A 111,636-nucleotide genomic window follows, 5' to 3' on the forward strand; every position below is an offset into this window, starting at 1 on the left:
TTTCACCTACCTCAACCCCCACGCGAATCGCCCGAGGAGAACATGATCAGCAGACCCAGACCCAGCAGACACGGGCGCCGGGAGGGCACGAACATGCCGTCGACCGGGGATGACGGCTACCCGAAGGCCTAGAGTCCTCGCCGTCGCCGTCGCCGTCGCCGTCGCCGTCGCCGTCGCCGTCGCCGTCGCCGTCGCCGTCGCCGCGGGCGTGAGCGATGCCGTTCCGACGGCGCGGGGCGTGAGCGATGCCGATGTCGTCGTTGGTCATGCGAAAGAGATGATCGTCTTGTTGGGGGTGAGCTCCGGCTGTGTCAGTCGGCGAGAATCGCGAGTTCAGGGAAGTCGCCTGTGTGCCAGGTGGCACCGAAGGCCGTGACGGCGAAGGCCCCGAAGCCCTCCAGTTCTTCGACCCAGTCGCGGGCGGCGTGGCCCATGGCGAAGGCCGCCGTGGCGTAGGCGTCGGTCAGGGTCAGGCTCTTTCCGACGAGCGTGATGGAGGCGAGCGCGGTCGCGGGGCGGTGGGTATGCGGGTCGAGGATGTGCGCGCCGCGCTCGGCGGTGCCCGAGGTCGCCACCGCCAGATCGCGACCTGTCACCACGGCGGCGAGTTCGCCCGGGCGCAGGGGATGGGCGATGCCGACGCGCCAGGGACTGCCGGGAGCGGCGGATCCGGTGAGTTGCACGTCACCGCCGCCGTTGACGCAGTGGTTCACCGCCCCCGCCCGGGTCAGGATGCGCGAGGCCCGTTCGATCGCCCAGCCCTTCACGACGGCCGACGGGTCGAGACGGCCGTCGGGGTGGGAGGTGAAGTATCCGTGGGACGCGCGCGAGACGTCGTCGCACAGGCGCAGGACCTCCGCGACCTCGGGCGGGCAGTCCGCCAGGGTGAGCTCACCTCTGTCCAACCGGCTCACCACGCTCTCCGGCCGGTACGTCGAGAACGTCTCGTCGACGTGGTGGAGCCAGTCCACGGCCTCGGCGACCGCATGCTCGAAGTCGCCGTCCCGTACGTCGAAGGAGAAGACGGTGCCCATCACATGCTCGGCATGACGGCGGGTCACAGGCCGGCCCGGTCGAGCGCGCTCTGCAGGGACCGGACGTAGCCGTCGCTGGTGTACGTCGCGCCGGACACCGTGTCGATCCGCGCGGACTGAGCGGTCAGGGCCTCCCGATCGAGGATGGGCAGGGCACGATCGTTGATGGCGACGTCCATCGAGGTGCCGGCCGGGGCCTGGAGCACCTGGACACCCGTGAGCTTCCCGGCGGAGAGCACGATCCGCACCTGTACGGGTCCCCATCGCGTGTCGGTGACGTCACCGTCGACCATCGTGCCGGTGTCGTCGCCGAGGCTCGCACCGTCGCCGGTCCATGGTCCCGCGTTCGCGGACCGCGGTTCGGCCACGGCGAGGTCGTGCGGTTTGAACGACAGCAGCAGCACCAGGCCCACGGCGGTCACGACCGCGGCGAAAATCGCTCTGCGCATGGCTCCTTCAGAGATTCAGAACTCGAACGACTCGTGGTGGATCCGGCCGGATGGCACGCCGACGGCGCGCAAGGACGCGATCACGTGGCCGGTCATCGCGGAGGGCGCGCACAGGAACACGTCATGGTCGCGCAGATGGGGCACCAACGCCGCCAGGGTACGGGGGGCGAACGGATCGCCCACCACGCTGGTGGGGCCGACGCAGTAGAGGAGTCGCGCGCCGCGGCGCGCGGAGATGTCGTCGAGTTCGTCGCGGAACACCAGGTCGCCTGCGGCCCGCGCCCGATAGAGGAGCGTCAGGTCGCCGGGCGCAGCCGGGATCGACTCGAACAGGCTCCGCAACGGGGTGATCCCCGCGCCTCCGGCGATCAGCAGGACCCTGCGGCGTCTTCGTCGGCCGGCGGTGAGCGAGCCGTACGGCCCCTCCGCGAGCACCCGGGTGCCGGGACGGAGGCGGGCGAGGATCCGGCTGTGGTCCCCGAGGTCCTTGGCGGTGATCCTCAGCTCGTTCCGGCCCGGGACGGCCGACAGTGAATAGGGGTTCGGCGACCACCACAACTCCCGCGTGAGGAAACGCCACCTGAAGAACTGGCCGGGCTCCGCCCTCAGCAGGTCGAAGCGGCGGCCGCTGATGTGCACCGAGACGACCCCCGGGCCTTCTTCGACGACCTGGGTCACCGTGAAACGGTGCCGGAAGGCCTGCCGTACGGGAGTGAGGATCCGGTACCAGATCAGGACTAACGCGACGGTGATGTACAGGGCGTACCAGGCGAGGCGCGCCGATGGGTTCGCGATGAACTCGTTGCCGGTGGCGAGCACGTGCCCGAACGCCAGCCACGCGGCCAGGTAGGTGTAGAAGTGCAGGTGGAACCAGGTCTCGTAGCGCAGCCTCGGCCTGATCGCCCGCGCCGAGACGACGCCGATCCCGACGAGGAGGAGCACCGCCACGGTCGCCCTGAGCACGTCGGGATAGGACAGGTTCAGCGTGACGGTCTCGCCGACCACGCCGGTGCCCTCGGTGACGGCGTACCCCCACGTGATGAGCAGCGTGTGGGCCACGGACAGTCCGACGACGTACCGCCCGCCCATCGAATGCCAGCGCGTCAGGCGGTCCGAGCCGACGCCGTGTTCCAGCGCGGGGATCCGGGCCATCAGCATGAGCAGTACGGCTATCGCGTATCCGGCGAGCAGGCCGGTGATCCGGCCCGCGCCGGTCAGCCATCCGTCGAGGCCCGCCACTGCGGGAGTGTTCGCCCACCACAACCCCAGCACCGCCGCGGCGCCTCCGCCGACGGCCACGAGTACGGCTCCCGCGGCGACGTCAGCGGAGACACGGGTGGCAAGGCGGCCAGAGGGCGAGACAGAGGGGGAGACAGCCGGTGGGACAGCGGGTGGGACACGGGGCGGGGTGGAGTGCGGGACGGAAGGTCGGGCGGAGACGCGGGTCACCTGAACCTCTGCATTCCGTAACCTCTGTATTTTGTGCTGAATCGGGCACTCCCACGGTAGCCCCGGGGGATGAGCGGACAGGCGTCACCGCCGCCGCCATCACCGCCACCGCCATCCGCCCTGCCGGCCTCGCCGGGGCTGGTCTTTTTGCCGTCCGGCGCCGCGTGACCCGCCGTTTCGTGACTGAAACTTTCATCTCTTCAGTCCCGGCCCTCCCCTGGGGAGAACAGGCGTGGGTTAGGCCCCCCATCTGGGGGTAGGCCGCACCCCATCGCTGGAAGGGAGGCACGTCATGACCGACCAGATGATCAGGCAGACCGAGTCGCCGTCGACCGGCGAACTGGTGCGACGCCTTTCCGAGGACGTCTCCCGGCTCGTTCGAGGCGAGTTGCGCCTGGCCAAGGCGGAGATGACGCAGAAGGGCAAACGCGCGGGCCGGGGCGCGGGGTTGTTCGGCGGGGCGGGCGCCATGGCCTTGTACGGCGGGGCCGCCCTGGTCGCCGCCGCCATCCTCGCTCTGGCGCTGGTGCTGCCCGGATGGGCGAGTGCGCTCGTCATCGGGGTTCTGCTGCTGATCGTGGCGGCCGTGCTGGGCGTGTTCGGCAAGGGACAGGTCTCCCGGGCGACCCCGCCGACTCCCCGCCGGGCGATCCACGGGATCAAGACCGACCTCGACGCCGCGACACCACACAAATCGTATCGATGATCTCGGGGGGTCGGCCGAATAACATTCCAGTGTGACGGTGCATGAAGCCCGGATCGGGCGCTACTACGAGGATTTCGTGGTCGGGGACGTCTACCAGCATCCCCTCGGCCGGACCATCGGCGAGGCGGACAACACCTGGTTCACGTTGCTGACGATGAACACGAACCAGAACCACTTCAACGCCCATTTCGCGGCGAACGCGCCGGTCGGGCGGATCATCGTCAACTCGGGTCTGTCGGTGGCGATCGTGCTCGGGCTGTCGGTCATCGACGTCAGCCAGACCGCGATGATGAACCTCGGCTGGGACGAGATCAGGCTCAGCCATCCGGTCTTCGTCGGCGACACGCTCTACGCCGAGTCGGTCGTGCTCGAGGCACGGGAGTCCAAGTCGCGGCCGTACGCCGGCATCGTGACGTGCCGGACGCGCGGGCTCAACCAGGACGGCGACGAGGTCATGTCCTGGCGGCGGTCGGTCATGGTCTACCGGCGGGACGCGCCGCACGACAAGGGCTACTTCCCGCACGCCAAGACCGGCCCGTTGGAGGCGTGATGGACTTCGAGCTGAATGACGACCAGCGGCTGTTCCAGCGGACGCTGCGGGAGTTCGTCGAGAAGGACATCGTGCCGGTCGCCTCCGAGTGGGAGCGGAGCGGGCGCTACCCCGCCGAGATCGTCGAACGTTTCCGCCAGATGGGGCTGTTCGGCATGACGGTCCCCGAGGAGTACGGCGGGCTCGCCCTCGACCGGGTGTCGTTCGCCCTCGTCTTCGAGGAGATCGCCAGGGGCTGGATGGGGGTGGCGGGCATCCTCGGCTCGCACTCGCTCGCGACCTGGATGATCGCCCAGCACGGTACGGCCGAGCAGCGCGACCACTACCTTCCCGACCTGGCCACCGGCGCCCGCCGTACGGGGATCGCCCTGACGGAGCCCGGCGCGGGCACCGACCTGCAGGGCATCCGCACCCGGGCCGTCAGGAGCGGGGACGAGTACGTGATCAACGGCACGAAGACGTGGATCACCAACGCCCGGCACGCCGACCCGCTGCCCGTGCTGGTGAAGACCTCGGAGGAGACCCCCGCGCACCGCGGCATGTCCGTCCTGCTCGTCGACGCCTCGAGTGAGGGCCTCACGATCAGCAAAGACCTGCCGAAGCTCGGCTACAAGGGCACGGAGACGTGCGAGGTGGTCCTGACCGACGTGCGCGTCCCCGTGTCCCGCCTGCTCGGTGGCGTGGAGGGGCGGGGCATGCAGCAGGTGTTGTCGGCGCTCGAACTCGGCCGCATCAACATCGCCGCACGGGCCGTGGGCGTCGCGCAGTGCGCCTTCGAGGCGGCGCTGGGCTACTCGCGGCAACGACAGGCCTTCGGCCAACCGATCGCGGACTTCCAGGCCATCCAGCTCAAGCTGGCGGACATGGCCACCGAGATCCAGGCCGCCCGCCTGATGACGTACTGGGCGGCGGTGCGGTCGGAGTCCGGCGCCGTCGCCAGCGAGGCCGCGATGGCCAAGTACTTCGCCTCGGAGGTCGCCCTCAAGACCACGATGGAGGCGATGCGGATCCACGGCGGTTACGGCTACTCCCAGGAGTTCGTGGTCGAGCGTCTCTACCGCGACGCGCCCCTGATGGCGATCGGCGAGGGCACCAACGACGTCCAGCGCCTGATCATCGCCAGGGCGCTCATCCAGGGCACCGCCACCCTCGGCTGGTAGCCCCGGACCGACCCTCGGAACAAGGAGCTGAGAGACAATACCGGGATGCCGAATGCGGGGCCGTATGTGGCCGGATGCCTGTTCTGCGAGATCGCCGCCGGGGAACGGCCGGCCCATGTCGTCTTCTCCGACGAGGTCGTGGCCGCCTTCCTCGACGCCAGGCCTGTGTTCAAGGGCCATGTGCTCGTCGTCCCCCACGGGCACGTGGAGACCCTGACCGACCTGCCGGTAGAGGTGGTCGGTCCCTACTTCGAGCGGGTCCAGGCCGTCGCCAGGGCGGTCGAGGAGGGCATGGAGGCCGCGGGCACCTTCGTGGCCATGAACAACCGGGTCAGCCAGAGCGTCCCGCACCTGCACACCCACGTCGTCCCCCGTAACCGCAAGGACGGCCTGCGCGGCTTCTTCTGGCCCCGCATGAAGTACGCCGACGACGTGGAGGCAGCCGAGATCGCCGACCGCATCCGGGCGGCACTCAAAAAATCTACATCGTAAAGGACGGCTCATGGATGTCCTCCGCACCCCCGACGAGCGCTTCGCCGACCTCCCCGGCTTCCCGTACGAGCCTCGCTACGCCGAGGTGGCCGACGGGCTGCGGATGGCGTACGTGGAGGCGGGCCCCGCCGACGGGCCGCCCGTTCTGCTGTTGCACGGCGAGCCGAGCTGGTCGTTCCTCTACCGCCACGTCATGGAGAAGCTGGCCGGAGCGGGCCTGCGGGCGATCGCGCCCGACCTCATCGGGTTCGGCCGGTCGGACAAGCCGTCCAAGCCGGAGGACCACTCCTACGCCCGTCACGTGGAGTGGACCCGCGCGCTCGCCTTCGACGCGCTCGACCTGCACGGCGTCACGGTGGTCGGGCAGGACTGGGGCGGCCTGATCGGCCTGCGTCTCGTCGCCGAGCATCCTCATCGTTTCGCCCGGGTCGTCGCGGCCAACACGGGACTGCCGACCGGCGACATCCCCATGCCCGAGGTCTGGCACCGCTTCCGGGAGGCGGTCGCGTCCGCACCCATGCTCGACGTCGCCAGGTTCGTGCAGTCCGGCTGCGCCACCACACTGCCCGGCGACGTACGGCGGGCCTACGACGCGCCCTTCCCCTCCGAGGAGCACAAGGCGGGGCCGCGGGCCATGCCGGGCCTGGTGCCCACCACGCCGGACGACCCGGCGTCGGAGGCCAACCGGGCGGCCTGGGCCACGCTGACGACGCTGGACCTGCCGTTCCTCGTGGCCTTCTCCGACGGAGACCCGATCACAGGCGGGATGGCGCCGATCCTGAAGAAGTCGATGGCGGGAGCGGCCGGGATCGAGCACCCGGTCATCAAGGGCGCCGGCCACTTCCTCCAGGAGGACGCCGGTCCTGAGCTGGGAGAGATCGTGGCGGCCTTCGTACGCGAGTAGGCTCCGGCGGCGTGGAACCGCTCGTCGCCGCCCTCGTCGTCGTGGCACTCATCGCGGTGCCCGCCATCGTCTTGTGGCGGGTCGTCCGCGGCCGCCGCGATCTCGGGAGCAGCCCCGCCGAGCGGGCCACGTTCGAGACGCTGCACACGGCGTCGCTGGCCGCACCCCCGCTGCGGGCCGGGCTGACCCCCGCGGGGGCGCTCAAGGCGTCCCGGCACCTGCGCGAACTGCTCGGCTCGCGCGCCATCGCCATCACCAACGGCGAGGAACTGCTCGTCTACGACGGCGCGGGGGAGCACCACGCGCGCGAGGCGTTCGCCCACGCCGCGGAGACGCTGGCGGACGGCCGCACACAGGTGCTCGCCCTCGACTGCGGCCTGCCGGAGTGCCCGATCCGGCAGGCGGTGGTGGTCCCGCTCACCACGGACGACAGGGTCATCGGCTCGATGGCGGCGTACGGCGACCACGCCTCCGCGGGGCTCGTCCGGGCGGCGCAGGAGGTGGCCCGCTGGGTCGACTCCCAGCTCGAGCTGGCCGAGCTCGACCGGTCGCGGACCATGCTCATGGAGGCGGAGGTCAGGGCGCTGCGGGCGCAGATCTCGCCGCACTTCATCTACAACTCGCTCACCACGATCGCGTCTTTCGTCCGCACGGATCCCGAGCAGGCGCGGGAACTGCTGCTCGAGTTCGCCGACTTCACCCGCTACTCCTTCCGCCGGCACGGCGACTTCACGACGCTCGCCGAGGAGCTCAGGTCGATCGACCGCTACCTCACCCTCGAGCGGGCCAGGTTCGGCGACCAGTTGCAGGTGACGCTCCGCGTCGCGCCCGAGGTGCTGGCGGTGGCCGTGCCGTTCCTCTGCCTGCAGCCCCTGGTCGAGAACGCCGTACGGCACGGCCTGGAGAGCAAGCCGGGCGTCGGCCACGTCACGATCATCGCCGAGGACGCGGGCGCCGAGTGCGGCATCACCGTCGAGGACGACGGCATCGGGATGGACCCCGAACACCTGCGCCGCGTTCTCGCGGGGAAGGACAGGTCGGGCGCGGGCGGGATCGGCCTCGCCAACGTGGACGAGCGGCTGCGCCAGGTGTACGGCGACGAGTACGGCCTCGTCGTCGAGACCGGTCACGGCGCCGGGACGAAGGTGACCGTGCGCGTCCCCAAATACCACCCCGGCGTCTCGGCCCACTGAGCGATCACTGAGAGGGCCCCACTGTGATCCGGTCGTGATGGCGGGAAGCGTTGACTTTCCGATGTCCGGGTCATCACTCTCTAGGGGATTCGTCGGTGAGAGGAGTGGAGCTTGACCGGCCTCCGGGTCCTGGCGGTGGACGACGAGCAGCCCGCTCTGGAGGATCTGTCCTACCTCCTGCGGGCGGATCCACGCATCGGCGACGTCCTGACGGCCCGTGACGGCGCGGCGGCGCTCAAGCTGCTCGACCGGGCGATCGCGGACGGCAGGCCGGTCGACGCGGTCTTCCTCGACATCCGCATGCGCGGTCTGGACGGCGTGGTGCTCGGCCGTCTGCTCACGCAGTTCACCAGCCCGCCGAAGGTCGTGTTCGTGACGGCCTACGAGGACCACGCGGTCGACGCGTTCGAGCTCAAGGCCGAGGACTACCTGCTCAAGCCCGTCAGGCCGGAACGGCTGACCGAGGCGATCAGACGGGTCTGCGGGAACAGGGACGTCATGGAGGCCGGGCCGCGGGCCGACACGATCCCGGTCGAGCTGGGCGGGGTGACCAGGTTCGTGGCCAGCACCGAGGTGAGGTACGTCGAGGCCCAGGGTGACTACGCGCGGCTCCACACGGCGACGGGAAGCCATCTGGTGCGCATCCCGCTCGCCGCGCTCGAGGAGCGATGGGCGTCCGCCGGATTCCTCCGGGTCCACCGCAGCCACCTCGTCGCGGTCAAGCACATCGAGGAGTTGCACATCGACTCGGGCAAGTGCGTGGTGCGCGTCGGCGGGGCCGAGATCCCGGTCAGCCGCCGTCACACCCGGGAGCTTCGCGACCTCCTCGTAAGGCGGGCCCGCAAGGCCAAACGGGAGGACGCGGAATGAGCGAGCGATGACGGGCAAGCCGCGCAGGGTCGTGGTGACCAGCCCGCGGACGGCCGCCGCCCGCAGGCCGCGCCACCCGCTGACCCGTGAGATCGACGAGCAGACCCGCCTGGGCGAGGTCTACATGCGCTCGCTCGTGCGCACGCAGTTCCGCCTGGCGCTGTTCGTCTGCACGCTGCTCGCCTGCCTGGTGGGCGGGCTCCCGCTGCTGTTCCTCCTGGTCCCCGACCTGCGTTCCGCCCAGTTGCTGGGGCTGCCGCTGCCGTGGGTCGTGCTCGCCGGGCTCATCTATCCCGCGTTCATCGCGGGCGCGTGGCTCTACGTGTGGCAGGCCGAGCGCAACGAGCGTGACTTCGCCGACCTGGTGGAACGCCAGTGAGCATCGCCGCCGTCGTCGTCGTGGTGCTGGCGGCCATCCTCATCGGCGCGTTCGGGATCCGGATGTCACGCACGACCTCGGACTTCTACGTGGCCTCCCGTACGGTGTCGCCGCTGTGGAACGCGTCGGCGATCGGCGGGGAGTACCTGTCCGCGGCCTCCTTCCTCGGCATCGCCGGCCTGCTCATCACCTACGGCGCGGACATGTTGTGGCTGCCGGTCGGGTGGACCGGCGGGTACCTCGTGCTGCTCGTGCTCGTGTCGGCCCCGCTGCGCCGCTCGGGGGCCTACACGCTGCCCGACTTCGCGGAGGCGCGACTGGAGTCGATGGCGGTCAGGCGGGCCTCCAGCGTGCTGGTCGTGCTGATCGGCTGGTTCTACCTGATGCCGCAGTTCCAGAGCGCCGGGCTGGTCTTCCGCACCATCACGGGCGCGCCCGAATGGGCGGGGGGCCTGGTGGTCGCGGGCGTGGTCGCGGCCAACGTCCTGTCGGGCGGCATGCGCTCGATCACGTTCGTCCAGGCGTTCCAGTACTGGCTGAAGCTCACCGCGCTCGCCGTCCCGCTGGTGTTCATGCTGCTCGCATGGCGGTCCGACGGGTTTCCCGGCCTGCCGCCCGGCGATCCGTGGGCGCTGCCGCTGCACGGCCGGGAGCATCCCCTCTACGAGACCTACTCGCTGATCCTCGCCACGTTCCTCGGCACGATGGGGCTGCCCCACGTGCTGGTCCGCTTCTACACCAACCCCGACGGCCGGGCGGCCCGCCGTACGACCCTGGTGGTGCTGACGCTGCTCGGCGCCTTCTACCTCATGCCGGCGATCTACGGCTACCTCGGCAGGGTGTACGGCCTGCCGGCGACCGACACCGTGGTGTTGACGCTGCCCGGGCGGCTCGTCGGCGGCGTGGGCGGCGAACTGCTGACCGCACTGATCACCGCGGGGGCGTTCGCCGCGTTCCTGTCCACCTCGTCCGGGCTGACCGTCTCGGTCGCGGGGGTGATCGCGCAGGACATCCTGCGGGGCGGCGTGCGCTCGTTCCGGGTGGCCACGGTCCTCGCGGTGGTCGTGCCGTTCGCGCTGGCGGGGACGGCCAGGTCGCTGCCCGTCGCCACCGTGGTCGGGCTGGCCTTCGCCGTCGCGGCGTCGTCGTTCTGCCCACTGCTCGTGCTGGGCATCTGGTGGCGGAGGCTGACGACGGTCGGCGCGATGTCCGGGCTGCTCCTCGGGGGCGGTCTCGCCTGCGCCGCCGTCCTGGCGACCATCACGGGCGGGCCGGACACGGGCTGGATGGGCGCGCTGCTGTCCCAGCCGGCCGCGTGGACGGTGCCCATCTCGTTCGCCGTGATGGTGGTGGTCTCCCTCCTCACGCCGTCGCGGGTGCCGGCGGGTGTCGCGCGCACGATGGTCCGCCTGCACACTCCGGAGAGGCTGAACGTCGACCGCGGCGACTGGCGGCCCCGATCCCTGTGACGCGTTACCTCTGACGCGTTCCTTACGGGGGCCTGCCGTTCGGCGCGCGGAACCGACCTCTCGCCGCATGCGGTGCTCGCGCGAACGAGCGCCCGCTACGGCTGGGCGACGGGACCGCGTCGGGGTCTCGTAAGGAAAGGGCCGCACTCCTACGTTGAAGTGATTCAGATCACTGTCGAAGGAGGGCATGTGACCGTACAACACGACTCATCGGTCTATGAGGAGATGCAGGCCAGCGAGCAGTTCCAGGAACTGCGTCGCCGGTACCGTTCCTGGGCCTTCCCGATGACCGTCGCGTTCCTGGCCTGGTACCTGCTCTACGTGGTGCTCTCGGGCTTCGCCCGCGGCTTCATGGGCACCAAGCTGCTCGGTGAGATCAATGTCGCGCTGGTGTTCGGCGTGCTGCAGTTCGTATCCACGTTCCTGATCGCCTGGGCGTACTCGCGCCACGCGGCCGGCAAGCTCGACCCGCTCGCCGACGAACTCCGTGCCCAGGTGGAGGAGAAGACCCAGTGAAACACGAGACACTCGCCACCATCCTGTTCCTGGTGTTCGTCGCCGGAACCCTGGCGATCACCTTCTGGGCCAGCCGCAACACGAAGACCGCCACCGACTACTACGCCGGCGGCCGCTCGTTCAGCGGTGTGCAGAACGGCCTGGCCATCGGCGGCGACTACATGTCGGCGGCGTCGTTCCTCGGCATCGCCGGGATCATCGCCCTGTCCGGCTACGACGGGTTCCTCTACTCGATCGGCTTCCTCGTCGCCTGGCTGGTGGCGCTGCTGCTCGTCGCCGAGTTGATGCGCAACTCCGGCAAGTTCACGATGGCCGACGTGCTGGCGTTCCGGATGTCCCCGCGTCCGGTCCGCACGGCCGCCGGAGTCTCCACGATCGTCGTCAGCATCTTCTACCTGCTCGCGCAGATGGTCGGCGCGGGCGCCCTCGTGGGCCTGCTCCTGGGCATCACGTCGCAGTCGGGCAAGGTGTGGACGATCATCGCCGTCGGCCTGCTGATGGTGATCTACGTCGTCATCGGCGGCATGAAGGGCACCACCTGGGTGCAGATCGTCAAGGCCGTCATGCTGATGACCGGCGCGGCCCTGGTGACGCTGCTCGTCCTCGGCAAGTTCGGCTTCAACCTGTCCAGCCTGCTCGGCGACGCCGCCACGCAGAGCGGCAAGGGCGACGCCTTCCTCAACGCCGGTCTCAAGTACGGCACGGAGGCGCAGGGCGTCTGGGGCAAGATCGACCTGATCAGCCTGGGGCTCGCGCTCGTGCTCGGCACGGCGGGCCTGCCGCACATCCTGATCCGCTTCTACACGGTGCCGACCGCCAGGGACGCCCGTAAGTCGGTCCTGTGGGGCATCGGCATCATCGGCGTGTTCTACCTGCTGACCCTCGTCCTCGGCTTCGGCGCCGCGGCCGTGGTCGGTTCGGAGAAGATCGCCGCGGCGAACGCGGCGGGCAACACGGCCGCGCCACAGCTCGCCGAGGCCATCGGCGCGGACATCTTCGGTGAGGTGGGCGGCACGATCCTGCTCGCCGTCATCGCCGCGGTCGCGTTCGCCACGATCCTCGCCGTCGTCGCCGGCCTCACGCTCGCCTCGTCGTCGAGCTTCGCCCACGACCTGTACGCCCACGTGTTCAAGCGGGGCCAGGTCACCGACAAGGAGGAGGTCCGGGTCGCGCGGATCGCCGCGTTCGTCATCGGCGCGATCGCGATCGCCCTCGCCATCCCCGCGCAGTCGCTCAACGTCGCCTTCCTGGTGGCCCTGGCCTTCGCGGTCGCGGCCTCGGGCAACCTGCCGGCGATCCTCTACAGCCTGTTCTGGAAGAGGTTCAACACCGCCGGCGCGGTTTCGGCGATCTACGGTGGTCTGATCTCGGCGCTCATTCTCGTGATCTTCTCGCCGGCGGTCTCCGGCGCGAAGACCGCGATGTTCCCCGACGTGGACTTCCACCTGATCGAGCTGTCGAACCCGGGAATCTTCTCGATCCCGATCGGCTTCCTGTGCGGCTACCTCGGGACGATCTTCAGCAAGGAGTACAACGCGTCGAAGTACGCCGAGATCGAGGTCCGCTCGCTCACCGGCGTCGGCATGGAGAAGGCCTCCGAGCACTGATCAAGCACTGATCGAGCACTGAGTCACCCGCTGAGTTACCGCTGAGCCTCTGTGGCTCTCTCCCGGTGAAGCCCGGCCGCGACCCCTCCCGCGGCCGGGCTTCACCGATTTCGCCCGATTTCGAACGATCACCTGTCCGCGGCGTCATGGTGTTGAGACCCCAGGTGCGGCTATCGTCGGCCCGTGGACGACCCGCTCGAGACCGCCAAGGCGAGGACCCGGATCCTCGACGCCGCCGAGGAGTTGTTCGCGGGCGGCGGCTACGACGCGACGCCGACGGCCAGGATCGCCGAGTTGGCGGGCGTGCCGAAGGGCCTGGTCTTCCACTACTTCCCCCGCAAGATCGATGTGCTGGTCTCGCTCGTCGACGAGCGGACGCTGGTGACCGAGGAGGACGTCGAGGCCGTCCCCGGCGACCCCGCGGGCACGTTGTCGAAGCTGGCCCGCATGTTGCCGCTGCGGGCGTCTCCGGACATGCGGCGCATCCTGTTCCGCGAGGCCGACACCCACCGCTCCGTGCGGGACCGGCTCGGCCGGCTGAACGCCGAGATCATCAGACGGTCCAGGTTCGCCCTCGAACTCGCGCTGCCGGGCAGCCGGGGCGACGCGGCCCGGCTGGAGGCCGCGGCGGCCACGTTCGCCGCCGTCCTCCTCTACCAGGAGAGCCTCTGCCTGCTGACCGGCCACCACATCGACCCGGACGCGGTGGCCGAGCTGATCGCCCACGCCCTGGGGTAGAGCCGCGACGCCCGACGGCTAGGCCGGGATCTTCTCCCTGACCGGAGGGGCCTGGCCGGGGACGGCGGCCTCCGTCCTCTCCGCCGGCTTGGCCGTCCGGGTCGTCTCGGGCGTTCCGGGCTCCTCCTTCTCCCCGACCTCCCCGACCTCCCCGACCAGCGCGAGCAGTTCGTCCATCGCCTCGCGGAGGTGGTCCATGACGTTCCAGACGTCAGGGACCAGGGTCGGGCACGCGACGACGCCGAAGTCGAGACGCCCGTCGTAGGACATGCAGGTGACGCTGATCCCGCCGGTCACGTCGGTGACCACGGACATCGGGTGATAGGAGAGCATCCGGGCGCCGCACATGTACAGCGGGGCCCGAGGGCCGGGGACGTTCGAGACGATGAGATTGACGCCCGTGCCGGTCATGCCCGCGAGCCGGAACAGCGCCGGTGTCGCCAGAGCGGAGAAGGCCGCGGGGAACATCGCGCACACGTCGGTCAGCCAGGTCCTGCGTGACAGCGCGAAGCGCCGCTTGGCCGCCGCCATGGTCGAGCGGACGGTGGCCAGCCGTTCCTTCGGGCACGCCACGTGGGTGGCCAGCGGTGCGATCATCGCGGAGATCTGGTTGCCGATCGTCTCGCCGCCGCGAGCCGTGCGGACCGCGACGGGGACGGCCGCGACCAGCGGCCGGTCGGGCAGTGCGTCGTGGGCGGCCAGCCAGCGCCGCATCGCCGACGAGCACAGGGTCATCACAACGTCGTTGGCGCTCATCCCGAACGAGCGGGCGACGGTCTTGACCTCGCTCATGGGGATCGAGCCGTAGGAGAAGGAGCGCTCGGCGGAGATCGGGCCGTTGAACGGCGTGCGAGGGGCGGCGAGGGGCGGCAGTTCGGGCAGGGGCCTGTCGTCGCCCGCGATACGCCGGGTCAGCTCCGCCATGAGCCGCGCGCCGGGCAGGGCGGCCACGACGGGGATGGCGTCGAGGTCGGCGGCGGCGCGCACGAGGGAGCGCAGCGTCTCGACGGGCTGGGTGATCGACCGGGCGAACGCGCCCGCGAGCATCGGCAGGAGCCCGGGCTCCGCGGCCGGCGTCACCTCGGGCGGGGCCTCGACGAGGCGCGGCTCGGGGGAGGGGTCGAGCAGCGAGACGAGGATCTCCGAGCCGGAGACGCCGTCGATGGCGCAGTGGTGGACCTTGGTGTAGACGGCCACCCGGCCGCCGGACAGGCCGTGGATCAGGTGCAACTCCCACAGCGGGCGCCCGCGGTCGAGCCGCCGGGCGTGGATCTCGGCCACGTGCGCCGCGAGTTGCCGGTCGTCGCCCGGCGCGGGGAGGGTCGACTCGTGGACGTGGTCGTCGAGGTCGAAGTCGGGGTCGTCGATCCAGTAGGGCCGGTCGAGCCCGAACGGCAGACCGGCGAGCCGCTTGCGCAGCGGAGGCGCCAGATGGATCCGCTCGCGCAGCAGGCCGATGAGGCACTGCCTGGTCACCGTGCCCGACGGTGCCGACGACGGGTCCAAAATCGCCATGCCGGCCACGTGGGCGGCCGTCGTGCTGGACTCGACGCTCAGGAACTGCGCGTCGAGCGCCGTCAGCTGGCGCATGGTCTTCCCCCCTGCTCGCTTCCGGAGTGTGACCATAATGGCGGCAGAGAGTTACCGGGACATTACTCAGGCATCTCCGGGAGATTCCTTCAGCACGACGCGCTCGATCTCGCGTCGTCCGCGAACCGTCCGCCTAGCTGACTGCCGATGACCATTCCCCGTTCCAGTCGATGGAATGACCCGTGGTGTCGTATTGGTGTCGTATGACGTGCGTATGGCATGCGCAAAGGCCCGCGATCACGACCGTCCGAGGTAGGCCAGCAGGCGCTCCAGCGGCCAGGTGTTGACCACGTCCTCGGTCGTCAGCCAGGCGCGTTGCGCGATGCCGATCCCGAACCTCTGGTGGGCGAGGTGGGGGATGGCGTGGGAGTCGCTGTCGATGGAGAACTTCACGCCGTGGTGGCGCGCGAGCCGTACGAGATCGGAGGGGAGGTCGGCCCGGTCGGGGTAGGAGTCGATCTCCACGATCGTGCCGGTGCGCGCGGCGGCGCGGAAGACCGCGTCCCAGTCGGCGTCGACCGGCGGGCGCTTGCCGATCTTCCCGGTGGTGGGGTGGCCGATGATGTGGACGTCCGGGTTCTCGCAGGCCGTGATGAAGCGGCGGGTCATCTCGTCGCGCGGCTGGGTGAAGTGCGAGTGCACGGAGGCGACGCAGACGTCGAAGCCCGACAGGACGTCGCCGGGCCAGTCGACCGAACCGTCGGGGCCGATGTTGAGTTCGGTGCCGTGCAGCAGCCGCATGTCCGGATATTCGCGTTGAAGGTCGGCGAGCCGGCCGCGCTGTTCGAGGGCCTTGTCCAGGGTCATCCGCTGCATGGCCAGATCCGGCGCGTGGTCGGTGACCGCGTAGTACGCGTATCCGCGCGCCGCGCCCGCCGCCACCATGTCCTCCAGCGAGGCGATCCCGTCCGTGAGGTCGGTGTGGGTGTGCAGGTCGCCCTTGATGTCGCCGAGCGTCACCAGGTCCGGCAGCTCGCCCCGCAGGGCCGCCTGGACCTCGCCGCCGTCCTCGCGGAGCGTCGGCGGCACCCACCGCATGCCCAGGGCCCGGTAGATGTCCTCCTCGGTCTCGGACGCGATGACCTGGTCGTCGGCGTCGAACAGGCCGTACTCGGACAGCTTCCAGCCCTTCTTGACGGCCATCTCCCTGATGCGGATGTTGTGCTGCTTGCTGCCCGTGAAGTACACGAGGGCGGCGCCCCACGACTCGGCGGGCACGACCCGGAGGTCGACCTGGATGCCGCGGTCGGTCCGCACCGACGTCTTGCGCTCGCCGTGCGCGATGACCTCCGTGACGTACGGCCGGCTCACGAAGAGCTCCATCAGCTCGGCCGGGCCGACGGCGAGGATGTCGATGTCGCCGATGGTCTCCCGCATCCTGCGCAGGGATCCGGCGAAGGCGATCCGCTCGGCGGGAAGCGAGGCCATCACACGCTCGGCGAGGTCCGTGGCCACGCCGAGGTGGACCCGCCCTCCCGACTGCTCCATCTGCTCGATGCCCTTGAGCAGGTTCTCCTCGGTCTTGGCGCCGAAGCCCCTGAGACCGGCCAGCCGGCCGTCCCTGATGGCCTCCGCTAGCGCCGCGGGGGAGTCGATGCCGAGCTCCTGGAACAGGAACAGCGCCTTCTTGGGCCCGAGCGACGGGATGCGGGTGAGCCTGCGGACGCCGTCGGGCACGCGGCCGCGCAGGTCGTCGAGCTGGCGGAAGCTCCCTCTGGCGAGGAACTCCTCGACCTTCTTGGCGATCGCCTCGCCCACCCCGGGGATCTTGCGGACGTCGGTCCGCCTGAGGTCCTCGGGGAAGCCGGCGATCGACTTCGCCGCCTTCTGGTAGCTCCGCACGCGGAAGGCGTCGCCGCCCGTGAGCGCGAAGAGGTCCGCGTACTCCTCGAGCGCCGCCGCGGCCTCGTCATTCGACCGTCCCATGGTGATCAGCGTACGGCCTGGGCCCCGCCGGCCCGGGGGGATCCCCGAGCCGGGCGGCCACCCGGGTGGTAGGGGGAAGGGTCAGAACTGCTGGGGCCTGGTCTGGTAGGGCTCGTCGAGGAAGCCGATCTCCTTGTCGGACAGCGTGAGACCGGCCGCCGCGATCGCGTCGTCCACGTGACGTTCCTTCGTCGCCCCGACGATCGGCGCGACGACGCCGGGACGGCTCAGCAGCCAGGCCAGCGCGACCGTCGCGGGGGAGGTCCCGCGCTCCGCCGCGGTCTGCGCGACCCGTTCCAGGATCTCGGCGTCGCCGTACCCGCCGTAGAGCTGCTCCTGGCGCGCCCCGTCACCGACCTGGCGCGAGGTGTCGGCGGGGGAGCCGGCGCGCGCGAGCAGGCCGCGGGCGAGGGGGCTCCACGGGATGAGCCCGACGCCCTGGTCGACGCAGAGTGGGATCATCTCCCGCTCCTCCTCCCGGTGCAGGAGGTTGTAGTGGTCCTGCATGCTCACGAACCTGGTCCAGCCGTTGCGCTCCGCGACGTGCTGCGCCTTGGCGAACTGCCAGGCCCACATGCTGGACGCCCCGATGTATCTGGCCTTGCCCGACCGGACGACGTCGTGGAGCGCCTCCATCGTCTCCTCGATGGGCGTCTCGGGGTCGAACCGGTGGATCTGGTAGAGATCGACGTGATCGGTGCCGAGCCGGGTGAGTGAGGCGTCGATCGCCGAGAGGATGTGCTTGCGGGACAGGCCGTAGTCGTTCCTGCCGCCGCCCATCGGGAAGTAGACCTTGGTGGCGAGCACATAGTCGTCGCGGCGCTGGAAGATCTTGCGGAGCAGGTTGCCGGTGATCTGCTCGCTGACGCCCCCCGAGTACACGTCCGCGGTGTCGAAGAACGTGACGCCGCCGTCCGCCGCCTTGCGGACGATCGGTTCCGCGTGCTCCTCGTCGAGCACCCAGCCGCCCCATGTGTCCGGGTCGCCGTAACTCATCATTCCCAGGCAGATCCGGGAGACCTTCATTCCGGTGGAGCCGAGCCGTACGTAGTCCAATATCCACACCTCCTCCCGATATCTCACCACGATCGCGGGGGAGCCGGGCGCTGTCGCGACGACCCCGGCGGCCGGCGCCCGAGGGAATATTCGAGGGCGCGAACCATGCCGTACGGCGTAGAACTGGCGGATGAGCACATTCGACATCAGGCGGCCGCGCGGCACCGACGCCGCGGCGATCCACGACCTGGTCGCCGAGCACGACACCTCGGTCATCGGCAGGCCGGACATGACCCTGACCGACGTCGCCGACGTGCTGGAGGAGCTCGATCTCGAGAACGACAGCTGGCTGATCCACGAGGGCGGGCGGGTCCTCGGCTGGGGCTACGCCCAGCGACAGATGGACAGCGACAACGTCGAGATCGACGTGCGGGCGAGGACTCCCCAGGCCGCGGCCCTGTTGTGGGACACGGTGACGGAGCGGGCGCGGCGGCTCGCGTCAGAGGCGGGCCACGCACAGGTCCGGATGGACATCGCCGTCTACGAGCAGGACGCCGCGATGCGGGCGGCCGCGAGCGAGCGCGGCTTCGCCCCGGCCACGAGCTTCCACCGCATGCGGATCGACTTCCCCGCGCCCGCGCCGGCGTCCGTGCCCGGGACGACCGTGGAGACCGGATCCCCCCATGACGAGGAGCTGAAGCGCACGGCCCACGGCATCCAGCAAGTGGGGTTCGCCCAGCACTTCGGGTTCGTCCCCCGGACGTTCGAGGAGTGGGCCGAGACGATGGAGAGATCCAGCGCCAACGACTGGAACCAGCTTCTCGTCGCCAGAGCCGGCGGCGAGCCGGCGGCCATGCTGCTCGGCACGGATCAGTTCGTGGAGGACGAGGACTGCGGCTACGTCCGGACGCTCGCCGTGCTTCCGCGTTTCCGGGGGCGCGGTCTCGGCAAGCTGCTGCTCGGGCACGCCTTCGCGGCGGACGAGCGGCGGGGGCGGGTGGGGACGATCCTGCACGTGGACTCCAACAACACCACCCCCGCGCTCGGCCTCTATCTGTCCGCCGGCATGCGTCCCGTGCTCGCCATCGACGTATGGCGGAAGGTGGTCGGCGGCTCCTGAGCAGGGGCATGACGGCGTCCTGTTGCGCGAGTAGTTCGCGAATAGTCGCATTCACCCCAGACGGGCAGCAACACCCTCGGTGTTAACCCTGTGTTTCGCCGGAAACAGCTGTCACGGGGGAAGGAGGTGTGACATATTGCGCCCGGATCGCGGTTGATTACAGGTGTCGGCCACAGGTATCGGCGCGGTCGAGTGAAACGGGGGATCAACGGGGCAGGGCGGGCGTTTGTTGCGTGGCCCTGCAATTCCTTGACACATGATCTCTACCGGGAGTACAAACCACCCAGCGCGTCGCATGTAACCGCTTTCTCCGCGGTATGGCGCTTTCCGCCCGTCGAAGCGTAACCGAGCCCTGCCGAACGTCACCGAATGAGGTGGACAGGATCTTCACCGTAGAAGAGGCCAAGTCGCTGCTGCCGAAGGTGCTCGAACACGTCCGAGAGCTCGTCACGTTACGTGCCGACCTGGCGGAGCTCTCCTACGACCTGAAACAGTCCGGGCTGTCCGCGATCGGCGGGATCCCCGAGTCCAAGGCGTACGAGGCCAGGATGGACGAGATCCTCAGCTGGTTCGCCGCCGAGGGCATGGAGATCAAGGGGATCGCCCCCGTGCTCATCGACTTCCCCGCCGTGCTCGAGGACGGCGTCTCCGTCCGCCTGTGCTGGTTGGAGGGGGAGGAGGAGCTGGCCTGGTATCACCGCAGCGAGCTGGGCTTTTCTGGCCGGAGGCCCCTCCTGGACGACCACGCGCAGTCGCACGCCTGATCCGGCCGGGCCGGGGGCTACTCCGCCAGGTCGTCGAAGTCCGGGAGCCCGCCCAGTGCGGCCCCGTAGCGCACGCACACCATCCTGGCCACGGCCTCGTGAGCGCCCAGCGGCGCGGAACAGCCCGCCTCGATCGACTCGGCGGCGGCCGCGATGCGGTCGCCGTCCGCCTCGGGGCCGATGACGTAGGGGGCCACGGCCAGCCGGTTGGCGCCGATCTTCCGCAGCCGCTCCGCGGCGTCCCTGACCGTCGGCACGCCGTCGAGTGCGGCGGGCACCACCGGCAGGGTGAGCCGCGCGGCCAGCAGGACGGCGGTGGCGTCGGCTCCGCGCGCCGCCTCGTCGCCGCCGGCCGTCGCGACGATGATCCCGTCGACGGGCGAGGTGACGTTGAACAGCCGCATGCGGTCGGCGCGGGCCAGACCGGCCTCCGACAGCCGGATGTGCAGCGCCTCGGCGAGCAGCGGGTGCGGGCCCAGGGGCTCGGTGACCTTGACCGCCGCCTCGCTCTGCGTCACGGCGTCCCGTACGGCGCGCAGGACACGCGGATGGGGCCCGGTGACGAGGGGGACGACCACGGCGGAGGGACCCTCGCCGGAGCGTTCGTCGGAGATGGAGGAGAACTCCGTGATGAGGTCGGCGCCGCCGTCGCCGAGCGAGACGATACGAAGGTCGATCTCTGGGTTGTCGAGCATGATGACGGCGGCCACCTCGGTCGCCACGTCACCGGCCTTCCCCGGGACCGCCAGCACCAGCGCGGGAGCGTCGAGCGGCAGGTTCGCCGGCAATGGCCGTCGGTGACGCCCGGTACCCATTCGGGAGGATCGCTCCCGGATAGGGAGCTTTGACGGCTCTTCGTGACCTTCGTTCACATCGGCGGATTCTAGGGCGAATCAGCGCCAATAGCAGAACCAACGCGCGGCTTGTTGCCGACGGGTGATCCTTTCGCGTCCGGCGACCCCGAACGGGGCACCTCCGTGAGGCCCTGAAAAGGCCGCATCCCGGACAGGGGGATTCCCCGTCCGGGATGACCCGGCCCGGCCGTCACGGGCGGCTCTCAGCCCCGCGCAGGTGCCCACCGGGGCGTGAGAGCCTGGGCGGGCACGTGAGAGGACGGATTGATGATCTCGGTTTTCGGCAGCGCCAACATGGATCTGGTCGCCTACACCGCGAGGGCTCCCCGGCGCGGCGAGACGGTGACGGGCAGGACCTTCGCGACGATCCCCGGCGGCAAGGGCGCCAACCAGGCGACGGCCGCGGCCAGGGCCGGTGCGGACGTCGCCTTCTTCGGGGCCGTGGGAGACGACGCGTTCGGACCCGTGATGCGGCGGGGGCTGGAGTCGGCGGGGGTGGACGTGCGCGGCCTCAGGACGGTCCCGGGTTCCTCCGGCATCGCCCAGATCGTCGTGGACGACGACGGAGCGAACTCGATCATCGTCATCCCGGGGGCGAACGGCGCCGTCGCCGGCGCCTCGGCGGAGGACCTCGAGGTGATCGACGGGTCCGACGCGCTGCTGCTCCAGCTGGAACTCCCCATGGCGGCCGTGGTGGCGACCGCCCGTGCGTCGAGGGCGCCTGTCGTCCTCACTCCCTCGCCGGTCCAGGAACTGCCGCGCGACCTGCTGGACGCCGTCACCCTGATCGTCCCGAACGAGCACGAGGCGCGGGCGATCACCGGTCTCTCCGATCCGGAGCAGGCGCTCGGCGCGCTGCTGGAGCGCGTGCCGGAGGTGGTCGTCACGCTGGGGTCCGCGGGCGCCCTGTACGGCTCGCGCGACGGAGAGCGCCTGCGCGTGCCCGCCGTACCGGTGCGGGCCGTGGACACGACCGCCGCGGGCGACACCTTCGTGGGCGCGCTCTGCGTGGCCCGCGCCGAGGGCCGGCCCCAGGCGGAGGCCCTGCGCTTCGCCGCGACCGCGGCAGCCCTGTCCGTGCAGCGCGAAGGGGCGAGCACGTCCATGCCCGCCCGGGTCGAGATCGACGCGGCCATGGCGGGCTGAGCGGGGCGGCCCTCGCCGCAGAGGTCACAGCCCGGCGGCGGTTTGTTGCTGTAGCGGGATTTTGAGAACCTTTGGCGTTCAGGGTCGCCGGCCGACGGGGGTAGCGCATGCGGGTCCACGACCTGTCCGGAGGAGACGACGTCCTCGCCCACGTGGAGACGGTCGCCCGCCGTGCGCTGCGCCGCTACGACGTGGCGCCCGACGCCGCCGTCAGGCTCATCAACGTGTCGGAGAACGCGACCTTCACGGTCGACGACGGCGGCGTCCGCACCATCCTGCGCGTCCACCGCCTCGGCTACCACTCGCCCCAGGCGATCGCGTCCGAGCTCGACTGGGCGGGGGCTCTGCGGGCCGAGGCGGGTGTGCGCACGCCACGGGTGATCCCCGCACGCGACGGGTCCAGGATCGTCACCGTGGAGACCCCTGGGGCCGACACCCGCCAGTGCGTGATGTTCGAGTTCCTCCCCGGCGGCGAGCCGCCGCAGGACCGGCTGGTCGAGGACTTCGAGCCGCTCGGCGCGATCACGGCGCGGATGCACCTCCACGCGCGCGGGTGGGCCAGGCCGCCGGCCTTCACCCGCTTCCACTGGGACCTCGACGCGGCGTTCGGCGCCTCCCCCCGCTGGGGGAGCTGGCGGGACGGCCCGGGCATGGACGCCGAGGCCCGTGCCGTCCTCACCCGGTTGGAGGCGAGGCTGCGCGACCGGCTGCGGCGGTTCGGCACGGGACCGGAGCGCTACGGCCTGATCCACGCCGACCTGCGCCTGGCCAACCTGCTCGTGGACGGCGAGGCGGGGACCAGCGTCATCGACTTCGACGACTGCGGCATGGGGTGGTACCTCTACGACTTCGGCGCGGCCGTCAGCTTCATCGAGCACGACCCGCGGATGCCCGAGATGATCGCCTCCTGGGTCCGCGGCTACCGGTCCGTGGCCGATCTTCCCCGCGCGGACGAGGACGAGATCTGGACGTTCGTCATGTTCCGCCGCCTGCTGCTGGTCGGGTGGATCGGATCCCACTCCGCCGTCGACATCGCGCGCGAGCTCGGCGCGGGATACACCCGCGGCACCTGCGAACTCGCCGAGCGCCATCTCGCAACCCCGTGATCATGAGGCTCCGCGACGTATCGTGGCGGCATGACGCTGGAGGTCGACGGCAGGGAAGTGAAGATCACCAATCCTGACCGGGTGGTCTTCCCACAGACCGGGCACACCAAGCGGGACCTCATCGCCTACTACCAGGTCGTCGCCGAGGGCGCGCTCCGCGGCGTCGCCGACCGGCCGGTGATCCTCAAACGCTTCGTTCACGGCACCGACCAGGCGGCCTTCTTCCAGAAGCGGGCGCCGTCCAAACGGCCGGCCTGGATCGAGGTCGTCGAGCTGAGCTACCCCTCGGGCCGCACGGCCGACGAGGTGGTCATGCGCGACCTCGCCCACCTCCTGTGGACGGTCAACCTCGGATGCGTCGACCTCAACCCGCACCCGGTCCGCGCCGGGGACCTCGACCATCCCGACGAGCTCAGGATCGACCTCGACCCGGTGCCGGGGATCGAATGGGAGCAGATCGTCAGGATCGCCCTCGTCGCCAGGGACGTGCTGGAGGAGCACGGCCTGACCGCCTGGCCCAAGACGTCCGGCTCCCGTGGTTTCCACGTCTACGCCGCCATCGAGCCCCGCTGGAAATTCCGCGACGTACGGCGGGCCGCAGAGGCCGTCGCCCGCGAGGTGGAGCGCCGGGCGCCCGGCATCGCCACGAGCCGGTGGTGGAAGGAGGAGCGCCAGGGCGTCTTCGTCGACTTCAACCAGAACGCGCGGGACAGGACCGTGGCCTCGGCCTACTCCGTCCGCCCCACGGGGCTGGTCTCCACACCGCTCGGGTGGGACGAGGTCGAGGGGTGCCGCCCGGAGGAGTTCACCATGGCGACGGTGCCCGACAGGTACGGCGAGGCCGGAGACCCGTGGGCGGGCATGGAGCAGACCGCCGGCTCGCTCGAACATCTCCTGGAGCTCGCCGACGCCCAGGAGCCGCGGCCGGCGGCGCCCAAGGGCACGGGACGCCGTGTGCCGGTGATGCCGCTGATCGAGATCGCCCGGGCGGAGACCAGGGACGAGGCGATGGCCGGCTTCGAACGCTGGAAGGCCAGGCACCCCGAGGCCGCGGAACGGCTCGAACCCGCCGACGTCCTGGTCGACTCGATGCGCGGGAGCAGCACCAACTGGACGCGGATCCGGGTGAACCTGCAGCACGTCCCCGAGGACGAGCGGCCCGGCCAGGAACCCCTCGAAGTCGACTACGACCCGTGGCGCGGCCGGTAGATCTCCCACAGCTCGCCGAGGAAGAACCCGCAGAAGCGGGCGAGCGAGGAGGGCCCGTCGGGGCCGGCCGTACGGAACGTCGTCAGCATCTTGACCAGGTCGGTGGGCAGGATGTGCAGCGTGCCCGCGGCGATGGCCTTGGCGTCGTCGTCCGCGCCCTCCTCGACGTGACCCTCCAGCAGCCGGGCGTACAGCGTGGAGGTGTCCAGCCACAACCGGGTGGGCGGTCCGTGGTGGACGTCCTTCCACCCCGCGAGAGTGCGCGGCCGGTTCTCCGAGTCCCAGAAATGCAGCCGGTAGCGCATCTCCCTGCGGTCGGGCGAGTCCCCGGGCACGAACAGGTTGAACCAGCCGCTGGTGACGGGACGGCGGCCCCCGCACATCTCGGCCTCGATCCACCCTTCGGCTCTGGCCTGGTGCTCCGGCTCGGTGAGGAAGCGCTGCACGTCGTCGGCCGTGATGGTGAGGCGGAACATGAACTGGCCCGCCTCGGACGTGCCCATCCGCGAGTGCGGATCGGACCTGCCCACCGCGAGGGACCCGCGCATCTCCTCGACGAACCAGAGCGACGTCGGGTCGCCGGGGGAGCCCGCGTCCCATGCGGGCACGGCCGCCTTCGCCCGCGGGACCTCCAGGGCGGCGGTCCGCCGGTTCTCGAGGATCCGCGTCGACATGCGGTCGGACAGGGCGGCGATCGTGAGCGCCGGGTTGGCGCCGACCGGGCCCGGCATGGCCGCGCCGTCCGCGATGTAGAGCCCGGGGTGGCCGAAGACCTCACCGTAGGCGTCACAGACGCCCTCACCGGGATGGCGCCCCATGGGGGCGCCGCCGAGCGGGTGGACGGTCATGACGCGCTTGCGCCGCCACGACGGGCTGTCGGCGTATTCGGCGCCCAGCACGTCGCTGATCCGCCGCATCGTCGACCGCACCCGGTCGAAGTACTCCTCGCTCGTCTCGGCCGTCCAGACCACGTCGAGACGGCCGTCGCGCAGCCGGAGCTCCCCGTCGGGCACGTCCCGGCCCATCCCGAGAAGCGGCAGCGAACTCCCGGACAGCTCGCCGGGGCCGATGAGCCCGGCGATCTCGGCGGACAGGTTGGTGTCGTGGGTCACGATGCCGCGCAGCCGCTCCAGCAGGAACCGGGCCGCCCTGCCGAGCTCGCTTCCCACGTTGGCGCCCTCGACCAGGAAGTCGACGAACGACGGGTAGCCGCCGTCCTCGATGTAGGCCCCCCGGCCCTCGTCGCCGTCGGCCAGCCGGATGGCGCTCGTGATGACCGGGCCGCGGCTCGCGTTGATCGGCCTGGTCCTGGTCCGGTCCTTGGCGCGGAGCAGGAACGACAGCATGTCGCCGTTGCCGGAGTACCGGGTGCCCAGCGCCTCGCTCAGACGGGGGAACCTCGCCCGGTTCTTCAGCAGCAGCGAGGTCGTCCCGTACGTGCCGGCGGCCAGGACGAGGCGGTCGCAGCTGATCGTGTGCGGGCCGGTCCACCGTTCCCGCCGCGGCCGGTCCTCGTTCTCCGCGCGCGGCATGTGCTCGACGTAGTCGACGTCGTATCCGCCGCCGACGCTGGGCCTGATGGCCCGCACCTCGTGGAGGGTGCGCAGGTCCGCGCCGTTGCGGCGGGCGGCGGCCAGGTAGGTGTGGTCGAGACTGTTCTTCGCTCCGTCGTTGCACCCGATGTCGCACTCCCCGCACAACCGGCACGTACGGCGCGGCACCCCGTGCGCGTTGCCGTACACGGGGTCGACGATCGGCAGCCCGAGCCCGGGCTCCGCACCCGGTGAGGGGGCGAAGCTGACGGCGAGGGGCGGCAGCCGCCAGTCGAGCCCCAGTTCCGCGGCGGCGTCCCGCATCGCCAGCGTCTTCAGCGTGTCGTCGTAACCCGGGTGCCCCAGCGGGTACGGCGTCGCGCCGATCATGCGCTCGACCACGTCGTAGTGGGGGTCGAGGTCGGCCCGGGTCACCGGCCAGGACTCGTGGCCGCCGCCGGGGAGGGGCTCGTCCCGGACGAACCAGCTCTCCTCCTTGCGCAGCAGCACGTTCGCGTAGATGAGCGAGCCGCCGCCGAGCCCGCTGGAAACCACCGAGTCGCAGTCGCGGAAGCTCCACACGTCGAACAGGCCGTGCAGGCCCTCACTCGGGTCCCAGAAGGCCTGCCCCAGCTCCGAGGGGCTGCGCGGGAACGAGCCCGGCGGGTACGGCCTGCCGCGCTCGAGCACCACCACGGACAGCCCCGCCTCGGCGAGCCGGTAGGCCGCCACCGCGCCGCCGAACCCCGAGCCGACCACAACCGCGTCGACGTGTTCCATCTCTTTCGCTTTCCGTGTCGCCCCGTGAGTCCGAGTGGCCCGTGCCGGTCTAGTGCCGCTTGATGAAGTCGAGGATGTGCGGGAACACGTCCAGGTGCGCGTCCTTGCCGATCAGCGTGTCGATGTGCCCGTAGCCGGGGACGACCCGCAGTTCGTGCCGTCCGGGCGCGGCCTTGGACAACCTTTCGTGGCACACGATGTTGGAGTCGGTGAAGACGTCGTTGTGGTCGCCGGTCATGAACAGGATCGGCGTCGTCACGTCGGCCGCCGCCGCCAGGTAGTCCTCCGGCAGGTCGTCGTGACGGTGATCCCCGGGGTCGAACCTGACCGCCTGCCCGGCGGCCACCATCTTGTGGACGTGCCGGTAGTAGTGGAGGTCGCACGCGCCGTTGAGGTCGGCGAGGCGCTCGTGCAGGTGGGTCTCCGGCCGCAGGTTGCCGTGGCGGTACATCGCGGGTTTGCCGCTGCCCCACATGAAGCTCTGCATGTGGCAGGCCGGCTCACGGCACTCGGGGTGGAGGAGCGAGACCGCCCGGGCCAGCAGCCACCTGCGGGTGAGCGGCGGGGCGTCCTTGAACCGCGGATCGAGGTAGGAAAGGCCCGTGCCGTACTCCATCAGCACGGGCCCGGCGGACAGCTTCACCCTGGACCACCGGTGCACGCGCGGCGTCAGCGCCACGCTGTTGGCGACCAGGCTCGCGATCCCGTCGACCGCGCCGGCGAACAGGCTCATGCTGAACGACAACGACCCGAGGCAGTGTGCGACCACGTGTATCCGCCGCGCCCCCACGTGGCGGCGGAGTTCACGTAGCGCTGCCGGGTAATCGAAATGGGCGATGTCGTCCAGCGTGTGCCTTCGAGTCTCGACGTTGTACGGGAACCGGTTGCTCATCCGGAAGTCCAGTGCCCATACGTCGCCGAAACCGTTCTCGTGCAGGAACCCGACCAGATTGGTGTGCTCCGGCATGATGAACATGTCACTCGACGAGGTCAGGCCATGGATGAGCAGGACCACGTCGTCCGGCGTCCCCTCCGGCGCCGGACCTCCGCCCCGGCGGAACCGGGTCAGCGTCAGCCCCAACTCATCCTCGGTGGCGAACGGATGGACCGACACCTCGGCGTCCCGCACGCCGTCAAGCGTGAACCGGGGAATTCGGTGTTCCATCTGATCGTCCTCCTTGGCCCACGGCAACGATCCCAATCCGGCCATGGCCGGCGGCATCGTGGAAAACCCGTACTCGTGGTGAAACGTCAGTGACGCCGGTTCAGTGCCGTGGCCACGCCCACCCGGGACGACACGTCGAGCTTGGTGAAGATGCGGGACAGATGGGTCTCGATCGTCCGCACGCTGAGGAACAGCCGCTGAGCGATCTGCTGGTTCGTGAGCCCGTCCGCGACCAGGCGCGCGACCTCGAACTCCCTCGGCGACAGCCCGAGATCCCCGGCGTCCCGGCCGGCGCCGGACGCGCTCGCCGCGCCGCTCACGCGGACGCCGAGGCGGCGCAGCTCACGGTCGGTCTGCGCCTTGAGACCCCGCGCCCCGCACGCGTCGAACGCGGAGGCGGCCGACCTGAGGCTGTCGCGTGCCGCGCTCTTGTCGCCGGCCTCCATATGGGCGAGCCCGGCCGTCAGCAGGGCCCGGCCGGCGTCGAGGTCGCGCTGTCCCTCCGACAGGAGGCGGGCCGCCTCCTCCGCGGCGGCCGCCGCGGCCGCCGGATCCTTGTCCCGTAACGCGTGGGCCCGGGCCAGGGGGACGATCCCGGACGACGCGGCCAGCCCCCGATCCTCGAGCTGTGCCGCGCGCGCCGCCCACGCCATCGACTCGGCCTCGTCGCCGCGGGACGCCGCGACCCGCGCCAGCACCTCGCACGACGAGGTCAGCGTCACCCGGTCGAGCCGCGGGGACTCGAACCGGTCGCACGCGTCGAGCACGGCCTCGACGCCCTCCTCCAGGCGGCCGGCGTTGATCAGCGCCTGTCCTCGGGCGTAGCGGGCCTGGGCTCCCCACACCTCGCCGCCTCCGACGCCGCGCTGCACGGCCTCGTTCCCGGCGAGCAGGGCGGCGTCGTCGTCACCCGCCCACGAGGCGGCCAGGCAGACCTGGGTGAGCGCGAAGACGAGCTGCTGTCCCGAGTCGAGCAGCCGGGCGCCCTCCACGGACTCCTCGGCGGTGGTCATGGCATCGGCCAGCCGCCCCATCATCACGAGCGTCTTGGCCCGTCCGGCGAGCAGGTTGGTCAGGATGTAGCTCTGGCCGGTCGCGCGGGCCACCTCCGCCGCCCGGTCGAAGTGGCGCAGCGCGTCGCCGTACCGGCCGAGGTTGATCTCGGCCCAGCACAGCCAGGCGATGGCGTCGAGCCACTCCGCGAGATGGTCGTCGGGCACGGAGCCGAGGAGGCGGTCGGCCGCCTGGGCGTACCCGATCGCGTCGGCGGCGCGGCCCGCCGCGTAGGCCGGCATCGGCCGGAGCGCCGCCACCGCAACGGCGAGCCCGGGCTCCCAGTCCTCGGCCGCGTCCGGCATCAGGTCGAGCACGGCCTGGGCGGCGCGGAAGTCGACGCGCATGAGGCTCTCGGCGACCAGCCGCATGCGCAGCGGCACCGCGGCGGCCGACCGCGGGTTGGGCATGCGGCTCAGCTCGTCGAGGAGCAGGGCGCGGGCCTCCTGCGGGCGGTCGAGCTGGCGTTCCATGAGCGCGCAGACCCGTGCGGCCCGGCCCCGGCGGGAGTAGTCGTCGCCGGGGAGCAGCCGCAGCAGCTCGCGCGCGGTGTCACGGCCCTCGGCCAGCCTTCCGCTGACGCCCTGCGCCCAGCTCAGCTCCATCAGCAGGGCCAGGCGGTCCTCGCGCGTCGTGTGATCGTCCGGCATGAGCCGCAGCGCGGCCTGCAGCCAGTGGGCCGACGTGGCGGGCGCCTGCGCGATCACGGTGCGGGCGGCCGCGAGCAGGACGCCGACGGCCTTGTGGTCCCCGAAGGAACCGGAATGCTGCACGTGGTGGGCCTGGACGGTGGACGGCGCGCCCAGCTCCGCCAGGTGGGCGGCGATCCTCGCGTGGGCGCCCACGCGCCAGCCGGCCGCGGCCGACTCGTAGGCGGCCCAGCGGACGAGGGGATGCCTGAACCGGAAACGCCCGCCGCGGGTCCTGACGATGTCCCGCTCCACGAGTTCGTCGATGGCGGCCAGCGCCGTGGCCTGCGCCACCTCGGCCGCCACGGCGGCGATCGCCGGCTCGAACTCGTCCGCCGCCACCGCGGCCGCCTGCGCGACCCGCAGCGCGTCGGGGGACAGGACGCCGAGCTCGACCTGGAGCATGGCCAGAACGGTGGGCGGCAGCTCCCCGATCTCCGTCTGGTCCATCCGCGCCAGCGCCTCGAGGTAGAACGGGTTGCCCCCGCTGGCGTCGTACAGGGCTCTGCCCCGGCTGCGGGCGACCTCGGGGCCGAGGAACTGCTCGACCTCCGCCTGGCTGAGCGGGCCGACCGTGACCTCGTGGCCGCGCTGTCCCGCCGCCGCGACGAGCGTGGCCAGCCGCGGCGGGGCCTGCGCCGGGCGGTAGGCCACCGCCACCAGCACGGGACCGTTCGGCGGGTGCCGGACGACGTGGTCGAGGAACTCCATGGAGCTCTCGTCGGCCCAGTGGACGTCGTCGAGGATGAGGACGAGCCCCTTGGATCCGGCCAGCGCGTCGATCATCTGGCGCAGGGCGCGGTAGAGCCGGTAGCGGGCCAGCCCGCTGCGGTCGTCGGCGATGGTCTCCCCGGTGTCCTGCGCGGCCAGCGCCGGGAACACCCCGGCCAGCATGGCGGCCTGCGCGGCTCCCACGGTCTCGACCACGTCAGAACGGTGGGTGTCGATGTGGTCGTCGAGCGCGTCCACCAGCGCGCTGTACGGCATGACCTGCTCGTACTCGGCGGCCCTACCCCACAGCGTGGTGAACCCCCGCTCGGCGGCCATGGTCATCAGTTCGGAGAGCAGCCGCGTCTTGCCCGCTCCCGGATCGCCCGCCAACGTCAGGAACCGGAAGCCGTCGCCGATGTTCAGCGCGCTCCGCAACATGTCCAGCGCGTCGTGCCGTCCGACCAGAGGCCCTGCCGGAGCGCCTGGCGCAGGCGTGGGAGAGCCGGTCACGGCCGGCGAGGTCGTACGACCGTCCATTCCCACCCCACAGCGATGCGGAGACGCCCGAGGTCCCGCTCGCTCGCGCCGACATTCCTCAGTAAACGCACTTTACAGATCATGCTCCCCCCACACCGGACACACAACGTCATTAACCCCCTATGGAAATTATTCGAAAAGAAACCGGTCAGTTCCCCCGTTTCCGGGGTCAGCGTTGCACAGCCGGGTACGAGCAGCCTCGTTCGCGCAGGTAGTCGGAGCCGTGTTGGACCCGCTGTTGGAGCCATGTCGGAGCTGTCGCGTGACCGCGGAGGTGCCAGGTGCCGGAGCCGATCGCCGACCACGGAGGCAGGCGCACGCCGTACGGACCTCCGGGTGGGGTGGAACGGCTCGCCGCGGCACTGCCGGGACGACTGCGCGACGCGCTTCCCGCCGAGATCGGCGTCGGCAGCCCCTGGCCGGTGCGGGTGGACACCTACCTGGACGAGGGCGTCACCGAGGCCGACGTCGACGTCTGGGTCCAGAACGTCTCCGCCGTCCAGTCCAGTGGCGACGCGCTCGACATCGCGGTCAGGGACGGCAGGATCGTGGGCGTGCGCGGGCGCGGGGTGGACCGCGTCAACCACGGCCGGATCGATCCCCGGGACCGGCACGGGCCGTCCACGGCGGGCGACGGCACCCGGCTGACCCGCCCGATGATCAGGGAGGACGGCCGCCTGGTCGAGTGCGACTGGGACACGGCCATGGGCAGGATCGCCGGCCGGTCGAAGGAACTGCTCGAGGCCCCCGGAGGCTGGGGCCGCCTCGGCTTCTACACCGGCGGCCGGCTGCTCCTCGAAGAGCACTACACGCTCGCGGTGATCGCCAAGGCCGGGATCGCCACACCCCATGTCGACGGCAGCACGCGCGTCGGCGACGCGACGGCGGCCGCCGCCCTCACCGCGAGCTTCGGCGCGGACGGGCAGCCCGGCTCCTACACCGACGTGGACCACTGCGACGCGATCGCGTTGTGGGGGCAGGACATGGCCGAGTCCCGGGTGGTGTGGGAGCGGATGCTCGACCGCCGCCTGGGGCCGCGCCCGCCCGCCATGATCGCCGTGGATCCGCAGGAGACGCAGGTGGCCAAGGAGGCCGACGTCCACCTGCCCGTCCGCTCCGGCACGAACGTGGCGCTGATGAACGCGCTGCTCCACGAGTTGATCGCCGGCAACCGCTACGACGCCGCGTACGTGGCCAGGCACACGCTCGGCTTCGCCGAACTCTGCCGGGTCGTCGAGGCGTACCCGCCCAAGCGGGCGGCCGAGATCTGCGCCGTCCCCGCGGCACTGATCGAGCAGGCCGCCGAGATCCTCGGCTCGTGCGAGCGCCTGGTGTCGACCGTCCTGCCGGGCTTCTACCGGTCCAACCAGGCGACGGCGGCGGCCTGCCAGGTCAACAACCTCCACCTGCTGCGCGGGATGCTCGGACGCCCGGGCGCGGGCCTGTTCCAGATGACGGGCCGGCCGGCCGGGCAGCACGCGCGGGAGACGGGTGCGAGCGGCGAACTCCCGGGGATGCGCAACTGGGAGAACCCGGACCACGTGCGGGAACTCGCCGAGTTGTGGAACGTCGATCTCGCGGCCATCCCGCACTGGGGGCCGCCGACGCACGCCATGCAGATCTTCCGCTACGCCGAGCAGGGCTCGATCCGGCTGCTGTGGATCTCCGCCGCCGACCCGGTGGTCTCGTTGCCCCACGCCGACCGGGTCAGCAAGGTTCTCGGGAGCGAGGAGTTGTTCCTCGTCGTCCAGGACCTCTACCTGACCGAGACCGCCCGGCTGGCCGACGTGGTCCTGCCCGCCGCGGGCTGGGGCGAGAAGCCGGGCACCGTCACCGGCGCCGACCGGACGGTCCACCTCTGCGAGCGGGCCGTGGAACCGCCGGGGGAGGCCCGGGCCGACCTGGACATCTTCCTCGACTACGCCCGCCGGATGGGCTTCCGCGACAGGGACGGCGCACCCCTCATCGGCTGGCACGACGCCGAGTCGGCGTTCGAGGCGTGGAAGGCCTGCTCGAAAGGGCGCCCGTGCGACTGCACCGGCATCACCTACGACCGGCTGCGCGGGGGCAGCGGCGTCCAGTGGCCGTGCACCCCCTCGACGGGACACGGCGCCGAGCGCCTGTACGCGGGCGGGCGGTTCGCCACCGACCCCGGCGTCTGCCAGAGCTTCGGGCACGATCTCGCGACGGGCGCCGAGTGGGGCGCGGAGTGCTACTGCGCGAAGGAGCCCCACGGGCGCGCCTTCCTCCACGCCGCGCACTACGAGCCCTCGTCCGAGGCGATCGGAGACGGGCGCCCGTTGTACTGGGACCCCGTGTCCAAACAGCCGATATACAGCGTGGCGACATACAGCGTGGCGACGGTGCCGGTGACGCTCGACGCCGTCCCGGACACTGAGACGACCGAGGTCGGCGGAGCGGGAGGAGGTGCTGAGGCGGACGGCGTCGTGCCTGTTGAGGTCTCCCAACGGCTAGAGGAGGTATGAGCGATGCACCTCGCCCACTACCTGCGACTGCTCCACCGGTCCCAGACCGCGCTGGCGGAGGCGTTCCGCGAGATCAGGCGTGGCCACCCCCACGAACCCGACATGTACGGCGTCTGCGAGCGCCTGGCCGTACAGTGCCGTGACCAGGCCAGATGGCTGGAACCTTTCGTCCGGCGCTACGAGCCGTGGACGTCGCCGTCCCCGGAGCCGGAACGGCTGCACCAGCCGCTGTTCGCGGGGACCAGACCCGGAGGGCTCGGGTTGCTGCGCGACCTGCACGACCTCTATCTCCTGGCCACCGAGTGCGACATCGCCTGCGCGATGATCGCGCAGGGCGCGCAGGGAGCCCGCGACGACGAGTTGCTCGACGTGGTCCGCCGCTGCGGAGGCGAACTCGCCGTGCAGTTGTTGTGGTTGCGCACCCGGATGCGGCACGCCGCCCCGCAGGCACTGGTCGTCGCCTACTGACCCCGCTGCTCCGTTGCGGTTCACGGCCGGCACGCCTACCGTGGACGCCGCCGGAACAAGATCCTGCGGAGGGAAGCCGGGTTGGCGGGGGACGAGGGGCCAGAGGTCCCGGCGCCGCTGCGGGCCAACCGCGGCTTCCTGATCTTCCTCGGGGTGCAGACCCTGTCGGTCGCCGGCGACTCCTTCTCCGCGGTCGCGCTGCCCCTGCTCGTCTTCCACGCGACGGGGTCGGTCACCCAGATGGGGCTCGTGACGGCCCTGGCGGGGGCGGCGGCCATCCTCGCGGGCGTGTTCGCGGGGATGCTGGCCGACCGGATGGACCGCCGCCGCCTGCTGATCGCCTGCGACGCCGTCCGGGCCGTCCTCTACGCGGTCATCCCGGTCGTCTGGCTCTTCTCTCCGCAGATATGGCTGGTTTTCCTCGTCGTGCCTCTCGGGGCCGCCATCGGGATGGTCTTCCAGGTCACCTACGTCGCCGTCGTGCCCGCGCTGGTGGCCGAGGGCCAGGTCATGAAGGCCAACAGCCATCTCTACGGGACGTACGCCGCGGCGAGCGTCGTCGGCCCCGCGCTCGGCGGCACGGTCTCCGCGCTGCTCGGCCCCGCCGCCGCGATCGGGATCGACGCGGCGAGCTTCGCCGTCTCCGCCGCCGGCCTCTGCCTCGTGCGCCCGCGTGTGCGGGCCGCGCCCGCCGAGGCGCCTGCCGTCGAGCACGGGGGAGCGCTGCGCGACTTCCTCGCCGGCGCGCGGTTCCTGTGGCGGCACCCGGTCCTGCGGGCGCTGACGGCGCTGCTCTCGGTTCTGACCTTCGTCACGTACGGCATGTCCGACGTGCTGATCTACTACCTCAAGCACGACCTGGGGCAGCCCGACTCCGCGGCCGGGTACGTTCTGGCGGCGGCGACCGCCGGGACGCTGGCGGCCGCGCTCCTGGCGCCCGCCCTGCGCAGGACCATCGGATTCGGCCCGCTGTGGATCGGCTGCTACGCGCTGTGCGGCGTCGCCGTCGCCGGGATCGGCCTGGCGGCGAACGTCCCGGCGGTGGCGGTGCTGGCGACCGTCTTCCTCTTCTGCACCGGCGCGGCGGGGATCTCCTCCATGTCGCTGCGGCAGGAGGTCACCCCCGACGCGCTGCTCGGCAGGGTGACGTCGGCCTTCTGGACCGTCCACTCGGCCCTCGGACCACTCGGCGCCGCCGTCCTCACCTGGGCGGCCGCTCGGCACGGCGTTGCGGCGGCGTGCCTGGTCGCCGGGCTCACGTGCGTGGCGATCGCCGTGGGAGCGACGCTGACGCCGGTGCGACGGCCCCGGCCGGAGGGCCTCGGCGCCGAGACCGGGTGATCCCGTGGTGATCTACCCTGGAACGGCCGCGAGGCCGGACATCGCGGCCTCCCGGGCAGTCGGCACTGAGGAAGGTTACGCACCGCATGAAGCGTGGAAGGCTGCTGGGAATCGTCATGGCCGGGGGCGTCGCGGCGACGGTCCTGGTGATCGCGACGCCGACACACGCGGGACCCGGGTGCGGGACGCCGTTCAACGGATTCGACATCGGTTCGGAGATCCGGGTGGCCTCCCGGACCTTGGACACCGCCCAGGGGGCGCGCACCCTCACCGTCCAACTCGTCAACGGGCGGATCTTCGACGAGTCCCATGCGGTCATCATCGACGGCTACCTGCCGGGAGACCTCGTCTGGATCGAGCGGTCGTACGACCCGAGGCGGAAGACCTGGACCCGGTGCGGGCCGTTCAGCGCGTCCTCGTCGAACGAGCAGGACAACATCGGCGCCTGGATGCGCGCGTGCGCCTCGACGAAGGAGGGCGGCGTCGACGGAGGGTTCTGCACGCGCTGGTACTTCGACCACGACTGACCGGGACTCGACCTGGAAACGCCGAAAGCCTCCGGTGATCCCGGAGGCTTTCGAATGTGGTGGGCGATACTGGGATTGAACCAGTGACCTCTTCCGTGTCAGGGAAGCGCTCTCCCGCTGAGCTAATCGCCCGTGCTCACTACGAGCGGAAGACGGGATTCGAACCCGCGACCCTCACCTTGGCAAGGTGATGCTCTACCACTGAGCCACTTCCGCGTTGTCACGAGATGAATCATTCGCGACGCTCCGCTAACTCTAGCGGACTCGGCGGCGTCCCGGCGCCACGCGGGGGCGCCATCGCCGTCGATCGGATGGAAGATGGTGCCATGGCCCATTCGGACACCCATTCGCACGAACACGAAGCGGACGCGGCCTGTGCCGTGGCGCACGGGGAAGCGGCGCCCCCGAACGGTGACCGCACCCTCGTGGCCGTGTTCGCGTCCCCTGTCGCCGGCTACCTGTTGCGTTTCGGCGCCGACCTCGGGTTCCGGGGGATCCTCCTGGAGCCCGACCCCGGCCTCGCCGTGAAGGTGAGGGCGGAGGAGCCGGCGTTCGAGGTGACGAGCGGTCTGCCCGCCGATCTGGACGGCGCCGCTGACGTGGTGGTCACCGATCACCACCGCCCCGAACTCGGCACCGTGCTGCGCGACCTGCTCGCCGCCAAGAGCCGATGGATCGGAGTGATGGGCAAGCCGTACCATCCGGCGCCGCACGAGGTCGCGCTGGCCGGACTCGGGGTGCCGGCCGAGGAGATCGCCCGCGTCCACCGGCCGATCGGGCTCAACATCGGCTCCCGCACCCCGCCGGAGATCGCCGTCTCCACGCTGGCCGGCCTGATCGCCGACCGCAACGGACGGCCGGGCGGTTTCACGTTCTGAGTGATCGCCCGGCGTTGACCCGGCCGCCCGTCCGTGCGCAGGATCGAGGGGATAGCCCACGAGAAAGGCTGATCCCATGGCAAAGGTGCTGATCATCACGGGTGACGCGGCCGAGGACCTGGAGGTGATGTACCCGTACCAGCGGCTGCTGGAGGAGGGGTACGAGGTCCACATCGCCGCGCCGGCGGCCAAGAAACTCCAGTTCGTGGTGCACGACTTCGTCGACGGCTTCGACACCTACACGGAGAAGCCCGGCCACGCGTGGCCGGCCGACGTCTCGTTCGCCGACGTGCAGCCCGGAGACTACGACGCGCTCGTCCTGCCGGGCGGGCGCGCGCCCGAGTACATCAGGAACGACCGCGCCTGCCAGGAGATCGTCCGGCACTTCGCGGAGCGGGGCAAGCCGATCGCCGCCCTCTGCCACGGGCCGCTCGTGCTCGCGGCGGCGGGAGTTCTCAAGGGCAGGGAGAGCAGCGCGTACCCGGCCTGCGCGCCCGACGTCGAGCAGGCGGGCGGCACGTGGGTCGACAGCGAGGCGCACGTCGACGACAACCTCGTGACGGGACGGGCCTGGCCCGACCATCCGGCGTGGATGCGGGAGTTCCTCAAGGTCCTGCGCGCCGCCGGATCGGCGACCTGATCCCGGGACCTTGCGATCGGAACGTACTGCGCATTTCGGTACGATCTACGAGAGCCCGCCCTTGGTGGCGGGCTCTTTCGCGTCTCGTGGGACCACTTAGCGACTGATTCTGCCCGAATGCGGGCAGGAATCTTGATAGTCGGCATCCTCGCTACGTTAGGGTCCTGCTCTGTGTCCACGGCACGACATCCCTTCGAGGACCTGATCGGTCATCTCACCAGGACGACCATGCTCGGCCCCGGTGAGGCGGCCCGGGTGGTCGCCGACGTCCTGGCGTACTTCGGCGAGCCCGCCGAGGAGTTCGTACGGCGGCGTCACGGCGAGCTCCAGTCGAAGGGGTTCACCAACGACGAGATCTTCCCGAGGATCTCCGCCGAACTGTCGGGAAGGCGTGTCGCGGCGCCGGAGCTGTCCCTCCGCCAGCTCCGTCGAATTGTTTACGGATAGGAGCGGATATGTGCGGAATCGTCGCTTATGTCGGATCGCAGGACGCGGCGCCCATCCTGCTCGAAGGGCTCCAGCGCCTGGAGTACCGCGGATACGACTCTGCCGGCCTCGCCGTCGTCAACGCCAAGAGCCTGCGGACACGTAAGGTCAAGGGCCGGGTGGCCGACCTGGCGGCGGTCGTGCCCGCCCGGTTCAAGGGCGGGTCGGGCATCGGCCACACCCGCTGGGCCACCCACGGAGTCCCGAGCGACGTCAACGCGCACCCGCACCTCGACCAGGAGCAGCGCATCGCGGTCGTCCACAACGGCATCATCGAGAACGCCGACGAACTGCGGCGCCGCCTGGAGGCCGACGGGATCGTCTTCGAGAGCGAGACCGACAGCGAGGTGCTCTCGCACCTGATCGGCAGCACCGTCAAGGAGACCGACACCCTCGAGGAGGCGGTCCGCCGGGCGCTCAAGAGCGTCGTCGGCACGTACGGCATCGCCGTCGTCGACTCCCACCGCCCGGGCGAGATCGTGGTCGCCCGCAACGGCAGCCCGATCGTCCTCGGCATCGGTGAGAAGGAGATGTTCGCGGCCTCCGACGTCGCCGCGCTGATCCGCTACACCCGCCAGGTCGTCCACCTGGAGGACGGCGAACTGGCCGTCCTGAAGGCCGACGGCTTCAACACGTTCACGAGCGACGCGCGGGAGACCGCCAAGGAGCCCTTCACGGTCGACTGGGAGGCCGGCCACTACGACAACGGCGGCTACGAGCACTACCTGCTCAAGGAGATCTCCGAGCAGCCCGACACCGTGGCCCGCACGCTGCGCGGCCGGCTCGACGACCGTTTCCACATCGCCCACCTCGGCGGCCTCAACATGGACCCGCGGGAGAGCCGGTCGTTTCGCCGCGTGAAGATCATCGGCTGCGGTTCCGCCTACTACTCCGGTCAGATCGGCGCGCAGCTCATCGAGGAGCTGGCCCGGATCCCCGCCGACGCCGAGCCGGCGTCGGAGTTCCGCTACCGCAGCCCGGTCGTCGAGGCGGACACCCTCTACATCGCGATCAGCCAGTCGGGGGAGACCTACGACACGCTCGCCGCCGTCCAGGAGCTGAAGCGCAAGGGCGGCCGGGTGCTCGGCATCGTCAACACCGTGGGCAGCGCGATCGCCCGCGAGTGCGACGGCGGCGTCTACCTGCACGCGGGGCCGGAGGTCTCCGTCGCCTCGACCAAGGCGTTCACCTCGACGGCGGTGGCGTTCGCGCTGATCGCCCTCCACCTGGGACGGGTCAGGGACCTGTCCCCGGCCGACGGCAGGCGGATCTGCGACGGGCTCAGGAAGCTCCCCGAGCAGATCAAGGAGATCCTCACCCAGGAGGAGCACATCAGGACGCTGGCGATGAAGTACGCCGACGCGCCGGGGATGATGTTCGTCGGGCGGGTCCGCGGCTACCCGGTCGCCCGCGAGGGCGCGCAGAAGCTCAAGGAGATCTCCTACGTCCACGCCGAGGCCTACCCCGCGAGTGAGCTCAAGCACGGCCCGCTGGCGCTCATCAGCCCCGAGTTGCCGACCGTGGCGATCGTCCCCGACGACGAACTGCTCGACAAGAACCTCACGACGCTCGGCGAGATCCGCGCCCGGGAGGGGCGGATCCTCATGGTCGGGCACCGGACGGCCGACGCCGCCGACGACTGCATCGTGGTCCCCAAGAACGAGACCGAGCTCGACCCGATCCTGCTGACGATCCCGCTCCAGATCTTCGCCTACCACGCGGCGGTGGCCCTCGGCCGTGACGTCGACAGGCCGCGCAACCTCGCCAAGAGCGTGACCGTGGAGTGAGGCAGGGAGTGAGCCGTGGAGTGAGCACAGAGCGGGCCGGGGGGTGTGTCACGGCGGGGACGTGAGAGTACCTCTGCCCGAAATGTAGTCACATGGCGTGATAAGTCGTACGCTGTCGGTATGCAGGCTCCTGCGGGGGGAGGATGCCGACGTGCGACGCCGTACGGTCTTCGCGCTGGGGGCGGGGGTGGTGGCCCTCGCGGCGGGATGCGGAACGGCTGATCCGCCGATCCAGCGCGAGATCGGCTTCGTCGTTCCCGGCCCCTCGGCAGGGCAGAGCGCGGCGTTCGCCCGCGTGATGAAGTCGCTCATCGAGCATCGCCGGTGGGCGCGCAAGGTCGGCATCAGCAGCCAGCCGGGCGGTGGCGGGACGCTCGCCATCGCCCGGTTCGTCGCGGCGGGCCGCCAGGGCGACCTGATGGTCGCGGATCCGGCGCTGGTCGCCGTCGCGGCGATGGACCGGACGACGCCGTTCGTGGGCGGCACCTGGCCCCTGGCCAGGCTCGCGGGGCAGTGGGAGGTCCTGGTCACCTCGCCCGGCTCGCGGTTCAGGACCTTCGACGACTTCGCCGCCGCCCTCCTGCGCGACCCCGCGGGACCCAAGGTGGCCGGCGGGGCGACCGGCGGCCCCGACCACCTGCTGTACGGCCTGACGGCCCAGGGACTGGGGGCCGACACCCGGCTGCTCGACTACGCCCCCTTCCCCGACTGCGCCCAGGCGGTCGAGGCGATCGTCGACGGCAGGGTGGCGATCGGGTTCGGCGGCCACCGGGACGTGGCCGCCCACATCAGAGCGGGACGGCTGCGCCCGCTCGCCGTCTCCGCCTCCCAGCGTCTCGCGGGCGTGGACGCGCCCACGCTGATCGAGTCGGGCGTGCGCCTGATCTACGCGAACTGGTGGGGTCTGCTCGCCTCCCGGACGCTGGGCGAGACCCAGCGAGACGCGCTGCTCGCCCTCTGCCAGGCGATCGGGGAGTCGAGCGCGTGGGAGCAGGCGTGCGCGCGCAACGGGTGGACGCCGATGCTCCTGGCGGGCGACGACTTCCGTCAGTGGTTCGAGGCCGAGGCCGGCCGTACCAAGCAACTCCTTGGCGATCTCGGCCTGCTCTGACCGAGAGGAATCCGGCGTTCGGCCACGTCAGGGCGCTCTGGCAGTATTCATCCCTTGGCGTGCGTTTTCTCCTCACCGTGGAAGGGCAAAGGGCGGACAATGACGACGAGAGGGGGCGCCGTCCTGTCGGCCGCGTGGAACTGGGGGACTCTGGCCGCCGCCGTCATCGTCGCGATCATCGCGGTCGAGCTTGTCCGGCGCGTGCTGAGATCACGGCTCGTGGGGGATCGCTGGTCGCTCGCCGGGCCGGTCGTCAGGCGCTGCACCTGGCCCGGGTTCGCCACGGCCGTCGTCGCGACCGCCAACGCCGTGTACACGCCGGACATGATCGGCCCGCGGGCGAACGGCCTGCTGCAGCACGCGTTCACGCTCCTGCTGATCACGTGCGTGACCTGGCTGGTGATCCAGGCGGCCTACGCGGTGACGGACGTGGTCCTCGACCGCCTCCTGCACGTCCAGGGCGACCGCAACCGGCGGGCGAGGCGGATCCGCACGCAGATCACCCTGGTCCGGCGGATCTCCGCGGCGGTCATCGTGATCGTCGCGCTCGGCGCGATGTTGTTCACCTTCCCCGAGGTGCGGGCGCTCGGGGCCGGGCTCCTGGCCTCCGCGGGCATCGCGGGCGTCGTGGCCGGCATCGCGGCCCAGTCCACCCTCGGCAACATGCTGGCCGGCCTGCAGCTCGCCTTCAGCGACGCCATCCGCCTCGACGACGTCGTGGTGGTCGAGAACGAGTGGGGGAGGATCGAGGAGCTGACGCTCACCTACGTGTCCCTGCGTCTGTGGGACGAGCGGCGGCTGATCCTCCCGGTGTCCTACTTCACCAGCAACCCGTTCGAGAACTGGACCCGCCACGAGAGCCGGATCCTGGGCAGCGTCTACCTCCGCGTCGACTGGTCCGTGCCGGTCGAGGAGTTGCGCGCCGAGCTCTACCGGGTGCTGCGCGACAACCCGCTGTGGGACCAGAAGGACTGGACCCTCCAGGTCACCGACGTCACGCCGGGGGGCCTGGTCGAGCTCCGCGCGCTGATGAGCGCCGCCGACTCGGCCAGCGCCTGGGACCTTCGGTGCGACGTCCGCGAGCACCTGGTCACGTTCGTCCGCGAGAAGTATCCGGAGTCGATCCCGAGGTTGCGCGTCGAGATCCCGGACCGGTCATGAGGTGTTCGAGGGACGCAGCACCCGGGTGCCACCGGCGATGAGCGCCGTGGCGAGGATCCACCCCGCCACGATGAGGCAGTTCGCCAGCCACTGGGTCCACCCCACCGGCTCCCACGCGCCGCGCTGCTCGAAGACGCTGACCGGCGCGAGCAGATCGATCGTGTAGGTGAACGCGTTGAAGCTGCGGGACTCGTCGAGCCCGATCTGGTGGGGTCTCCAGTGGGAGAAGACCGACGTGCCCGCGGCGAGCAGCAGGATGACCCAGAGCCCGGCCAGCCAGGGGCGGTAGCCGTACCCCACGACGATGTCCAGCAGCCGCCCCCACAGGCGGCCGGGGAACTTGAGCGTCCGCCGCCGCGCCCGCTGCTTGGCGAGCAGGACCCGCCGCGCCTCGGACTCGTGCCCGATCCTGCGGTAGTAGGCCGAGAGCTGTTCGTACGGATGCGGGCGGTACCCGTCGGGGTCCCGGCGCACCCACGACAGCCGGTCGGTGAGGACGGCGGGCCCGCGCAGCGACTCGTACGTCGTCCCATTGAGGTGCACGTGCCCGGGATAGCTGTCCGGGCGGTCGAACAGGACGCCGACGCGCGAGTAGGCCAGGTTGATGTCCCCCTGGATCGAGGCGGGGAGGAGGATCAGCTCGTCGACCTGCATGTGGCTCAGGTGCAGCACCCGGCCGGGCGCCTTGAGCACGGCCCGGTCGAAGGACAGGACCCCCGAGATCCGGGCGCCGCGCAGCCGTACCGTCCCGGTCGCGGTGAAACCCGAGCCGAATTCGGCCGCGGTGGCCTGCATGTGGTCGGCGTACACGGCATGGCCGTCGGTGCCCCCAAGGGTCGCGCCCTCCAGGTAGAGGCCGCTGTTGAAGTGCGCCCCGATGAACCGCAGCCCGCCGGTGGTCCGCAGGCCGCGCAGGAACGCGCCGCCCTCCACGGTGAGGCCGCCCGCCCAGACCGCCACCGCCACCTGCGTGACCGGCTCCGGAGCCCTGCCCTGGTTGTACGGCTGGCTCCAGCCGGGGAGGTCGTCGTTTCCGCCACCCCTAGACGGGCCGGAAGGAGCTCCGACCACGGCGTCGGACAGGCGGAACTGGCCGGTGATGTGGGCGTTGTCGAGGCGGATGCCCTTGTCGATCGTGGATCCGTCGAGGTCGAGCAGGCCGTCGACCGTGGCGCGCCCGGCCCGCAACCGGCCGATGTGGCACCTGCGCAGACGCAGGCCCCGGGTCCGTGCGTCGTTGATCGAGATGATCCCTGGGATGTAGCAGCCCAGCAGGTGCAGCCGGGAGGTGACGACGGCGTCGGAGAGGTTGAGGTCGCCGACGACGTGCGCGCCCGCGAGGCGGATGCCGGGCACCTGCCCGGGTTCTTCCTCGCCCATGCCGAGCAGCAGGGCGGCGAGCACCGCCGCGCGCACCTCACGCCCGCGGCCCCAGGTGGGCCCCGCGGCGGGATCGTCGTTCTTCCCGTCCCGGAGGTCGACGGGGGTCCCCGTGGGATAGGCCTCCCAGATCCTCCGCTCGGTCGCGGTGAGGTGGCGGAAAGGGCGCGATCTCCCCTCGTCCGTGCCGTCCCGGCCCGCCCGGCGGATGAGTCCGGAGATCCATGCCGATCCGTTCACGAGCAGCCGCAAGTGCCGTCGCACCCGTAGAAGCAATCCCCGCAGCCGAAGTTGCTGAGGTAGCAGCGGCCCTTCTCGCCACCCTGGCGGTACCTGCTCCACGGCGGCCGGTAGAGACCGCAGGTCAGGAACGTGACGATCCCCGCGGCGATCTTCCTCCTCGGATCCGTCGGATGGACGCGCTCGGCGAACGCGCGCCGTACGGCATGCCGGGTCTCGCCGACGAGCAGGGCCTCGACGAGGTGCCGCTCGCGCAGTTCCAGATCCTGTACGGCCAGGCCGAGCCCGGTCAGCGCGTCCTCGCACAGCCGCCCGGCCTCGGCGACCGACGTGCCGGTCGCCACGAGGGGGTTGTAGCTCCCGCGGGCCAGGTCCTCGTCGAGATCCTCGACGGCGTCGATGATGTGCGCGATCCGGCCGAACAGGCGCCCGGCCTCGCGGAGGCTCTCGGCGTTGCGGGGCTCGCCCGCCAGCGCGGCGGTGTGGGCGAACGCGGCCGCCACGGCCGTCTCCGTGGGTTCGGTGACCTGGAGCAGGGACGGCGCCGCCGCGGCCTCCAGCGCCACCTGCCGGTCGACGGCCTCGGTCAGCACGGTCATGTCGAACCCGAGCGACTCGGCGTCCCGCGCGGCCGCGACGGACCAGGAGGCCGCGACATGGCGCAACGGGGCCCCGGAGACTCGGCGTCCCGCCATCCCGTCCCCGTCGGCCGCGTGGTCGCGGATCTTCCCGGCGGCCAGGGCGAGCGACACGACGGCGGCCAGCCGGGCGCCCCGCTCCCCTGAGGAGACCACGCCGGTGGTCCGGAAGCCGCGCAGGGGACAGGGGCCGGCGGTGCGCTGTGCCGCCGGCCGGGAGTCCTGCGCCTCGGCCAGGACGGACAGGATGAGCCCGTCGTAGTTGGTCGCCATCCGGGCGAACTGGCCGTGGTGGTCACGCAGTGTGAGGCACAGCCCGCACAGATGGGCCCGCCAGGCCGTGAGCACGGAGGCGCAGGAATGATCTACACATGGTCGAACGATCCCGAACATATCCGGCACTCCCCGTCCTGATCATCCCCGTTTCGTTGGCATTGTGACACCCGGCGATGGCTTTCGGTAGGGACTGTTGCCGGGACGATCGGCCAATCGAAAGGCGCACGTTACCGGCGCGCCCGGACCCGTCGCAGGCCGTTCGATCCCGATGGCGGGGGCCTTTCTGTACGGCCTTCGCATTCCGTATCGTTGCGCATATTCCGTAAATTCCGTCACTCAGGGATAAAGGGGATAACACAGGGCGCATGACGCCCGCCGGCCGGGCTCATCGTGCTCGCCGGAATCGCGATCGCCCGGCCGTGGAGAGCCCGCCGCGGCGGCGGAAAGGCCGGTGGTCCCGACGTATTCGGGGAGGGGAGTTCCCCTCGATTCTCTTGGGCGGCAAAATAGGCATAAACGGGACTCGCAGTGGTAATGACCCTGTGAGGTGTGTGATGTCACAGAATCCATTCGCCAGGTTCGCCAGATGGCTCGGACTAGACAGGAATCCGCTCCGGCGCCGGTGTGACCGGGTCGAGGCGGTGGTCCGGCTTGTCGCCGTGCTGGGCGCCATGATCGCCATTGTGGCGGGCGTGGTCCTCGGCGTCCGGGAGTACGGCGTCGGCCTGAGGGCCGAGGCCGAGCAGTCGCGCGTCCGGCACCTGGTGAGCGCCACTCTCACCGAGAACGTGCTCGCACCACGGCTGTCCGCCGCGGGAGCGGCCGTCGGCCATGCGCAGGCCACCTGGAAGGCGCCCGACGGCACCCCGAGGACGGGCGTGATCGACGTCAGCCCCACCAAGTCCGCGGGCGACGTCGTGCAGATCTGGACGGACGACACCGGTGCCATCGCACAACGGCCTCAGGACAGGGAGACCACGATCGTCGCCGCCCTGACGGTGGGGACCGGCGTCCCGCTGACCACCGCGGCGTTCCTGGCGATGGTCGTCGTCGTGACCCGCTCGGTGAACCAGCGCCGTGCCCGGCGTGCGTGGGAGGCGCAGTGGACGGTCGTCGAGCCGACGTGGCGGATCAACGGCCGCTGACCGGGCCCGTGCCCGGCGGTCAGCGCTCGATGATCTCGTTCTTCCCGATCACCACGACGCCGCTCCGGGTGACGGCGAAGCGTTTGCGGTCGTAGTCGAGATCGAAGCCGATCCTGGCGCCGTCCGGGATGACCACGTTCTTGTCGATGATCGCCCGCCGGACCACCGCGCCCCTGCCGACCTTCACACACCCCATCAGCACCGAGTCCTCGACGTGCGAGTGCGAGTGCAGGACCACACCCGGTGACAGGATCGAGCGCAGGGCCGTACCGCCGGAGACGATCACACCCGGTGACACGAGGGACTCCAGCGCGTGGCCGATCCTGTCGCCCTCGTTGTGGACGAACTTGGCGGGCGGCAACGGCTCGTGGCCCGTGTAGATGGGCCACCTGTCGTTGTAGAGGTTGAACACCGGGTGCACCGAGATGAGGTCCATGTTGGCCTCGTAGTAGGCGTCCAGGGTCCCCACGTCGCGCCAGTAGCCCCGGTCCCGATCGGTGGAGCCGGGGACGACGTTGTGGGCGAAGTCGTACACCTCGGCCCCGCCGCTCTTGACGAACATCGGGATGATGTTGCCGCCCAGGTCGTGCCGGCTGCTCGGGTCGAGCGCGTCCTCGCGCAGCGCCTCGATCAGGGCCTGGGTCTTGAAGACGTAGTTGCCCATGGAGGCGAAGATCTGATCGGGCGCGTCGGCCAGGCCCACCGCGTCCTTCGGCTTCTCCCTGAAGGCCACGATGCGGCGTCCCGCCGGGTCGGTCTCGATGACGCCGAACTGGTCGGCCAGGTCGAGAGGTTGCCGGATCGCCGCGACCGTGACGTCGGCCCCCGAGTCGATGTGCTGGTCGACCATCTGCCGCGGATCCATCCGGTAGATGTGGTCGGCGCCGAACACGATCACGTGGTCCGGGAGTTCGTCGTAGATGAGGTTCAGGTTCTGGAACAGCGCGTCGGCCGACCCGGAGAACCAGTGCGGGCCGAGCCGCTGCTGGGCGGGGACGGGCGTGACGTAGTTGCCCAGCATCGACGACAGCCGCCAGGTGCGGGAGATGTGCCGGTCCAGGCTGTGGTTCTTGTACTGCGTGAGCACCACGATCTGCAGGTAGTGGGCGTTGGCCAGGTTCGACAACACGAAGTCGATCAGCCGGTAGATCCCCCCGAACGGTACGGCGGGCTTGGCCCGGTCCGCGGTCAGGGGCATCAGCCGCTTTCCTTCACCACCTGCGAGCACGATCGCCAGGACCTTCATAGGGAGGACCTTAACCCCCCAAAGCTCCGACAAACACCCGTGTCATACGACAGGACGCGGGCAAGCGTGATCCACCGGACACGACCTAAGCTCCTGCTATGCGTGTCGATCTGCTCAGCCGCGAGTATCCCCCCGACGTGTACGGCGGCGCCGGAGTCCATGTCGAGTATCTGGCGCGGGAGTTGCGGGGGCTGGCCGACGTGCGGGTGCGGTGCTTCGGCGCGCCCCGCGAGGAACCCGGCGTCAGCGCCTACCGCGTGCCCGGCGGCCTGGAGACCGCGAACGCCGCCCTGCAGGTGCTCGGCGTCGACCTGGAGATGGCCGCCGGCTGCGAGGGCGCCACCCTCGTGCACAGCCATACCTGGTACGCCAACTTTGCCGGGCACGTCGCCAAGATGTTGTACGGCACGCCGCACGTGGTCACCACCCACAGCCTGGAGCCCTTGCGGCCGTGGAAGGCCGAGCAACTCGGGGGCGGCTACACGCTGTCGTCGTGGGCGGAGCGCACCGCCCTCGCGAGTGCGGACGCGATCATCGCGGTGTCCGAGGGCATGCGGCGCGACGTGCTGTCGGCCTATCCCGAGATCGCGCCCGACCGGGTGACCGTGATCCACAACGGCATCGACACGGACGAGTACGCCCCCGTCCCCGGCGCGGAGGCGCTCGCGCGGCACGGCATCGACCCGGGCAGGCCCTACGTCGTCTTCGTCGGGCGCATCACCCGCCAGAAGGGCCTGGTGCACCTCCTGCACGCGGCCCGGGCGTTCGATCCCGCCGCGCAACTGGTCCTCTGCGCGGGGGCGCCGGACACCCCGGAGATCGCCGAAGAGGTGAGCGGCCTGGTCCGGGGGCTCTCCGCGGCTCGCGACGGCGTCATCTGGATCCGCGAGATGCTGCCCAGGCCGGAGGTGATCCAGATCCTCACCCACGCGACGGTCTTCGTGTGCCCCTCGGTCTACGAGCCGATGGGCATCGTCAACCTGGAGGCCATGGCCTGCGAGACCGCCGTCGTGGCGACGGCCACCGGGGGCATCCCCGAGGTGGTCGCCGACGGCTCGACCGGTCTGCTCGTGCCGATCGACCAGGGCGCCGACGGGGAGCCGCACGACCCGGGAGCCTTCGCCGCGGCGATCGCCGAGCGGGTCAACGAGCTTCTCCGCGACCCCGGACTCGCCGCGACGATGGGCGAGGCCGGTCGGCGGCGGGCCGTCGACCACTTCTCGTGGCGGCGGATAGCCGAGCGCACGCTCGATCTCTACACGAGCGTCACGGCAGCCGGGGATCGATCATCGTGATCCCGGCGACGCCCCCGGCGCCGGACAGCGCCTTCAGCGCCGAGGGCACCTCGCCGAGCCCGATCGTCCGGGTCACCAGGAGGTCCGGGCGCAGCGCCCCCGCTGTGATCATCTCCAGCATCGGGGGGTAGGCGTGGGCGGCCATGCCGTGGCTGCCCAGGATCTCCAGCTCGTGGGCGATCACCCGGCCCATCGGCAGCGCCGCCCCACCGGGAAGCAGCCCCACCTGGACGTGGCGACCGCGCCGGCGCAGGCTCTCGATCGACGCCGCCGAAGTCACCGGACTGCCCAGCGCGTCGAGGGAGACGTGCGCGCCGCCGCCCGTGAGCTCGCGCACGCGGGCGGCGGCGCCCGCCGCCGGGTCCGCCTGCGGCTCGGCCAGTACGCATTCGGCGGCGCCGAACCTCGCGGCGAGGTCGAGCGCGCCGGGGGAGACGTCGACGGCCACGACCCGGGCTCCCATGGCCGCCGCGATCATCACTGCCGACAGCCCGACGCCGCCGCAGCCGTGGACGGCCACCCACTCCCCGGGCCGCGTCCTGCCCTGGGCCGCCACCGCGCGGAACGCCGTGGCGAACCTGCAGCCGAGGCTTGCCGCCGTGGCGAACGCCATGCCGTCAGGCAGCCGGACGAGATTGACGTCGGCGTGGCCGATCGCGACCCGCTCGGCGAACGAACCCCAATGGGTGAACCCCGGCTGGGTCTGGCGTTCGCACACCTGCTGGTCGCCCGCGGCGCACTGCGGACATCGGCCGCACGCGCAGATGAACGGCACCAGCACCCGGTCGCCCGGCCGCCAGCCCGTCACGGCCGCGCCGACCGACTCCACCACTCCGGACAGCTCGTGTCCCGGCACATGGGGGAACGCCGTGATGTCGTCGTCGTGGCCCATCCAGCCGTGCCAGTCGCTTCGGCACAGCCCCGTCGCCTCGACCCTGAGGACCGCGCCCTCCGCGGACGCGACGGGCTCGGCCACCTCCCGCACCTCGGGGTCCGCGCCGAACCCCTCGTACACCACCGCGCGCACCGGTCCTCCTCGCCGCTCCACCACGCCCTGCTCGTCAGGCCACGCCCGACAAATCATGCCCTGCCGTACGGACCGGGTCGTCACGGCGGGGGCGGCCGGGCCGTCCGGCGCTGAGTACGCTGGTCCGGTGATTGCGATCGAGCGGGTCCGCATGGCCTTCACCGACCGGCACGGCGGCGTGAGCGCGGAGCCGTACGGCTCGCGCAACCTCGGCGGGGCCGTGGGGGACGACCCGGCGGCCGTGGCGGAGAACCGAGCCAAGACGGCGGCCGAACTCGGCGTCGGCCAGGTCGTGTTCATGCGCCAGGTGCACAGCGCCGACGTGGCCTACGTGGCCGAGCCCTTCGGCGCGGAGCCGCCCGCGCTCGACGCCGTCCTGACCGACCGCCCGGGGCTGGGACTGGCCGTCCTCGTGGCCGACTGTGCGCCGGTGCTCGTGGCCGATCCCGTCGCGGGCCTGGTCGGCGCCGCGCACTCGGGCCGGCCGGGAACCGAGGCCGGGGTCGTCACCGCCCTGGTCGAGGCCATGGCCGCGCGGGGCGGCGACCCCGCCCGGATGGCGGCCGCCATCGGGCCCTGCGCCTGCGGCCGGTGCTACGAGGTGCCGGCGGAGCTGAGAGAGCGGGTCGCGGGCCGGGCCCCGGAGACGTGGTCGACGACCAGTTGGGGCACGCCCGCACTGGACATCAGGGCCGGGATCGCCGCGCAGCTCGAACGGGCCGGAGTGGCGGACATCCGCCATGACGGCCGTTGCACGATCGAGACGCCCGACCTCTACTCCTACAGGCGGGAACAGCGGACGGGCCGGTTCGCCGGGTACGTGTGGATCGACGACTGAGCGCGCCCCGTCCGCGTGTCGCCGGTGCGCCGACTGACGCCGCTCAGCGGGTGGTGAGGCGGCAGGCCTCTTCCCAGCGGCCCGGCTCGAACGCCGCCTCGGCCTGCGCGGGAACGCCGGTCAGGGCCGTGCAGTCCTCGATCGCCTTGGCCAGCAGGTTCCGCAGCAGCGGGTTCGGGTCCAGGACGCAGGCCTGGGCGATCCCTCTCACGGCCAGCTGAACGGTGTTCGGCGCGGCGTAGCGGCGGAAGCCCTTGGCCGAGATGCGAACCCCGCGCCTGAAGGCGAGAGCCCACCGCATGGCGTCGGGAACCTGCTCCAGAGCCTCGCGGCTGCTGTCGCGGATGCTGCCGCTGGGACGGCCGTCCAGCTCGGCGAGCACGTGCTCGGCCGACAGGATCGAGACCGCCATGGCCAGCTGCCGTTCGTGCGCGACGACCGGCAGCGCGGTGGTCGCGGACCGGAGGGCGATCTGTGCGTCTATCCGCAGATCGTCGCCGGTCAGCCCGATCACCGCCGGGATGAGCTCGGCGAGGTGTGGCCGGGCCGCGTCCGAGGTGTGGTCGTTGACCAGTCGCGCGAGTCCCGCCAGCAGCGGGTGGGTGCACGACGGATGGTCACTCCACCGTTCGCCCGCGAGGTACGACGCGAGCTCCATGAAGCACGCGCCCTTGCTGGGGTTGCGGTGCTTGCCGCGGGACAGCAACGGCATTGCTTGGGGCATCTGACCGTGCATGAGCTACTCCCACCAGAATCGCCCATCATGTCCCTTCCAGTGTGCGCTCAGGCGGGGCCGTTGAGAAGGACCCCGCCAGAGGTGGCATCGGAGAAGGGGCGGGCGAGCGCGGGAGGGAGATCAGCCGCCGCTCTTGCGGCGGAAGGACCGCCGGCTCGCGGCAGGGCCCTGCGCCCCGTGGATCTTCGCGGAGCCCTTGCCCTGGCCGCCCGCGTTCGCCTCGTCCTGCGAACGCCGCTTACGCTCCAGGGCCTCCCGGAACTTCCGCTTCATATCGTCCTCAGAAGCTTCGGGCTCGGCTCCGGATTCCGGTTCGGTGGCAGCCATGAGGACCTCCTGCTGGGATGGGACCACCGCGCGGCACATCGAGCCCGGCGGTATGAGGATCACTCTATCGCCACTTGTCCGTCATCGGCCGTCAGGCGGCGGCGCTCCTGTCAGAAGCCTGTCAGGAGCGCCGATGATGATGATGATGCTGGTGGGCGATACTGGGATTGAACCAGTGACCTCTTCCGTGTCAGGGAAGCGCTCTCCCGCTGAGCTAATCGCCCTTCGTACATCAGACTTTCGTACATCAGAGGTGGAGACGGGATTTGAACCCGTGTACGCGGCTTTGCAGGCCGCTGCCTCGCCTCTCGGCCACTCCACCGAGCGAGGCCCCCGCAATTTAAGACCTCTCGGAGCGGAAGACGGGATTCGAACCCGCGACCCTCACCTTGGCAAGGTGATGCTCTACCACTGAGCCACTTCCGCGTGACGCCTTGCGGCGACGAGGTAACTGTATCGGGTTTTCGCCGCCGGTGCGTACTCATAGTCGCTCGGCCGACGTTCTCCGCAACGCCCGTTCGGCTCCGCGCTCGATCGCGGGGAGCATCAGGAAGATCTCCAGGATCCGGGCGAGCCGGTGCACCTCGGTGCGGTGGAACGCCGGCCCCTCGGCCCTCGCCAGAACGAGGGACAGCGCCAGCGGAGGCAGCGGGGCCGTGATGACGTGGATCCCCTCCGGAAGGGTTCCCGCGGCCGGGCGCGCCGGGATCTCACCGGGAAAGGCGATGTCCGACGGCGCCCGCCAGCTCGAGTAGACGATCGAGCGCGGGCTCCGCTCGGTGGCGGCCGCGGCCCAGTCGGCGCTGAAGAGCACCGGCATCGAGTCGATCAGGGTGGCGAGCGCGCGGTCCCCGGCCGTCGTGAGGAACTTGAGGATCTCCAGCTCGGGATAGGTCCCGGGAGCCTCCCTCGTCGTCCAGACCCCGTCGATCCGCACGCCCTCGACGCTCTCCAGTGCCCGGACGAGATGTTCGCGCGGCACCGCGTCGGGCCAGTAGACGGTGAAGTCGTCCAGCGCGCGGCCGTCGCCCCTGTCGAGCACGACGACCTGGGTGATGTCGGCGCCGACCGTCCCCAGCGCCCGGGTGACCTGGCCGAGCGATCCCGGGCGGTCCGGCAGGCCGATTCTCAGCCGTAGCAGCATGGGCGACCTCCCCCGACCGTGGTAAGGCCAGCGTAACCGGGGTGTAAGCCCCACGTCCACGATCTTGTACGGCTCACACCCCCGCTCGGGCGAAAATGAAGAGGTGAAAATCGGAACGATCGACGTGTGGCCACCGGTGGTGCTCGCTCCCATGGCGGGCATCACCAACAGGGGTTTCCGGACCCTTTGCCGGGAGCAGGGCGGTGGCGTCTTCGTCTCCGAGATGATCACCTCGCGCGCGCTGGTCGAGCGGAATCCGCTGACCTTCCAGATGATCGCCTTCGGCGACGGCGAGACGCCCCGTAGCATCCAGCTCTACGGGGTCGACCCGGTCGTCATCGGCAGGGCCGCGCGGATGATCGCGGAGGAGGACCTGGCCGACCACATCGACCTGAACTTCGGGTGCCCGGTGCCCAAGGTCACCCGGCGCGGCGGCGGTGCCGCCCTGCCGTACAAGCGGAACCTGCTGCGGGCGATCCTCGCGGAGGCGGTCGGGAACGCCGGGTCCCTGCCGGTCACGATGAAGATGCGCAAGGGCATCGACGACGACCACCTGACCTACCTGGAGGCGGGCAGGATCGCCGTTGAGGAGGGCGTGGCCGCCGTGGCCCTCCACGCCCGCACGGCGAAGCAGCACTACGGCGGAACGGCCGACTGGGACGCGATCAGGCGGCTCAAGGAGGCCGTGCCGGAGATCCCCGTCCTCGGCAACGGCGACATCTGGAACGCCGACGACGCGCTGCGCATGGTCGCGGAGACCGGCTGCGACGGCGTCGTCGTCGGCCGCGGCTGCCTGGGCCGTCCCTGGCTGTTCCGGGACCTCGACCGGGCGTTCGAGGGCTCCGCGGAGCGCGCGCGGCCCGTCCTGGGGGAGGTGGGCGCCATGATGCTGCGCCACGCCGAGTTGTTGTGCGAGGTGATCGGGAGCGAGTCGCACGGCCTCGCCGACTTCCGCAAGCACGTGGGGTGGTACCTGAAGGGCTTCACGGTCGGCGCCGAGAGCCGCCGCGCCTTCACGTCCGTCGCTACCCTGGCCGAGTTCGCCGCCCGCGTCGCGGAGTTGGACCCGCATCAGCCCTGGCCGGACGGGATCGACGGCCCGCGCGGCAAGAGCGGGGAGAGGTCGAAGGTCCTGCTGCCCCACGGCTGGCTGGACGATCCCGAGGAGATGGCCGTCCCGGGCGCCGGAGCGGAGGACCCCACGTCCGGTGGCTGAACGGTCACGTAATGAGACTGTGATCAGATCATGACTCGCTGGAGTCAGCCTTCGGCGTAGCGTTCGGTCAAGGTTCGTCGGCATGCCTCACGCGAGGGACGAGACGCTTGACGGGGACGGAGCAGGGAACGCAGGCCTCGCCGGAGGGCCTGATCGCGGACCTCGACGCCGAACGGCCGGGCAGGCGCCTGCCGGGGCGCGTGGCCGCCGCGGTGACGATCGTCGCGCTGGGGCTGTCGCTCTACGCGCTGTACTGGACCTTCCGGCCGGGGCCCGTCCTGCCGTACCGGATGCTCTTCCTCGCGGTGGTCCTGCCGCTGACCTTCGTCTGCTACAAGCCCAGGCGGAGCGGGAGCGACACTCCCTCGGCCCTCGACTGGGCCCTGGCCGCGCTGTCCCTGGCGGTGTGCGCGTACCCGCTCGTCGTCTTCGACGACTTCATCCGCCGGGCCTTCGCGCCCACCGCCGGCGACGTGATCGCTGGGACCGTGCTGACGCTGCTGGTCCTGGAGGCCTGCCGGCGGACCGTGGGCTGGATCCTGCCCGCGGTGTGCGCCGGGTTCGTCGCGTACGCCTACTACGGCGGCTACCTGCCGATGGACTGGGTCATCGGGCACCGGGGCTACGACCTGGAGCGGATCGTCGCCTCGTTCGTGATGGGCACGGAGGGCGTGTACGGCGTGCCGCTCGACGTGGCCGCCACCTACATCATCCTGTTCACGATCTACGGGGCCGTGCTGGACCACTCCGGCGCGGGGAAGTTCTTCGTCGACGTCTCCTTCGCGGCCTTCCGCCGCTCGCGCTCGGCTCCCGGGCGCACCGTCACGCTCGCGGGGTTCCTGCTCGGCACGGTGAGCGGGTCCGGGGTGGCGACGACCGTCAGCGTGGGCAGCGTCGCCTGGCCGATACTCAGGCGGGCGGGATACCCGCGCGAGCAGGCCGGGGGAGTGCTCGCCGCCGCGGGCATCGGCGCGATCCTGTCGCCGCCCACGCTCGGCGCGGCGGCGTTCATCATCGCCGAGTACCTGCGGGTCAGCTATCTGACCGTGCTCGTCTACGCCACGATCCCCACGGTCCTGTACTACCTCGGCATCTTCCTCGCGATCGAGATGGACTCCCGCAGGTACGGCACGAAGGCCGCGGGCGTGGAAGGACCCCGGGCCCTCGACCTGGTCAAGCGGTTCGGGTACCACTTCAGCTCGCTGTTCGTCATCGTCGGCCTGATGGCCCTCGGCCAGTCGCCGTTCCGCGCGGTCGTCTACGCCACCGTGCTCGCCTTCCTGCTGTCCTTCCTGGACAGGGAGCGGCGGCTGACGCCCCGGCGTGCGGCGCGTGCGCTCGCCGCGGGCGCGACGGGCATGCTCCCGGTGGCGGCGACCTGCGCCGCGGCCGGGACCATCGTCGCCGTCGTCACGCTCACCGGACTCGGGCTGAAGGCCAGTTCCGTGATCGTCGGCCTGTCCGGGGGCGTGCTCGCCCTCACCGCCCTCGCGTGTGCGCTGGCCGTCCTGCTGCTCGGGCTGGCCGTGCCGGTCACCGCGTCCTTCGTGATCGCGGCCGTCGTCATCGGCCCGGCGCTGGTCGACCTGGGGGTCACGCAGGCCGAGGCGTACATGTTCATCTTCTATTACGCCGTGCTCTCCGAGGTCAGCCCGCCCACCGCGCTGTCGGCCTTCGCCGCCTCCGCCATCACGGGCGGGAACGCCTACCGGACGATGCTGGCCACCTGGAAGTACACCCTTCCGGCGTTCCTCGTGCCGTTCGCGTTCGTGCTGGCCCCTTCGGGTTCCGCGCTGCTCGCCCAGGCGCCGGTCGCGGAGGTCCTCCTCGCGACAGCGGTCTCCGGACTCGCCGTGACGGCTCTGGCGGTCGCCACCGGCGGCTGGATGTTGGGCCCGGCCGGCCCCGTCGAGCGAGTGTTGTGCGCGGTGGCCGCCGTGCTGCTTCTCGTGTTGTCCCCCATGCCCGTGCTCGCCGGGCTCGGCGCCGCGGTCCTGGCGCTCGTCGTCCACCTGGTCCTGAGAAACGTCCTGAGAAACAGGGAGGCGTCCCCGTGAGATCCACGAAAGGCACCAGATCCCTCGTCGCGCTGGTCGCGGCGGGAGCGCTGCTGGCCGGCTGCGGCGGCGACCGGTCCGGCTCGCAGGGCGGCGGCACCCGGCTGTCGATCGCCACCGGCAACACGACCGGCGTCTACTACGTGCTGGGCGGCGGGCTGGCCGAGCAGATCGGCAGGCACATCCCCGGCTACCAGGCGACGGCCGAGGCGACCGGCGCCTCGGTGGAGAACATCCAGCGCGTCGTCAAGGGACAGTCCGACATCGCCTTCACGCTCGCGGACACGGCCGCCGACGCGATCGGCGGGAATGGCGCCTTCACCGGCCCCCAGCCGATCCGCGCGATCGCCCGCCTCTACGACAACTACACGCATGTGCTCGCCAGGACGGACGCCGGCGTGAAGTCGGTCGCCGACCTCAAGGGCAAGCGGGTCTCGACCGGCTCGCCGAACTCCGGCACCGAGGTGATCGCGCTGCGCCTGCTCGCCGCCGCCGGGCTCGACCCCGACAAGGACGTCGCCCGCCAGGCCCTGTCGCTGCCCGAGACCGTCCAGGGGCTCAAGGACGGCACGCTCGACGCGCTGGTGTGGTCGGGAGGCCTGCCGACCTCCGGCATCACCGACCTGGTCACCGGCATGGGGGACGACGTGGGCTTCGTGCCGCTGGACGGCTCGCTCCCTGCCATGCGGCGCGCCCACGGCCAGGTCTACGCCGCCGGGACGATCCCCAAGGTGGCGTACGGCACGCCGTCCGACGTCCCGACGATCGTCGTCCCGAACCTCCTCGTGGTGAACGAGAAGATGGATCCGGCCCTGGCGGAGAGCCTCGCCCGTCTGCTGTTCGACCACAAGGCGGACCTGGAGAAGGTGCACGCCGCCGCCCGGGACATCACGCGGGACGACGCGCGGAAGACCGATCCGGTCCCGCTCCACGACGGGGCCAGGAAGTACTTCGGCTGAGGCCCGCTCAGGCGGTACGCGCGGCCGTACTCACGGGCGGGCTCACATGCGGGTGAGGCCCGTGACGTGCAGGACGGCCGTGCCCTCCTCGTCGGAGGCGGCGAGGTCGACCTCCGCCCCGATGCCCCAGTCGTGGTGGCCCGCGGGGTCGTCGATGACCTGACGGACCCGCCAGAGCTCCTTCTCCTCCTCGATCTGGAGCAGCGCCGGGCCGCGGGCGGCCGGGCCCGTGCCGATCTCCTGGTGCTCGTCGTAGTAGGCGTCGAGGGCCGCCGCCCAGTCCGTGTCCGGGTAGAGCTCGACCAGTTCCTCCTCGCGGTCCAGGGCGGCCAGCTCGACCATGCGGAACATCGCGTTGCGGACCAGCACCCGGAAGGCCCGCGTGTTCGCGGTGACCGGCCGGGTCCTGGTCTCCAGCTCGTCGCGGGCCTCCAGGGCCTCGGACGGGTTGGCGAGCTTCTCCCATTCGTCGATGAGGCTCGAGTCGACCTGTCGTACGAGCTCGCCGAGCCACTCGATGAGGTCGATCAGGTCGTCGCTCTTGAGGTGCTCGGGAACGGTGCGCGACAACGTCCGGTAGGCGTCGGCGAGATAGCGCAGGACCGTGCCCTCCGACCTGGCCAGCTCGTAGAACTGGATGTAGTCGGTGAACGTCATGGCCCGCTCGTACATGTCCCGCACGATCGTCTTGGGGCTCACCGTGTGGTCGCCCACCCACGGGTGCCCGCGGCGGTAGGTCTCGTAGGCGCCGAAGAGCAGGTCGGCGAGCGGCATCGGATAGGTGACCTCGGCGAGCAGCTCCATTCGCTCCTCGTACTCGATCCCGTCGGCCTTCATCTGGGCGACGGCCTCGCCGCGCGCCTTGTTGAGCTGGGCGTGCAGGATCTGACGCGGGTCGTCGAGCGTCGACTCGATGATCGAGACGATGTCGAGCGCGTAGGTGGGGGACTCCGGGTTGAGCAGCTCGAACGTCGCGAGCGCGAACGTGGACAGCGCCTGGTTGAGCGCGAAGTCCTCCTGGAGGTCGACGGTCAGCCGCGCCCTGCGGCCGTGCTCGTCGGGCTCCTTGAGCGTCTCGACGATCCCGCCGGCGAGCAGAGACCGGTAGATCGCGATGGCGTGGCTGATGTGCCGCCGCTGCGCCTTGCGCTCCTCGTGGTTGTCGGTGAGCAGGCGCTTCATCGCCTGGAAGCAGTCGCCCGGACGGTTGATCACCGACAGCAGCATCGCGTTGCTGACCTTGAACCGGGACGTCAGCGGCTCGGGCTCGGCCGTCTGCAGCTTCTCGAACGTCTCCTCGTTCCAGGTGACGAAGCCCTCCGGCGGCTTCTTCCTGGCGTAGCCGCGCCGCCGTTTCGGGTCGTCCCCGATCTTGGCGAGGGCGCGCTCGTTCTCGATGACGTGGTCGGGCGCCTGGCAGACGACGTAGCCCACCGTGTCGAACCCGGCCCGGCCCGCCCGCCCGGCGATCTGGTGGAACTCCCGCGCCCGCAGCCGCCGCACCCGGTTGCCGTCGAACTTCGACAGCGCCGTGAACAGGACCGTCCTGATGGGCACGTTGACGCCCACGCCGAGCGTGTCGGTGCCGCAGATGACCTTCAGCAGGCCCGCCTGGGCGAGCCGCTCCACGAGCCGGCGGTACTTCGGCAACATCCCGGCGTGGTGGACGCCGATGCCGTGCCGTACGAGCCGGGACAGGGCCCGGCCGAACCGGGTGCTGAACCGGAAGTTGCCGATGAGAGCGGCGATCGCCTCCTTCTCGGCCTTGGTCGCCATGTTGATGCTCATCAGCGCCTGTGCGCGCTCCATGGCGGCGGCCTGGGTGAAGTGGACCACGTAGACCGGGGCCTGCTGGGTCGACAGCAGCTCCTCGAGCGTCTCGTGCAGCGGCGTCAGCCGGTAGGAGTAGATGAGCGGGACGGGCCGTTCGGCGTTCTTGACCACCGCCGTCTCGCGGCCGGTCCTGCGGGTGAGGTCCTTCTGGAAGCGGTCGACGTCGCCGAGCGTCGCCGACATCAGCAGGAACCGGGCCTGCGGCAACTCGATCAGCGGCACCTGCCAGGCCCAGCCCCGGTCCGCCTCGGCGTAGAAGTGGAACTCGTCCATGATCACGGTGCCGACGTCGGCGTCGGCGCCGTCCCGCAGGGCGATCTGGGCGAGGATCTCGGCGGTGCAGCAGATGATCGGCGCGTCCGCGTTGACCGACGCGTCGCCGGTCATCATGCCGACGTTCTCGGTGCCGAAGACGGCGCACAGGTCGAAGAACTTCTCCGACACCAGGGCCTTGATGGGCGCGGTGTAGAAACTGACCTCGTCCCTGGCGAGCGCGGCGAAGTGCGCGCCGGCCGCGACGAGGCTCTTCCCCGAGCCGGTGGGCGTGGAGAGGATCACGTTGTTTCCGGAGAAGACCTCGATCAGCGCCTCCTCCTGCGCCGGGTAGAGCGTGAGCCCTCGCTCGGCGTTCCACGCGACGAAGGCGTCGAACAGCGAGTCCGGTTCGGAGTCATCCGGGAGGTGCCGAAGGAGGGTCATTTTCTCGCTCACCTCTCTATCCTGCCGAAGCGATCCCGCTGGTTCGACCAGCACGCAGTCGACAACACCCGGCCAAGGTGCGTCAAAGGGCGTGGCGCTGTGAGAACGCCGCAGGTCAAACCCACAAACTAGGCCTATGGGGGAGAAGCGGGCCGGGTTCGTCTCGCGGCGCAGGGACGAGATCGTCGACGCGCTGCTCGCGACCGCCGTCCTCGCCTACACCATCCCACAGACGCTGCTGCGACCGTCCGCATGGTTCCCCGTGCCTCACTGGTTGTCGATCCTGTCCGTCGTGGTGGCCGCGCTGAGCCTGCTCGTACGGCGGCGCACCGCGTGGCCGTCGGTCGTGGCCTCGGTCGTGTGCGCGGCCCTCACCGGCCAGGGTGTGGCGCTCGCCGCCGCCGCGTACTCCATGGCGGCGGAGAACACGGTTCGCGGGTGGCGGGTGGTCGCGGGCGGCCTCGCGATCGTCTACCTGCTGGCCGACTACCTCGCCCCGCAGTCCGGCCGGCTGGCCTTCATGAGCGCCTTCCGCGCGGCGGCGTTCGTCTACCTGCCCGCGATGATCGGGAACTGGGAGCGGTCGTACCGCACGATGGTCGGGGACCTGCGCGAGTCGATGTGGCTGCGGGAGGAGCACGCCGCCTCACGGGAGCGCCGGCGCATCGCGGGGGAACTGCACGACACGGTGACCCACGCCGTCACCGTCATGGTCCTCAACGCGGGCATCATCCAGGACAACGAGGACCCCGGCGAGATCCGCAAGCTGGCCAGGAACATCGAGGACAAGGGCATGCGCGCCCTGACCGAGCTGCGTGAGCTGCTCACCGTGCTGCGCCGGGCGGACGTGCCGGCCTCGGCCGCGGGGCTGGAGGCGATCCCGCCGCTGGTGGCGGAGGGCAACGCGACCGGCCTCCAGGTCACCCTGCACCTCGACGTCCCCGGAGGGCTGCTGGGCAGGCAGGCCGAGCACGCCTGCTTCCGTGTGGTGCAGGAGGGCCTGAACAACGTCCGCAAGCACGCCCCGGGCGCCCCGGTCCAGGTGGACTGCGAGGCGTACGGAGACGTCGTGAGCGTCTCCGTGGTGAACGGCCCGGGAGACCCGCACGAGTCCTTCCCTGCGGATCACCTGGCCAGATCGGGTTTCGGGCTGATCGGCCTGAAGGAACGGGTCAACCTCGTGGGCGGCTGGATCATGTCGGGGCCCACAGCCGACGGCGGCTTCGCGCTCACCGCCCGCATACCCTGCCTGCCGCCCGCCGCCGCGCCCCGGCCGCCCGCGGTCAGCGGCCGCTGAGGGCCCTGAGCTCGCGGAGGGCCTCGTGCGAGCGCGAACCGGGCATCGGCGCGTAGATGACCACCCGCTGGTCGCGGTCGGGGATGGGGAGCACCTGGCAGTCGACCTCGATGACGCCGACGACGGGATGATCGATCCGCTTGCGGTGGTCCCGGCGGGCCTCGACGTCATGCCGCGCCCAGAGCTCGGCGAACTCGGGACTGCGCGCCAGCATCTCGGCGACGAGGTCCTGGATGCCCCTGTCGTCGGGATATCGTCCGGCCGCCGCCCGCAGGTCCATGACCGACGACCGCGCGAACCGGCCGCGCTCGCCGTCGCACAGGTGGTCCTCCAGATCGGGGGAGCGGAAGATCCACCTGATCACGTTGCGCTCGTCCGGCGGCACCGTGTCGAGGTCGCCCATCAACAGGCCCGCGAGCGGGTTCCAGGCGAGGATGTCGTATTTCGCGTCGAGCACGTAGGCAGGCACGTCCTCCAGTCCGGCGAGCATGTTGAGGATTCCGACGGGCACATCCCGCCGCGGGCCTGAGGCGGGTGCGGGCGTCTCCCCGGCCAGGTGGAACAGGTAGTTGCGCTCGTCGATGCTGAGCATGAGCGCACGGGCGAGCGCGTTGAGCAGTTGACGCGAAGGCTTGGGGCCGCGTGCCTGCTCCAACCGGATGTAGTAGTCGGTCGACATGCCCGCGAGCTGGGACACCTCTTCGCGGCGCAGTCCCGGCGTGCGGCGGCGCTCGCCCGGTTGCAGGCCGACGTCGGAGGGCTTGAGTCGCGCGCGGCGCGTCCGGAGGAAGTCGGCCAGTTCTCTTCTGTTCACCCGCGGCGTCACCACCACTCCAGCATGGCCCCTTTTCGCTGATCTAGGGGAGGACCGGCGATCCCAGGCTGGACGGGTCTCTCCCCGCCCGGTACGGCTCCCGCCACGGTGAACCCATGACACACGAGGGAACGACGGCGCTGATCACCGGCGCCAACAAGGGAATCGGCTTCGAGATCGCCAGGTCGCTGGGCCTGGCGGGCGTCACCGTCCTCGCCGGGGCGCGGGACAGGTCCAGGGGAGAGGAGGCGGCCGCGCGGCTCGGTGCGGCGTTCGTCCAGATCGACGTCACCTCGGAGGAGTCGGTCGCCGCCGCGGCCGAGTGGATCGAGAAGGAGCACGGCAGGCTGGACATCCTGGTCAACAACGCCGGCATCGCGCAGGGCGGTCCCACGCCCAGCCGGACGCCGCTCGAGACGACCCGGCGCGTCTACGACACCAACGTCTTCGGCGTCATCGCGGTGACCAACGCCATGATGCCGCTGCTGCGCAGGTCCCCGGCCGGCCGGATCGTCAACGTGTCGAGCGAGGTCGGCTCGATGGAGATGGCATCGGACCCGGAGAGCCCGATCTACGCGCTCAACGGGGTTTCCTACCAGTCGTCCAAGACGGCGCTGAACATGATCACCTTGTGTTACGCCAAGGAGTTCGCCGGCACGTCCATCAAGATCAACGCCTGCAGTCCCGGATACTGCGCGACCGACCTCAACGGGCACACCGGGCACCGGTCCGCGGAGCAGGGCGCCGCGATAGCCGTACGGCTGGCTCTGGTCGACGAGAGCGGCCCCACGGGGGCGTTCCTCGACGACGGCGGCGCACTGCCCTGGTAGGCGGAGTCTGCCGTCAGACGCGCTCGATCACGACGACGGGGATCTCGCGGGTGGTCTTCGTCGTGTAGACGTCGTAGTCGGGCCATGTGGCGGTCATCGTCCGCCACATGTCCGGCCGCTCCTCCGGGGTCGCGGTGCGGGCACGGGCCTTGAACCGGTCGCCCTTGATCTGAAGCTCGACCTCGGGGTCGGCGGAAAGGTTCTTGTACCAGAGCGGGTGGTCGGGCGCACCGCCCTGGGAGGCGACGAGCAGATAGGCGTCGCCGTAGGGCTGGTAGATCAACGGTGTGCTGCGCTTCTCACCGGACTTGCGGCCGGTCGTGGTCAGGATCGCCACCGTCGTGCCCCGCCAGTCGTGACCCTCTTCACCGTCGGTCTCGACGTACCGCTTGACGTGTTCTTTACCGAAGAGCATTTCACTCACCTCGCCTTTCTTCCGCCTCAACCCGCGGGGGCGTCGACCAATTCCAGGGCGACGTCCAGGGCGGCCTCGATGCGCTCTTCGTCGGTCACCTTCTGGTCGATCAGGACGAACCAGACGGCGTGCATCGCGAAGACGGCCATCGACCGCCTGAGCCGTACGGCGGGGCTGTCGCCGGGGTCGCAGAGCACGTCGATCAGGCCGGTCATGCGCTCGCGCATCTCCTCGACCTTGCCGTGCCCGCGCAGCGCGGTCTGGTTGCGCTCCATGAACCGCATGACCTCGTGATGGCGGCCGCGGGTCATGTCCTCGGAGTACCGCCTGACGATCTCCCGCCGGGTCTCCGGCGTGCGGGGTTGCTCCTTCGCCCACGTGACCAGCGCCTGGATGGCCTCGGCCCGGTCCTCGGTGAGGCTGGCGACGATGTCTTCCTTGGTCTTGAAGTGGTAGTACAGCGCGGCCTTGGTCACTCCAAGGGCCTCGGCGATCTCCCGCAAGGAGGTGGCCTCGTAGCCCTGTTCGGTGAAGAGCTTGATGGCGACTTCCTGGATGCGGGTCCGTGTGTTGGTATGTGCACCCATGTCCGATTGTCCCTTATTAACTTGACGGCCGGCAAGTAAAAAGAATACCGTAGATCCATAACTTGCCGGACGGCAAGTAAGCCGCAAGGGGGGCTCCACTGATGACGGAAACCGCGGCCGCGCCGGCGCGGTCCAGAGAAGTAATGATCGTGCTCCCGGGTCTGGTGCTGGCGATCATGCTGGCGATGCTCGACAACATGATCGTCGGCACGGCGATGCCGAGGATCGTGGCCGAGCTTAACGGCCTGGAATATTTCACCTGGGTGACCACGGCTTATGTGCTGGGCACCACGGTATCGACCCCGATCTGGGGCAAGCTCGGCGACCTCTACGGCCGTAAGAACATCTTCCTCGGTTCCATCGTCCTGTTCCTCATCGGCTCCGCCCTTTGTGGAATGGCCGGGTCGGCGATGTTCGGCGGCACCGGCGACGGCATGACCGAGCTCATCGCGTTCCGGGCCCTCCAGGGCCTCGGCGCCGGCGGCCTCATGGTCAACGTGATGGCGATCATCGGCGACCTGGTGCCTCCGCGTGAGCGGGGTCAGTACCAGGGCATCATGGCCGCGATGATGTCGCTGGCCATGATCGCGGGCCCGCTCGTCGGCGGTTTCATCACCGACCACCTGAACTGGCGCTGGGCGTTCTACGTCAACCTGCCGCTGGGCGGCGTCGCCCTGCTGTGGTTGATAGCCAAGCTGCACCTGCCCAAGCGCAGGACCGAGCACCGGATCGACTGGCTGGGCGCGGGCGTCCTCACCGTCGGCATCACCGCGCTCGTGCTGATCACCTCCTGGGGTGGTCAGGCACACGGCTACGCCTGGGGTTCCTGGCAGATCATCCTGCTGGCGGTCCTCGCGGTCATCTCACTCGCGATCTTCCTGCCGATCGAGAAGCGTGCGGCCGAGCCCATCATGCCGCTGCATGTGTTCCGCAACCGCAACTTCTCGCTGACCTCGCTGATCGGCTTCCTGCTCGGGTTCGCCATGTTCGGCGCGATCAGCTTCATGCCGCTGTTCCAGCAGACCGTCCAGGGCGCCTCGGCGACCAACTCCGGTCTGCTCCTGCTGCCGATGATGGGCGCGATGATGGTCGTGTCCCTCTTCGTCGGACGGGCGATCACCAAGACCGGCAAGTACAAGGTCTACCCGGTGATCGGCGGCGCCATCATGGCGGTCGGCATGTGGCTGCTGTCACTGCAGGACGTCAACACCACCACGTTCCAGACCGGCGTGTTCATCGCGGTCCTGGGCCTCGGCATGGGCTTCCTCATGCAGACCAGCATGCTGATCGCGCAGAACAGCGTCGAGCAGCGCGACCTGGGCGTGGCGAGCAGCGCCTCGACGTTCTTCCGCTCCATCGGCGGTTCGTTCGGCATCTCGCTGTTCGGTGCGATCTTCAACAACCACCTGACGGCGAGCCTGACCGAGAAGATCGGCCCGCAGGCCGCTGCGGCGGTCACCGCGAGTGGCGGGCAGATGAACACGGCCGCGCTCGACCAGTTGCCTCCGCAGATCAAGGGGGGGTTCCTGGAGTCGCTCGCCGGCTCGATCAGCTCGGTCTTCGGCTGGGCGGTCCTGTTCGCGGTTCTGGTTCCCGTCCTCGCCCTGTTCATCAAGGAGATCCCGCTCAGGGGCGGTCCCACCGCCTCGAGCGAGGAGCGCGAGCCGATGCCCGTCGCCTTCGAGTGATCCGGCTCGGGTGACTTCGCGGAGAAGACTCCCTTGAGAAAAGACGTACGGCCTGTGCCCCCTTGGGCGCAGGCCGTACGTCCTTTCCGCTGATTCTCCGCGTGCTCAGCCGTCCGGCGTGATCAGGCGGGGCTCTCCGAGCGGTCGGCGGACCAGTCGGTGTGGAAGGAGCCGTCGCGGTCGACGCGGCGGTAGGTGTGGGCGCCGAAGAAGTCCCGCAGGCCCTGGACGAGCGAAGCGGGCAGGCGGTCCCTGCGGAGGGCGTCGTAGTAGGCGAGCGCCGAGGAGAAGCCCGGCGTCGGGACGCCGATCGTCGCCGCCGTCGCCACCACGCGGCGCCAGGAGTCCTGGGCGGCGGTGAGCGCCTCGGCGAAGGTCGGGTCGACCAGCAGGCTGGGCAGCCGGCGGTCGGCGTCGTAGGCCTCGCGGATCCGGTCGAGGAAGCGGGCCCGGATGATGCAGCCTCCGCGCCAGATCGTGGCCATGGCCCCGAGGTCGATGTCCCAGCCGTACTCCTCGCTGGCCGCCACCATCTGGTCGAAGCCCTGGGCGTAGGCGACGATCTTGGAGGCGTAGAGCGCCCGGCGCACGTCCTCGACGAGGTTCGCGTGCGCCGCCGTCCCGTTCGGGCCCGCCAGCGCGCGTGCGGCGGCGCGCTGCTCGGGGTGGCCCGACAGGGCGCGGGAGAACACCGCCTCCGCGATGCCGGTCACCGGGACGCCGAGGTCGAGGGCGCTCTGCACGGTCCAGCGGCCGGTGCCCTTCTGCTCGGCCTGGTCCACCACGACGTCGACGAACGGCTTGCCGGTCTCGGCGTCGACGTGGCCCAGGACCTCGGCGGTGATCTCGATGAGGTACGACTCGAGCTCTCCCTGGTTCCACTCGCGGAAGACGTCGGCGAGCTCCGCGGGGGACAGGCCCTGAGCCTGCCGCAGCAGGTCGTAGGACTCGGCGATCAGCTGCATGTCGGCGTACTCGATGCCGTTGTGCACCATCTTCACGAAGTGCCCGGCGCCGTCGGGGCCCACGTGCACGCAGCACGGCGTCCCGTCGACCTTCGCCGAGATGTCCTCGAGCAGCGGTCCGAGCGTCTTGTACGCCTCGGCGTCCCCGCCGGGCATGATGCTCGGCCCGTTGAGGGCGCCCTCCTCGCCGCCGGAGATCCCGGAACCGACGAAAAGGAGGCCGCGCTCCTTCAGCGCCGCCTCCCTGCGACGGGTGTCCGCGAAGTTCGCGTTGCCGCCGTCGATGATCATGTCGCCCGGTTCCATGTGGGCGGCCAGCTCTTCGATCACCGCGTCGGTGGGGCCTCCCGCCTTCACCATGATGATCGCCTTGCGGGGACGGTTCAGCGACGCGACGAACTCCTGGACCGAGCCCGAGGGGAGGAAGGAGCCCTCGTCCCGGTAGTCGTCCATGAACTGGTTCGTGCGCTCCTCGGTGCGGTTGTGCACCGCGACCACATATCCGTGATGGGCGAAGTTCCTGGCCAGGTTGCGGCCCATGACGGCCAGCCCGGTCACTCCGATGTCTGCCTTGTCCATGACACCAGTCATATACCGTTCGAGTGGCTCGGGCGCGACGGGGGGAGCCGGGGAATCGCCGCTCTCGCCTATCATGACAAAACCCGGCTAATCCGACGGGTTTTATATAGAGATGGCAGCCGGAGGCGAGAAATGCTTGGCAGTCGCCTTGATCCTCTGTTAAGAGGAGGGATGCCCGAGGCCGGGCTGACCATCGTCATCATGTGATCAACGGAGAGTCCGACGTGTTCATACCGAAGCCGGAACGGTCAGTCGTCGCGGTGCCCCCGCCCGGAGACGGGGCCGGATTCTGGGCGGGCGCGCCCAGCGCCGTCAGCAGGGACGGGTGGATCTACCTCGCCTACCGGTTGCGCCGGCCCCTCGGCGCCGGCCGCGGATACGCGATCGAGGTGGCGAGGTCGGCGGACGGCGAGAAATTCGAGACGCTGCTCACCATCTCGAAGGAGCAGATGAACACCGAGTCCCTGGAGCGTCCCACTCTCGTGGTGACCCCCGAGGGCAGGTGGCGCCTCTACCTCAGCTGCGCCACGTACGGCACCAAGCACTGGCGGGTGGAGGTCCTCGAAGCCGACGACCCCGCGGGCTTCGACCCCGCCGACGCCCGGGTCGTGCTCCCCGGCGACCTGAAGACCGGGGTCAAGGACCCCGTGATCGTGCACCACGGCGACATGTGGCACCTGTGGGCGTCCTGCCACCCGCTGGAGGACCCGCAGGAGGCCGACCAGATGGTCACCGACTACGCGACCAGCGTCAACGGGCTCGACTGGGCCTGGCAGGGGACCGCCCTCGACCGGCGGCCGGGTGCCTGGGACTCCCGCGGCGTGCGTGTCAGCGCGGTGACCTTCACGGGGGAGACCGTCATCGCCTACTACGACGGCAGGGCGTCGGCGGAGGAGAACTACGAGGAGCGCACCGGCGTCGCGATCGGCCCCGACCCGTCGACGCTGACGGCGACGGGGAACGGCCCCGCCGCGCAGTCGGCCCACGCCGGCGGAGGGCTGCGTTACCTGGACATCGTGCCCGTCGACGGAGGCCACCGGCTCTACTACGAGCTGACCCGCGCGGACGGCGGCCACGAGTTGCGCACCGAACTGCGCTGACCCCGCCCGGGGCTACGCCGTCCCGCGCCTCGGCCGTCCGTTGCGCGCCTGCCGCTGTCCCGAGGGCCGGGTGCCCACGAGGCCGCCCGACCTCTCGCGGGGGCGTAGCCAGTCGCTGTAGTCCTCCTCCGTGACCTCTTGGAGGAGGGCGATGTCCGCGGCGAAGTAGGACAGCAGTTCCTGACGTTGCGCCCAGGTCAGGGGCCGCCGGGCCCGGCCGCCCCGCTGGAGGACCCTCTCCATGGGCGCCGTCAGCCGTTGCCCCAGATACCGGTCGCCCAGCCGTACGAGCTGGGAGAGCATCTCGTGGCGCCGGGTCTCCGGCGGGTGGGCGGTGACGTTCTCCCGGGGGATCTCGGTGATCAGCCCCTGCTCCACCCCGAGGAACGCGCAGATGCGGTCCAGGGTGTCGGCCGGCCGGTCGACCACGTCCCGGTAGCGGAAGAGCAGCACCTGCTCGCGCGGGAACAGCGTGAACAGGTGCCTGAGCTGCTCGCCGTACCTGCCGATCGCGACGTAGTGCCAGAACGGCGCCCAGCCCGCCTCGATCCTGCCCCGTTCCCGCGCGCACGCGTCGATCACGTCGCCGATCGGCTCCAGCCCGGCGGACCAGAGGTGGGTCCAGTTGGAGTGCGCGCGCTCGACGGGGTCGCGCAGCGAGACGATCAGCTTGGTTCCCGGCGCCGCGTCCCGGATCCGCCGCTGGGCGGCCAGGTCGTAGAGGTAGAACGGGGTCGCCTCGCCGCGAAGCGCTCCGGGGGGAGCCCCGTCGAAGAGCGCCTCGTAGTCGGCCCGCCGCCACACGTGCTCGCGGTAGGTCTCGGCGTCTCCCGGGCCCACGCCCGGCGGTGGCGGGCCGTCGGTGAGGAAGAACTTCGGCTCCTTGACGGCCGACATGAACAGCCCCGGATGCCGGGCCAGGGCGGTGTGCAGGGCGGTCGTCCCGGCCTTCGGGACTCCGATCACCAGGAAGTCAGGCAAAGCCATGCGTATCCTCCCTATTTCCCTACAAATTTAGTTGGAAATATCACCTCCTGTGAAGCGTCCTTTGTGGGTTGGTGTACCACCCTGGCGGCCGTCCTATCGCGGATCCTCAGAGTCGCCCCCAGGGCGGGGTGATCGTCGTTAGCATGACGTCCATGATCCCCACGGATCCGGAGGAAAGCCCCGAATCACTGCGCAGGCGGGCCCACGAGCTCCGGGAGTGCGCGCGGCGTGCGAGGACCATGGCCGAGACGCTCGGCCCCTTCCTCGACCAGGCCGTGGCGGCCGCGACCGAGAAGGACGCCTGGCAGGGCTGGTACGCCCGGGAGACGACCAGCCGCCTCCAGGATCACAAACGGCATCTGAACGGGATGGCCGACCGGCTCGTCCTGGACGCCGGCGCCTGGATCAGGGAGGCCGAGAGCCTCGAACGGCAGGCCGACGCGGTGAAGAAGGCGGCCAAATGACCTACGCCGGGTTCGACGTCGACAAGATCCGCCTGCTGGCCAGGGAGCTCAGGAAGGCGGGAGGCGGGGCCGGCGGGCTCCAGCGCGACCTCGCCAAACTGCTCGGCGACGCGGAGTCCGCCCTGAACGGCGTGCACCCGACGTCGTACCAGCCGCTGCTGGACACGATGCGCGGCGGGGAGCCCAGGGGTGTGCCCGGTCTGCTGGCGACCGCCCTGCCGGAGACGGCGGGGGAGATCGACCGGCGCTGCGACCGGATCTCGCCCGCCAACGGCGCCTTCCCCCCCGGCACGGTCGTCGATCCGATGATCGTCTTCGACCGGGGCGAGCCGGACCAGGGCAAGGTCAACCAGGCGCTCGACGCGATGAAGGGTCTCGGCGGCAAGGACTTCGGGATGAACGGCGACCGCGACGATCTGCGCGCGCTCGCCAAGCGCCTGGAGGAGCTCACCCCCGCCGAACTCGACCTGTTCCTGTCGAAGGTGAGCGACGAGGACCTCAAGCGGTACGGCAGGCTCATCTCCGACACGGGGGGCAACTGGCTCAACCCGTTCGACCACAACGGCCTGCCCGACGGGGAGCGGCGCGAGCATCTCAGCCACCTCCTCGAGCGTGCCGGGCCCGGACTGTGGGCCAAGCTCGCCGCGGACCTGCCCGGCGTGCAGCCCGGGTTCGACTCCACCGACGTCTTCCTCGACGGCGCCAACAGCCAGAGCGGTGTGAGCACCGCGGGGCTCCATTACGGCACGCCGAACGTCCCGATGTTCGTCGACGGCGTCCAAGCGGACGAGGTGGCCCAGGGAACGCTGGGCGACTGCTGGTACATCGCCTCGCTGAAGGCCACCGCCGCCGCCGACCCGAAGTTCATCCAGGACGGCATCCGGCAGAACGCCAACGGGACCGTCTCCGTGCGAGTGTGGGACAAGGACGGAAAACTGCACTGGGTGACGATGACGCCCGACCTGCCGTTGGACGCCGGCGGCGACATCGCGTTCGCGCGGAGCGTCAGCGGCAACACGACCACGGAAAGCTGGCCCGGGTACTACGAGAAGGCGTTCGCCCTGCTGTACGCCGAGGACAAGGGCGGCGCCCCGGACGGCAAGGACGGCGACGACCGGTACGACCGCGAGGAACACGGCAGCTACGGTGCCATCGAGTGGGACTACAACGAGCAGGCCCCGCCGTACGTCACGGGCGACGACGCGGACGGCATCGACCTCGACTACGACGATGTGAAGAAGACCTTCGACTCGGGACATCCCGTGATCGTCTCGAGCCGTTCCTCGAGCGACGGGCTGCCCGACCACCTGAAGGCCTCCTACGTGACCCGGCACGTCTTCTACGTGAAGGGGTTCCAGGACGGGAAGATCGTTCTGGGGAACCCCTGGGGTCCGGGCTCGCCCGACGCCGTGGTCACGCCGGACGAGTTCAAGAAGTGGTTCGACGATCCGCAGAAGCTGAGCGTGGGGGACTGACATGGAAGAGTGGCGGCTGCGCCGCGGCATCCCGTACCGACTGGAGCACGACGGGGCGTCCCTGCTCGTGGGGATCAACGACCTGAGCGCCGGGCAGGTCGTCGTCACCGTGAACGTCGACGGCGTGCCGAGCGGCACCTACGAACTGGGCGTGGGCGACACCGTCGACATCGCCGACCGGTCGTACACCGTGACCGCGATCGAGGCGGCCGGGCGGGGATACGCCGACCTGGAGGCCGGGTCGTGAGGCGGGCGCCGATCCTTCTCGCCGCGCTGGTCATGGTCGCGGGCTGCCAGTCCACCGGCCAGGAGACCAAGGAGACCAAGGAGCGGTGTTCCGGGACGGACAGTCCCGACGCCGTCCACATCATCAGGGGCGGAACGACCCCCCTGCCCGGAGGTGCCCGCGCCGGGATCAACACGATCGGGGACGACCACGAGGCGACGCTTACGCTGATGGGGGGCGCGCCGGGCGATCCGGGCCCGCTGACCGTCAAGGTGGGCGATCAGTTCACCGTCACCGGTCATCGGTTCGAGGTGATAAAGGTCTGCGGCTCCCTCGTCTCCGTCCTCGAGGGCTCCTGAGGCCTCCCGCGCGGCCTCGTTCCCGACCTCGAACCACACGTCGTTCCTGCCGTCCTCGCGGATGATCCCCCAGCGGTCGGACAGCGCGTCCAGCAGGGGCAACCCTCGTCCGCTCGAGCCGTTCGGCACCGCGTGCCCCGCGCACGGGGGGCCCGCCGATCCGTCGTCCTCCACGCGGATCCGCACCCGGTCGGGGAGTCGCGAGACGGTGACGACGAACGTGCCGCCCTGGCCCGATCGTGAGTGGATGACCGCGTTGGTGACGATCTCACTGGTCAGCAGCACGCAGTCGTCGTGTCGTGGGTGGTCGCGCCCCAGGACGGCCGACACCAGCCGGCGTGCCTGCCTGACCTGCTCGCGCGCACCGGCGAGCCGCGCCACCCGGTTTCCCGCGCCGTCCCCCGAGATCTCCATCGAGCCTCCTCTGTGGTCCCACAGATTGGACGCCCGTAAGTCAGGTGGAGATGTCACAAGAAGGTAGGAGTGTAGTTGCCTGAGGCGTATGTCCCAGTGGGCCGTACATCTGTTGTCATTTCGATGACTTTTGCGAACTCGGTCGCCGGTCCGGGAATGTGTCGCCGCCGATATATGTCACAGGAGACGTGACGGAACCGCGCGAAGCCTCCACCACGTTCTCGGGACGGACCACCTGGGTCAGGCAACTCGAGACGCCGTTGCGCGAATTCCTGCGCACGGAGACCGGCAGTGCCGCCATCCTGCTGGCGGCCACCGTGGCGGCCCTCGTCTGGGCCAACGTCGATCTCCGGTCCTACGAGGCCCTGTGGGGCACGAACCTGTCCGTACGGCTCGGCGACGCGGCCGTCGCCCAGGACCTGAGGCACTGGGTCAACGCCGGTCTGATGACCTTCTTCTTCTTCGTGGTGGGCCTGGAGGCGCGCCGCGAGTTCGACATGGGGGAGCTGCGCGACCGACGCAGGCTCGCACTGCCGGTCATCGCGGGCATCGGCGGGATGGTCGTGCCCATCGTGATCTACCTGCTGTTCAACCACGGCCTGCCGTCCGCGAACGGCTGGGGCGCCGCGATGTCGACGGACACGGCCTTCGCTCTGGGGATGCTGGCCCTGGTCGCCTCCCGCTTCCCCTCCCGCGCGCACACCTACATGCTGACCGTCACCGTCGTCGACGACCTGATCGCCCTCTGCGTCATCGCGATCTTCTACAGCGAGCACGTGTCGGCGTTCCCGCTCCTGATCGCGATCGCGATCTTCGCGGTCACCGTGGTGCTCAAGTCCCGCTCGGTGCGGGGGGGATTCCTCTACGCCGCACTCGGGATCGCGACCTGGGTCGCGCTGTTCGAGTCGGGCGTCGAACCCGTCGTCGTCGGCCTGGCGATGGGGCTGCTGACGAACGCGTCGCCCGCGGCCCGCACCGACCTGGAGCGGGCGAGCGACCTGTTCCGGCTGTTCCGTGAGCAGCCGACGGCCGAACTCGCCCGGTCGGCGAGCGCGGGTGTGGTGAACGCCGTCTCGCGGAACCACCGGCTCCAGCAGCTCTATCACCCGTGGACGAGCTATGTGATCGTCCCGCTGTTCGCGCTGTCGAACGCGGGCATCCCGCTCAGCGGGGAGTTCCTGGTGCGCGCGGTCACCTCGCCGATCACACTGGGCATCCTGATCGCCTACGTGGTGGGCAAGCCCGTCGGCATCATCGGCTCGACCTGGCTGGTCAGCCGGCTCAGCGGCGGGCGGGTGCGTCCTCCGGTGGGGTGGGCGGCGGTCGCCGGCGTCGGCACCATCGCGGGGATCGGGTTCACCGTCTCGCTGCTGATCGCCACGCTCGCCTTCAGCGGCACGGAGCTGGAAGAGGCCAAGTTCGGCATCCTCGCCGCCGCCCTGTGCGCCTCGGTCATCACGTGGATCGTGTCGCGTGCGACCGCCATGTTGCCGAAGAAGGCCCGGGCCAGGGCGCTGCTCGGCACCGCCGAGAGCATCGTCGACCTCGTCGACCCGGTCGACCCGGACCGCGACCACCTGCGTGGCCCGGAGGACGCGCAGGTGACCCTGGTGGAATACGGCGACTTCGAGTGCCCCTACTGCGGCCTGGCCGAGCCGGTGGTGCGCGAGATCCTCGCCGACTTCGGGGACGTCCGGTACGTCTGGCGGCACCTCCCGCTGCGCGACGTCCACCCGTCCGCCCAGCTCGCCGCGGAGGCGGCCGAGGCGGCGGCCGAACAGGGGGCCTTCTGGGAGATGCACGACCTGCTGCTCGTCCACCAGGGCGACCTGCTGCTGCCCGACCTCGTCACCTACGCCGAGCAGATCGGTCTCGACACCGAGCGGTTCAGGGACGACCTCGACAACCGTGCCGGGGCCGAAAGGATCGAGGAGGACATGGACTCCGCCGACCTGAGCGGCGTGTCCGGCACTCCCACGTTCTTCATCAACGGGCGGCGCCACCACGGCGCCTACGACATCGCGACTCTCTCCGCCGCCGTCAAGGCCGCGCGGGTGCGCGAGGCTCTGAGGTCGTAGGCGCCGGGGTCCGGCGGGCCCAGGCGACTCGTCACCGGCCGGGCGAGGCCCCGTTGGCCGATGAGCCGTTCACCGGTGAACCGTTGGACGGCGATCCGCCGGCCGAGGTGGCCGACAGGACCGGCTCGTCGACCTCGATGGCGGGGAACGTCCCGGTGTCGAGGATGCCGTGCTCGTTGTAGGCGGCCTCGATCAGGGCGTGCGCCTTCGCCTCGAGCTTCCACAACGAGCGGTACTCGCGGGCGGTGTCGAGCGGGATGCCGATCTCCAGCGCGATGTCGGCCGCCCGCGGCACGAACTTGCGCTCGATCTGGTGGTCCCAGTACTCCCTGGCGGCCCGGATCCCGGCGGCGCGCTGCGCGGTGTCGATGATCGGGGGGCCGCTCTCGGCCCGGCGGATCTCGTCCTCGTCGTCGACCCCGGTGGTCCCGGCGACCAGGGCCGGGCGGGCGGGAGGCTCCTCCGGCTCGGGCGCCCACGGGACGGGCGGGTTCAGGTCGATGAGGGCGGCCGTGTTGTAGAGCGCTCCAATCTGGGACAACAGCGCCTCCTGGCGCTCCGCGTCGATCGCCAGGCCTGTGTACTCCACGGCCCGGTCCATCTCCCTGTCGAGCCGGGTGAGGGCGGCGCGCATCCTGCGGTCGGAGGCGCCCGCCTCGCGCAGGGCACGGGCGCGCTTGGCGGCCAGGGCGACGCGGGTGAGCCTGCGGTGGGCGTCCACCTCGCTCGCGGTCCTGTCGCTCGCCTCGGCCAGCCCGATCCTGACCAGAACGCGCTCGGGGGTGAGCCGCCAGTTGATGCGGGCGCGGCCCGTGATGCGGTGCCGTTCGATCGCCATGCCGCGCTCCCACAACCACGCGGCGACCAGCGGCGCGGCGAGCCGGAACAGCGCCTCGGCGAGGCTCCTGGCGTCCAGGCTGGACAACACCGCGGACAGGCCGGTGAGGGCCCACACGGCGATTCCGTCGATGCCCGCGGAGTAGTTCTCCCGCATGTTGCGGCGGGCCCGGACGGCGCTGGTGATCACGGCGACTTCGATGAACGCGAACAGCAGCAGTCGCAGCGGCCCGTCGAACCCGAGGACGTCGCCGGAGAAGCGCCACATGCCCTGAGCGGAGACGCCGGTGGCGATGCTGGCGGCGACGATGGTGAGGATGTCCTCCGCCGGGCGGCCGGCGGCGTGGCGGCGCAGGAGCCTCGTCACGGCGCGGAAGGCGGCGCGCAGGACGAAGAAGACCAGGGCCAGCACGGCAAGGGATAACACACAGATCACGACGGTGCCGACCGGATGGGCCGACGTGAAGGCGGTTATTTCATCTATAGGTGGCATCGGTCACTGTCTTTCGATCTCCGACACGATATCCAGGAGATCATTCCAGAATGTGGCCATGTCTCGTGAGTAAACCATTGCTCACGGTCGGGAACGAAGTGATTACGGAGGACCGATACGCCACACGAGCCGCCGCGACACTCAGGCGTCCGGGGCGGCCAGCCAGGCGTCCGCCTGAGCGATCAGCCGCTCCTTCGTCCCGGCGGACGCGAACGAGGCCTCGATCGAGGCCCGTGCGAACTCGGCCATGACCTCGTCGCCGTACCCGAAGGCCTCCCGGACGCGGGCGTACTCCTGCGACAACGTCGTTCCGGCGATCGACGGGATGTCGGTGTTCAACGTGACGACGAGACCGGCGTCGCGCAGCCGGGGCAGGGGATGGGCGGCGAGGGAGCCCGCGATCCCCAGGGTGACGTTCGACGAGGGGCACACCTCGAGCGGGATCGCCCGGTCCCGCACCTCGGCCACGAGTTCCGGGTCGTCCAGCACCCGGATCCCGTGCCCCAGCCGCTCGGTGCCGCCGGGGCCGATCGCCTCGCGGATGCTCGCCGCGCCGCAGGTCTCCCCGGCGTGGTGGACCACGTGGAGGCCCGCGTCTCTGGCGGCCGCGAAGACCTCGGAGAACGGGGCCAGCGGATAGGACTCCTCCCCGGCCACGCCCACGCCGACGACGGCCGCGTGACGGGCGGCCAGTTTCACCGTGCGCCAGGCCCGGTCCGTCGACCGGCGCCGCGAATGGTCGAGCACCACCCGGCACTCCACGCCGTACGCCGCCTGGCCCTCCGCGAGCCCGTGCAGCACGGCCTCCAGCGGCATCTCCAGGTCGTCCAGCCGTTCGCCGTGGGAGGCCGCGGTGAACGTCACCTCCGCGTAGCCGGTGCCCTGGGCCGCCTCGTCCTCGCAGAACTCCACCGCGATCCGGTGGAAGTCCTCCGGCCTGCGCAGGCAACTCCGCACGAGAGAGTTGTGGTCGGCGAACTGCCGGAAGCCGTCGAAGGCGAGCGGCGCCCCGTCGTCGCCGCCGTGCGAGGGGACGTCCACCCCGTTCGCCGCGCCGATCTCCCGGAGCGTCGCCCATCGGATCGTGCTCTCCAGGTGGACGTGCAGATGAGCCTTCGGCAGCAGCCTGATGTCCCGCATGGTCCGGAGGATAGGAAGCCGGGGTCCTCCGCCGCATCCGAATTTCGTGGCCGCGACCTCAGATGTCGAGGTCGAGCCGTGCGAGCGGCTCCACCAGTTCCTCCTCCTCGTAACCGAGGTGCGACAGCAGGGCGTCGGCGAGCAGGTCGACCTGCAGGCGCACGCCGTCGAGCTTCTCCGGGTCCTCGATCATCGCCACGAGGGCCACGTCGAGGCCGGTCAGCACGGCGGCGATGACCTCGTGCTCCTGCTCGAGCCGCTCGACCACCGGAGCGAGGGACGGCTCCGCCCCGGTCAGCATCGGGAACATGTGCTCGTCCTCGATGGTGTGGTGGGTGGTGAGCAGGCGGCAGTAGGACGCGCAGAACGTCCCGAGCGTCCAGTAGTTCTGCCGCATGGTCAGCTGGTTGATCATCGACCGGAGGGAGGCGGCGTCGCCCTGCCCGTCCGCGACCTGCTCCAGGGCGTCCCTGATCTGCGTGAGCTCCTGCCGGAGGTGGTCGTGGATGAGCACCAGGCGCTGCCCGTTCGCCCGCTTCGCCGGGGGAAGGGCGTTGATGTCGCGCTTGACGGACCGCGGCCGGGTCGCCTCGTCGAGGACGCTCACCGACCCGCGCCCCGCTGTCGCCATGACGGCGGGGGGAGCGGCCGGGGCCGGCTCTCCGCGGGGGGAGGGGCGCTCGCGCGTCACCGCGTCGCGGACCGCGGGCGCTACCTCTTCGGCGAACGTCCTGAGGCTCCGCTCGTCGTTGGAGGCGAGCACGAACACGCTCATGCCGTAGAGGAGCGTGAGCTCGGTGAGCTGCTCGGCCCAGAGCGGAGGCGGGCCGTCGAGGAAGCCGCCGCCTGAGAGGCCGGAGAACCGCCCGGAGATGTTGTAGACGCGCCGCACGTCGGCGGGTTCGCGCCCCGTCTGCTCGGCGGCGGCGTCGATGATCGCCGACATGCCCGCCAGCTCGGACGGCGCCGCGTAGGCGGACGACGGGACCCATCCGTCGCCGAGCCGCCCGGTCAGCTCCAGCATCCTCCGCTTGTAGGAGCCGATCCACAGGCCGATGGGGTGCGCGGGGAACGGCCCGGGCTGGGCGCCGTCGAGCCGGTAGTGCCGGCCGTCCAGGCGCACGCCGTCACCGGGGGTCCACAACGCCCGCATGACCTCGATGGCCTCCTCCAGCGCCTCGACCGACTCCGCCGGGGTGCGGCGCGGCCCGCCCATGGCCGTCACGCCGGCGGGGAAGGCTCCTGAGCCGAGGCCCAGCTCGATCCGGCCGCCGCTCAGCAGGTCGAGTGAGGCGGCGCTGCGCGCGAGCACGGCGGGCGGGCGCAGCGGCAGGTTGATCACATCGGGGAACAGCCGGATCCGTGACGTGCGCGCGGCGAGCACGGACAGCAGTGTCCAGGTGTCGAGGAACGACGGCTGGTAGGGGTGGTCCTGTATGCCGAGGATGTCCAGCCCGAGATCCTCGGCCAGCACGGCCTGCCGTTCCAGCCGGTGGCGTCCGGCCGCGTCCGGCGTGAGGAACGCGCCGAACCACAGCTCGTGCCCGAAATCAGCCATCGTCTTCCGTACCTCTCCCGAGCCAGCGTTCCCCCCACGCGACCAGCGGCTGCACGGCGAGGGCCAGCTCCTTGCCTCTATCAGTGAGTGAGTAGGTGATCTGGACGGGTGTCGTCGGCTGGACCTCCCGGACCAGCACCTGGGCGGCGTCCAGCTCCCTGAGCCGCTGGGCGAGCACCCGGTCGGAGATGCCGGGCACCGCGGCGAGGTACTCGCTGTAGCGCCGGGCCCCGTCCTGGGCGGCCATGAGGATCGCGCCGTTCCAGCGCCGTCCGACCAGCTCGATCGCGGCCTGGAACGACGGACACCGAGCCTCGAAATCATCTTTTGTCGTCATAAGTCAAATCACCTGCCAGCAGATTAGCTTACTTTTGAGAAGGAACTTCCACAAAGGAAGTCGGATGGCCATGGCATGATCCCCGCATGGTGCTCCAACTCCCCGGGCAGACCGTGTTGTCGGTGGTGACCGGCTCACGCGCGTACGGGCTGGAGACGGAAGGGTCGGACACCGACAGACGGGGCGTCTTCGTGACCCCGACCCCGCTGTTCTGGCGCCTGGACAAGCCGCCGACCCACGTCGAGGGCCCGATGCCCGAGCAGTTCTCCTGGGAGGTCGAGCGCTTCTGTGTGCTCGCTCTGGGCGCCAACCCGACCGTCCTCGAATGCCTGTGGTCCCCGATCGTCGAGCACTCGACCCGGATCGGCGACGACCTGCTGGCGATCAGGAGGGCCTTCCTGTCCCGCCGGGCCGTGGAGACGTTCGCCTCCGCCGCGGACGACCAGTTCCGCCGCCTCGATCCGGACGGGTCGAGAAGGCCGGGTTCTCCGATGGGCGAGGCCAGGCGGGCGAAGATGGCCATGCACGTGATCCGGCTGTTGCTGGGCGCGCTCAATCTCGCGGTCGACGGTGAGCCCCTCGTCCGCGTGGACGCCCATCGAGACCGGCTCCTGGCCGTACGGCACGGCCGGGCGGACTGGCCGGAGGTGCGACGCTGGCGCGACGAACTGGTGACCGAGATCGCCGCGCGGACGGCGGCGGGGACGGCGCTTCCCGAGCGGCCGGACCGTGGGGTGGTCGAGGAGTTCGTGGTCGCCGTGCGGCGGTCGTCTCTCTGAGAACGTGCCCCGGATTGTCCGCCCCCGATGCCGACATTCCCGACAAGCTGGATATGCTGATCACCGTCGAGATCATGAACACGCACGGGGGAGTGCTCCTTGGGGCAAGATCGCCGATCCTGGGGCTTCGATCCGACCACGCCCAACATCGCGCGGTTGTACGACTACTACCTGGGTGGCAAGGACAACTTCGCCGCCGACCGTGAGGCCGCCGAGCGGATCCTCGCCGTCGCGCCGGAGTTGCGGCTCGCCGCCCGTGAGAACAGGGCGTTCCTCGGCCGGGCCGTACGGTTCCTGGCCGAATCCGGTATCACCCAGTTCCTGGATATCGGTACCGGTCTGCCCACCCAGGGCAACGTCCACGAGGTGGCCGCCGAGGTCATCGATGACGCCCGGGTCGTCTACGTGGACAAGGACCCCGTCGTGCTCGGTCACGCGCGGGCCCTGCTGGCGGGTGCGGGCGGGACGACCACCGTCGTCGAGGGCGACCTGCGGCGCCCCGAGGAGATCCTCAACCACGAGGACGTGGTCAAGGCCATCGACTTCGGCAAGCCCGTCGGCCTGCTCCTCGTCGCGATCATGCACTTCATCCCGGACGGCGACGATCCCGCGCGCATCCTCACCACTCTGCGGGACGCGCTGCCGCCGGGCAGCTTCCTCGTCCTGTCGCACGGCACGCGCGACGCCCGCCCCGCGGCCGTGACGGCCGGCACCCAGGTCTACCAGGGCGCCACCTCGCCGCTGGTGCTGCGTACCCGCGACGAGATCGGGACCCTGTTCGACGGATTCGACCTGGTGGAGCCGGGCCTGGTCTGGTTGCCGGAATGGCGGCCGGACATCTCCGTCCAGTTCGACCCGCCGGAGACGTCACTCATCCTCTGCGGTGTGGGCCGCAAGATCTGACAGCGAGGTCCAGCGTGGAGATCGGTCTAGCGCTCGCCCAGTACGGGCGGTTCGCGTCGCTGGAGAGCGTCCGCCTGGTGGCGCGGGAGGCCGAGTCTCTCGGCTTCTCGAGCCTGTGGGCCGGTGACCGGCTGATGACTCCGCTCAAGCCCAGGGACCCCTATCCCGGCGGGGACGGGACCATCCCGGAGGCTCACCGGGTCTTCCTCGACCCCGTCGCGGTGTTGTCGGTCGCCGCGGCGAGCACCACGCGGGTACGGCTCGGCACCAGCGTGCTCAACGCCTGCTGGTACCCGCCCGTGCTGCTGGCCCGTTCGCTCGCCACCGTCGACCAGTTGAGCGGCGGGCGCCTCCTCGTGGGCCTGGGGCTGGGCTGGTCCTCCGACGAGTACGCCGCGGTGGGCGTGCCCTGGAAGTCCCGCGGGTCGCGGTTCGACGCCGTCCTCGATCTGCTGGACGCCGTCTGGACCACCGATCCGGTCTCCTACGAGGACGAGCGCTGGGCGGTCTCCGCCAGCCACATCTTCCCCAAGCCGGTCGCCAGGCCGCCGCTCTACCTGTCCGGGTTCGCCCCGGCGGCCCTGGAGCGCGTCGGGCGCAGGGCGGACGGCTGGCTGCCCGCCGCGCTCCCGATCCCCGCTCTCACCTCCATGTGGGAGGCCATCCGCAGGAGCGCGGAGGAGGCGGGCCGGGACCCCGACGCGCTGCGCATGGCCCTGCGCAGCAACCCGATCATCACCGACGAGCCCGTCCCGCAAGCGCGTGTCCCGAGAGCCGGCACGGTGGCGCAGATCGCCGGCTACCTGTCCGCCGCCGCGGACGCGGGCGCACACGAGATCTTCGTGGATCTCCAGCTCACCGCCCGCGACGACCACCACCTCCTTGAACTCGCCGAGGCCGTGCGCGCCGCGCTCTGAGCTGTTCCCCCACCGCCGGCGCCCGGGGCATGTGGGCCGCCCACATTGATCCGGCCGCCTCCATCGGGCGAACTGGTGTCTGTCACGGGGGTGGAGCGTCAAGGGAGATGTGATGAGACGACGTCCTTGGGGCCGGTTGCCGGCCGCCCTGGGGCTGGTGGCCGCCATCGTGCTCGCGGCCCCGGCCGCGCCCGCCTCTGCCACCGGTTCCGTGACACTGGAGGCCACGTACGCGTCCGGGCTGCAGAACGGCTGGGCGCAGGTCGAGCGGTACAAGGACAACTCCACCGCCTTCGTGGCCGAGACGTACCCGTCGGACGGGCGGGGCGACCAGACGGGCCAGACGAAGCACCTGTTCGGTGACGTGGCCCGCCCGCACTCCTCGCGCTTCCTGCTCTACTCGGCGCCGGGATGGCAGACCGGGGCCAAGCCCGTCCCCGTGCTGCTCGTCCACGGCGCCAACCAGACGGCCGACCAGGCCTGGGCGAACCCCAACGCCGCCGGCGCGTACGGCTGCGGCCAGGCGAGCTGCCCCACGACCGGTCTCATGCAGAGCCTGAGCGGCAAGGGCTACAAGGTCTTCGCGATCGGGTTCCCGCACACCACCGGCGACGGGTACTACTGGTCGGAGCAGATCGCCGACGCCGTCTCCCTGATCAGGGCCAAGACGGGCGCGTCCCAGGTCGACGTGGTCGGCTGGTCCAAGGGCGCGTTCAACGCCCGCATGTACGTCTCGTCGCTGCGCAAGTCGTGGGGCACCGCGTACAGGGGCGACGTCAGGAAGCTGATCCTGCTCGGCGGTCCCAACAAGGGCTTCGACTGGGGCTACCGGCACGGCTGGACCCACGATTTCGCGATATTTCCGGAATGTGGGGGCACGCTCAACGCGCCCGCACCGCACACGAAGATGGTCTGCTACGGCCTCTGGCGCACCCACACCGACCTGAGCTATGAGGGCGACGCCTACCCGGGCTCCGACGACATGCTCTACCGGTGGGACGACGTCTACCCCCTGCCCGCCACCGAGCAGGACTGGTACACCACGTACTACGGCGGCACGGGCTTCTACACCGCGGGCCGCGGCATCCAGTACGCCATCGACCGGGGCTCGCTGGTCGTGCCCCTGATCAACGCGGGCACCCCGGCGAGCGTGCCGGTCTACCAACTCTGCGGCAACACCCCGGACATGGCGCTCCTGCACAACGAGCACACGGGCCCGTCCGACGGGGCGGTCTTCGTCGCCAGTTGCTCCGCGCCCGACGGGATCGCCAACCGTGCGGCCACCGCCGTCCTCGGCCTGAACCACCTCAAGCTCGGCTGGGCCTCCAGCTCCATGAGCCAGGTCGCCACCTGGCTCGGCTGACCGGGCCCGAATCAGGTCCGACCCAGGCCCGAACCCCGGCCTGACCACGTCTGACCATGTCTGACCTGGTTCGACGGCGCCCTCGCCCCGCATGACCGCCGGCCCCGGATCCCGTACGGAGGATCCGGGGCCGGTTCCATGCCGCGACCAGTCAGGCGATACGGGTGGGCGATGGTCGCACGCGGGCAGGGATGACTAATAATGGCTGCAATCACGAACACTCCAGGAGACCTCGGTGACCAGCCCACTCAGCAGGGACAACCTCGATCTCGCCACGAGCGCCCAGGAAATGGCGGACAACGCGCCCGCCGGGTCGCTTCGTCACGCGGCCGCCGCCTCGGTCGCCATCACGTGCGCCACCACGCGTGACAACGACCACGCCCGCAGCACCCTGGACGGCATCGCCCCCGATGAGGTGCGCCTGGCCGCTCTCGCTCTGTTCGACCAGCTGTCCGGCCGGGCCGGATGACCCACGCCGCTCAGCGCCGCTGAGACGGGCGCGGGCCTCCGGCCGCCACGGGGAAGGGGGAGGGTCTCAGGAGGCGGCGCGTGCGTGCGCGCCCGACGCGAGCCCGGGCGGTGCCGCGGCCAGCGCCTTCTGGATGGCCTCGACCAGCGCCAGCGCGGCCTCCTCCGTGAGCTCGACCGCGACCCGCGCCGACGGGCCCTCGCCGGGGTTGGTGAAGTCGATGTTCAGCGTGTGTTCGTGCGTCGCGTGGTACGGGTGGTCGACGTAGACGGCGCCGTCGCTGAGCGTGAACCAGCCGGCCGCCCCCTTGGCGGCGCCGTCAAGCTCGATCTTCTGGGTGAGATAGGTGCACATCGTGGCTCCTGTCAGGCGCTGAGGTGGCGGCCGTAGAAGTCGAAGATCTTCTTCCAGCCGTCCACGGCGGCGGCGGGACGGTAGGAGGGCCTGTCGACGGCGAAGAACGCGTGGCCGGCGTCGGGGTAGGTGTGGAACTCGTGTTCCTTGCCCAGCTTCTCGAGCTCCGCGGCCAGGACTGCGACCTCCTCGGGGCCGGGGAAGGAGTCGTCGGCGCCGAACAGGCCGAGCAGCGGGCTGGACAGGTCGGGCGCCTTGGACAGCAGCGAAGTGACCTTCATGCCGGATTCCGCGGGCGGCTGGTTGACCACGAAGGCTCCGTAGCAGTCCACCGCCGCGTCGATCTGGAGCGAGCAGGCGGCCAGGAACGTCTGACGGCCGCCTGAGCAGAAGCCGATCACGCCGATCTTGCCGTTGGCGTGGTCGAGCCCGTTCAGATGAGCGGCGGCTCCGGCCACGTCGCCGACGAGCTGCTCGTCGGGGATGCCACCCTTGGCCCGCGCGGCCGCGGCCTGGTCGTCCGGGCTGACGCCCGCGCCCTCCCGCGAGTACAGGTTCGGGCAGACGGCGGCGTAGCCGTGGGCCGCGAACTTGCGGACGATCTCCTTGGAGGCCTCGTCGTAGCCGGGCATGTGGTGGATCACCACCACACCGCCGCGGGGCTCCTCACCGAGCGGCCGGGCCAGGTAGGCCTCGAGTTCGGCGTTCTCGTGTCCGGCGACAGAGATCGTGCCGGCCCAGATGGCATCGTTCATCGCTGATCCTCTTACTCGTATGTTCTGCGGAGACCCGTCCGGGCCGCAGGTGGTGGAAAGGTCCGGTCAGATGGTGGTGGTCGTCCGTCGCCGGCCGTCCAGCAGCGAGGCGATCGCCCCGATGACCATCATGACGGCGGCCGCGGAGAAGACCACAACGAGGCCCTGGTGGACGGGCGCGGAGATCAGATCAGGGAAGAACTCGTTCCCGGTCAGCCGCGCCTGCGTGTCGGGCGGCAGCGAACGCAGCACGTCCGGCGGCAGGATCGTCCGGATGGGGTTGTAGCCCAGGAAGGCGGCGAACAGGCTGCCGACGGGCGGCAGGTGGCCGACCGACTGGGCGACGGCCACAGGGACCCCGGATCTCTCCAGGCCCGAGGTGAGGGCGTTCGGCAGCCCGGAAGCGAGGCCGATGATGAGCAGCGAGAAGAAGACGCCGATGGACAGGGCCTGCCCGGAGTTCTGGAAGGTGCCGCGCATCCCGGCGGCGGCCCCCCGCTGGTGGGCGGGCACGCTGCTCATCACCCGGGAGGTGTTGGGTGAGGAGAAGACGCCCGAGCCGATCCCGCTGACCGCCAGCAGCGCCGCGAACACCCAGTAGGGGAAGTCGACCGGCAGCGCCATCAGCCCGAGGAAGGCGGCGGCCACGATGATCAGGCCGCCGGAGGCGAACAGCCGCTGCCCGTACCTGTCCGACAGGTAGCCCGACACCGGGCCCGCGGCCAGGAAGCCCACCGTCAGCGGCAACATGTAGATGCCCGCCCACAGCGGGGTCTCCTCGAAGGCGAAGCCGTGCAACGGCAGCCAGATGCCCTGCAGCCAGATGATCAGCATGAACTGCAGGCCGCCCCGCCCGATCGCCGACAGCAGCACGGCCAGGCTGCCCGCGGAGAACTGCGGGATCCGGAACAGGCTCAGCTGGAACATGGGTTCCGCGACCCTGCTCTCGATCACACAGAACGCGATCAGCAGCAGGACGCCGCCGCCGATCCCGCCGAGGACCCACGGGTTCGCCCAGCCCGTGCTGTGCCCGCCGTACGGCTGGATGCCGTAGGTGATGGCGGCCAGCACCACACCGAGCCCCAGCGCGAAGGTGATGTTGCCGGCCAGGTCGAGCCGGGCGGGACGGCGCTCGCCCAATTCGTGCAGGGAGGCGTAGGACCAGATGGTGCCGACCAGGCCGATCGGGACGCTGACCAGGAACACGACCCGCCAGTCCCACTCCGCGAGGAGACCGCCGATGATCAGGCCGAGGAACGAGCCGGCGATGGCGGCGACCTGGTTGACGCCCAGTGCCGTGCCGCGCTGCTCCACGGGGAACGCGTCGGTGAGGATCGCCGTGGAGTTGGCGAAGAGCATGGCGCCGCCGACGCCCTGCACGACCCGCCAGCCGATCAGCCAGAGCGCGCCCGATCCGCCGTGCAGCGGATCGAGTGACAGCGCGATCGAGGCGACGGTGAACACCGCGAACCCGCTGTTGTAGATCCGCACCCGGCCGAACATGTCTCCGAGCCGGCCGGCCGGGACGACCAGCACGGCGGACACGAGCAGGAACCCCATGATCATCCACAGCAGGAAGCTCACGTTGCCGGGCTCCAGCGGGTTGAGCCCGATGCCCCTGAAGATCGCTGGAAGCGAGATGATGACGATCGACGAGTTCACGGTGGCCAGCAACATGCCGACCGTCGTGTTCGACAGCGCCACCCACTTGTAGCGGGGATGGTCCCGATCGAGCCGACCGGCCCGGTGGGCCGTGTCCGGTGGCCTGCCCGCCGTCCCCGTTCCGGCCGGAGCCTTCGGGGCGTTCATGGAGTTTCCCGCATCACGCATGCGCACGTCCTCCTCCTTCGTCCCGATAGTAGTTGCTTTGCCTAACTAACTACTCTCGGGGTGGTGGCTCGGCGGAGAGGGGTGAAAGCGCTGGTGGCGGGGGGATCCACGCGGACCGCGGAAGGGTGTCATCGGATCCGGGAAACGCGAAAAGCCGCCGGAGATCCGGCGGCTTCGAACAGGCCGTCAAGGCCGGGAAAAGATGGTGGGCGATACTGGGATTGAACCAGTGACCTCTTCCGTGTCAGGGAAGCGCTCTCCCGCTGAGCTAATCGCCCGTGTCGGACCAGAGGTGGAGACGGGATTTGAACCCGTGTAGACGGCTTTGCAGGCCGTTGCCTCGCCTCTCGGCCACTCCACCAGGTGCAACTCCGAGCGGAAGACGGGATTCGAACCCGCGACCCTCACCTTGGCAAGGTGATGCTCTACCACTGAGCCACTTCCGCATGCCGTCCGCCGGGGCGGACTCACGCGTTGCACTTTATCGAATCACCGCCCACACCCCAAATCAGCGCGAGCCGTCAGGAGGGGATGCTTCGGCGACCGACGAACAATGGGTGGGTTAGCGTCGAAACATGCCCGCCGAATACATCACTCAGGACGCGGAGATCGCCCCGGTCGCGGCGCTGATCGCCGATGCCACGCGCGCCGCCATGCTCACCGCCCTCCTGGACGGCCGGGCACTCGCCGCGGGTGAACTCGCCCGGATGGCCGGGGTGACCCCGCAGACCGCCAGCGCCCACCTGGCCCGGCTGCGGGATGGCGGCCTGATCACCATGATCAGCCAGGGGCGGCACCGCTACTTCCGGCTCTCCGGGCCCGACGTGGCCCAGGTCCTCGAGGTGCTCGCGACGATCAGCGAGCGGCCCGCCGTGCGTTCGCTGAGGCAGTCACGGCAGGCCCGGCTGCTCCAGGAGGCGCGGACCTGCTACGACCACCTCGCGGGCAGGGTCGGCGTCGAGGTCTACGACGCCCTGCTGCGAGAGGGCCACCTCGTGGAGTCCGACGAGGGTTCCTGCGAGGTCACCTCCAGCGGCCGGGACGCCGTCACCGCGTTCGGGGTCGACCTCGACGCCGTACGACTCAGCCGCCGCAAGTTCGCCCCCGCGTGTCTCGACTGGCTGGAACGCCGCCCCCACCTCGGCGGCGCGCTCGGCGCGGCGATGTTCGAGCGGATGGTGGCCCTGGAGTGGCTGGCGCGGGGGACCACCCGGCGGGCGATCGAGGTGACCGCGGCCGGGCGGGCCGGTCTGGAGTCGACGTTCGGATGTAAGGAGCTAACATGCAATACGCTGGTTACCTCCGCGGTCGCCGGCGGGCCTGCAAGCGCACGAAGAGCCACTGAGGCTCCGGGAGAGTGGGACGATGCACGACAGCGAGGCAACGGCGGTCGGGCCTGAACCGCTGACCTTCGACGACGTCATCCAGGTCGCCAGGCACGGCGGGTCCGTGCGGCTGACGGACGACGCGCTGGCGGAGATGGCCGCCTCCCGTGGACGGATCGAGGACCTCGCCGAGGCCGACACCCCGGCCTACGGCGTCTCCACGGGCTTCGGCGCCCTGGCCACGCGGCACATCGACCCCGCGCTGCGGGCACAACTCCAGCGCAGCCTCATCCGCTCGCACGCCGCCGGATCCGGCCCCGAGGTGGAGACCGAGGTGACGCGGGCGATGATGCTGCTGCGCCTGCACACGCTCGCCACCGGGCACACCGGGGTGCGCCAGAAGACGGCCCGCGTCCTGGAGTCCCTGCTCAACGCGGGGATCACGCCCGTGGTCCACGAGTACGGCAGCCTCGGCTGCTCGGGTGACCTCGCCCCGCTCTCCCACGTCGCGCTGACGCTCATGGGCGAAGGAGTCGTCCGTACGGCGGACGGCCAGGTGAAGCCGGCCGAGGAGGCGCTGAAGCAGAGCGGCATCGAGCCGGTCGAGCTCGCCGCCAAGGAGGGGCTCGCCCTCGTCAACGGCACGGACGGCATGCTGGGCATGCTGGTCCTGGCCATCGACGACCTGATCAAGCTGCTCAAGACCGCCGACATCAGCGCCGCGATGAGCGTCGAGGCGCTGCTCGGCACCGACGCCGTCTTCGCCGCCGACCTGCAGGCGCTGCGCCCGCACCCCGGCCAGGCGGCGGCCGCGGCCAACATGCGAGGCCTCCTCGAGGGCTCGGGGATCATGGAGTCGCACCGTGACGGTTCCTGCACCCGGGTCCAGGACGCCTACTCCCTGCGCTGCGCGCCGCAGGTCGCCGGCGCGGCCAGGGACACGGTCGCCCACGCCGCCACCGTCGCCGCGCGCGAACTGGCCAGCGCGATCGACAACCCGGTGGTCCTCGCCGACGGCCGGGTCGAGTCCAACGGCAACTTCCACGGCGCCCCCGTGGCGTACGTCCTGGACTTCCTGGCGATCGCGGTCGCCGACCTCGCGTCGATCGCGGAACGGCGGACCGACCGGATGCTCGACGTGGCGCGCAGCCACGGGCTTCCCGCGTTCCTGGCCGGCGACCCCGGCGTGGACTCCGGCCACATGATCGCCCAGTACACGCAGGCCGCCATCGTCTCCGAGCTCAAGCGGCTGGCCGTGCCGGCGAGCGTCGACTCGATCCCGAGCTCCGCGATGCAGGAGGACCACGTCTCCATGGGCTGGTCGGCCGGCCGCAAGCTGCGGCGGGCGATCGACGGGCTCACCCGCGTGCTGGCCATCGAGGTGCTGACGGCCGCCAGGGCGCTCGACCTGCGCGCGCCGCACCTGCCCGCCGCCGGGACGGGCGCGGTGGTCGCGCTGCTGCGCGAGTCGGTCGCCGGGCCGGGGCCCGACCGGTTCCTCGCCCCCGAGATCGAGGCCGTCGTCGATCTCGTCGCGAGCGGCGCGGTGGTCTCCGCCGCGGAGTCCGTCACCGGCCCGCTGTCCTGAGACCCTCCGGTCAGCGCCAGTAGTTGTTGGCCGCGGCGATGGTGGCGAACTCGATCGAGATCACGTGCGCGGCGGAGGTCCGCGTGTCGGGGTCCGCGGCGTTCTCGCCGCGGCCCCGCCGGAGGATCTCGGCCTCCGGCTGGATCGCGTGAATCGTGTTCCTGGCGATCAGGACGGCCAGGGCCCGCCCGTCCTCAGGGCTCGCGGTGATCAGGGAGTTGCCTGGTACGAGTTCCATCACGCCCCCGGGCATATCGCAGAGTGTCACCATATGAAGGCGTATGGTAACCGATCTGCAAGAGGGGCACGGCCGGTGGGGATGCCGGCCGTACCTCTTCTCGTGCCGTCGCGGGTGAAAGGGGTCAGCCGGCCGCGGCGACCACCTCGACCTCGATGAGCAGACCCGGCTGGAACAGGCGGGACACCTCCACGGTGGTGCTGGCCGGGGGCTCGCCGGTGAAGTACCGGCTCCGGACGTCGCCGTACTCGCGCAGCAGCGACATGTCGGTCAGGAACGTCCGCACGTGCAGCACCCGGTCGAACGACGAGCCCTGGTCCTCGAGGATGCGCTCGAGGTTGCCGAGGATGAACTCGCTCTGGCGTGCCATGTCGCCCTCGCCCACGACCTCGCCCTTCTCGTCCAGGGCGACCTGGCCGGACACGAAGAGGAGATCACCCGTCCGGGTGGCGTGCGAGTAGTACCCGTTGGTGGCGGGGACGGCCGGCGGGTTGATCTTCAGCACCGCCGGGGCCGCCGCTTCGGGCGAGGGACCCTCCAACGGCGCGGTGAAGATCGCGGTGATGTCCTGGCCGCCGAGCCCGGCCCCGGCGGCCTGGGCCAGCCGGTCCCTGGCCGACGACGTCACGGTCTGCACGGCGCCCGGTCCTTCGGTGGCCAGCCGCAGATCCTTGGCCGCCAACCCGAGCGAGTAGCCGGTCGCCGGCGGTCCCGACTCGATCGCGGGACGGAGGCGCTCGACGAGCGCCGCGAGAGCGGTGCCCGACAGCGTGTCGAGGAAGACCGAACGATCCAGTTCCAGGGCCTCCGCGTAGGCCAGGTTCTCCGCCAGCATGACCTGGGCCGACACGGAAGCGCTCATCACGGCGAGCTTCAGCGCCGCCCCCGCGCCGAGGGGACCGGCCTCCCTGATCGTCCCGAAGATCGTCAGCACGTCGCGGACGCGGGCGAGATCCTCCGGCGCGCCTCCCGCGAGGACCGCCAGCGTGCCCGCGGCCGCCGGTTGCAGGCTGCCGAGAACGGGAGCGTCGACGAGCCGTACGGACTCGGGGAGCAGGTCGCGCAGCCGCGCCACCGCCTCCGGCCCGATGGTGGACATCTCCACGAACACCGTCCCGGGCCGCAGCCCCGGCAGCGCGGCCCTGGCCACCTCGTCCACGGCCGCGGGATCGCTGAGCATCGTCACGACCAGGTCGGCGTCCGCCACGGCCTCGGCGGGGGAGGAGGCCGTCTGCGCGCCGGGAAGCTCTTTCCGCGTCCGGTTCCACACGGTCACCTTGTGGCCGGCGTCCACGAGCCGCCCGGCCATGAGGGCGCCCATGCGCCCCAATCCAAGGAAAGCAATCATGCGTAGACGCTATGTGCGAACCCTCCCATTCCACCAACGAGTAGATTGCATGCGGCGCATGCCTCCCACTCATGGATGGACCGATGCTCGAAACGGACATGCTCCGGCTGCTCGATGTGGTGGCTCGCACGGGCTCCTTCACGGCGGCGGCGCTGGAGCTCAGCTACACCCAGTCGGCCGTCTCCCGGCGCGTGGCGACGCTGGAGGCCGAGGCGGGCGGCCCGCTCTTCGATCGGCTCCCTCGTGGCGTACGGCTCACGCCCGCCGGCCACGCTCTGCACCGGCACGCCTGTGACGTGCTCAAACGTCTCGCGATGGCGGAGGAGGAGTTGGCCGCGATCCAGCGGGGCACGGGTGGCCGCCTGAGGGTGGGCGCGTTCGCGACGGCCAACGCCGCGCTGGTGCCCGGCGCGCTCCGCGACTTCCGGGCGGCCTTCCCCGGCGTCGACGTCAGCCTGGTCGAGGGCCTGAGCGGGGAGCTCGTGGAGGGCGTCAGGGACGGCATGATCGACATCGCGGTGGTCAGCGACTACTTCTCGGGCGTGCCGCTCGGGGAGGAGACCGAGATAACGCCGCTGCTGGAGGACGAACTGCTGATCGCGCTGCCCGCCGACCACCCGCTGGCCGGGGCCGACGTGGTCGACCTGCGCGATCTGCGGGACGAGAGCTGGATCGCCGGTGCCCAGCCGGACGGCGCCACGACGCTCGGCGAGGCGTGCGCCCGGGCGGGATTCACCCCCCGCGTCGAGGTCCGGATCGGCGAATGGACGGGCAAGCTCGGATACGTGGCCGCCGGGCTCGGGATCACGATGGTGCCCGCCATCGCGGCGCCGGCCGTACGGGCCGATCTGGCGCTGCGACCGCTCGGCGACTTCGCGCCGCGCCGGACCGTATACGCGGCGCTGCCGCGCCCCGCGACGGCATCGGCCCGGGCGCTCCTGGACTTCCTCCGGCATGGCCTTCCACACCTGGCGGGCTCACCTCCGCCGGAGCCGGTGGACCCGCCCGACGCGGCCGCCGGGCGTTTCGCCTGATTGTCCGCTGGTTGGGAGAATGAATCCGTGTACGACGCCTTCGCTCATATCGGCGGATATCTGGCCACGGGACTCCGCGACGTGACCACCGACCTGGCCGCGCTGGACGGCTCCGGCTGGTGGGCCGTCGTGGTGTCCTACGAGGGCAAGGTCACCTGCGCGCGGTTCGACGATGTACGGCGCGCTCCGCTGCCGGCCTCGCCGTACCCCTGGCGCGGGCCGGCCAGGGACACCTGGCGGAGCTCGCTGGATCAGGCCGGTTACGAGCAGGGGGTCCGGCGGATCAGGGACTACATCGAGCAGGGCGAGGTCTACCAGGCGAACCTCTGCCGGATCCTGTCCGCGCCGCTTCCGCGCCCCGGTGGCCCCGCCGATCCGCTCGCCCTGGCCGTACGGCTGGCGGAGGGCAACCCCGCGCCCTACGCCGCGGTGATCGACGTCCCTGGCCTCGCGGTGGTGTCCGCCTCGCCGGAGCTGTTCCTCTCGCGCAGGGACGACGTGGTCGAGTCGCGGCCGATCAAGGGCACCGGGGCGACCGCGGGCGACCTTCTCGAAAAGGACTATCCCGAGAACCTCATGATCGTGGATCTCGTCCGGAACGACCTCGGCCGGGTGGCCGAGGTAGGCTCTGTGTCGGTGCCCTCACTCTTCGAGATCGAGGAGCACCCCGGGCTGGTGCACCTGGTGTCGACGGTGCGGGCGAGACCGGCGGACGGGATCGGCTGGCCCGAGCTGTTCGCCGCGACCTTCCCTCCCGGTTCGGTGACGGGAGCGCCGAAATCTTCGGCGCTGCGCATCATCAACGAGCTCGAACCCGAGCCCCGGGGCCCATACTGTGGGGCGGTGGGCTGGGTCGACGCCGACCGCCGCGAGGCGGCGCTGGCCGTCGGAATCCGGACCTTCTGGATCGAGCACGACACGATCCGGTTCGGCACGGGGGCGGGGATCACGTGGGGCTCCGATCCCCGGCTGGAGTGGAACGAGACCGAGCTCAAGGCCGCCCGGCTCATCGGACTCGCCTCACGGAACGATCCGGAACCATAGAGATGGAGTTGGAGATGGCTGTACCCATCTGGGTGAACGGGGACCTCGTGGACCCCGAGAAGGCTGTGGTCTCGGTGTTCGACCACGGGCTCATGGTCGGCGACGGCGTGTTCGAGACGATCAAGAGCGTCGAGGGCGTGGCCTTCGCGCTCACCCGCCACCTCGACCGGCTGGCGCTGTCGGCCAAGCGGATGGACCTCCCCGAACCGGACGTGGCCTCGATCGCCGACGGCGTGCGCCGCTGTCTCGCCGCCGCCCCCAAGTGGCCGCTGGCCAGGATCAGGATCACCTACACGAGCGGGCCGGGCCCGCTGGGGTCGGACCGGGGCTCGGACGGGCCCAGTGTGATCATCATCGTCGGCGAGCAGAAGCCGTTCCCGGCGACCGGGGACGTCACCGTCGTGCCGTGGCCCCGCAACGAGCGCGGCGCGCTCGCGGGCGTCAAGAGCACGTCCTACGGCGACAACGCCAAGGCGCTCGCGTACGCCAAGGAGCGCGGCGGCGGCGAGGCGATCTTCGAGAACCTGGCCGGCGACCTGTGCGAGGGCACCGGAAGCAACATCTTCATCGTGACCGGCGGACGGCTGATCACGCCGACGCTGGCCTCCGGCTGCCTGGCCGGGGTCACCCGCGCGCTCACGCTGGAGTGGTACGGCGGCGAGGAGGCCGACGTGCCGATCTCGGCGTTGTACGAGGCCGAGGAGGCGTTCCTGACCTCCACCACGCGGGACGTCCAGCCGATCCACCTCGTGAACGGCACCGCGCTGCCGCAGGCGCCCGGCCCGATCACGCTGGCGGCCATGAAGGCGTTCGCCGAGCGGTCCGCCGCAGACATCGACCCCTGAGGCCGATCTCCTCGATCAGGCCCCGCCGTACGAGTGCTGGGTCTGCGCGTTGAGCTCCGTCATCCGGACCGACTTCGCGGGATCGGTGAGAGGGTCGTCGACGCGCAGGACGTCGAGGCCCTTGGTGATGTCGCTCGAGTAGATGTAGCCGTTGTAGTAGTACGCCGACCAGGAGCCGCCGAGGTGGAGGCCGGGCTTCAGCGGCCCCCGCTCGAAGTAGGCGATCTCCTCCGGATGGTCGGAGTCGGTGAAGTCGAAGACCGAGACGCCGCCCATGTACCAGGCCTGGACCATGATGTCCCGGCCTGGGACCGGGATCAGCGACCCGTTGTGGGCCACGCAGTTCTCCTCCGCCGTCTGGATGCGGGGGATCTTGAAGTAGCCGCGCCGTACGAGCTCGTGATCGGGCGTGATCTCGTAGACCGCGTCGGCGCCCTTGGTGGGCTCGCCTGACGCGCCGCACGTGGCGGCGATCCCGCCGCCGAGCTCGTCGCTGAAGACGAGCTTGGTCCCGGCGTCGTTGAACGTCGCGGAGTGCCAGATGGAGAAGTTCTCCTTGTCGCTCACCGACTGGAGCAGACGAGGCTTCACCGGGTCGGAGATGTCCAGCAGGATGCCGTCGCCGAAGCACGCGCCGGCCGCCAGGCCCTTCTCCGGGTAGACCGTGATGTCGTGGCATCCGGCCGACGGGAAGTCCGAGTCCTCGTCGATCACCCGGTCCTTGAGGATCTCGGGCTTGGCCACGACCCGCGCGCTCGCGGGTTCGCCGACCGGGACCTCGACGATGGAGATGTTCTCGTGCGGGGGAGGGCAGCCCTTGGAACCCGGCATCGGACCGGGAGAGGACACGTAGAGGTAGAGCGTGCCGGCGTCCTTCCCGGGGACGATCGCGTGGGTGTGCGAGCCGCATTCGGTCTGGACGGCGGAGACGTACCTGGGATGGGTCTTGTCCGAGATGTCGAAGATCCGGATGCCCTCCCATTCGGCGTCGTCCAAGGGGTCGGCCGGCGTGCTCGCGCAGGTGTCATCGGACCGGGGCTCGTCGACCGAGAGGAACAGCAGGTCTCCGGATACGGAGATGTCGTTCTGCCCGCCCGGGCACTCGACCTGGGCCACCGCCTTGGGACGAGTGGGGTCGCCGATGTCGTGGACGGTGAACCCCTCGTAGTTGCCGACGAAGGCGTAGTTCCCCTGGAACGCCAGGTCGGTTCCCCATGCCTCAGGCCCGTTGAAGGGCGCGTGCAGGGGCACGTTGGCGATCACCTTCATGTTGGGGCTGTGGCCGATCTCGTCCTCGCCGAGATCGGACACCGTCGTGGCCGCAGGCGTGCCCGTCGGCCTCGCGGACAGCGCGGACCGCGTCGGCGACGGGGATTCGGCCGTCGTGCACCCGGCGGCCGGGATGAGGACGGCGGCCAGAACGGCCGCGGCGATCGGTCGTTTCACGGTGCCCCCATGCAGATGAATTTGGTTCAGTATGGAACCTATGTTGGGGAGGCGGGCAGCGTGCGGTGCTTTCGTAACGCTTGCGCTGATATCGGACGCCGTGCTCGCCGGCTGCTCGTCGGCCGAGCAGTCGACCCCGCTGGTCGCCGGCTCACAGGTGCCGGTCGTCGTTCCCGGCGGGCCGGGAGAGCCTGGCCGTACGGCAGGGCCGGGGGAGCGCATCGGGGAGTCGGAGGCCAGGGCGGGCGCGGGCGACGTGCGGTTCGCCGAGCTGATGATCCCGCACCACCGGCAGGCGCTGGAGATGGCGGCGCTGGCCGCGGACAGGGCCGCCGAGCCTCTCGTCCGGGCCATCGCCGAGCGGATCACCACAGGCCAGGGGCCGGAGATCGCCGTCATGACGTCGTGGCTCGAGTCGCTCGGCCGCGCGGCTCCCGATGGTCATGATCATGACGAGGCCGGTTACGGCATGGCCACACTGGAGGAGCTGAACCGTCTGCGGTCGGCCAGGGGCGCGGCCTTCGACGGCTTGTTCCTCCGGCTGATGATCAGGCACCACGAGGGCGCGATCACGATGGCGGCGGAGGAACTGGGCAAGGGCACCGACCGGGCGATGCGGAAGATGGCGCAGGACGTGCTGTCCGGCCAGCAGATCGAGATCGCCCGGATGCGGGAGATGCAGGCTCCCTGAGCCTCGATCATCCGATCAGGAGCTCCCGTCGGCTCGGGTTGCTCCAGTCGGGACCGTCGGCTCGGTCAGGAGCTCCAGAGCATGTTGATGAGCTCTTCGTCGAGATCCATGAAGTCGGTCTCACGACCGGCTGGAACAAGCTCGTAGGTGCGATGGAGGAATTCGGTGAGTGGGGCCAGCGGGACCTCGAAGAGGGCCTGGCCGAAGGGCGACGTGAGACTGATGTTGAGCGTTCGCTCGCCATCGGCGCGGGCCGGCCAGACCTGAACGTCGCCGTCGCCCACACGCCGGACGATGCCGACGGTCAGCAGCTCACGGGCGAAGATCCACTCCACGGGCTCGTCGTTGCCCACGTGGAACGCCATTCTGATGGCGTACGGATCCTCGGCGGTGTAGCTGAGTCCCGCAAGGAGAGGGACGGTAGCTCGGTCGGGGACCACAAGCCGAAGGCCCAGCTCGGCAGAGACGGTGGTGCTGTGCATCGTCAGCCAAACCTTTTCGTCGTCGGGTCCCCGTATAGGGGCTATCACTGCTTTGTCGGGTTTCGTTCGCCGCTCTTGCTAACGAGGCGAACGAGGAGACCCGTAAGAAAGATTCCGCCTCCAGGCCCTTCTGTAACGCAGATCACAGCTTGACATTCGGTCACCTACCTGCGCAAACATCACCATCGGGCGCATCTTTTCTCGGGCTTTACCTATCCTTGAACTCTTCCTGGCGGAGCTATTGTGGGCAAATGATCTTACGTCGTGCGTATCGGTCGAGCACGATGCTATGACACCACACCGTCACGCCGTGGACTCTCCAGGGAACCTTTCGGCGCCTTTGGTGAACATCGGACGATCGGGTCAGCCCGGCCTGCTTTTCGCCAGCACCCCGTAGGTTGCGGTATGGTTTTCCCCGTCGGCGTCGTGAGGGGCCGGCCATCCCGGGCGATTAGCTCAGCGGGAGAGCGCTTCGTTCACACCGAAGAGGTCACTGGTTCGATCCCAGTATCGCCCACGCAGGTCAGAGGCCATTTGCGGCAACGCAGGTGGCCTTTTTCGATCTTCTGGGTGACTAACTGAGTGACTATCGCTCCGAGTCGTCCAGGGGGAAGATCCGGTCCATGGCCTGGGCGCCTTCGAGCATTACGGGCCGGAGCTGCTTTCGGTAGACGGTCTCGGTGACCATCGTGTTGCCGTGGCCGACGAGCCGGGAGATGTGCTCCAGGGGAACGCCGTCGTCGGACAGCAGCGAGACGAAGCTGTGCCGCATCTCCCGAGGCGTCCAGTCGTCCGGGTTGATGTCCGTCTTCTTGAGAACGGTGCGGAAGGCCCGCCGGACGTTGCCCGCGTCGAGCTCAGTGCCGTGGCGTGTGGCGAAGACGAGATCGAGATCGTGCCAGTCGTCTCCCGCCCTCTTACGGGCGATCTCCTGCTGTGACCGGTGACGCCGTAACGCTTCTACGCAGCGCTTGGGAAGCGCGAGCGTCCGCCGGCTCTTGCGGGTCTTGGTGTCCCCGCCCTCCCGTACGGACCGCCAGACCATGATGGACGGCGGCACCGGGGGAGTGGCGTCCCGCTTGCCGTCCATGTCGACGTGCGACCACGTGAGCGCCCGCAGTTCCTCCGTACGAGCACCTAGAAGCAGCGAGAGCACGATGTAAGCGTTCATGTGCGTCTTCTCCGCGGCGTCGAGGATGGCCGCCGCCTGGTCGTAGTCGAGCGACTTGGACGGGCGGCCCTCCTGACCCTTAGGGATCTCGCTCAGCAGGACCACGTTCCTTTTGACCTTGTCCCGAGCCTGCGCGCGGTCCACGGCCCGCTTGAGGACCGACCGCACGTCGCGGACCGAGCGTGTGCTGAGGACCTTGGCCCTGTCGACGAGCCAGCGGTCGACGTCTTCCGCCGACAGCTCGCGGAGCTTGCGCGCGCCCAGGCACGGGATCACGTGCTTGTTGGCCAGGTGCGTGCAGGTGGTGACGGTGGCCTGGTCGCGCCCATGGAGACCGAACGCGAGCCAGTCTTGTACGGCGTCCGCCACGGTGTAATTCGCCGGCCCGACCGAGACGCCGTCGTCGTAGTCGCGGATGATCTCCTTGAGCTTCTCCCTGGCTTCGGTCTTGGATTTGCCGCTCGCCTTGCGGACGATGCGCTTGCCTGCAGGGGTGTAGCCGACGGTCACCGAGGCGATCCAGCGCTCCCGCTGCTCGTCCCAGTGCAGGCCGCCGTCTCCTCTGCTTCGTCGTGTGGTCAATGCTGTGCCTCCTGTTCGAGTAGGGCGATGTAGTCGGTGATGGCCGAGGCGGGGATGAGCCGAGTCCGGCCCTGGGTGACGGAGCGCAGACGGCCGGATCGGATCTGTTCGTAGATCACGCTGCGGCTCAGGCTGAGCAGGTGCATGGCATCGGTGATGCGGTAGAGCCGCCGGTCGCCGGGTGGTCCGGCTCGGCTCATTCGTCCTCCCGCTCAGCGGCGATGAGGCGGGCGGTGGCGACGCGTTGCCGGATGTGTTCCGCCATGATCGCCTCGCCGGGGGAGTAGCCGGTTCCGGCGAACCGCCAGTGGCCGAGTACGAGGGTGGTCGCGTCGCCGAGGGTGGGAAGGCCGTGGCGCTGTCGTGCTTCCGCCGCGCGGTGGTCGGTTCGGGCCTGGCGGATATCGCCAAGTGTGGTGGAGAAGCGGCGGCTCTTGGTGGAGAAGTGGCCGCGAAAGCCGAGCATGTGCGCCCATGGCCGCAGCCGTAAGTCCACGAACTCAGGGCGTGCGCCCAACTCCCAGCAGGTGCGGATCATCCGCCGGGCGTGCTCGGTGACGGGCAGCGCGTCGAGGTGAAGGCCCGGCTTGAGGCCGGTCCCGTGGCAGCGTCCGCAGGCGGCGAGAAGGGTCAGCCGTCCCCGTCCGCCGCAGTTAGGGCAGGACAGGCGATGGTCGACCGTCCCGGAGGCTTCGGCGCCCTTGGTGGCGTACTTGGCGATGTAGCCGGCCACCGCGCGTTCACTGAGTCCGTCGGCCGCCTGGTCGAGCAGGATGGGCCGGATATCGAGCTGATCACCCCAGGTGAGTGCCTGTCGGCCGAGATCGCTTGCCGGAGAGGTGATGGTGACCCGCTGGACCGCCGAGGGGATGGCCCGCACGAGCAGGTCATGATCTGCCCAGTCCGGAGGTGTCTGGGTGCTGCCCTCCGGGCCGTCGAGGCGGACGACGGCGTGGAAGTGCACGAGCCCGCGTCGTTGGTACTCGGCGACCTTGGCGAAGGACACCCGGACGTGGCGGTTGAAAGTGCGGCGGCTCATGCCTGACTCGCTCGCGAGGGTGCGGCGGACTTCGAGGGTGAAGCGGTGCCAGAGAGCGCCCGCATGCGCCTGCCACAGGACCGCGCCCGTGTAGTCGTAGCAGTCCGGGCAGATCGGTTGGCCGAGCCGGTCATCGTTGCGTTCGTGCCGGGCGTGGCAGCCTGCCGGGAGATCATGCGCGCAACGCTTGTCCCGGTTGCGGGGACGGCAAGCCCGGACCGTCCCGTCCTTGCCGCGCCGGGTGTGGACCGGCCCGAAGGACGGCGCCGTGAGGGTGAGGAAGACCCGAGGATGCCCGCTCACCGTCTCCGGAGTGCCCTTTCCGCCGGACAGCCCCGCGCGGATGAGGTGGAAGGTGTCGGCCTGATAGACCTGGGAGCAGGCCGGGCAAACTGAGGCCCGCCGGTTGCCGCAGGCGACCAGGAGATGCCCAGATGGTTCGTCTGCCGTGCGGTAGCTGTGCAGAATTTCGCCCGTGCCCGCGTCGACGATGGCTGATTCGCCGGTCAGGTGGACCGGGTGGGCGCATCCCCCAGTTGCGGCGACCATCGATCGCCATCGTTCGTAGCCAGGGTCGTTGATCACTCTTGCGAGATCGAGCAGCCACCGCGGGTGCTCGTCGTGTTGTTCCTCCTTGCTGTTCATGACCACCTCCTTCACTTGTCGCCAACATGTAGTCCGAGACGTGCTACGTGTTCGCTCATATGGACATGATAGCCAAGACGTGCTACCTCTTGTAAAGACATCGCTGACGAGAAGAAGGTGCATGGCGACATGGCAGAGGAGAAGGAAGCCGCCCGCTGGCGGATCATCGCCGATCTCTTGCGCAACGACGTGCTGGAAGACCAGTACCAGCCCGGACAGGCGCTCCCCGGAGAGGCGTTCCTAGCCTCGGAGTACGCCACCTCTCGCCCCACCATCCGCAAGGCCATCGCCCAGCTCGCCGGCGAGGGACTGCTGACCGTCGCCCACGGCCGCGGCACGTTCGTCCGCCCCAACCCCGATCGCCGGCTGATTCTCACCGGGTGGCCGGATCACGAGGACCTGCTCAGCCCGGCTTACGACCCGGGCAAGCAGTTGTGGGAACACGCCACCGTTGCCAGCGAAGCCGAACGCACCGAGAACAGGGTCACGCCCAACTCGGCCCTGTTCACGACCGCCGAAGGCAGGACAGCCGACGTCTTGGCCGTACGGCGCGGGACCATGGTGGTCTACCGCTACGCCTACTGGCAGCACACGAAGACCCGCGCCCGGATCCAACTGTCGTCGTATCTACTGGCCGACCAGGTCGCCACGATCACGGGCGAGTCACACCGGGAGATCGACTCCTTCGTCGAGCCCGAGGACTACTACGCCCACATGGAGCGTGAGCACGGCCCGCTCCGCTGGACCACATCCGTCTACACGCGGATGCCCTACGGCCAGACCTACGAGGACCTCGGGATGGAACCCATCGGAACACCGCTGCTGGTCGTCCGCAGGATCATGCTCAGTCACCACGGCCGCCCGCTGGAGTTCACCGAGATCGAAGCCCCAGGCGACCGTTTCGAGGCGGCTGCCGTCAGCGATCACGATCCGGCCGAGCCGCGAGGACTTGCCGCAATGCGCGTGTAGTGGGCTCAGAGTTTCTCTACTGGTTCAAGCGGCCCGCCTGCGGCAGCCCGCACGCGCGCCGGGCGGCCAGCGGGCCGGGCATGCGGCTCTCCGGCCGGTCCCGGCCCTCGCCATCCCGCGCGCCAAGGCGGCCTTGGTCTGGCATCCTGATCGAATGGCAACTGAGGCGAACGTCACAAAACATGATGCTGATCTCTCGCAGGATGTGTCTCGCCGACTAGAGGATCTTGGGCCGGATCTGGCGGGACACCAGGTGCTCCTGCTCCCAACCGAAATGCGCGAGGGGGTAACTTATTACAAGCCTGAAGAGGTAAATTCCGGGCGCATGGCTCGTCAGGTCTTCCTGGACGCCGCCTATCTGGATGCAGGCCAAGATCGAAGATTCCTGCATGAATATTCGGCCGGATGGGTTCTCGATTTTGCCCTGGCTGTCGGTCAAAATCTTTCGGCCGACGGTCTTATCGCGATTGGTCGATATATTCTAGCGCGTGCAGGTTACGCTATTTCGAACAAGCGACACGATGGGCCATTGGAGGCTGTCCCAACACGCGTTACTATCGGACGTGTCGACCGGAAGAGCGACGGAACTGTTGTTGTGAGAAACGTATGCTTTGAAGGCCACTCCGAGGGTGTATCGATGGCAGTCAAGGAGTTTCTGCAGCCACTTCTCGGTTCTTCGCTGCCGCGCTCTCTAGCGATAGAGGGTGACATTGATGGTGGTGGTCAGGAAAAGGATAGGAGTGATGGCGTATCTCCGTGAGAAGGCGGCGAGGATCGCATACATATTCCGCTCTAGCTCTCCGGACTGGAATTCCCATTCCTCCGCCAGGAGGGCCTGCGCGATGGCAACGCTGTCTTGTAGAAGGTCTAGAAGCTTCGACTTTAGGGAAGCGTAAGTACGGCCAATCTATGGCGACGCTTGGTGCGTTGCTTCCTTCTGGGCTTCGCGATCTGCCACCTATATTTCCACTGCATCAGCAGTTGCCAGTAAGTCTCGCGCAGAGGTTTGGTCAATCTCGTGTGCGTCAGTGGTTTCGGCAGAGAAGGAAGTTGGATGGCCTGAATTACGACACAGGAGGGCTATATCTAGGTCCGCTCTGGGAGTGTGCAGAAGATGATGCACGCATCGCACTTAAGTCTTGCATTGACGCTTTCAACTGGTTCGAGGATCTACTCTGGGATCTTTCTCCAGATCATCGAATAGACTTTATGTCTAAGGAACGCTCAGTCGATCCAATTTCAGTTGTTACTCTCGGCCGGCTTGTTGACGATGCGCATGCATGGGCTCACCGGGCGGGGGAGCTAGTTGGAGGTATCTTCGGATGCCGCATGACTCACGATGGCCAAGATTGGCAGGATGAATGTGCGCTGTCGCTGATGCACGTGCGTCTGGGGAACAGCGTGGGCATGACGACGAACTACGTATGTAGCATATGTGGAGTAGTGTGCTGGGACTGCGATCATGAACCCGGAAATAACTACTTCATTATCGCAACGCGCGATGAAGAGGTATGTAACATCTGTCGAGATGCCCAAGAGGTGTGCACCCACACGGTCGGATCAACCTACGACAAGCGCGCAGAGCCGACCATGCAAGTTCTTGAGTTGCGTGAAATCTCGCTCGTCCCGCGTCCACGAGATCCGCTGGCGCGAATCAAAGGGCGAGGCATCGACGAAACCGACCTTATTGACTATTTCGGATTCGCACCCCCATCCGATGCAAACCTGCTTTGCCACAAATGTATGTACACATGTGAAGGTTTCCGGGCGGGGCGATATGACGAAGCGTCTGAATTGGTTTAGATGGGCAATAAAAAGTATTTGATTTGCCCTTATTTGTCTTGTCGGCTAATTAGTCGACAACTGTTGTCGCACTTCCCCTCCCCCGCTGTTTCAGCGTCCGTGACCCTCGGTCGGTGTCAACGCCGTCTGTGCCAGTTGCGTGGATGGAGCGGTGTACGTCGTTGGCGGACGGACACGCGAAGACGGCATTGACACCTCGGTCGGCTCACTGGTTCGGCAGCTATCGGGGGGGCGGGGGAGAAGTGGCGCGGGGCCATAGCCCCCAGGTGGGCCCGACGACAAAGGACGGGAAGGAACCCTCGGTCCCAAAGAAGGGGTGGTTGACCACGCCTCCGAGCCGACCCTAGGCAGGGCCACTGATCATCACGGGATGTCCAGCGTCTGGGCTATCGGTCTGGCGAATCTCCGCCATGTGGCTGGGTGGGTAGGGATGCTCGGTGCGAGCCTGGAGATAGTGCTCGCTGATCCGTTTGGCCGCCGTCTGCGGAGCGAACGCGTAGGTGATTAGTGCTCGGCCCCGCCGGCTCGGATGGGGACTGGTCCACCAGATGATCTGTCCGTCGGTGCGAGCTACCAGGCCCTGCCAGGCCGACACAGCTACCAGCGCCTCGCTCAGCGGATAGAGGTAGGTGGGCACGTTGTGGCGGGCAAGCTCGGACCGAAGATGTTGGGCGACTTCAAGCGCGCTCATAGCCACACCGCGCTCTTTGGGTGTGAATCGGTGTGTGTAGCTCCAATCAGCTCGGCCTCGCGCATGAGTTCTTGCAGTTCACCGACGTCGGTCGCTTCCACGATGAGCGGGTCCGCCACGTTCCAAGCGGCGATGGCGAAGAAGAGGCGGCTGCCGGTGCCGTAGTAGATGGCCCAGCATGGTTCGACCATGTCGAGCAAGGCGGCGGCTTGGCGCTTGTCGGCATCCCAGTCCCGGCGGTACACGCCCACCGAAGGCCGCCCATTCGTGTGCTGAGTGGCTGCCGGCTGTCCGGATTCTCCGACTGCGTCCATCGGGATGGTCTTAGGGTGTGCCACAGATCGCACCTCCAGTGTGCGGTTCCGGGACCCGTATGGCGCTGTGATCGCCTGCGGGTCCCGCTGTTCTAGGCGTCTCGACCATCACATCGCTCCGCACACGCCCGCTGACAGTGCGATTAGGGGAGACTGGGGGAGAAGGCGGACCCCGAGATTCCCCCCGAGGTGTACGCGATGCAGGAAGTCCCAACCTGGGCGGCTCGGCTACGCGCCGAACGACGAGAACGGCTATGGACACAACGGGACATGGCCAAGCGTCTCGCCGAGGCAGCCGACGCCCGTACGCGCGACCGCCTGCCTGAACGGGAGTCCTTGGTCCGCATGATCAAGGACTGGGAAGCAGGTCGGCACCAGCCGAAAGATCCCTACCGTGTGCTCTACTCCCGCGTGTTTACCGTCGACGAGGCGGAGTTGTTCGCCGATCGCCAGGCCGCTCCCGGACGGGCGCCCGCTGATGTGCTGAAGGATCTGCTGAGCCAGACGCAGCCACTCGTGCCGCCCATCAACCACAGAGGCCGGCGGCTGGGTGTAAACACAGTTGACGATCTGTCGGCGCGCGTCCATGGCTTGCGACTCGCTGACGACGTGATCGCGGGGAAGGATCTGATCCGACCTGCGTTCCGGGAACTGGACGCGGCTGTACGCGTCTATCGCTGCAATACCTATACCGAGGATGTCGGCCGCTCGCTGTTGGCGGCAATTGGCGAGTTCGCGCAGATCTCGGGATGGGTGGCCAGCGACGCGGGGGAGCACCAGCAGGCAGCCGACACTTACCGGCTCGGCATCAGCGCGGCGCACGAAGCCGCAGACAACACGCTGGAGTCGAACCTCATCGGGTCGCTCGCCTACCAGGTGACCAACATCGGAGCGCCGTATGAGGGTGTCGAACTTGCCCGTGCGGCCGTGGAGAGAGCCGGTCCACATGCCCCCGCACGAGCCCGAGCGCTGTCCTGGGATCGCCTGGCATGGGCGCACGCCCGCGCCGGCCAGGCGCAAGAAGCGATGCGTGCTCTCGGCGAAGCAGCGTCGGCGCTCAACGCCCATGGGGTCGAGGAAGAGCCTGGCTACCTCTACTGGGTGGATGCGAACGAACTACAGATCATGGAGGCACGTGTCTACACCGAGTTGCGCCGCCCGCTGCGCGCCGTTCCCCTGCTGACCGAAGTCCTGGCACGATACGACGCCACGCACACGCGAGAACTTGCGCTCTATCTGTCATGGCTGGCGGTGGCGCTCGCGGATGCCAACGAACCGGAAGAGGCGGCCCGCGCAACAGAACGAGTACTCGACCTCTCAGCGGAAGTGGCCAGCGACCGCACGGCCCAACGCGCTTGCGTAGTGCTCGCACGACTGGAGGCATACCGCGATGTACCGCAGGTGCGAGACCTCCTTGTAGATCATCCTTCGAGCGCGCCGGTCTCGTCCCATGAGAAAGTCCAGGGCGCGGACTGATCGACATTCCATGGCTAAGTAACGAGGGGGGCAAATGCCCTGCTTGGGCGTAGAGGAGCACTGCCCGTGTACTCGTGTCACGACTTCTCTTGACACATGTCGCGACTTCGGTCTCAATCACAGATACCGTAACCGTGACCAAGAGAGGTTCCGGCCAGCAGCAGAGCGAGGGATGCATGCAGGTCAACAACAACGGTCCCGTGTTCGGGCAGACAAACATCGACAACAGCATCACGCTCGCCCAGGCCGATTTACGGGTAGGGCTGGAACAGCTAAAGCTGTTGATTGGGGCAGGCGTCCTTCCCGAATCTGTGGGTAGGGAAGTCGTCGGCGACATGGAGGCAGGGCTCGCCCAGACTGGCGAACGTGCTAAGAATCGCCTGCAGGTGGCGGGGCGGCGGCTTAGGGAGTGGGTCGCCATCGGGGGAGCATCCGCCGACGACGTCAATAAGATCTGGGCGGTGATCGCCGCGATATCGGCCGCCGTCGGCAGCTGACCATGACAGACTCCGTGAACGGTCACGGTCGCGATAAACCGTCCGAAGACGGTACCCGGGTCACCAATGAGGCCCCTGTGTTCGGACAAATTAACGCAGACGAGGCTCACTTCTACGGTGAAGCCCCCGTCGATCATCTCGACCTCGCCCACCAATACCTCCGACGCAGGCAGTGGGCACTAGCCGTTCGGAGCTTCGAGGAATACCTGAAGCGTGTACATGCGCTCACAGCCGAAGATTGGGTGGGGTTCGCGCTGGCGTCACTCGGAGGAAAGCGTCCTCGCGCGCACACCCCGGAGGATCTGTTTGCGATCGAATCCTGTTTGACGACTGCGCAAGAGATTGACGTCGACTGCGCCCCCGCTGCGGCCCTGCTGGCGATCGTTAATGAAGACCTCGATCATGTGTACAACCGGGTACCGGACCCCTCTTCCGAAGGTTTCACCAGCGTGAGTGATGGGCTGGACTTGAACTGGGCGGAGAGAATTGCCACGGCGATCTCGGTGCGGGAATCTCGGACATGGCGCGCCTTGGACGCACGGGTCAACCCCGATGGTGACTCTCCCACCCAGCTTCTAAGTACTCTCACCGAGGAAGAACGGCTGGACCGAGAGAAGCGCATGAAGATCTTGCTGAATCCGGCGCCAAAGGAACCGGCGAAGCCGGAGATTGTCAACGGTGTTCCCAGTGGGTTGCTAATCGTAGGCGGCGCTTGCGTCTTGTTGCTCGCGTTATCGCTGCCCAGAGGCCTCGGCTGGGTGTGGTACTCACCGCTGCCATATCTTGTCTTCGCCGGCGCCGTCATGATGATCGTCGGAGGGCTTCGTCGTACCGGCGTCTGGCATGAGAACCGCCACAGGCGGTTAGGTTACGAGTTTGCATGCGCACAGCACCGAGAGCAGATGGCAAGGTATCGGGTCGATCTACCTTCTCAGGTTCAGGTGGAGACCTGGATCGAACGCGATGTGCAGACGATCATGGCACGGGCTTTGGACAGGCTGGGCATGGTCCTCGATGATCTGAATGAGCGTGGACGGCTCATACGACCACTCATCATTGTGGGCCCCGCGGACCCGCCGCGCACCAAGATCGCACTGCATCCGGACGGCGGGTACTTCGCCTCCCATTACAGCGTGTTCGTGCTCTACATGACAGACCGGAAACTGGGGGCTTACCGCACCTCCCTTAATGCGACGACAGGCCAGCGGGAACCTGACGAACAGACCAGTGAGTACCGCTACCAGGACATCGTTTCGGTGAGCGTGCGGACAAATCGTTTGGACCCGGCCTCCGATAAGAAAGGTGAGTCGTCCGGACAGGAGGCCGACTTGGCTTACGATTTTGTTGCCGAACAGCCGAAGTCTGCCCTCGCGGAGCGGTTCACTCTTGTGGTACCGGGTGATCGTTTCACTGTGACGACGATGGTCAAGAACGAGAAGGATGAGCAGCGTTCTGAGATCAGATTCTCTCAGCCCGACGAGGCCCTCGCCGCAATACGGCGGCGGATTCTCGAGACCAGCATGTCTGGTCGTAAGGTCTAGCAAGCTTTCATGTCGTCGCAATCTACAGGCAGACTCTTACTCTGCTGCCGGTATATCCACTTCAACTATCTGCTCTGCCATGGTGCGTAAATTAAAAATGGCATCGTCCAGAGCGTGAACATTTATTATTCGTATGTAACAATTGCTAGCGGACTCGTACGGCATTCTGAGCGATAAAGCGGACTGAGTGACGCTCCTAGCCTCCACGTCACCGGCGTAATTCACATAACATTCGAATAGTGGACTGTCTGTTACTATGACTGGCATGACAATTCCGATGCCTGGCCCAAATCCATTGTGGAAGCTTTGGCGATCGTTCAGGACTCCGTATGCCGCCGCGGCTACCTGCCGCACCGCATCGTATGCGCCATCGCGAGCGCCTCTCTCATTGCGTTTCTGAGTAATTCCATATCCCGCAGGATGTCTTCCGGCCATCACTGGCGAAATATGAGTGTCCCATCTAGAAAACTCTTCTCTGTATTTCCAGCGATCAACGCCCGCCCAGAGAAGGCTCAAAAGGAAATGCAGGGAGGTGTTCCTGTCCGGCTTTTCGGTCTCTGTAAAAATAATCCAAGGTGCACCACCTGATTTGCACTCGATGACCGCGCTAAAGTAGATGGCTCTACCGTCGCTTTTTTCGGTGTCCGTTGACGTCCAATTGGCAACGACGTCTGACTCCCGAAGTTCGCCAGAGGTGGGATCCGGATAGTAGCGGGATTGTTCCACATAGAACGCTCTTCCCCTGTTCCTTAGTGCATGTGCTACTCTCATCTCCAGCGGATATCCGCGATTTTCTAGCCATTGAAGGACTTCGTCGCGCAGCGACTCGGGGTTCTGTAACATATTCCTTATCCTTAGGCTCGAAAGATGGATATTGCGGTCAACCACAGTCCACTCTTTCCCCGGCCATCTCCAGGCAGAAGTCGTGTCGAAGCTGCACGATACCTACATCGGCGAGTCCGCTGATGAAACCCGTCTTCGGCCCAGAATTTGTATACGCGTCGGAAAGAGCGGTCCGCGCCCTGTGCATCGCGTCTGCTTCCCGAGCGTCCGGCTCTTCAGCAGGCGGCGGGTTGTCTTTACTCGCCGAGAACAAACCGCCCTGATACCACAGATGGATCAATGCTTCATCGTCGCTCCACTGGATAGTGCACGCTCGATTCGCCTTCCCGTTGGCCTCGCTTTTGGCACAGTAATCGAGGCCGGGGAATATCGTGAGAACCGAACCTGCGTCCTTCGTGAATGTCGAGGCGCCCCAGGCGAACAGACCGTTGTAGTATTTCTGTGCGGCGAGGAAGGCGCTGTTATAGGTCGCCACCGCGTTATCGCAACGCACTATCTCGTCAGTTGCGGTCACATTGAACTGAGACCTAATGCTGACTGGCAGGGGTGGAGCTCCGAAAGCCTTAGTCGTGCATCCCTCAATATCGGCCAGCGCGACCTTCACGTCGAAGACCTTATCTAGGAATTGTGAGTAGAGCTGGCCCCGCGCTGCGCGAAGCTGTAGTTCGCGCTCTGTTTGAATTTGCGCATTCACCGAATCGGCTTGTGCTCGCACTGTGACCTGGGTAGCGATGGCCGTGGCGGCGCCACCAACAAGAGCGCCTACAAGCGATGCCACTATCGATGTCACGGCTGTCGAGCCGATAGGCGAGACAACCCATCGACGGAACGGGGAAGCCTGCCGTTTGGCACGCTTTTGGGGCTTCCTGGCTTCAGTAGCCGAGGCGTCGTCCTGCGCATGGTCTTCCTTTTCTGCCGCCACGGTCGTCACGCTACGGCTCGACCGGTGTCGTGGGAAGTCCGTAGGTGGCTCAAGGTCATACGGCCCCGCGCACGTGGGGCACCAGCCGGCGAGGCAAGGGGGGCACAAGGTGATCGGTATGACGGCTCACCAGGCGCCGGCGGTCCGCTAGTGTTTGGGATTCCAGGGGGCAGGCGTCCTGCCCAGTCGATTGCATTGGGCATCGGCCTCTGCCTGCAGAATGTCATATATTGCGCCCGATAGATGTTCCACAAAAGAAACGTCTAGTCGAACTTCGGCAGAAGAGACCGGAACATGGGCTCCGCTGTGTGCGACAGAATTGCGGACGTCCACTATCCTCCGCAGTTCCCGTTGAGGATTTCCTATAACCCTTCTTGTCAATCCAGGGATTTGGGGTGCAGTATAGTTTTGAGAAAAGTCTTGATTAATCCGATTCCATACATCGTTGACGCCTACCAGTTTTAGAAGTCCACTAACTGTATCTGGCCCGGGATTGCCACCCGTATCGATCGCATAGTCACTCCATATGCGTTTCGCAACATAGTGGTGGGCCATTCGTAGACTTTCTGAAAGTCTTACAGTTGTAGATCTCTCAACACCATGCCTTCTGCCTTGCAATGCGGCGCTCATATTTTGTTGCACAATATGGAGTTGGACATTTTCGGGAAGATCGGTTAACTGAATCGGTGGGCTGGATTTAGAGTACTGATCAAGGGCATATGAGATCGCGTCCCTAAGGAACTCTTCAAATCTGGCGCACAATAGCACTATGGCGGCAGACACAAAGGGCTGGTAGGTTAGAGTGTTCGGCAAGTAAGTAAGAGAAGGGTTCCGGGTCACAACCGCATCGGCCACGTCCAGGAGTTCAACGACGTCGCTTAATTGGCCCACAATCTTTCGGTATGGCACGTTCAGCGTCCCAAAGCTCGCCGTACCATACTATGTATTAGGTGTACTCGTTCGTGAGTTATACCTGGCCTGTTTACGGTGCCACCTGGTAGAGCAAAGTCTCGATGCAAAAATAGCTCACGCATTCCTTGCTCTATCTCTCGGGCGTGAGATGCAATCTCGCTTAGGTCGAATTCTTTTATCGCCAACATCTGAGCGTCGTATACAGCTACCGAGATCATTTGCGGTATCCGATCGGTACGTGGATCCCATCGGCGAAACAGCAGGCTCCCGAAAGCGACCTGAGCTTTGTCTAGGGTGGAAAGAAAGCTCTCTCGAAGCTTGGTGAGTTCGCCGGCGTCTAGGTGTGCGCTGCGCTGCATGTACTCGTTGAGCATGTCAAAATTCGACATGCGCCTATGCGTATTCGCTTGCTGCAAGGCGAAGAATCTTAGAACTAGTTCTACGTCTCGCATCTGACGCCAGATGGAAGATTCCCTCTTATCATGTATTCCAAGGGCATTGTGGAATTGCGGATGCTCAGAAAGCTCATTCAGGAGGTCGTTAAGCGGCCCGCGATAGGCATTGTTGCGAACCTCCTGTGCATTTAGGGATATGCCACCAGTGTTAAGTCGATGGAATACATCGTACTGAATCGTTGGATCGGAGATATTTAGAAGTATCACGGCTCGAAGGCTTGCACGGACCGAGAGTGATCGTTGAAGTGTTAAATCGAGATCATCGAATCTGAGTCCTTCTGCTTCATAAAACACTTCCAGTCCCTGTAGTGGATATTCCCCTTTGATGAACCCGTATATAGCAGACAGACGTTGCTTGCCATCAATAACGGAGTAGGTCCGATCCGGATTCTCGTTAAGATAGATCGACGGGACTGGAATGTTAAGCAAAAATGACTCGATTAGCCGAGATTTGCGGCTCAATTCCCACCTGTCACGCCTCTGGTAGACGGCATTCAGGTCAAGAGTTTCCTCATCTATGAAACGGACGATCGAGTCTATGTTAAAGTCGATAACTTGTGTAACCAGATCCCTTTCCGCCCGCTCCCATCGTCTTCTAACTGCTTCCATCTCTTCTTGGGATCGAACATTTTGATCTAGGTCTTCGGATGTTTCTTCAATGCTCGGCTCATCGCTCAAACTCAAAGCGACTCCTAAAAAGTTCATTTCTTGAGTATTCGTATACTATTTCATAGTGCTGCCGTGTCAATTGCTAATTGGCAACGTATGATTCTAGCGGCATTGCTGCTGGACGGCTAGTTTTTGACGGTGCAGCTTCCCATCTTTGTCCTCAGGCTCCCGACCGATAGTCTCCCGGCCTAGGTGGCTGCGGAGGAGCGTCTCTTGGCGCGGTGGCCGAAATCGTGCAAGAAAGTGGCGCGATGTACCGCTGAGGGAGATCGCGCAGTAGAACATCGGGCGGCGTATGGATCTCGGGATCGATGGCCGAGAGAGTGGCACGGCCCGTGTTCAACGCGTTCGCCGGCGACTTCGGCAGCCAGTCGAGTGAGGCCCGGGAGTCAGCGAGAAGTCAGCAGGACGGTTGACACTCGATCGCGCTAGAGGTCACCCATAGGTATGGTGAGCCGCGGTAGAAGGCCTAGTTGGCAGCCGTTGAGACTCCTGATCACAACCGTCGGATATTCACACCGAAGAGGTCACTGGTTCGATCCCAGTATCGCCCACCAATCCGAAGACCCGCAGAGACCTTGATCTCTACGGGTCTTACTGCTGTTCAGGGACACTTTCGCGGTGCCGGTCAGCCTTCGGAAGGATCATCCGAGGTGGGCTCGCATGTGGGCTTCACGTCGTCAGCGGGTTCGCCGGCGCTGTACGAAGTGGCTCGCCGTTGAGTTCTGTCGCTCCGGCGAGGCTCCACCACAGTTCATCGCGGACGGTCAGATACGGATGCCAGACGCCAACGGCTCCGCCGGTCTCGAGGGCGGCCGCAACGTTCGCCAGGTAGGCGCCGAGCGACGGCCAGCCATCCGAGAAGTCGCCAGGGTTGTCGTGCGGCGCCTCGCCCACTCTGGCGAATCCGGGTCCCGGCCGCTGGTCGATTACCTGCAGATCGCCATCCGAAGCCGCGAACGGTAGCCAGAGCTCGTGCCACCACGGCTGAGCATCAGGGCCGTGCGGGGTGAAACCGTCGACGTCCTCAGCGATATCCATGCGCTCTTGGTATTGCTCGACGATGCCAGCCAGAGAAAGGAGGGGCCCTTTAGGAAGAATGTTTGCCCACTCGATCAAGCCGTTGTGGCAGCTCAGCGACTCGACAAGCTCGGGCGGAAGCGCCAGCCCTAGCGCAGCCTCAGCAGAGGCAATCCCATCCCGATCAGCCGGTGAGGCAAGCACGGTCGCGCTGATGGGCGCGAACCGGTCCAACCAGTCTTCGATCCGTGCCCATGCCTCGATCACCTCGCCCATGTGGGCAGCTTAGCCACCGCGCCCGGTTCGACCTGTTACAGATTTCCATCCGTGGTCAAGCCGCATTCGGCGGACAGCCTGCCGCCAGGGGTCAGGCGGGGGAGAGGGAACTGGAGAAGGCAGCAGGACGACCCAGGAGAGGCGGCCCGCGGCCAGAGCTGCCGTTACGCAGGCCGTCGCCGTGCTCAAGGAAGCCCTGCACGGCTGAGTCAATCGTCGGTGCCGGGTCGCCATCACCGGCCTGGCACCGATCGATCACGATGAGCTGAAGTTCTGGGCGCGTGGTACTCGGGGAGCGGCCCCCTACTGAGTGACTATTTGAGTGACAACGGCCACGGACGCCCGCAGATGGAGATGGACGTCCGTGCATGGTTGGCGCAGGTCACGGCTGCTTTTGACCCACGTGGGCGATCTGGCCAATATGCTTCACACCGAAGAGGTCACTGGTTCGATCCCAGTATCGCCCACCAATCCGAAGACCCGCAGAGACCTTGATCTCTACGGGTCTTGTTGCTGTTCAGGGCTGGTTTCCGCGGAGCGTTCAGTCTGCTGCGGTCTCTCCCGAAGGTGGCTCGTGAGCCGGCTTGCCCTGCTCCGTGGTGATCGAAGTCAGCGAAAAGTCAGCGAAGGCGGCGCGAGCCCTGCCGTACCGCTCGTCTGTGCCGTGCGTGTAGAGGTTCAGCGTGGTCGAGATCTGCTCGTGCCCGACGAGCCGCGCGCATCGTTGACGGGAACCCGATCTGAGATCAGCCAGGTGGCGTAGCAGTGCCGAAGATCGTGGAACCGCAGACCTTCCCCGACATTCGCCGCGACGCACGCAACCGCCTCTGACTCGCTCGGAAAGTCCTTGCCGTGCTCTGATCCCTCCTTGTCCTGCCATACCGCTACGAAGGCGTCGGCGCTGGGCATCAGCATGGAGCCGAGCCGACCGGCCCGCACGAACGTCGGGTGCCAGACGCGTGAGCGAAAGAGTGTCCGGCGGACGGGGCCGCCGGCCGTGTTGGTGACGATCTCCCCGAGGAGACCAGGCGCCTACATCCCTGTCTCTATCGCCGGTGGCGAGGACATTGCCATCCCCGACACGGGACCAACCGGTCTCTACCGGCGTCTCGGTGAGCGCGG

Annotated in this window: 104 protein-coding genes, 10 tRNA genes and 1 pseudogene; 61 read left to right on the top strand and 54 right to left on the bottom strand. The window is 69.1% G+C overall.

From position 1 onward, the window contains the following. Positions 1-46: 46 nt before the first annotated feature. The 4 genes from Pmi06nite_RS27905 to Pmi06nite_RS27920 are packed head-to-tail and all read right to left on the bottom strand — an operon-like array spanning position 47 to position 2,782. Positions 47-268 carry a hypothetical protein gene (locus Pmi06nite_RS27905; RefSeq protein ID WP_203956122.1) on the bottom strand — a complete coding sequence of 74 codons (222 nt, stop codon included), beginning with the start codon at positions 266-268 and terminating at the stop codon, positions 47-49. Between the two features lie 43 nt (positions 269-311). Next, positions 312-1,061, bottom strand: coding sequence for an FAD:protein FMN transferase (locus Pmi06nite_RS27910; protein ID WP_239114248.1), 750 nt, complete (start codon positions 1,059-1,061; stop codon positions 312-314). Next, the gene (locus tag Pmi06nite_RS27915) at positions 1,058-1,483 is read right to left on the bottom strand and encodes an FMN-binding protein (RefSeq protein WP_203956123.1); all 426 of its coding nucleotides are present in this window, start codon (positions 1,481-1,483) and stop codon (positions 1,058-1,060) included. The genes Pmi06nite_RS27910 and Pmi06nite_RS27915 overlap by 4 nt, the downstream gene beginning before the upstream one ends. A 15-nt stretch (positions 1,484-1,498) precedes the next feature. Then, the gene (locus Pmi06nite_RS27920; protein WP_203956124.1) at positions 1,499-2,782 is read right to left on the bottom strand and encodes a ferredoxin reductase family protein; all 1,284 of its coding nucleotides are present in this window, start codon (positions 2,780-2,782) and stop codon (positions 1,499-1,501) included. A gap of 442 nt (positions 2,783-3,224) precedes the next feature. Here Pmi06nite_RS27920 and Pmi06nite_RS27925 point away from each other — a divergent pair, with 442 nt between their 5' ends. From Pmi06nite_RS27925 to Pmi06nite_RS27980, 12 genes are all read left to right on the top strand, one after another. Then, a complete protein-coding gene (locus Pmi06nite_RS27925) occupies positions 3,225-3,638 on the top strand; it encodes a phage holin family protein (protein WP_239114249.1) in 414 nt (137 codons plus the stop codon). 31 nt (positions 3,639-3,669) lie between these two features. Then, complete coding sequence (locus tag Pmi06nite_RS27930; protein ID WP_203956125.1) at positions 3,670-4,188, top strand: MaoC family dehydratase; 519 nt, start codon at positions 3,670-3,672, stop codon at positions 4,186-4,188. Next, complete coding sequence (locus Pmi06nite_RS27935) at positions 4,188-5,348, top strand: acyl-CoA dehydrogenase family protein (RefSeq protein WP_203956126.1); 1,161 nt, start codon at positions 4,188-4,190, stop codon at positions 5,346-5,348. The genes Pmi06nite_RS27930 and Pmi06nite_RS27935 overlap by 1 nt, the downstream gene beginning before the upstream one ends. A gap of 45 nt (positions 5,349-5,393) precedes the next feature. Next, positions 5,394-5,840: an HIT family protein gene (locus tag Pmi06nite_RS27940; protein WP_203956127.1), complete on the top strand. Its 447-nt coding sequence runs from the start codon at positions 5,394-5,396 to the stop codon at positions 5,838-5,840. A 10-nt stretch (positions 5,841-5,850) separates the two neighbouring features. After that, the gene (locus Pmi06nite_RS27945) at positions 5,851-6,744 is read left to right on the top strand and encodes a haloalkane dehalogenase (protein ID WP_203956128.1); all 894 of its coding nucleotides are present in this window, start codon (positions 5,851-5,853) and stop codon (positions 6,742-6,744) included. An 11-nt stretch (positions 6,745-6,755) separates the two neighbouring features. Then, on the top strand, positions 6,756-7,937 hold the full coding sequence (locus Pmi06nite_RS27950; RefSeq protein ID WP_203956129.1) for a sensor histidine kinase: 1,182 nt from the start codon (positions 6,756-6,758) through the stop codon (positions 7,935-7,937). 111 nt (positions 7,938-8,048) lie between these two features. After that, positions 8,049-8,807 (top strand): LytR/AlgR family response regulator transcription factor, encoded by a 759-nt coding sequence (locus tag Pmi06nite_RS27955; RefSeq protein WP_203956130.1) that lies wholly within the window; start codon positions 8,049-8,051, stop codon positions 8,805-8,807. A gap of 7 nt (positions 8,808-8,814) precedes the next feature. Continuing rightward, positions 8,815-9,186, top strand: coding sequence for a hypothetical protein (locus tag Pmi06nite_RS27960; protein WP_203956131.1), 372 nt, complete (start codon positions 8,815-8,817; stop codon positions 9,184-9,186). Continuing rightward, on the top strand, positions 9,183-10,655 hold the full coding sequence (locus tag Pmi06nite_RS27965; protein ID WP_203956132.1) for a sodium/solute symporter: 1,473 nt from the start codon (positions 9,183-9,185) through the stop codon (positions 10,653-10,655). Before Pmi06nite_RS27960 ends, Pmi06nite_RS27965 begins: the two co-directional genes overlap by 4 nt. A 189-nt stretch (positions 10,656-10,844) precedes the next feature. Continuing rightward, complete coding sequence (locus Pmi06nite_RS27970; protein WP_239095540.1) at positions 10,845-11,171, top strand: DUF485 domain-containing protein; 327 nt, start codon at positions 10,845-10,847, stop codon at positions 11,169-11,171. Continuing rightward, positions 11,168-12,778 carry a monocarboxylic acid transporter gene (locus Pmi06nite_RS27975; protein WP_203956133.1) on the top strand — a complete coding sequence of 537 codons (1,611 nt, stop codon included), beginning with the start codon at positions 11,168-11,170 and terminating at the stop codon, positions 12,776-12,778. The genes Pmi06nite_RS27970 and Pmi06nite_RS27975 overlap by 4 nt, the downstream gene beginning before the upstream one ends. Positions 12,779-12,961: 183 nt before the next feature. After that, positions 12,962-13,516 carry a TetR/AcrR family transcriptional regulator gene (locus Pmi06nite_RS27980; protein WP_203956134.1) on the top strand — a complete coding sequence of 185 codons (555 nt, stop codon included), beginning with the start codon at positions 12,962-12,964 and terminating at the stop codon, positions 13,514-13,516. 18 nt (positions 13,517-13,534) lie between these two features. Here Pmi06nite_RS27980 and Pmi06nite_RS27985 read toward each other — a convergent pair whose 3' ends face one another. The 3 genes from Pmi06nite_RS27985 to Pmi06nite_RS27995 all read right to left on the bottom strand — a co-directional run bounded on the left by Pmi06nite_RS27985 (position 13,535) and on the right by Pmi06nite_RS27995 (position 18,088). Further along, entirely contained in the window at positions 13,535-15,106 is a 1,572-nt protein-coding gene (locus Pmi06nite_RS27985; RefSeq protein WP_203956135.1) for a WS/DGAT/MGAT family O-acyltransferase, read from the bottom strand. Positions 15,107-15,343: 237 nt separating this feature from the next. Beyond that, positions 15,344-17,032, bottom strand: coding sequence for a DNA polymerase/3'-5' exonuclease PolX (gene polX, locus Pmi06nite_RS27990; protein WP_203956136.1), 1,689 nt, complete (start codon positions 17,030-17,032; stop codon positions 15,344-15,346). An 81-nt stretch (positions 17,033-17,113) separates the two neighbouring features. After that, positions 17,114-18,088 (bottom strand): aldo/keto reductase, encoded by a 975-nt coding sequence (locus tag Pmi06nite_RS27995; RefSeq protein WP_203956316.1) that lies wholly within the window; start codon positions 18,086-18,088, stop codon positions 17,114-17,116. Between the two features lie 130 nt (positions 18,089-18,218). On the opposite strand from Pmi06nite_RS27995, the gene Pmi06nite_RS28000 reads away from it, so the two are divergent. Then, positions 18,219-19,148, top strand: coding sequence for a GNAT family N-acetyltransferase (locus Pmi06nite_RS28000; protein ID WP_203956137.1), 930 nt, complete (start codon positions 18,219-18,221; stop codon positions 19,146-19,148). 374 nt (positions 19,149-19,522) lie between these two features. Continuing rightward, positions 19,523-19,912 carry a DUF2203 domain-containing protein gene (locus Pmi06nite_RS28005; RefSeq protein WP_239114250.1) on the top strand — a complete coding sequence of 130 codons (390 nt, stop codon included), beginning with the start codon at positions 19,523-19,525 and terminating at the stop codon, positions 19,910-19,912. Between the two features lie 17 nt (positions 19,913-19,929). Here Pmi06nite_RS28005 and Pmi06nite_RS28010 read toward each other — a convergent pair whose 3' ends face one another. Next, the gene (locus Pmi06nite_RS28010) at positions 19,930-20,700 is read right to left on the bottom strand and encodes a sirohydrochlorin chelatase (RefSeq protein WP_239114251.1); all 771 of its coding nucleotides are present in this window, start codon (positions 20,698-20,700) and stop codon (positions 19,930-19,932) included. Positions 20,701-21,033: 333 nt separating this feature from the next. Here Pmi06nite_RS28010 and Pmi06nite_RS28015 point away from each other — a divergent pair, with 333 nt between their 5' ends. From Pmi06nite_RS28015 to Pmi06nite_RS28025, 3 genes are all read left to right on the top strand, one after another. Next, on the top strand, positions 21,034-21,912 hold the full coding sequence (locus Pmi06nite_RS28015; RefSeq protein WP_203956140.1) for a ribokinase: 879 nt from the start codon (positions 21,034-21,036) through the stop codon (positions 21,910-21,912). Between the two features lie 107 nt (positions 21,913-22,019). Then, a complete protein-coding gene (locus Pmi06nite_RS28020) occupies positions 22,020-23,018 on the top strand; it encodes a phosphotransferase enzyme family protein (RefSeq protein ID WP_203956141.1) in 999 nt (332 codons plus the stop codon). A gap of 30 nt (positions 23,019-23,048) precedes the next feature. Then, positions 23,049-24,227, top strand: coding sequence for a DNA polymerase domain-containing protein (locus Pmi06nite_RS28025; RefSeq protein WP_203956142.1), 1,179 nt, complete (start codon positions 23,049-23,051; stop codon positions 24,225-24,227). Here Pmi06nite_RS28025 and Pmi06nite_RS28030 read toward each other — a convergent pair. The 3 genes from Pmi06nite_RS28030 to Pmi06nite_RS28040 form a co-directional block, all read right to left on the bottom strand. After that, a complete protein-coding gene (locus tag Pmi06nite_RS28030) occupies positions 24,203-26,539 on the bottom strand; it encodes an FAD-dependent oxidoreductase (RefSeq protein WP_203956143.1) in 2,337 nt (778 codons plus the stop codon). The two genes, Pmi06nite_RS28025 and Pmi06nite_RS28030, sit on opposite strands and share 25 nt — an antisense overlap. A gap of 49 nt (positions 26,540-26,588) precedes the next feature. Then, complete coding sequence (locus Pmi06nite_RS28035; protein ID WP_203956144.1) at positions 26,589-27,704, bottom strand: alpha/beta fold hydrolase; 1,116 nt, start codon at positions 27,702-27,704, stop codon at positions 26,589-26,591. An 86-nt stretch (positions 27,705-27,790) separates the two neighbouring features. Then, positions 27,791-30,694, bottom strand: a complete 2,904-nt coding sequence (locus tag Pmi06nite_RS28040; RefSeq protein WP_203956145.1) for a helix-turn-helix transcriptional regulator — start codon at positions 30,692-30,694, stop codon at positions 27,791-27,793. A gap of 281 nt (positions 30,695-30,975) precedes the next feature. Here Pmi06nite_RS28040 and Pmi06nite_RS28045 point away from each other — a divergent pair, with 281 nt between their 5' ends. The 4 genes from Pmi06nite_RS28045 to Pmi06nite_RS28060 all read left to right on the top strand — a co-directional run bounded on the left by Pmi06nite_RS28045 (position 30,976) and on the right by Pmi06nite_RS28060 (position 35,516). Further along, entirely contained in the window at positions 30,976-33,180 is a 2,205-nt protein-coding gene (locus tag Pmi06nite_RS28045) for a molybdopterin-dependent oxidoreductase (protein ID WP_239114252.1), read from the top strand. Between the two features lie 3 nt (positions 33,181-33,183). Next, positions 33,184-33,648, top strand: coding sequence for a hypothetical protein (locus Pmi06nite_RS28050; protein ID WP_203956146.1), 465 nt, complete (start codon positions 33,184-33,186; stop codon positions 33,646-33,648). Positions 33,649-33,729: 81 nt separating this feature from the next. After that, a complete protein-coding gene (locus Pmi06nite_RS28055; RefSeq protein ID WP_203956147.1) occupies positions 33,730-34,989 on the top strand; it encodes an MFS transporter in 1,260 nt (419 codons plus the stop codon). An 86-nt stretch (positions 34,990-35,075) separates the two neighbouring features. Further along, positions 35,076-35,516: a hypothetical protein gene (locus Pmi06nite_RS28060; protein ID WP_203956148.1), complete on the top strand. Its 441-nt coding sequence runs from the start codon at positions 35,076-35,078 to the stop codon at positions 35,514-35,516. A gap of 57 nt (positions 35,517-35,573) precedes the next feature. Here the strand turns inward: Pmi06nite_RS28060 and Pmi06nite_RS28065 are convergent. Then, a tRNA-Val gene (locus tag Pmi06nite_RS28065) sits at positions 35,574-35,648 on the bottom strand. 12 nt (positions 35,649-35,660) lie between these two features. Beyond that, positions 35,661-35,732 (bottom strand) — tRNA-Gly (locus Pmi06nite_RS28070). 110 nt (positions 35,733-35,842) lie between these two features. Here Pmi06nite_RS28070 and Pmi06nite_RS28075 point away from each other — a divergent pair. The 6 genes from Pmi06nite_RS28075 (at position 35,843) to Pmi06nite_RS28100 (ending at position 41,579) form a co-directional block, all read left to right on the top strand. Next, a complete protein-coding gene (locus tag Pmi06nite_RS28075; protein ID WP_203956149.1) occupies positions 35,843-36,394 on the top strand; it encodes an XdhC family protein in 552 nt (183 codons plus the stop codon). Positions 36,395-36,470: 76 nt separating this feature from the next. After that, positions 36,471-37,034, top strand: a complete 564-nt coding sequence (locus tag Pmi06nite_RS28080; protein ID WP_203956150.1) for a DJ-1/PfpI family protein — start codon at positions 36,471-36,473, stop codon at positions 37,032-37,034. Between the two features lie 171 nt (positions 37,035-37,205). Next, positions 37,206-37,481: a hypothetical protein gene (locus tag Pmi06nite_RS28085; RefSeq protein ID WP_239095407.1), complete on the top strand. Its 276-nt coding sequence runs from the start codon at positions 37,206-37,208 to the stop codon at positions 37,479-37,481. 8 nt (positions 37,482-37,489) lie between these two features. Then, complete coding sequence (gene glmS, locus Pmi06nite_RS28090) at positions 37,490-39,307, top strand: glutamine--fructose-6-phosphate transaminase (isomerizing) (protein ID WP_203956151.1); 1,818 nt, start codon at positions 37,490-37,492, stop codon at positions 39,305-39,307. A 151-nt stretch (positions 39,308-39,458) separates the two neighbouring features. Continuing rightward, positions 39,459-40,418, top strand: a complete 960-nt coding sequence (locus tag Pmi06nite_RS28095) for a Bug family tripartite tricarboxylate transporter substrate binding protein (RefSeq protein ID WP_203956152.1) — start codon at positions 39,459-39,461, stop codon at positions 40,416-40,418. Positions 40,419-40,517: 99 nt separating this feature from the next. Next, positions 40,518-41,579 (top strand): mechanosensitive ion channel family protein, encoded by a 1,062-nt coding sequence (locus Pmi06nite_RS28100; protein ID WP_203956153.1) that lies wholly within the window; start codon positions 40,518-40,520, stop codon positions 41,577-41,579. On the opposite strand, the gene Pmi06nite_RS28105 is transcribed toward Pmi06nite_RS28100, so the two are convergent. Continuing rightward, a complete protein-coding gene (locus tag Pmi06nite_RS28105; RefSeq protein ID WP_203956154.1) occupies positions 41,574-43,223 on the bottom strand; it encodes a hypothetical protein in 1,650 nt (549 codons plus the stop codon). The two genes, Pmi06nite_RS28100 and Pmi06nite_RS28105, sit on opposite strands and share 6 nt — an antisense overlap. Further along, positions 43,196-44,230: a DUF5685 family protein gene (locus Pmi06nite_RS28110; RefSeq protein ID WP_203956155.1), complete on the bottom strand. Its 1,035-nt coding sequence runs from the start codon at positions 44,228-44,230 to the stop codon at positions 43,196-43,198. The genes Pmi06nite_RS28105 and Pmi06nite_RS28110 overlap by 28 nt, the downstream gene beginning before the upstream one ends. Positions 44,231-44,667: 437 nt before the next feature. On the opposite strand from Pmi06nite_RS28110, the gene Pmi06nite_RS28115 reads away from it, so the two are divergent. After that, positions 44,668-45,258: an Rv1733c family protein gene (locus Pmi06nite_RS28115; protein ID WP_203956156.1), complete on the top strand. Its 591-nt coding sequence runs from the start codon at positions 44,668-44,670 to the stop codon at positions 45,256-45,258. A 19-nt stretch (positions 45,259-45,277) separates the two neighbouring features. Here the strand turns inward: Pmi06nite_RS28115 and glgC are convergent, their stop codons facing one another. Beyond that, entirely contained in the window at positions 45,278-46,504 is a 1,227-nt protein-coding gene (glgC, locus tag Pmi06nite_RS28120; RefSeq protein ID WP_203956157.1) for a glucose-1-phosphate adenylyltransferase, read from the bottom strand. A 98-nt stretch (positions 46,505-46,602) separates the two neighbouring features. On the opposite strand from glgC, the gene glgA reads away from it, so the two are divergent. Then, positions 46,603-47,799 carry a glycogen synthase gene (glgA, locus tag Pmi06nite_RS28125; protein WP_203956158.1) on the top strand — a complete coding sequence of 399 codons (1,197 nt, stop codon included), beginning with the start codon at positions 46,603-46,605 and terminating at the stop codon, positions 47,797-47,799. On the opposite strand, the gene Pmi06nite_RS28130 is transcribed toward glgA, so the two are convergent. After that, positions 47,771-48,826 (bottom strand): zinc-dependent alcohol dehydrogenase family protein, encoded by a 1,056-nt coding sequence (locus Pmi06nite_RS28130; protein ID WP_203956159.1) that lies wholly within the window; start codon positions 48,824-48,826, stop codon positions 47,771-47,773. The two genes, glgA and Pmi06nite_RS28130, sit on opposite strands and share 29 nt — an antisense overlap. A 151-nt stretch (positions 48,827-48,977) precedes the next feature. Here Pmi06nite_RS28130 and pgeF point away from each other — a divergent pair, with 151 nt between their 5' ends. Continuing rightward, positions 48,978-49,664, top strand: a complete 687-nt coding sequence (gene pgeF, locus Pmi06nite_RS28135; protein ID WP_203956319.1) for a peptidoglycan editing factor PgeF — start codon at positions 48,978-48,980, stop codon at positions 49,662-49,664. A 43-nt stretch (positions 49,665-49,707) separates the two neighbouring features. Here the strand turns inward: pgeF and Pmi06nite_RS28140 are convergent, their stop codons facing one another. From Pmi06nite_RS28140 to Pmi06nite_RS28165, 6 genes are all read right to left on the bottom strand, one after another. Further along, on the bottom strand, positions 49,708-50,400 hold the full coding sequence (locus Pmi06nite_RS28140) for a hypothetical protein (protein WP_203956160.1): 693 nt from the start codon (positions 50,398-50,400) through the stop codon (positions 49,708-49,710). Positions 50,401-50,520: 120 nt separating this feature from the next. Then, entirely contained in the window at positions 50,521-50,727 is a 207-nt protein-coding gene (locus Pmi06nite_RS28145) for a DUF5302 domain-containing protein (protein ID WP_203956161.1), read from the bottom strand. 149 nt (positions 50,728-50,876) lie between these two features. Continuing rightward, positions 50,877-50,951 (bottom strand) — tRNA-Val (locus tag Pmi06nite_RS28150). Between the two features lie 27 nt (positions 50,952-50,978). After that, a tRNA-Cys gene (locus Pmi06nite_RS28155) sits at positions 50,979-51,049 on the bottom strand. 32 nt (positions 51,050-51,081) lie between these two features. After that, positions 51,082-51,153 (bottom strand) — tRNA-Gly (locus Pmi06nite_RS28160). A gap of 55 nt (positions 51,154-51,208) precedes the next feature. Further along, positions 51,209-51,871: an ACT domain-containing protein gene (locus Pmi06nite_RS28165; protein ID WP_203956162.1), complete on the bottom strand. Its 663-nt coding sequence runs from the start codon at positions 51,869-51,871 to the stop codon at positions 51,209-51,211. 103 nt (positions 51,872-51,974) lie between these two features. On the opposite strand from Pmi06nite_RS28165, the gene dusB reads away from it, so the two are divergent. From dusB to Pmi06nite_RS28180, 3 genes are all read left to right on the top strand, one after another. After that, positions 51,975-53,087 (top strand): tRNA dihydrouridine synthase DusB, encoded by a 1,113-nt coding sequence (gene dusB, locus Pmi06nite_RS28170; protein WP_239114254.1) that lies wholly within the window; start codon positions 51,975-51,977, stop codon positions 53,085-53,087. A 107-nt stretch (positions 53,088-53,194) separates the two neighbouring features. After that, positions 53,195-55,144, top strand: a complete 1,950-nt coding sequence (locus tag Pmi06nite_RS28175) for a TRAP transporter permease (RefSeq protein WP_203956163.1) — start codon at positions 53,195-53,197, stop codon at positions 55,142-55,144. Continuing rightward, the gene (locus tag Pmi06nite_RS28180) at positions 55,141-56,103 is read left to right on the top strand and encodes a TAXI family TRAP transporter solute-binding subunit (protein ID WP_203956164.1); all 963 of its coding nucleotides are present in this window, start codon (positions 55,141-55,143) and stop codon (positions 56,101-56,103) included. Before Pmi06nite_RS28175 ends, Pmi06nite_RS28180 begins: the two co-directional genes overlap by 4 nt. Positions 56,104-56,145: 42 nt before the next feature. Here Pmi06nite_RS28180 and Pmi06nite_RS28185 read toward each other — a convergent pair whose 3' ends face one another. After that, the gene (locus tag Pmi06nite_RS28185; protein ID WP_203956165.1) at positions 56,146-58,635 is read right to left on the bottom strand and encodes a DEAD/DEAH box helicase; all 2,490 of its coding nucleotides are present in this window, start codon (positions 58,633-58,635) and stop codon (positions 56,146-56,148) included. A 136-nt stretch (positions 58,636-58,771) separates the two neighbouring features. Here Pmi06nite_RS28185 and Pmi06nite_RS28190 point away from each other — a divergent pair, with 136 nt between their 5' ends. After that, on the top strand, positions 58,772-59,932 hold the full coding sequence (locus Pmi06nite_RS28190) for a sensor histidine kinase (RefSeq protein ID WP_203956166.1): 1,161 nt from the start codon (positions 58,772-58,774) through the stop codon (positions 59,930-59,932). On the opposite strand, the gene Pmi06nite_RS28195 is transcribed toward Pmi06nite_RS28190, so the two are convergent. Beyond that, positions 59,919-60,746 (bottom strand): helix-turn-helix transcriptional regulator, encoded by an 828-nt coding sequence (locus tag Pmi06nite_RS28195; RefSeq protein ID WP_203956167.1) that lies wholly within the window; start codon positions 60,744-60,746, stop codon positions 59,919-59,921. The two genes, Pmi06nite_RS28190 and Pmi06nite_RS28195, sit on opposite strands and share 14 nt — an antisense overlap. Positions 60,747-60,862: 116 nt before the next feature. Between Pmi06nite_RS28195 and Pmi06nite_RS28200 the strand changes: the two genes are divergently transcribed. Further along, complete coding sequence (locus tag Pmi06nite_RS28200; protein WP_203956168.1) at positions 60,863-61,576, top strand: SDR family oxidoreductase; 714 nt, start codon at positions 60,863-60,865, stop codon at positions 61,574-61,576. Between the two features lie 13 nt (positions 61,577-61,589). Here Pmi06nite_RS28200 and Pmi06nite_RS28205 read toward each other — a convergent pair whose 3' ends face one another. Together Pmi06nite_RS28205 and Pmi06nite_RS28210 are read right to left on the bottom strand one after the other, a co-directional pair. Then, a complete protein-coding gene (locus tag Pmi06nite_RS28205) occupies positions 61,590-61,991 on the bottom strand; it encodes a nitroreductase family deazaflavin-dependent oxidoreductase (RefSeq protein ID WP_203956169.1) in 402 nt (133 codons plus the stop codon). Positions 61,992-62,017: 26 nt separating this feature from the next. Beyond that, positions 62,018-62,578 carry a TetR/AcrR family transcriptional regulator gene (locus Pmi06nite_RS28210; protein WP_203956170.1) on the bottom strand — a complete coding sequence of 187 codons (561 nt, stop codon included), beginning with the start codon at positions 62,576-62,578 and terminating at the stop codon, positions 62,018-62,020. Positions 62,579-62,679: 101 nt separating this feature from the next. Here Pmi06nite_RS28210 and Pmi06nite_RS28215 point away from each other — a divergent pair, with 101 nt between their 5' ends. Continuing rightward, positions 62,680-64,266, top strand: coding sequence for an MDR family MFS transporter (locus Pmi06nite_RS28215; RefSeq protein WP_203956171.1), 1,587 nt, complete (start codon positions 62,680-62,682; stop codon positions 64,264-64,266). Between the two features lie 122 nt (positions 64,267-64,388). Here Pmi06nite_RS28215 and gnd read toward each other — a convergent pair whose 3' ends face one another. Next, positions 64,389-65,810: an NADP-dependent phosphogluconate dehydrogenase gene (gene gnd / locus Pmi06nite_RS28220; RefSeq protein ID WP_203956172.1), complete on the bottom strand. Its 1,422-nt coding sequence runs from the start codon at positions 65,808-65,810 to the stop codon at positions 64,389-64,391. Between the two features lie 224 nt (positions 65,811-66,034). On the opposite strand from gnd, the gene Pmi06nite_RS28225 reads away from it, so the two are divergent. Beyond that, on the top strand, positions 66,035-66,910 hold the full coding sequence (locus Pmi06nite_RS28225; RefSeq protein ID WP_203956173.1) for a glycoside hydrolase family protein: 876 nt from the start codon (positions 66,035-66,037) through the stop codon (positions 66,908-66,910). Positions 66,911-66,922: 12 nt separating this feature from the next. Here Pmi06nite_RS28225 and Pmi06nite_RS28230 read toward each other — a convergent pair whose 3' ends face one another. After that, complete coding sequence (locus Pmi06nite_RS28230) at positions 66,923-67,897, bottom strand: sulfotransferase family protein (protein ID WP_203956174.1); 975 nt, start codon at positions 67,895-67,897, stop codon at positions 66,923-66,925. A gap of 152 nt (positions 67,898-68,049) precedes the next feature. On the opposite strand from Pmi06nite_RS28230, the gene Pmi06nite_RS28235 reads away from it, so the two are divergent. Genes Pmi06nite_RS28235 through Pmi06nite_RS42130 form a run of 4 tightly spaced genes read left to right on the top strand, consistent with a single transcriptional unit; the run spans position 68,050 to position 70,421 of the window. Continuing rightward, on the top strand, positions 68,050-68,361 hold the full coding sequence (locus tag Pmi06nite_RS28235; protein WP_203956175.1) for a hypothetical protein: 312 nt from the start codon (positions 68,050-68,052) through the stop codon (positions 68,359-68,361). After that, positions 68,358-69,836 carry a C2 family cysteine protease gene (locus tag Pmi06nite_RS28240; RefSeq protein WP_203956176.1) on the top strand — a complete coding sequence of 493 codons (1,479 nt, stop codon included), beginning with the start codon at positions 68,358-68,360 and terminating at the stop codon, positions 69,834-69,836. Before Pmi06nite_RS28235 ends, Pmi06nite_RS28240 begins: the two co-directional genes overlap by 4 nt. A gap of 1 nt (position 69,837) precedes the next feature. Next, on the top strand, positions 69,838-70,083 hold the full coding sequence (locus Pmi06nite_RS28245) for a DUF6406 domain-containing protein (RefSeq protein WP_203956177.1): 246 nt from the start codon (positions 69,838-69,840) through the stop codon (positions 70,081-70,083). Further along, positions 70,080-70,421, top strand: a complete 342-nt coding sequence (locus Pmi06nite_RS42130; protein ID WP_239114271.1) for a hypothetical protein — start codon at positions 70,080-70,082, stop codon at positions 70,419-70,421. The genes Pmi06nite_RS28245 and Pmi06nite_RS42130 overlap by 4 nt, the downstream gene beginning before the upstream one ends. Before the next feature lie 42 nt (positions 70,422-70,463). On the opposite strand, the pseudogene Pmi06nite_RS42135 reads toward Pmi06nite_RS42130, so the two are convergent. Next, positions 70,464-70,835: pseudogene (locus Pmi06nite_RS42135) on the bottom strand (ATP-binding protein); the annotation flags it as partial. Between the two features lie 188 nt (positions 70,836-71,023). Here Pmi06nite_RS42135 and nhaA point away from each other — a divergent pair. Next, entirely contained in the window at positions 71,024-72,913 is a 1,890-nt protein-coding gene (nhaA, locus tag Pmi06nite_RS28255; protein WP_203956179.1) for a Na+/H+ antiporter NhaA, read from the top strand. A 31-nt stretch (positions 72,914-72,944) separates the two neighbouring features. Here nhaA and Pmi06nite_RS28260 read toward each other — a convergent pair whose 3' ends face one another. The 4 genes from Pmi06nite_RS28260 to Pmi06nite_RS28275 form a co-directional block, all read right to left on the bottom strand. Then, entirely contained in the window at positions 72,945-74,177 is a 1,233-nt protein-coding gene (locus Pmi06nite_RS28260; RefSeq protein WP_203956180.1) for a hypothetical protein, read from the bottom strand. A gap of 207 nt (positions 74,178-74,384) precedes the next feature. After that, on the bottom strand, positions 74,385-75,383 hold the full coding sequence (gene add / locus Pmi06nite_RS28265; protein WP_203956181.1) for an adenosine deaminase: 999 nt from the start codon (positions 75,381-75,383) through the stop codon (positions 74,385-74,387). Between the two features lie 58 nt (positions 75,384-75,441). Next, positions 75,442-76,941: an LLM class flavin-dependent oxidoreductase gene (locus Pmi06nite_RS28270; RefSeq protein WP_203956182.1), complete on the bottom strand. Its 1,500-nt coding sequence runs from the start codon at positions 76,939-76,941 to the stop codon at positions 75,442-75,444. After that, positions 76,934-77,278, bottom strand: coding sequence for a winged helix-turn-helix transcriptional regulator (locus Pmi06nite_RS28275; protein ID WP_203956183.1), 345 nt, complete (start codon positions 77,276-77,278; stop codon positions 76,934-76,936). Before Pmi06nite_RS28275 ends, Pmi06nite_RS28270 begins: the two co-directional genes overlap by 8 nt. 86 nt (positions 77,279-77,364) lie before the next feature. Between Pmi06nite_RS28275 and Pmi06nite_RS28280 the strand changes: the two genes are divergently transcribed. From Pmi06nite_RS28280 to Pmi06nite_RS28300, 5 genes are all read left to right on the top strand, one after another. Further along, entirely contained in the window at positions 77,365-78,057 is a 693-nt protein-coding gene (locus Pmi06nite_RS28280; RefSeq protein ID WP_203956184.1) for a nucleotidyltransferase domain-containing protein, read from the top strand. A gap of 99 nt (positions 78,058-78,156) precedes the next feature. Beyond that, positions 78,157-78,960, top strand: coding sequence for an SAM-dependent methyltransferase (locus Pmi06nite_RS28285; protein WP_203956185.1), 804 nt, complete (start codon positions 78,157-78,159; stop codon positions 78,958-78,960). Positions 78,961-78,974: 14 nt separating this feature from the next. Continuing rightward, positions 78,975-79,877: a TIGR03619 family F420-dependent LLM class oxidoreductase gene (locus tag Pmi06nite_RS28290; RefSeq protein ID WP_203956186.1), complete on the top strand. Its 903-nt coding sequence runs from the start codon at positions 78,975-78,977 to the stop codon at positions 79,875-79,877. A gap of 112 nt (positions 79,878-79,989) precedes the next feature. Next, a complete protein-coding gene (locus tag Pmi06nite_RS28295) occupies positions 79,990-81,240 on the top strand; it encodes an esterase/lipase family protein (RefSeq protein WP_203956187.1) in 1,251 nt (416 codons plus the stop codon). Between the two features lie 235 nt (positions 81,241-81,475). Continuing rightward, on the top strand, positions 81,476-81,709 hold the full coding sequence (locus tag Pmi06nite_RS28300; RefSeq protein ID WP_203956188.1) for a hypothetical protein: 234 nt from the start codon (positions 81,476-81,478) through the stop codon (positions 81,707-81,709). 66 nt (positions 81,710-81,775) lie between these two features. On the opposite strand, the gene Pmi06nite_RS28305 is transcribed toward Pmi06nite_RS28300, so the two are convergent. The 6 genes from Pmi06nite_RS28305 to Pmi06nite_RS28330 form a co-directional block, all read right to left on the bottom strand. Then, positions 81,776-82,063: a DUF6295 family protein gene (locus tag Pmi06nite_RS28305; protein WP_203956189.1), complete on the bottom strand. Its 288-nt coding sequence runs from the start codon at positions 82,061-82,063 to the stop codon at positions 81,776-81,778. 11 nt (positions 82,064-82,074) lie between these two features. Beyond that, the gene (locus tag Pmi06nite_RS28310; RefSeq protein WP_203956190.1) at positions 82,075-82,818 is read right to left on the bottom strand and encodes a dienelactone hydrolase family protein; all 744 of its coding nucleotides are present in this window, start codon (positions 82,816-82,818) and stop codon (positions 82,075-82,077) included. 66 nt (positions 82,819-82,884) lie between these two features. Beyond that, the gene (locus tag Pmi06nite_RS28315) at positions 82,885-84,648 is read right to left on the bottom strand and encodes an MFS transporter (protein ID WP_239114268.1); all 1,764 of its coding nucleotides are present in this window, start codon (positions 84,646-84,648) and stop codon (positions 82,885-82,887) included. A gap of 203 nt (positions 84,649-84,851) precedes the next feature. Continuing rightward, positions 84,852-84,926: transfer RNA gene (locus Pmi06nite_RS28320), tRNA-Val, on the bottom strand. Positions 84,927-84,938: 12 nt separating this feature from the next. Beyond that, positions 84,939-85,009: transfer RNA gene (locus Pmi06nite_RS28325), tRNA-Cys, on the bottom strand. A gap of 13 nt (positions 85,010-85,022) precedes the next feature. After that, positions 85,023-85,094 (bottom strand) — tRNA-Gly (locus tag Pmi06nite_RS28330). Positions 85,095-85,223: 129 nt separating this feature from the next. Between Pmi06nite_RS28330 and Pmi06nite_RS28335 the strand changes: the two genes are divergently transcribed. Together Pmi06nite_RS28335 and hutH are read left to right on the top strand one after the other, a co-directional pair. Continuing rightward, positions 85,224-86,048 carry an ArsR/SmtB family transcription factor gene (locus Pmi06nite_RS28335; protein ID WP_203956191.1) on the top strand — a complete coding sequence of 275 codons (825 nt, stop codon included), beginning with the start codon at positions 85,224-85,226 and terminating at the stop codon, positions 86,046-86,048. Further along, on the top strand, positions 86,014-87,561 hold the full coding sequence (hutH, locus tag Pmi06nite_RS28340; protein ID WP_203956192.1) for a histidine ammonia-lyase: 1,548 nt from the start codon (positions 86,014-86,016) through the stop codon (positions 87,559-87,561). Before Pmi06nite_RS28335 ends, hutH begins: the two co-directional genes overlap by 35 nt. A gap of 10 nt (positions 87,562-87,571) precedes the next feature. On the opposite strand, the gene Pmi06nite_RS28345 is transcribed toward hutH, so the two are convergent. After that, on the bottom strand, positions 87,572-87,799 hold the full coding sequence (locus Pmi06nite_RS28345) for a hexameric tyrosine-coordinated heme protein (protein ID WP_203956193.1): 228 nt from the start codon (positions 87,797-87,799) through the stop codon (positions 87,572-87,574). A gap of 124 nt (positions 87,800-87,923) precedes the next feature. Then, complete coding sequence (locus Pmi06nite_RS28350) at positions 87,924-89,147, bottom strand: NAD(P)-binding domain-containing protein (RefSeq protein WP_203956194.1); 1,224 nt, start codon at positions 89,145-89,147, stop codon at positions 87,924-87,926. Positions 89,148-89,230: 83 nt separating this feature from the next. On the opposite strand from Pmi06nite_RS28350, the gene Pmi06nite_RS28355 reads away from it, so the two are divergent. The 3 genes from Pmi06nite_RS28355 to Pmi06nite_RS28365 are packed head-to-tail and all read left to right on the top strand — an operon-like array spanning position 89,231 to position 92,070. Beyond that, positions 89,231-90,181: a LysR family transcriptional regulator gene (locus Pmi06nite_RS28355; RefSeq protein ID WP_203956195.1), complete on the top strand. Its 951-nt coding sequence runs from the start codon at positions 89,231-89,233 to the stop codon at positions 90,179-90,181. A gap of 27 nt (positions 90,182-90,208) precedes the next feature. Then, a complete protein-coding gene (locus tag Pmi06nite_RS28360; protein WP_203956196.1) occupies positions 90,209-91,225 on the top strand; it encodes a chorismate-binding protein in 1,017 nt (338 codons plus the stop codon). Between the two features lie 14 nt (positions 91,226-91,239). Next, positions 91,240-92,070: an aminotransferase class IV gene (locus Pmi06nite_RS28365; RefSeq protein WP_203956197.1), complete on the top strand. Its 831-nt coding sequence runs from the start codon at positions 91,240-91,242 to the stop codon at positions 92,068-92,070. Between the two features lie 15 nt (positions 92,071-92,085). Here Pmi06nite_RS28365 and Pmi06nite_RS28370 read toward each other — a convergent pair whose 3' ends face one another. After that, on the bottom strand, positions 92,086-93,516 hold the full coding sequence (locus Pmi06nite_RS28370) for an LVIVD repeat-containing protein (RefSeq protein ID WP_239114255.1): 1,431 nt from the start codon (positions 93,514-93,516) through the stop codon (positions 92,086-92,088). Between the two features lie 100 nt (positions 93,517-93,616). On the opposite strand from Pmi06nite_RS28370, the gene Pmi06nite_RS28375 reads away from it, so the two are divergent. After that, the gene (locus tag Pmi06nite_RS28375) at positions 93,617-94,207 is read left to right on the top strand and encodes a DUF305 domain-containing protein (RefSeq protein ID WP_239114256.1); all 591 of its coding nucleotides are present in this window, start codon (positions 93,617-93,619) and stop codon (positions 94,205-94,207) included. A 65-nt stretch (positions 94,208-94,272) separates the two neighbouring features. On the opposite strand, the gene Pmi06nite_RS28380 is transcribed toward Pmi06nite_RS28375, so the two are convergent. Beyond that, positions 94,273-94,689, bottom strand: coding sequence for an SsgA family sporulation/cell division regulator (locus Pmi06nite_RS28380; RefSeq protein ID WP_203884823.1), 417 nt, complete (start codon positions 94,687-94,689; stop codon positions 94,273-94,275). 445 nt (positions 94,690-95,134) lie between these two features. On the opposite strand from Pmi06nite_RS28380, the gene Pmi06nite_RS28385 reads away from it, so the two are divergent. Continuing rightward, positions 95,135-95,206: transfer RNA gene (locus Pmi06nite_RS28385), tRNA-Val, on the top strand. Between the two features lie 69 nt (positions 95,207-95,275). On the opposite strand, the gene Pmi06nite_RS28390 is transcribed toward Pmi06nite_RS28385, so the two are convergent. Genes Pmi06nite_RS28390 through Pmi06nite_RS28400 form a run of 3 tightly spaced genes read right to left on the bottom strand, consistent with a single transcriptional unit; the run spans position 95,276 to position 98,126 of the window. After that, positions 95,276-96,442: a site-specific integrase gene (locus tag Pmi06nite_RS28390; RefSeq protein WP_203956199.1), complete on the bottom strand. Its 1,167-nt coding sequence runs from the start codon at positions 96,440-96,442 to the stop codon at positions 95,276-95,278. Next, positions 96,439-96,642: a helix-turn-helix domain-containing protein gene (locus Pmi06nite_RS28395; RefSeq protein WP_203956200.1), complete on the bottom strand. Its 204-nt coding sequence runs from the start codon at positions 96,640-96,642 to the stop codon at positions 96,439-96,441. Before Pmi06nite_RS28395 ends, Pmi06nite_RS28390 begins: the two co-directional genes overlap by 4 nt. Then, complete coding sequence (locus tag Pmi06nite_RS28400) at positions 96,639-98,126, bottom strand: replication initiator (RefSeq protein ID WP_203956201.1); 1,488 nt, start codon at positions 98,124-98,126, stop codon at positions 96,639-96,641. The genes Pmi06nite_RS28395 and Pmi06nite_RS28400 overlap by 4 nt, the downstream gene beginning before the upstream one ends. 129 nt (positions 98,127-98,255) lie before the next feature. On the opposite strand from Pmi06nite_RS28400, the gene Pmi06nite_RS28405 reads away from it, so the two are divergent. The 3 genes from Pmi06nite_RS28405 (at position 98,256) to Pmi06nite_RS28415 (ending at position 100,898) form a co-directional block, all read left to right on the top strand. Next, positions 98,256-99,095 (top strand): GntR family transcriptional regulator, encoded by an 840-nt coding sequence (locus Pmi06nite_RS28405; RefSeq protein WP_203956202.1) that lies wholly within the window; start codon positions 98,256-98,258, stop codon positions 99,093-99,095. A gap of 154 nt (positions 99,096-99,249) precedes the next feature. Then, complete coding sequence (locus Pmi06nite_RS28410) at positions 99,250-99,855, top strand: hypothetical protein (RefSeq protein ID WP_203956203.1); 606 nt, start codon at positions 99,250-99,252, stop codon at positions 99,853-99,855. Between the two features lie 149 nt (positions 99,856-100,004). Continuing rightward, positions 100,005-100,898: a hypothetical protein gene (locus Pmi06nite_RS28415; RefSeq protein WP_203956204.1), complete on the top strand. Its 894-nt coding sequence runs from the start codon at positions 100,005-100,007 to the stop codon at positions 100,896-100,898. Positions 100,899-101,241: 343 nt separating this feature from the next. On the opposite strand, the gene Pmi06nite_RS28420 is transcribed toward Pmi06nite_RS28415, so the two are convergent. Next, positions 101,242-101,589 (bottom strand): hypothetical protein, encoded by a 348-nt coding sequence (locus tag Pmi06nite_RS28420; protein WP_203956205.1) that lies wholly within the window; start codon positions 101,587-101,589, stop codon positions 101,242-101,244. After that, complete coding sequence (locus Pmi06nite_RS28425) at positions 101,586-101,903, bottom strand: hypothetical protein (protein WP_203956206.1); 318 nt, start codon at positions 101,901-101,903, stop codon at positions 101,586-101,588. The genes Pmi06nite_RS28420 and Pmi06nite_RS28425 overlap by 4 nt, the downstream gene beginning before the upstream one ends. A gap of 198 nt (positions 101,904-102,101) precedes the next feature. Between Pmi06nite_RS28425 and Pmi06nite_RS28430 the strand changes: the two genes are divergently transcribed. The 3 genes from Pmi06nite_RS28430 (at position 102,102) to Pmi06nite_RS28440 (ending at position 105,417) form a co-directional block, all read left to right on the top strand. Further along, positions 102,102-103,379: an NsdA family TPR-like regulatory protein gene (locus Pmi06nite_RS28430; RefSeq protein ID WP_505882302.1), complete on the top strand. Its 1,278-nt coding sequence runs from the start codon at positions 102,102-102,104 to the stop codon at positions 103,377-103,379. Between the two features lie 176 nt (positions 103,380-103,555). Then, a complete protein-coding gene (locus Pmi06nite_RS28435; RefSeq protein WP_203956207.1) occupies positions 103,556-103,876 on the top strand; it encodes a hypothetical protein in 321 nt (106 codons plus the stop codon). 2 nt (positions 103,877-103,878) lie between these two features. Beyond that, positions 103,879-105,417 carry a hypothetical protein gene (locus tag Pmi06nite_RS28440; protein WP_203956208.1) on the top strand — a complete coding sequence of 513 codons (1,539 nt, stop codon included), beginning with the start codon at positions 103,879-103,881 and terminating at the stop codon, positions 105,415-105,417. Positions 105,418-105,453: 36 nt separating this feature from the next. Here the strand turns inward: Pmi06nite_RS28440 and Pmi06nite_RS28445 are convergent, their stop codons facing one another. The 5 genes from Pmi06nite_RS28445 to Pmi06nite_RS28465 form a co-directional block, all read right to left on the bottom strand. Further along, positions 105,454-106,260, bottom strand: coding sequence for a hypothetical protein (locus Pmi06nite_RS28445; protein WP_203956209.1), 807 nt, complete (start codon positions 106,258-106,260; stop codon positions 105,454-105,456). A 37-nt stretch (positions 106,261-106,297) separates the two neighbouring features. Next, positions 106,298-107,182, bottom strand: a complete 885-nt coding sequence (locus Pmi06nite_RS28450) for a hypothetical protein (RefSeq protein ID WP_203956210.1) — start codon at positions 107,180-107,182, stop codon at positions 106,298-106,300. Between the two features lie 147 nt (positions 107,183-107,329). Next, the gene (locus Pmi06nite_RS43030; protein WP_373317339.1) at positions 107,330-108,091 is read right to left on the bottom strand and encodes a HEPN domain-containing protein; all 762 of its coding nucleotides are present in this window, start codon (positions 108,089-108,091) and stop codon (positions 107,330-107,332) included. Between the two features lie 2 nt (positions 108,092-108,093). Then, complete coding sequence (locus Pmi06nite_RS28460; RefSeq protein WP_203956212.1) at positions 108,094-109,254, bottom strand: DUF262 domain-containing protein; 1,161 nt, start codon at positions 109,252-109,254, stop codon at positions 108,094-108,096. Between the two features lie 636 nt (positions 109,255-109,890). Next, complete coding sequence (locus Pmi06nite_RS28465; RefSeq protein WP_203956213.1) at positions 109,891-110,514, bottom strand: SMI1/KNR4 family protein; 624 nt, start codon at positions 110,512-110,514, stop codon at positions 109,891-109,893. A gap of 405 nt (positions 110,515-110,919) precedes the next feature. On the opposite strand from Pmi06nite_RS28465, the gene Pmi06nite_RS28470 reads away from it, so the two are divergent. Then, positions 110,920-110,984 (top strand) — tRNA-OTHER (locus Pmi06nite_RS28470). The last annotated feature ends 652 nt before the right edge of the window (positions 110,985-111,636 follow it).

Source organism: Planotetraspora mira, from assembly GCF_016863275.1.
GTDB classification, from domain to species: domain Bacteria; phylum Actinomycetota; class Actinomycetes; order Streptosporangiales; family Streptosporangiaceae; genus Planotetraspora; species Planotetraspora mira.

Excerpts from the sequence above, each read along its gene's own strand:
- Pmi06nite_RS27905 (WP_203956122.1), bottom strand. The coding sequence starts at position 268 with ATGACCAACGACGACATCGGCATCGCTCACGCCCCGCGCCGTCGGAAC.
- Pmi06nite_RS27915 (WP_203956123.1), bottom strand. The coding sequence starts at position 1,483 with ATGCGCAGAGCGATTTTCGCCGCGGTCGTGACCGCCGTGGGCCTGGTG.
- Pmi06nite_RS27925 (WP_239114249.1), top strand. The coding sequence starts at position 3,225 with ATGACCGACCAGATGATCAGGCAGACCGAGTCGCCGTCGACCGGCGAA.
- Pmi06nite_RS27935 (WP_203956126.1), top strand. The coding sequence starts at position 4,188 with ATGGACTTCGAGCTGAATGACGACCAGCGGCTGTTCCAGCGGACGCTG.
- Pmi06nite_RS27940 (WP_203956127.1), top strand. The coding sequence starts at position 5,394 with ATGCCGAATGCGGGGCCGTATGTGGCCGGATGCCTGTTCTGCGAGATC.
- Pmi06nite_RS27945 (WP_203956128.1), top strand. The coding sequence starts at position 5,851 with ATGGATGTCCTCCGCACCCCCGACGAGCGCTTCGCCGACCTCCCCGGC.
- Pmi06nite_RS27960 (WP_203956131.1), top strand. The coding sequence starts at position 8,815 with ATGACGGGCAAGCCGCGCAGGGTCGTGGTGACCAGCCCGCGGACGGCC.
- Pmi06nite_RS27985 (WP_203956135.1), bottom strand. The coding sequence starts at position 15,106 with ATGCGCCAGCTGACGGCGCTCGACGCGCAGTTCCTGAGCGTCGAGTCC.
- polX (WP_203956136.1), bottom strand. The coding sequence starts at position 17,032 with ATGGGACGGTCGAATGACGAGGCCGCGGCGGCGCTCGAGGAGTACGCG.
- Pmi06nite_RS28000 (WP_203956137.1), top strand. The coding sequence starts at position 18,219 with ATGAGCACATTCGACATCAGGCGGCCGCGCGGCACCGACGCCGCGGCG.
- Pmi06nite_RS28015 (WP_203956140.1), top strand. The coding sequence starts at position 21,034 with ATGATCTCGGTTTTCGGCAGCGCCAACATGGATCTGGTCGCCTACACC.
- Pmi06nite_RS28020 (WP_203956141.1), top strand. The coding sequence starts at position 22,020 with ATGCGGGTCCACGACCTGTCCGGAGGAGACGACGTCCTCGCCCACGTG.
- Pmi06nite_RS28025 (WP_203956142.1), top strand. The coding sequence starts at position 23,049 with ATGACGCTGGAGGTCGACGGCAGGGAAGTGAAGATCACCAATCCTGAC.
- Pmi06nite_RS28030 (WP_203956143.1), bottom strand. The coding sequence starts at position 26,539 with ATGGAACACGTCGACGCGGTTGTGGTCGGCTCGGGGTTCGGCGGCGCG.
- Pmi06nite_RS28035 (WP_203956144.1), bottom strand. The coding sequence starts at position 27,704 with ATGGAACACCGAATTCCCCGGTTCACGCTTGACGGCGTGCGGGACGCC.
- Pmi06nite_RS28040 (WP_203956145.1), bottom strand. The coding sequence starts at position 30,694 with ATGGACGGTCGTACGACCTCGCCGGCCGTGACCGGCTCTCCCACGCCT.
- Pmi06nite_RS28050 (WP_203956146.1), top strand. The coding sequence starts at position 33,184 with ATGCACCTCGCCCACTACCTGCGACTGCTCCACCGGTCCCAGACCGCG.
- Pmi06nite_RS28060 (WP_203956148.1), top strand. The coding sequence starts at position 35,076 with ATGAAGCGTGGAAGGCTGCTGGGAATCGTCATGGCCGGGGGCGTCGCG.
- Pmi06nite_RS28075 (WP_203956149.1), top strand. The coding sequence starts at position 35,843 with ATGGCCCATTCGGACACCCATTCGCACGAACACGAAGCGGACGCGGCC.
- Pmi06nite_RS28080 (WP_203956150.1), top strand. The coding sequence starts at position 36,471 with ATGGCAAAGGTGCTGATCATCACGGGTGACGCGGCCGAGGACCTGGAG.
- glmS (WP_203956151.1), top strand. The coding sequence starts at position 37,490 with ATGTGCGGAATCGTCGCTTATGTCGGATCGCAGGACGCGGCGCCCATC.
- Pmi06nite_RS28100 (WP_203956153.1), top strand. The coding sequence starts at position 40,518 with ATGACGACGAGAGGGGGCGCCGTCCTGTCGGCCGCGTGGAACTGGGGG.
- Pmi06nite_RS28110 (WP_203956155.1), bottom strand. The coding sequence starts at position 44,230 with ATGTTCGGGATCGTTCGACCATGTGTAGATCATTCCTGCGCCTCCGTG.
- Pmi06nite_RS28115 (WP_203956156.1), top strand. The coding sequence starts at position 44,668 with ATGTCACAGAATCCATTCGCCAGGTTCGCCAGATGGCTCGGACTAGAC.
- glgC (WP_203956157.1), bottom strand. The coding sequence starts at position 46,504 with ATGAAGGTCCTGGCGATCGTGCTCGCAGGTGGTGAAGGAAAGCGGCTG.
- glgA (WP_203956158.1), top strand. The coding sequence starts at position 46,603 with ATGCGTGTCGATCTGCTCAGCCGCGAGTATCCCCCCGACGTGTACGGC.
- pgeF (WP_203956319.1), top strand. The coding sequence starts at position 48,978 with ATGGCCTTCACCGACCGGCACGGCGGCGTGAGCGCGGAGCCGTACGGC.
- Pmi06nite_RS28140 (WP_203956160.1), bottom strand. The coding sequence starts at position 50,400 with ATGCACGGTCAGATGCCCCAAGCAATGCCGTTGCTGTCCCGCGGCAAG.
- Pmi06nite_RS28145 (WP_203956161.1), bottom strand. The coding sequence starts at position 50,727 with ATGGCTGCCACCGAACCGGAATCCGGAGCCGAGCCCGAAGCTTCTGAG.
- Pmi06nite_RS28165 (WP_203956162.1), bottom strand. The coding sequence starts at position 51,871 with ATGCTGCTACGGCTGAGAATCGGCCTGCCGGACCGCCCGGGATCGCTC.
- Pmi06nite_RS28185 (WP_203956165.1), bottom strand. The coding sequence starts at position 58,635 with ATGACCCTCCTTCGGCACCTCCCGGATGACTCCGAACCGGACTCGCTG.
- Pmi06nite_RS28190 (WP_203956166.1), top strand. The coding sequence starts at position 58,772 with ATGGGGGAGAAGCGGGCCGGGTTCGTCTCGCGGCGCAGGGACGAGATC.
- Pmi06nite_RS28200 (WP_203956168.1), top strand. The coding sequence starts at position 60,863 with ATGACACACGAGGGAACGACGGCGCTGATCACCGGCGCCAACAAGGGA.
- Pmi06nite_RS28205 (WP_203956169.1), bottom strand. The coding sequence starts at position 61,991 with ATGCTCTTCGGTAAAGAACACGTCAAGCGGTACGTCGAGACCGACGGT.
- Pmi06nite_RS28210 (WP_203956170.1), bottom strand. The coding sequence starts at position 62,578 with ATGGGTGCACATACCAACACACGGACCCGCATCCAGGAAGTCGCCATC.
- Pmi06nite_RS28215 (WP_203956171.1), top strand. The coding sequence starts at position 62,680 with ATGACGGAAACCGCGGCCGCGCCGGCGCGGTCCAGAGAAGTAATGATC.
- gnd (WP_203956172.1), bottom strand. The coding sequence starts at position 65,810 with ATGGACAAGGCAGACATCGGAGTGACCGGGCTGGCCGTCATGGGCCGC.
- Pmi06nite_RS28230 (WP_203956174.1), bottom strand. The coding sequence starts at position 67,897 with ATGGCTTTGCCTGACTTCCTGGTGATCGGAGTCCCGAAGGCCGGGACG.
- Pmi06nite_RS28235 (WP_203956175.1), top strand. The coding sequence starts at position 68,050 with ATGATCCCCACGGATCCGGAGGAAAGCCCCGAATCACTGCGCAGGCGG.
- Pmi06nite_RS28240 (WP_203956176.1), top strand. The coding sequence starts at position 68,358 with ATGACCTACGCCGGGTTCGACGTCGACAAGATCCGCCTGCTGGCCAGG.
- Pmi06nite_RS28245 (WP_203956177.1), top strand. The coding sequence starts at position 69,838 with ATGGAAGAGTGGCGGCTGCGCCGCGGCATCCCGTACCGACTGGAGCAC.
- add (WP_203956181.1), bottom strand. The coding sequence starts at position 75,383 with ATGCGGGACATCAGGCTGCTGCCGAAGGCTCATCTGCACGTCCACCTG.
- Pmi06nite_RS28270 (WP_203956182.1), bottom strand. The coding sequence starts at position 76,941 with ATGGCTGATTTCGGGCACGAGCTGTGGTTCGGCGCGTTCCTCACGCCG.
- Pmi06nite_RS28275 (WP_203956183.1), bottom strand. The coding sequence starts at position 77,278 with ATGACGACAAAAGATGATTTCGAGGCTCGGTGTCCGTCGTTCCAGGCC.
- Pmi06nite_RS28280 (WP_203956184.1), top strand. The coding sequence starts at position 77,365 with ATGGTGCTCCAACTCCCCGGGCAGACCGTGTTGTCGGTGGTGACCGGC.
- Pmi06nite_RS28295 (WP_203956187.1), top strand. The coding sequence starts at position 79,990 with ATGAGACGACGTCCTTGGGGCCGGTTGCCGGCCGCCCTGGGGCTGGTG.
- Pmi06nite_RS28305 (WP_203956189.1), bottom strand. The coding sequence starts at position 82,063 with ATGTGCACCTATCTCACCCAGAAGATCGAGCTTGACGGCGCCGCCAAG.
- Pmi06nite_RS28310 (WP_203956190.1), bottom strand. The coding sequence starts at position 82,818 with ATGAACGATGCCATCTGGGCCGGCACGATCTCTGTCGCCGGACACGAG.
- Pmi06nite_RS28315 (WP_239114268.1), bottom strand. The coding sequence starts at position 84,648 with ATGCGTGATGCGGGAAACTCCATGAACGCCCCGAAGGCTCCGGCCGGA.
- Pmi06nite_RS28335 (WP_203956191.1), top strand. The coding sequence starts at position 85,224 with ATGCCCGCCGAATACATCACTCAGGACGCGGAGATCGCCCCGGTCGCG.
- hutH (WP_203956192.1), top strand. The coding sequence starts at position 86,014 with ATGCACGACAGCGAGGCAACGGCGGTCGGGCCTGAACCGCTGACCTTC.
- Pmi06nite_RS28345 (WP_203956193.1), bottom strand. The coding sequence starts at position 87,799 with ATGGAACTCGTACCAGGCAACTCCCTGATCACCGCGAGCCCTGAGGAC.
- Pmi06nite_RS28350 (WP_203956194.1), bottom strand. The coding sequence starts at position 89,147 with ATGATTGCTTTCCTTGGATTGGGGCGCATGGGCGCCCTCATGGCCGGG.
- Pmi06nite_RS28355 (WP_203956195.1), top strand. The coding sequence starts at position 89,231 with ATGCTCGAAACGGACATGCTCCGGCTGCTCGATGTGGTGGCTCGCACG.
- Pmi06nite_RS28365 (WP_203956197.1), top strand. The coding sequence starts at position 91,240 with ATGGCTGTACCCATCTGGGTGAACGGGGACCTCGTGGACCCCGAGAAG.
- Pmi06nite_RS28380 (WP_203884823.1), bottom strand. The coding sequence starts at position 94,689 with ATGCACAGCACCACCGTCTCTGCCGAGCTGGGCCTTCGGCTTGTGGTC.
- Pmi06nite_RS28395 (WP_203956200.1), bottom strand. The coding sequence starts at position 96,642 with ATGAGCCGAGCCGGACCACCCGGCGACCGGCGGCTCTACCGCATCACC.
- Pmi06nite_RS28400 (WP_203956201.1), bottom strand. The coding sequence starts at position 98,126 with ATGAACAGCAAGGAGGAACAACACGACGAGCACCCGCGGTGGCTGCTC.
- Pmi06nite_RS28405 (WP_203956202.1), top strand. The coding sequence starts at position 98,256 with ATGGCAGAGGAGAAGGAAGCCGCCCGCTGGCGGATCATCGCCGATCTC.
- Pmi06nite_RS28410 (WP_203956203.1), top strand. The coding sequence starts at position 99,250 with ATGGCAACTGAGGCGAACGTCACAAAACATGATGCTGATCTCTCGCAG.
- Pmi06nite_RS28415 (WP_203956204.1), top strand. The coding sequence starts at position 100,005 with ATGGCGACGCTTGGTGCGTTGCTTCCTTCTGGGCTTCGCGATCTGCCA.
- Pmi06nite_RS28420 (WP_203956205.1), bottom strand. The coding sequence starts at position 101,589 with ATGAGCGCGCTTGAAGTCGCCCAACATCTTCGGTCCGAGCTTGCCCGC.
- Pmi06nite_RS28425 (WP_203956206.1), bottom strand. The coding sequence starts at position 101,903 with ATGGACGCAGTCGGAGAATCCGGACAGCCGGCAGCCACTCAGCACACG.
- Pmi06nite_RS28430 (WP_505882302.1), top strand. The coding sequence starts at position 102,102 with ATGCAGGAAGTCCCAACCTGGGCGGCTCGGCTACGCGCCGAACGACGA.
- Pmi06nite_RS28435 (WP_203956207.1), top strand. The coding sequence starts at position 103,556 with ATGCAGGTCAACAACAACGGTCCCGTGTTCGGGCAGACAAACATCGAC.
- Pmi06nite_RS28440 (WP_203956208.1), top strand. The coding sequence starts at position 103,879 with ATGACAGACTCCGTGAACGGTCACGGTCGCGATAAACCGTCCGAAGAC.
- Pmi06nite_RS28445 (WP_203956209.1), bottom strand. The coding sequence starts at position 106,260 with ATGTTACAGAACCCCGAGTCGCTGCGCGACGAAGTCCTTCAATGGCTA.
- Pmi06nite_RS28460 (WP_203956212.1), bottom strand. The coding sequence starts at position 109,254 with ATGAACTTTTTAGGAGTCGCTTTGAGTTTGAGCGATGAGCCGAGCATT.
- Pmi06nite_RS28465 (WP_203956213.1), bottom strand. The coding sequence starts at position 110,514 with ATGGGCGAGGTGATCGAGGCATGGGCACGGATCGAAGACTGGTTGGAC.